Origin of the sequence: Haloechinothrix sp. LS1_15, assembly GCF_033042135.1 — a bacterium.
Classification (GTDB): domain Bacteria; phylum Actinomycetota; class Actinomycetes; order Mycobacteriales; family Pseudonocardiaceae; genus Haloechinothrix.
This window is the reverse complement of sequence record NZ_WBXM01000001.1, coordinates 113,387-228,729: the sequence shown is the minus strand read 5'-3', so window position 1 is coordinate 228,729 and position 115,343 is coordinate 113,387. Positions and strand designations below refer to the sequence as shown.

99 protein-coding genes (2 of these 99 running past the window's edge) are annotated in these 115,343 nt (G+C 68.1%); 57 read left to right on the top strand and 42 right to left on the bottom strand.

The window, feature by feature from the left end:
• Both F8178_RS01065 and F8178_RS01060 read right to left on the bottom strand, forming a co-directional pair.
• On the bottom strand, window positions 1-421 hold the 5' end (the start) of the coding sequence (locus F8178_RS01065; RefSeq protein ID WP_317492671.1) for a hypothetical protein. The gene continues 689 nt to the left of window position 1, outside the view; 421 of the gene's 1,110 nt are visible here — the first part of the coding sequence; its start codon is at window positions 419-421; the stop codon falls past the left edge of the window.
• Entirely contained in the window at window positions 418-2,856 is a 2,439-nt protein-coding gene (locus tag F8178_RS01060; protein ID WP_317492670.1) for a hypothetical protein, read from the bottom strand. Before F8178_RS01060 ends, F8178_RS01065 begins: the two co-directional genes overlap by 4 nt.
• 158 nt (window positions 2,857-3,014) lie before the next feature.
• On the opposite strand from F8178_RS01060, the gene F8178_RS01055 reads away from it, so the two are divergent.
• The 5 genes from F8178_RS01055 (at window position 3,015) to F8178_RS01035 (ending at window position 12,443) form a co-directional block, all read left to right on the top strand.
• Entirely contained in the window at window positions 3,015-5,303 is a 2,289-nt protein-coding gene (locus F8178_RS01055) for a CapA family protein (protein ID WP_317492669.1), read from the top strand.
• 387 nt (window positions 5,304-5,690) lie between these two features.
• The gene (locus tag F8178_RS01050; RefSeq protein WP_317492668.1) at window positions 5,691-8,012 is read left to right on the top strand and encodes an ATP-grasp fold amidoligase family protein; all 2,322 of its coding nucleotides are present in this window, start codon (window positions 5,691-5,693) and stop codon (window positions 8,010-8,012) included.
• Between the two features lie 29 nt (window positions 8,013-8,041).
• Window positions 8,042-8,170, top strand: coding sequence for a hypothetical protein (locus tag F8178_RS01045; protein WP_317492667.1), 129 nt, complete (start codon window positions 8,042-8,044; stop codon window positions 8,168-8,170).
• On the top strand, window positions 8,163-10,136 hold the full coding sequence (locus F8178_RS01040) for an acetate--CoA ligase family protein (protein ID WP_317492666.1): 1,974 nt from the start codon (window positions 8,163-8,165) through the stop codon (window positions 10,134-10,136). The genes F8178_RS01045 and F8178_RS01040 overlap by 8 nt, the downstream gene beginning before the upstream one ends.
• An 81-nt stretch (window positions 10,137-10,217) precedes the next feature.
• Window positions 10,218-12,443, top strand: coding sequence for a CapA family protein (locus tag F8178_RS01035; RefSeq protein WP_317492665.1), 2,226 nt, complete (start codon window positions 10,218-10,220; stop codon window positions 12,441-12,443).
• Between the two features lie 24 nt (window positions 12,444-12,467).
• Here the strand turns inward: F8178_RS01035 and F8178_RS01030 are convergent, their stop codons facing one another.
• From F8178_RS01030 to F8178_RS00995, 8 genes are all read right to left on the bottom strand, one after another.
• Window positions 12,468-13,667 carry an ATP-grasp fold amidoligase family protein gene (locus F8178_RS01030; RefSeq protein WP_317492664.1) on the bottom strand — a complete coding sequence of 400 codons (1,200 nt, stop codon included), beginning with the start codon at window positions 13,665-13,667 and terminating at the stop codon, window positions 12,468-12,470.
• 1 nt (window position 13,668) lies between these two features.
• Window positions 13,669-16,104 (bottom strand): ATP-grasp fold amidoligase family protein, encoded by a 2,436-nt coding sequence (locus F8178_RS01025; RefSeq protein ID WP_317492663.1) that lies wholly within the window; start codon window positions 16,102-16,104, stop codon window positions 13,669-13,671.
• A 73-nt stretch (window positions 16,105-16,177) separates the two neighbouring features.
• Window positions 16,178-16,651, bottom strand: coding sequence for an SRPBCC family protein (locus tag F8178_RS01020; RefSeq protein ID WP_317492662.1), 474 nt, complete (start codon window positions 16,649-16,651; stop codon window positions 16,178-16,180).
• 71 nt (window positions 16,652-16,722) lie between these two features.
• A complete protein-coding gene (locus F8178_RS01015) occupies window positions 16,723-19,200 on the bottom strand; it encodes an oxidoreductase (RefSeq protein WP_317492661.1) in 2,478 nt (825 codons plus the stop codon).
• Between the two features lie 138 nt (window positions 19,201-19,338).
• Entirely contained in the window at window positions 19,339-20,082 is a 744-nt protein-coding gene (locus F8178_RS01010; RefSeq protein WP_317493048.1) for an amino acid ABC transporter ATP-binding protein, read from the bottom strand.
• Window positions 20,083-20,114: 32 nt separating this feature from the next.
• Window positions 20,115-20,966 (bottom strand): amino acid ABC transporter permease, encoded by an 852-nt coding sequence (locus F8178_RS01005; protein WP_317492660.1) that lies wholly within the window; start codon window positions 20,964-20,966, stop codon window positions 20,115-20,117.
• Between the two features lie 12 nt (window positions 20,967-20,978).
• Entirely contained in the window at window positions 20,979-21,818 is an 840-nt protein-coding gene (locus F8178_RS01000) for a transporter substrate-binding domain-containing protein (protein WP_317492659.1), read from the bottom strand.
• A gap of 100 nt (window positions 21,819-21,918) precedes the next feature.
• Window positions 21,919-23,370 carry a M20/M25/M40 family metallo-hydrolase gene (locus F8178_RS00995; RefSeq protein ID WP_317492658.1) on the bottom strand — a complete coding sequence of 484 codons (1,452 nt, stop codon included), beginning with the start codon at window positions 23,368-23,370 and terminating at the stop codon, window positions 21,919-21,921.
• 513 nt (window positions 23,371-23,883) lie between these two features.
• Between F8178_RS00995 and pdhA the strand changes: the two genes are divergently transcribed.
• The 12 genes from pdhA to F8178_RS00935 all read left to right on the top strand — a co-directional run bounded on the left by pdhA (window position 23,884) and on the right by F8178_RS00935 (window position 34,126).
• A complete protein-coding gene (gene pdhA / locus F8178_RS00990; RefSeq protein WP_317492657.1) occupies window positions 23,884-25,128 on the top strand; it encodes a pyruvate dehydrogenase (acetyl-transferring) E1 component subunit alpha in 1,245 nt (414 codons plus the stop codon).
• An 11-nt stretch (window positions 25,129-25,139) separates the two neighbouring features.
• Window positions 25,140-26,174, top strand: a complete 1,035-nt coding sequence (locus F8178_RS00985) for an alpha-ketoacid dehydrogenase subunit beta (protein ID WP_317492656.1) — start codon at window positions 25,140-25,142, stop codon at window positions 26,172-26,174.
• Window positions 26,175-26,184: 10 nt separating this feature from the next.
• Window positions 26,185-27,666 (top strand): dihydrolipoamide acetyltransferase family protein, encoded by a 1,482-nt coding sequence (locus tag F8178_RS00980; protein WP_317492655.1) that lies wholly within the window; start codon window positions 26,185-26,187, stop codon window positions 27,664-27,666.
• A gap of 257 nt (window positions 27,667-27,923) precedes the next feature.
• Window positions 27,924-28,118 (top strand): hypothetical protein, encoded by a 195-nt coding sequence (locus F8178_RS00975; RefSeq protein WP_317492654.1) that lies wholly within the window; start codon window positions 27,924-27,926, stop codon window positions 28,116-28,118.
• Window positions 28,119-28,246: 128 nt separating this feature from the next.
• Window positions 28,247-28,753, top strand: a complete 507-nt coding sequence (locus tag F8178_RS00970; protein WP_317492653.1) for a hypothetical protein — start codon at window positions 28,247-28,249, stop codon at window positions 28,751-28,753.
• Complete coding sequence (locus F8178_RS00965; protein ID WP_317492652.1) at window positions 28,750-29,322, top strand: DUF6973 domain-containing protein; 573 nt, start codon at window positions 28,750-28,752, stop codon at window positions 29,320-29,322. Before F8178_RS00970 ends, F8178_RS00965 begins: the two co-directional genes overlap by 4 nt.
• Before the next feature lie 65 nt (window positions 29,323-29,387).
• The gene (locus tag F8178_RS00960) at window positions 29,388-29,765 is read left to right on the top strand and encodes a hypothetical protein (protein WP_317492651.1); all 378 of its coding nucleotides are present in this window, start codon (window positions 29,388-29,390) and stop codon (window positions 29,763-29,765) included.
• Window positions 29,766-30,052: 287 nt separating this feature from the next.
• On the top strand, window positions 30,053-30,367 hold the full coding sequence (locus F8178_RS00955; RefSeq protein ID WP_317492650.1) for a type VII secretion target: 315 nt from the start codon (window positions 30,053-30,055) through the stop codon (window positions 30,365-30,367).
• Window positions 30,367-31,581, top strand: coding sequence for a DUF6973 domain-containing protein (locus F8178_RS00950; protein WP_317492649.1), 1,215 nt, complete (start codon window positions 30,367-30,369; stop codon window positions 31,579-31,581). The genes F8178_RS00955 and F8178_RS00950 overlap by 1 nt, the downstream gene beginning before the upstream one ends.
• Before the next feature lie 68 nt (window positions 31,582-31,649).
• The gene (locus F8178_RS00945) at window positions 31,650-32,027 is read left to right on the top strand and encodes a hypothetical protein (RefSeq protein ID WP_317492648.1); all 378 of its coding nucleotides are present in this window, start codon (window positions 31,650-31,652) and stop codon (window positions 32,025-32,027) included.
• Window positions 32,028-32,212: 185 nt separating this feature from the next.
• Window positions 32,213-33,478 carry an ergothioneine biosynthesis protein EgtB gene (gene egtB / locus F8178_RS00940; RefSeq protein ID WP_317492647.1) on the top strand — a complete coding sequence of 422 codons (1,266 nt, stop codon included), beginning with the start codon at window positions 32,213-32,215 and terminating at the stop codon, window positions 33,476-33,478.
• A gap of 123 nt (window positions 33,479-33,601) precedes the next feature.
• Window positions 33,602-34,126: an FxsA family protein gene (locus F8178_RS00935; protein WP_317492646.1), complete on the top strand. Its 525-nt coding sequence runs from the start codon at window positions 33,602-33,604 to the stop codon at window positions 34,124-34,126.
• Here the strand turns inward: F8178_RS00935 and F8178_RS00930 are convergent.
• Window positions 34,116-34,733 carry an alkyl sulfatase C-terminal domain-containing protein gene (locus tag F8178_RS00930; RefSeq protein ID WP_317493047.1) on the bottom strand — a complete coding sequence of 206 codons (618 nt, stop codon included), beginning with the start codon at window positions 34,731-34,733 and terminating at the stop codon, window positions 34,116-34,118. The genes F8178_RS00935 and F8178_RS00930 overlap by 11 nt on opposite strands.
• A 229-nt stretch (window positions 34,734-34,962) precedes the next feature.
• Here F8178_RS00930 and F8178_RS00925 point away from each other — a divergent pair, with 229 nt between their 5' ends.
• Window positions 34,963-35,616 (top strand): TetR/AcrR family transcriptional regulator, encoded by a 654-nt coding sequence (locus tag F8178_RS00925; RefSeq protein ID WP_317492645.1) that lies wholly within the window; start codon window positions 34,963-34,965, stop codon window positions 35,614-35,616.
• A gap of 73 nt (window positions 35,617-35,689) precedes the next feature.
• Here the strand turns inward: F8178_RS00925 and F8178_RS00920 are convergent, their stop codons facing one another.
• Both F8178_RS00920 and F8178_RS00915 read right to left on the bottom strand, forming a co-directional pair.
• The gene (locus F8178_RS00920) at window positions 35,690-36,550 is read right to left on the bottom strand and encodes a MaoC/PaaZ C-terminal domain-containing protein (protein ID WP_317492644.1); all 861 of its coding nucleotides are present in this window, start codon (window positions 36,548-36,550) and stop codon (window positions 35,690-35,692) included.
• A gap of 13 nt (window positions 36,551-36,563) precedes the next feature.
• Complete coding sequence (locus tag F8178_RS00915; RefSeq protein ID WP_317492643.1) at window positions 36,564-37,925, bottom strand: 3-oxoacyl-ACP reductase; 1,362 nt, start codon at window positions 37,923-37,925, stop codon at window positions 36,564-36,566.
• 210 nt (window positions 37,926-38,135) lie between these two features.
• On the opposite strand from F8178_RS00915, the gene F8178_RS00910 reads away from it, so the two are divergent.
• From F8178_RS00910 to F8178_RS00890, 5 genes are all read left to right on the top strand, one after another.
• Complete coding sequence (locus F8178_RS00910; RefSeq protein WP_317492642.1) at window positions 38,136-39,518, top strand: acetyl-CoA C-acetyltransferase; 1,383 nt, start codon at window positions 38,136-38,138, stop codon at window positions 39,516-39,518.
• A gap of 252 nt (window positions 39,519-39,770) precedes the next feature.
• Window positions 39,771-40,739, top strand: a complete 969-nt coding sequence (locus F8178_RS00905) for an ATP-binding cassette domain-containing protein (protein WP_317492641.1) — start codon at window positions 39,771-39,773, stop codon at window positions 40,737-40,739.
• Window positions 40,736-41,560 carry an ABC transporter permease gene (locus F8178_RS00900; RefSeq protein ID WP_317492640.1) on the top strand — a complete coding sequence of 275 codons (825 nt, stop codon included), beginning with the start codon at window positions 40,736-40,738 and terminating at the stop codon, window positions 41,558-41,560. The genes F8178_RS00905 and F8178_RS00900 overlap by 4 nt, the downstream gene beginning before the upstream one ends.
• Before the next feature lie 336 nt (window positions 41,561-41,896).
• Window positions 41,897-43,093: an ATP-binding protein gene (locus tag F8178_RS00895; protein ID WP_317492639.1), complete on the top strand. Its 1,197-nt coding sequence runs from the start codon at window positions 41,897-41,899 to the stop codon at window positions 43,091-43,093.
• Between the two features lie 724 nt (window positions 43,094-43,817).
• Entirely contained in the window at window positions 43,818-45,428 is a 1,611-nt protein-coding gene (locus tag F8178_RS00890; RefSeq protein ID WP_317492638.1) for an alpha/beta hydrolase, read from the top strand.
• A 204-nt stretch (window positions 45,429-45,632) separates the two neighbouring features.
• Here F8178_RS00890 and F8178_RS00885 read toward each other — a convergent pair whose 3' ends face one another.
• The 5 genes from F8178_RS00885 to F8178_RS00865 all read right to left on the bottom strand — a co-directional run bounded on the left by F8178_RS00885 (window position 45,633) and on the right by F8178_RS00865 (window position 52,571).
• Window positions 45,633-47,456 carry a phosphoenolpyruvate carboxykinase (GTP) gene (locus F8178_RS00885; protein ID WP_317492637.1) on the bottom strand — a complete coding sequence of 608 codons (1,824 nt, stop codon included), beginning with the start codon at window positions 47,454-47,456 and terminating at the stop codon, window positions 45,633-45,635.
• Between the two features lie 336 nt (window positions 47,457-47,792).
• Window positions 47,793-48,488, bottom strand: a complete 696-nt coding sequence (locus tag F8178_RS00880) for a DUF6802 family protein (protein ID WP_317492636.1) — start codon at window positions 48,486-48,488, stop codon at window positions 47,793-47,795.
• 188 nt (window positions 48,489-48,676) lie between these two features.
• The gene (locus tag F8178_RS00875) at window positions 48,677-50,503 is read right to left on the bottom strand and encodes a dynamin family protein (protein WP_317492635.1); all 1,827 of its coding nucleotides are present in this window, start codon (window positions 50,501-50,503) and stop codon (window positions 48,677-48,679) included.
• Window positions 50,500-50,880, bottom strand: coding sequence for a nucleotide exchange factor GrpE (locus F8178_RS00870; protein WP_317492634.1), 381 nt, complete (start codon window positions 50,878-50,880; stop codon window positions 50,500-50,502). Before F8178_RS00870 ends, F8178_RS00875 begins: the two co-directional genes overlap by 4 nt.
• A complete protein-coding gene (locus tag F8178_RS00865; protein WP_396344957.1) occupies window positions 50,877-52,571 on the bottom strand; it encodes a dynamin family protein in 1,695 nt (564 codons plus the stop codon). Before F8178_RS00865 ends, F8178_RS00870 begins: the two co-directional genes overlap by 4 nt.
• A 139-nt stretch (window positions 52,572-52,710) precedes the next feature.
• Here F8178_RS00865 and F8178_RS00860 point away from each other — a divergent pair, with 139 nt between their 5' ends.
• From F8178_RS00860 to F8178_RS00835, 6 genes are all read left to right on the top strand, one after another.
• Window positions 52,711-53,976 (top strand): histidine kinase, encoded by a 1,266-nt coding sequence (locus F8178_RS00860; protein WP_317493046.1) that lies wholly within the window; start codon window positions 52,711-52,713, stop codon window positions 53,974-53,976.
• Window positions 53,973-54,623, top strand: coding sequence for a response regulator transcription factor (locus tag F8178_RS00855; protein WP_317492632.1), 651 nt, complete (start codon window positions 53,973-53,975; stop codon window positions 54,621-54,623). Before F8178_RS00860 ends, F8178_RS00855 begins: the two co-directional genes overlap by 4 nt.
• A gap of 231 nt (window positions 54,624-54,854) precedes the next feature.
• Window positions 54,855-55,847, top strand: a complete 993-nt coding sequence (locus tag F8178_RS00850; protein WP_317492631.1) for an ABC transporter ATP-binding protein — start codon at window positions 54,855-54,857, stop codon at window positions 55,845-55,847.
• A 52-nt stretch (window positions 55,848-55,899) separates the two neighbouring features.
• Window positions 55,900-56,658, top strand: a complete 759-nt coding sequence (locus tag F8178_RS00845; RefSeq protein ID WP_317492630.1) for an ABC transporter permease — start codon at window positions 55,900-55,902, stop codon at window positions 56,656-56,658.
• A gap of 355 nt (window positions 56,659-57,013) precedes the next feature.
• On the top strand, window positions 57,014-57,658 hold the full coding sequence (gene trmB, locus F8178_RS00840) for a tRNA (guanosine(46)-N7)-methyltransferase TrmB (RefSeq protein WP_317493045.1): 645 nt from the start codon (window positions 57,014-57,016) through the stop codon (window positions 57,656-57,658).
• A 17-nt stretch (window positions 57,659-57,675) separates the two neighbouring features.
• Window positions 57,676-58,986 (top strand): amidohydrolase, encoded by a 1,311-nt coding sequence (locus F8178_RS00835; RefSeq protein WP_317492629.1) that lies wholly within the window; start codon window positions 57,676-57,678, stop codon window positions 58,984-58,986.
• A 31-nt stretch (window positions 58,987-59,017) separates the two neighbouring features.
• Here F8178_RS00835 and F8178_RS00830 read toward each other — a convergent pair whose 3' ends face one another.
• The 3 genes from F8178_RS00830 to F8178_RS00820 all read right to left on the bottom strand — a co-directional run bounded on the left by F8178_RS00830 (window position 59,018) and on the right by F8178_RS00820 (window position 61,629).
• Complete coding sequence (locus F8178_RS00830) at window positions 59,018-59,704, bottom strand: SDR family oxidoreductase (RefSeq protein ID WP_317492628.1); 687 nt, start codon at window positions 59,702-59,704, stop codon at window positions 59,018-59,020.
• A 169-nt stretch (window positions 59,705-59,873) separates the two neighbouring features.
• Window positions 59,874-60,992, bottom strand: a complete 1,119-nt coding sequence (locus F8178_RS00825) for an inositol-3-phosphate synthase (protein ID WP_317492627.1) — start codon at window positions 60,990-60,992, stop codon at window positions 59,874-59,876.
• A gap of 55 nt (window positions 60,993-61,047) precedes the next feature.
• Entirely contained in the window at window positions 61,048-61,629 is a 582-nt protein-coding gene (locus F8178_RS00820) for a PadR family transcriptional regulator (RefSeq protein ID WP_317492626.1), read from the bottom strand.
• Between the two features lie 187 nt (window positions 61,630-61,816).
• On the opposite strand from F8178_RS00820, the gene F8178_RS00815 reads away from it, so the two are divergent.
• The 11 genes from F8178_RS00815 (at window position 61,817) to F8178_RS00765 (ending at window position 74,640) form a co-directional block, all read left to right on the top strand.
• Window positions 61,817-62,224, top strand: coding sequence for a DUF5318 family protein (locus F8178_RS00815; RefSeq protein ID WP_317493044.1), 408 nt, complete (start codon window positions 61,817-61,819; stop codon window positions 62,222-62,224).
• A gap of 400 nt (window positions 62,225-62,624) precedes the next feature.
• Window positions 62,625-65,045 carry a transglycosylase domain-containing protein gene (locus F8178_RS00810; RefSeq protein WP_317492625.1) on the top strand — a complete coding sequence of 807 codons (2,421 nt, stop codon included), beginning with the start codon at window positions 62,625-62,627 and terminating at the stop codon, window positions 65,043-65,045.
• A gap of 99 nt (window positions 65,046-65,144) precedes the next feature.
• Complete coding sequence (locus F8178_RS00805; protein WP_317492624.1) at window positions 65,145-66,698, top strand: glycosyltransferase 87 family protein; 1,554 nt, start codon at window positions 65,145-65,147, stop codon at window positions 66,696-66,698.
• Window positions 66,699-66,828: 130 nt separating this feature from the next.
• Window positions 66,829-67,764 (top strand): hypothetical protein, encoded by a 936-nt coding sequence (locus F8178_RS00800; RefSeq protein WP_317492623.1) that lies wholly within the window; start codon window positions 66,829-66,831, stop codon window positions 67,762-67,764.
• A gap of 88 nt (window positions 67,765-67,852) precedes the next feature.
• Window positions 67,853-68,821: a hypothetical protein gene (locus F8178_RS00795; protein ID WP_317492622.1), complete on the top strand. Its 969-nt coding sequence runs from the start codon at window positions 67,853-67,855 to the stop codon at window positions 68,819-68,821.
• 122 nt (window positions 68,822-68,943) lie between these two features.
• On the top strand, window positions 68,944-69,276 hold the full coding sequence (gene rpsF, locus F8178_RS00790) for a 30S ribosomal protein S6 (protein ID WP_317492621.1): 333 nt from the start codon (window positions 68,944-68,946) through the stop codon (window positions 69,274-69,276).
• A gap of 11 nt (window positions 69,277-69,287) precedes the next feature.
• Window positions 69,288-69,776, top strand: coding sequence for a single-stranded DNA-binding protein (locus F8178_RS00785; RefSeq protein ID WP_317492620.1), 489 nt, complete (start codon window positions 69,288-69,290; stop codon window positions 69,774-69,776).
• Between the two features lie 34 nt (window positions 69,777-69,810).
• Window positions 69,811-70,059 carry a 30S ribosomal protein S18 gene (rpsR, locus tag F8178_RS00780; RefSeq protein WP_317492619.1) on the top strand — a complete coding sequence of 83 codons (249 nt, stop codon included), beginning with the start codon at window positions 69,811-69,813 and terminating at the stop codon, window positions 70,057-70,059.
• 11 nt (window positions 70,060-70,070) lie between these two features.
• On the top strand, window positions 70,071-70,529 hold the full coding sequence (gene rplI / locus F8178_RS00775; protein ID WP_317492618.1) for a 50S ribosomal protein L9: 459 nt from the start codon (window positions 70,071-70,073) through the stop codon (window positions 70,527-70,529).
• Between the two features lie 636 nt (window positions 70,530-71,165).
• Window positions 71,166-73,505 carry a replicative DNA helicase gene (dnaB, locus tag F8178_RS00770; protein ID WP_396344956.1) on the top strand — a complete coding sequence of 780 codons (2,340 nt, stop codon included), beginning with the start codon at window positions 71,166-71,168 and terminating at the stop codon, window positions 73,503-73,505.
• Window positions 73,506-73,614: 109 nt separating this feature from the next.
• On the top strand, window positions 73,615-74,640 hold the full coding sequence (locus F8178_RS00765) for a sigma-70 family RNA polymerase sigma factor (protein WP_317492617.1): 1,026 nt from the start codon (window positions 73,615-73,617) through the stop codon (window positions 74,638-74,640).
• Between the two features lie 6 nt (window positions 74,641-74,646).
• On the opposite strand, the gene F8178_RS00760 is transcribed toward F8178_RS00765, so the two are convergent.
• On the bottom strand, window positions 74,647-75,189 hold the full coding sequence (locus F8178_RS00760) for a hypothetical protein (protein ID WP_317492616.1): 543 nt from the start codon (window positions 75,187-75,189) through the stop codon (window positions 74,647-74,649).
• 271 nt (window positions 75,190-75,460) lie between these two features.
• Between F8178_RS00760 and F8178_RS00755 the strand changes: the two genes are divergently transcribed.
• Window positions 75,461-75,946 (top strand): DNA starvation/stationary phase protection protein, encoded by a 486-nt coding sequence (locus tag F8178_RS00755; RefSeq protein WP_317492615.1) that lies wholly within the window; start codon window positions 75,461-75,463, stop codon window positions 75,944-75,946.
• A 213-nt stretch (window positions 75,947-76,159) separates the two neighbouring features.
• On the opposite strand, the gene F8178_RS00750 is transcribed toward F8178_RS00755, so the two are convergent.
• From F8178_RS00750 to F8178_RS00695, 12 genes are all read right to left on the bottom strand, one after another.
• Window positions 76,160-76,951, bottom strand: coding sequence for an ABC transporter permease (locus F8178_RS00750; RefSeq protein ID WP_317493042.1), 792 nt, complete (start codon window positions 76,949-76,951; stop codon window positions 76,160-76,162).
• Window positions 76,951-77,922: an ATP-binding cassette domain-containing protein gene (locus F8178_RS00745; RefSeq protein ID WP_317492614.1), complete on the bottom strand. Its 972-nt coding sequence runs from the start codon at window positions 77,920-77,922 to the stop codon at window positions 76,951-76,953. The genes F8178_RS00750 and F8178_RS00745 overlap by 1 nt, the downstream gene beginning before the upstream one ends.
• A gap of 45 nt (window positions 77,923-77,967) precedes the next feature.
• Window positions 77,968-78,822 carry a DUF4097 family beta strand repeat-containing protein gene (locus F8178_RS00740; protein ID WP_317492613.1) on the bottom strand — a complete coding sequence of 285 codons (855 nt, stop codon included), beginning with the start codon at window positions 78,820-78,822 and terminating at the stop codon, window positions 77,968-77,970.
• Between the two features lie 68 nt (window positions 78,823-78,890).
• Complete coding sequence (locus tag F8178_RS00735) at window positions 78,891-79,436, bottom strand: toxin-antitoxin system HicB family antitoxin (RefSeq protein WP_317492612.1); 546 nt, start codon at window positions 79,434-79,436, stop codon at window positions 78,891-78,893.
• Window positions 79,437-79,683: 247 nt separating this feature from the next.
• Window positions 79,684-80,337, bottom strand: coding sequence for a hypothetical protein (locus F8178_RS00730; protein WP_317492611.1), 654 nt, complete (start codon window positions 80,335-80,337; stop codon window positions 79,684-79,686).
• Between the two features lie 145 nt (window positions 80,338-80,482).
• Window positions 80,483-81,049 (bottom strand): hypothetical protein, encoded by a 567-nt coding sequence (locus F8178_RS00725; protein WP_317492610.1) that lies wholly within the window; start codon window positions 81,047-81,049, stop codon window positions 80,483-80,485.
• Between the two features lie 236 nt (window positions 81,050-81,285).
• Complete coding sequence (locus tag F8178_RS00720) at window positions 81,286-82,185, bottom strand: hypothetical protein (protein ID WP_317492609.1); 900 nt, start codon at window positions 82,183-82,185, stop codon at window positions 81,286-81,288.
• 22 nt (window positions 82,186-82,207) lie between these two features.
• Window positions 82,208-83,521, bottom strand: coding sequence for a hypothetical protein (locus F8178_RS00715; protein ID WP_317492608.1), 1,314 nt, complete (start codon window positions 83,519-83,521; stop codon window positions 82,208-82,210).
• Between the two features lie 9 nt (window positions 83,522-83,530).
• The gene (locus F8178_RS00710; RefSeq protein ID WP_317492607.1) at window positions 83,531-83,833 is read right to left on the bottom strand and encodes a hypothetical protein; all 303 of its coding nucleotides are present in this window, start codon (window positions 83,831-83,833) and stop codon (window positions 83,531-83,533) included.
• Between the two features lie 13 nt (window positions 83,834-83,846).
• Window positions 83,847-84,509: an SAV_915 family protein gene (locus tag F8178_RS00705; RefSeq protein WP_317492606.1), complete on the bottom strand. Its 663-nt coding sequence runs from the start codon at window positions 84,507-84,509 to the stop codon at window positions 83,847-83,849.
• Between the two features lie 100 nt (window positions 84,510-84,609).
• On the bottom strand, window positions 84,610-84,813 hold the full coding sequence (locus F8178_RS00700; protein WP_317492605.1) for a DUF397 domain-containing protein: 204 nt from the start codon (window positions 84,811-84,813) through the stop codon (window positions 84,610-84,612).
• Window positions 84,814-84,836: 23 nt separating this feature from the next.
• The gene (locus F8178_RS00695; RefSeq protein WP_317492604.1) at window positions 84,837-85,700 is read right to left on the bottom strand and encodes a helix-turn-helix transcriptional regulator; all 864 of its coding nucleotides are present in this window, start codon (window positions 85,698-85,700) and stop codon (window positions 84,837-84,839) included.
• Window positions 85,701-85,777: 77 nt separating this feature from the next.
• On the opposite strand from F8178_RS00695, the gene F8178_RS00690 reads away from it, so the two are divergent.
• Window positions 85,778-86,086, top strand: coding sequence for a hypothetical protein (locus tag F8178_RS00690; RefSeq protein WP_317492603.1), 309 nt, complete (start codon window positions 85,778-85,780; stop codon window positions 86,084-86,086).
• A gap of 111 nt (window positions 86,087-86,197) precedes the next feature.
• Here the strand turns inward: F8178_RS00690 and F8178_RS00685 are convergent, their stop codons facing one another.
• The gene (locus tag F8178_RS00685; protein ID WP_317492602.1) at window positions 86,198-89,428 is read right to left on the bottom strand and encodes a chaplin family protein; all 3,231 of its coding nucleotides are present in this window, start codon (window positions 89,426-89,428) and stop codon (window positions 86,198-86,200) included.
• A gap of 220 nt (window positions 89,429-89,648) precedes the next feature.
• The gene (locus F8178_RS00680) at window positions 89,649-90,719 is read right to left on the bottom strand and encodes a hypothetical protein (RefSeq protein ID WP_317492601.1); all 1,071 of its coding nucleotides are present in this window, start codon (window positions 90,717-90,719) and stop codon (window positions 89,649-89,651) included.
• Between the two features lie 462 nt (window positions 90,720-91,181).
• Here F8178_RS00680 and F8178_RS00675 point away from each other — a divergent pair, with 462 nt between their 5' ends.
• From F8178_RS00675 to F8178_RS00660, 4 genes are all read left to right on the top strand, one after another.
• The gene (locus F8178_RS00675; RefSeq protein ID WP_396344955.1) at window positions 91,182-92,438 is read left to right on the top strand and encodes an AI-2E family transporter; all 1,257 of its coding nucleotides are present in this window, start codon (window positions 91,182-91,184) and stop codon (window positions 92,436-92,438) included.
• Window positions 92,439-92,443: 5 nt separating this feature from the next.
• Entirely contained in the window at window positions 92,444-93,637 is a 1,194-nt protein-coding gene (gene macS, locus F8178_RS00670) for a MacS family sensor histidine kinase (protein ID WP_396344954.1), read from the top strand.
• On the top strand, window positions 93,634-94,299 hold the full coding sequence (locus tag F8178_RS00665) for a response regulator transcription factor (RefSeq protein WP_317492599.1): 666 nt from the start codon (window positions 93,634-93,636) through the stop codon (window positions 94,297-94,299). The genes macS and F8178_RS00665 overlap by 4 nt, the downstream gene beginning before the upstream one ends.
• A gap of 65 nt (window positions 94,300-94,364) precedes the next feature.
• Complete coding sequence (locus F8178_RS00660; RefSeq protein ID WP_317492598.1) at window positions 94,365-94,991, top strand: DUF1707 domain-containing protein; 627 nt, start codon at window positions 94,365-94,367, stop codon at window positions 94,989-94,991.
• Window positions 94,992-95,071: 80 nt separating this feature from the next.
• Here the strand turns inward: F8178_RS00660 and F8178_RS00655 are convergent, their stop codons facing one another.
• On the bottom strand, window positions 95,072-96,010 hold the full coding sequence (locus tag F8178_RS00655; protein WP_317492597.1) for a ribokinase: 939 nt from the start codon (window positions 96,008-96,010) through the stop codon (window positions 95,072-95,074).
• 325 nt (window positions 96,011-96,335) lie between these two features.
• Between F8178_RS00655 and F8178_RS00650 the strand changes: the two genes are divergently transcribed.
• Window positions 96,336-97,073, top strand: a complete 738-nt coding sequence (locus F8178_RS00650) for a TetR/AcrR family transcriptional regulator (RefSeq protein WP_317492596.1) — start codon at window positions 96,336-96,338, stop codon at window positions 97,071-97,073.
• Between the two features lie 110 nt (window positions 97,074-97,183).
• Here F8178_RS00650 and leuS read toward each other — a convergent pair whose 3' ends face one another.
• On the bottom strand, window positions 97,184-100,066 hold the full coding sequence (gene leuS, locus F8178_RS00645; RefSeq protein WP_317492595.1) for a leucine--tRNA ligase: 2,883 nt from the start codon (window positions 100,064-100,066) through the stop codon (window positions 97,184-97,186).
• Between the two features lie 392 nt (window positions 100,067-100,458).
• Here leuS and F8178_RS00640 point away from each other — a divergent pair, with 392 nt between their 5' ends.
• On the top strand, window positions 100,459-100,869 hold the full coding sequence (locus F8178_RS00640; protein WP_317492594.1) for an SdpI family protein: 411 nt from the start codon (window positions 100,459-100,461) through the stop codon (window positions 100,867-100,869).
• A 23-nt stretch (window positions 100,870-100,892) separates the two neighbouring features.
• Here the strand turns inward: F8178_RS00640 and F8178_RS00635 are convergent, their stop codons facing one another.
• Together F8178_RS00635 and F8178_RS00630 are read right to left on the bottom strand one after the other, a co-directional pair.
• A complete protein-coding gene (locus tag F8178_RS00635; protein WP_317493040.1) occupies window positions 100,893-101,474 on the bottom strand; it encodes a YqgE/AlgH family protein in 582 nt (193 codons plus the stop codon).
• A gap of 135 nt (window positions 101,475-101,609) precedes the next feature.
• On the bottom strand, window positions 101,610-103,109 hold the full coding sequence (locus F8178_RS00630; RefSeq protein WP_317492593.1) for a CCA tRNA nucleotidyltransferase: 1,500 nt from the start codon (window positions 103,107-103,109) through the stop codon (window positions 101,610-101,612).
• 200 nt (window positions 103,110-103,309) lie between these two features.
• Between F8178_RS00630 and F8178_RS00625 the strand changes: the two genes are divergently transcribed.
• The 9 genes from F8178_RS00625 (at window position 103,310) to F8178_RS00585 (ending at window position 114,681) form a co-directional block, all read left to right on the top strand.
• A complete protein-coding gene (locus F8178_RS00625) occupies window positions 103,310-103,813 on the top strand; it encodes an NUDIX hydrolase (RefSeq protein WP_317492592.1) in 504 nt (167 codons plus the stop codon).
• Window positions 103,814-103,931: 118 nt separating this feature from the next.
• A complete protein-coding gene (locus F8178_RS00620) occupies window positions 103,932-106,160 on the top strand; it encodes a DUF6049 family protein (protein ID WP_317492591.1) in 2,229 nt (742 codons plus the stop codon).
• A gap of 190 nt (window positions 106,161-106,350) precedes the next feature.
• Entirely contained in the window at window positions 106,351-108,345 is a 1,995-nt protein-coding gene (gene murJ / locus F8178_RS00615; protein ID WP_317492590.1) for a murein biosynthesis integral membrane protein MurJ, read from the top strand.
• Between the two features lie 103 nt (window positions 108,346-108,448).
• Window positions 108,449-110,065 (top strand): protein kinase family protein, encoded by a 1,617-nt coding sequence (locus F8178_RS00610; protein WP_317492589.1) that lies wholly within the window; start codon window positions 108,449-108,451, stop codon window positions 110,063-110,065.
• A gap of 70 nt (window positions 110,066-110,135) precedes the next feature.
• Window positions 110,136-110,795, top strand: coding sequence for an RNA polymerase sigma factor SigM (gene sigM, locus F8178_RS00605; RefSeq protein ID WP_317492588.1), 660 nt, complete (start codon window positions 110,136-110,138; stop codon window positions 110,793-110,795).
• Window positions 110,792-111,583 (top strand): hypothetical protein, encoded by a 792-nt coding sequence (locus F8178_RS00600; RefSeq protein WP_317492587.1) that lies wholly within the window; start codon window positions 110,792-110,794, stop codon window positions 111,581-111,583. The genes sigM and F8178_RS00600 overlap by 4 nt, the downstream gene beginning before the upstream one ends.
• A 254-nt stretch (window positions 111,584-111,837) precedes the next feature.
• Window positions 111,838-112,869 (top strand): thioredoxin-disulfide reductase, encoded by a 1,032-nt coding sequence (trxB, locus tag F8178_RS00595; RefSeq protein WP_317492586.1) that lies wholly within the window; start codon window positions 111,838-111,840, stop codon window positions 112,867-112,869.
• Window positions 112,870-112,944: 75 nt separating this feature from the next.
• Window positions 112,945-113,274 (top strand): thioredoxin, encoded by a 330-nt coding sequence (gene trxA / locus F8178_RS00590; protein WP_317492585.1) that lies wholly within the window; start codon window positions 112,945-112,947, stop codon window positions 113,272-113,274.
• 255 nt (window positions 113,275-113,529) lie between these two features.
• Window positions 113,530-114,681 (top strand): N-acetylmuramoyl-L-alanine amidase, encoded by a 1,152-nt coding sequence (locus tag F8178_RS00585; protein WP_317492584.1) that lies wholly within the window; start codon window positions 113,530-113,532, stop codon window positions 114,679-114,681.
• 108 nt (window positions 114,682-114,789) lie between these two features.
• Here the strand turns inward: F8178_RS00585 and F8178_RS00580 are convergent, their stop codons facing one another.
• On the bottom strand, window positions 114,790-114,963 hold the full coding sequence (locus tag F8178_RS00580) for a DUF397 domain-containing protein (RefSeq protein WP_317492583.1): 174 nt from the start codon (window positions 114,961-114,963) through the stop codon (window positions 114,790-114,792).
• Window positions 114,960-115,343 carry the end of a helix-turn-helix transcriptional regulator gene (locus tag F8178_RS00575; RefSeq protein ID WP_317492582.1) on the bottom strand. The gene runs 465 nt beyond the window's last position, so only the last 384 of its 849 coding nucleotides appear in the window; its start codon lies off the right edge, out of view; the stop codon is at window positions 114,960-114,962. Before F8178_RS00575 ends, F8178_RS00580 begins: the two co-directional genes overlap by 4 nt.

The window sequence follows — 115,343 nt, the reverse complement described above, 5'->3', positions numbered from 1 at the left end:
GTGCGGCGCGCAACGACTCCTCGTCGTCGGCAGGGAACGCCAGCGCCGGGGCGTCGGGACGCCTGATCCCCCACACCGGGCGCACGGCAACCGGATAGCCGAGCTGCCCGGCTGCGGCGACCGCGGCATCCGCACCGTCGGAAAAGCGCAGGGTACGAGTTTCGGGAACCGGAACCTGGCGATCCGCGAGCATCGCGCGCAGCGTGTCGGGCTCGCGGGCCAGCGCTGCCGAGGCTTGTGTGGTACCGGGGCCCACACCTTGCGCCACGCACAACTCGGCAGGCCCGCCCGCCTGCCCGACGAATACGGCGTCGTTGGCAACGAGAACGAAACCGAGGCCGCGAGCGACCGAAGCCTCGATCAGGTAAGTGCCGTCGCTGCGGGTTCGTCGCGGCTGACCATGACCCGTTACCGCGCTCACCGTTCCCCCGTTTCGGATCCCTCGCTGTTGACGGGCCGCGTGGTGACCGAGCGCGGGGACGCTCCGCCGGGGCCGCCGATCGCCAACGCCGCCAGCGCGCTCGCCGGGCCCACCTGCCCCCGCACCCGGATATTGACCTGCTCGCGCCCGCAGGTCGGCTCCGCCGCGGCGAGCCCGAGCTCGGTCGCTCGCGTATGGAGCCACGCACCGTACTCCTCGCCCAGCGCTTGCCCCTCCGCGTCCAGCGCGAGGCACAGCTCGGTAGCGGGCTCGGCTGTCACCACGACCCCATGTTCCCTCGCCGTGGCGTGAAGCAGCTGGCGCGCGACATACCGTGGCGCGCCCGCGTGCGGGAACTGTGGGGTCAGCAGCCCTGGTCCGGCGTTGAGTTCGCAGATCCCGGCTGCCTGCTCGGGCAACGGACAGCGGTGGTCCTCGAGGATCATGTCGATACCGCAGAACCGCATGCCGGGAAGCGCCCGTACGGCACGAACCGCCTCCGCGGCGATGGTGTCGTGGAGCTCATCGAGGACGTCGGTGACCTCGCCGCCGTGGGTACCCGAGGTTTCGCTGCCAACGACGACGCGCTGCCCTTTGTCGGGCACCTCGTCCATGCTTGGGTCTTTCTCCCCCAGGTGGGCCAGCACCCCTTCTCGGATAAGCGGGAAAGCGTGCGACAGGGGGTTCCGTGCCCGGCTACTGTTGCTCGCGATGATCAGCTCGGCGAGCGTGAGTGTGCCGTCTCCCGTCACCGAAGGCGGCTCACGTAGCAGCGCCGCCACCACGGCACCGTCCAGCACCACGATGCGGTACACGCGCCCGGGCAGGTGGCGCTCCACCTGCACATCCCCGTGCGCGAAGCGACTGGCGTGCACCGCGCCGAAGGCGGCGGCGAGCTCCGCGTCGCTGGACACGCCGGTGGACACCGCTGTACCTCCGGTCCCGGCGACCGGTTTGACGACCACGGGATAACCAAGCGACCGCGCGTAGACGGTGGCGCCGCGCAGGTCACCCGGGGCGAACACCTGGCCGTCCGGCACCGCGACGCCCGCACGTGCCAGTACCGCGTAAGCCGCGCCCTTGTGATGGTCGGCCACCATGAACGACGTCGCCGATGACAGCGACGCGTGGGTACCCGCGCCGAACTGCAACCGGCCACCGCTACCGTCTCTGGCGACGAACACTTCCTGGCTGTACCGGACGGTGGACAGGCCGTGCGCGAGCGCTTCGCGCTCGACGAGGTGGCTGCGGACGGCCAGGGTTCGGAGGCGTCGCGTGTAGCCCGCCTCGGGGTAGGAGTTCCCCGCCTCCGGCGCGGCCGTACCTGTCACCACGGGGTCACGTCTCCGGTAACGCCCGGCCGCATCGATCAGTTCGGCGAGCGACACCTCGCACCCCAGGCCCGAGCCAGTGGTAGCCGGTAATGACTGGACCGACGTGCCCGCGGTGTGGTCCACCCGCGGCACCGCCATCGCGAGTTGCCGCAACGCGGCACCGGTCACCTGGTGGTGCGGCTCGCGACCACCCAGCACCAGAGTAGTGTCCGGGGCGCGCCGAAGCGCTGCCTCGGCGAGCTCGCGGGTGGCCAGCAACCCCCCGATCCGCTCGGGATTGAGCTGGACCGCCCGGCAGCCGCCGCCGATCGCATCGTCGAGGCGGCGCATCGACGTGACGCTCGATCCTGCCATCACTCGGAGGTCGGCCTCGCTGCCCGCCAGCAGCCGATCGGCAAGCCGCTGCAGGTCGCCGAGGTGTGCGCGCTCGGCGGTACGCAGCACCTGTCCCAGCACCATCCGCCGAGGCAGGCTGCCTCGCGACATCCCGGTGGCGAGCTCCAGTACCAACCGCTCGGCATCGGGGTAGGAAAGATACCCGCGCGGGTCCAACCACCATGCCGCCCCATCCCGGTCCACGCTGTGCCCGGTCGCGGCGTGTACAGCTGCCAGATCGGCCGTGACCTCCCCGCTGAGCTCCAGCGTGACAAGTGTGGCGTCGAACCGATCCGTGTACCGGCCGAGGATGTCCGTGACAGGGACGTCCAGCGCCCCGCCTACGAGGTCGAGCAGCGCTACCTCGATCCCCAACAATGCCTTGCGGGCCGCGATACGGCCGTGGTTGTCCGGTACCTCCCGGCGCACGTCCCGCACGAGGCCGCGTATCGCGTCCCGAGCCTCGGTCGTTGTGGTGCACGGGAGGTGTTGCCCCTCGATGTGCCGGACCGCCGAGACCAGATACCGCCACGCGGCATCCGGCTCCCCGCTGCCACGCCGTGCTCGCGTGAGTGCTTCGCCCCAGCCGGTACAGCGCCCATGGGGCGCGTCACCCTCCAGCCGTATCAGCACGTTTCCCGCCGCCGCACGCCTGCGGGTGGTTCCCACCAGCACGGCCGGGTCGTACTCGGCGAGCGTGCTGCTCGCAACCCTGACGGTGCCCACTTGCCGCACTCTAGGCCACAGGACATCTTCGCCGACATCGGGCATGCGTGCCGAAGACGCCCGGGAGCGCAGCCGGGGGAAACTGCGCATCCGGGATGAACGGATCGCTGGCATCAGCCCGAGCTGCGTGGGGGCGATGTACCAGTAACGATGTGTGAGTGATTGCGGGAAGTATGGACGAGTGCGACCTCGTACTCACCGGGGACATGTCCTTCGGTGAGGGGTGCGGGCACGACGGCGGATCCGGCGGACTGCCGTCCGCCGACGGTGTCGCGCGGCTGATCGGTGACGACGACTTCGTCGTCGGCAACCTGCGTACGGTACTGGCCGACGAATCGACCAGCCCGCCACACGACCCGCACGACCAGTTCACCCGGGACGCACCCGAGCACACAGTTGTGACGCTCCAGCGGCTCGGCGTGGATGCGGTGAGCCTGGCCAACACCCACACCATGGGGTACGGCCGCGACGCTCTCGCGGGTACCGCCGAGTATCTCCGCGAGGCAGGCGTCCAGCCGTTCGGTGCGGGCGACGGCGCCGAGCACGCCGCGCAGCCGCTGGTGCACCGTGTCCACCTCGCCGGTCACACCAAGAACGTGTACCTGCTCGGCGCGCTCAAGAACTCGGCGAGGCTGCGGGAACGAAGACAGGTGTTCGCGTCCGAGGAGGCGTGGGGGATCCATCCGCTTGCCACGCAGGGCATCATCGACCAGCTCACCCGGCTGCGCGCCGTGGACCCAGCCGCACTGATCATCCTGTACCCGCATTGGGGTCAGCCCTACACGTGGGCTTCCGACCTGATGCGGCGCACCGCACCCCGCTTCCTCGCAGCGGGCGCCGACCTGATCGTGGGGCACGGTGCGCGCATGCTCCAGGAAGTTCACCACACCGAACACGGTTCGACCGTGTTCTCCGCCGGAACCTTCCTCGATGCCGTCGACGGCGACGGGGCGGGTGGCGACGCCGCGCCGTACAGCCTCGTAGCCCGGGTCCGGCTGCGCGTATCCGACGGGGACTGGCAGGCATCGCTGCGGCTGTACCCCATCGTGACCGGCGCCGCTGGCCAGTCCCGGCCGGTCACGCGTTCAGAGGCCTATTCCGTGTTCCGGCTGCTGGCCAAGCGATCCGGCGGGGCGCGGTCGTTCAGTCGCCGGTTCGCGCTCGACGTCGACGCCCGCGGTTGGCACCTGCTACAGGTGCGGCCGATCAGCCCACGCTTCGCCCCCGTGTCACGCCCCGCGCTGGCGGGGCGGTGGCGCGCTCGGCTCGCGCCCGCTGTCGCACGGCGGGTCGCCACGACCGGCACCACCCAGGATTCCGGCCCCGGGCAGCGGAACGGGCACGGCACCATCGGTCCGGCAATCACTTCACGGGGCTTGCGCTACGGGGGCACCGATGATCTGTACGCCGCGGCGCTCGAAGCCAGGGGTATCGACTACACCAGCGGCATCATCTCCCGTGGCGATCATCGGCGTACCGCGCTCCGCTTCACCATCAACGGCGTGCACTACGCCGTCGCGGTAGCGATGATCTACCTGGTGCGCGAGGACGGCACGGTGCTGCGACCGCTCGAGAAGGGCGCCGCGCGGGCGTTCGACCGCAAGGACCGGATCACGAAGCACCTGCGCGAGAACTCGTTCCGCGTACCGAGGGGAGAGATCTTCGACCGCGCGAACCGGGACCGGGCGCGAGCCTACTTCGCCGGGCACAGCACCGAGTTCGCGCACGGCTTCTGCCTCAAACCCGTGCACGGGCGTCACGGCCGTGACGTGCACACCGGAATCCATACCGCCTTCGAGTTCGAGGCGGCTCTCGACGCCATACTCGCTGGCAACGACGAGGTGGTCGTGCAGGAAATGCTGCCGGGCGAGGTGTACCGGTTCCTATGGATCGGCGGCAGGGTCGCCGCGGTTCGCGTGGGTATCCCCATGAACGTCCTGGGAGACGGTACGAGCACGATCACCGAGCTGGTCGAGGCGAAGAACGCCGAGCGGCGAGGCAACCCCGTGCATGCCAGGTACCCGCTCACGCTCGGGAAACGCGAGCTGGATCGGCTCCGGCGTGTCGAGCTGACGCCGGAGTCGGTGCCACCTGCCGGGGAGATGGTCTACCTGTCCGGCACCTCGAACTTGCACCAGGGCGCCGACATCGTCGACTGCACCGGCGAGGTGCACCCCAGCCACCTCGCTGAGGTGGAGCGCGCGGTCGCATCAGTGCCGGGAATGCTGGTGTGCGGCGCCGACGTCATCATCCGCGACCATCGGCAGCCCGCGGCGCGGGATAACCACGGGATCATCGAGTTGAACCGCGCACCCGGCATCCGCGGGCACCATTTCCCCTGGTCGGGAAGCAGCCGCGACGTGGCTGGCGAGATCATCGACCTGCTGTTGAGCCTCGGTCCGGCGGATCACGAGGAGGAGCGGACGGTCGAGGCCATGCGGCGCTGACCGCCAGGCGCGGTGACGGGATACCGGGGTCAGCACCGGACAATGATCACGAAAACTCAACACAACCGTAATCCCTGACGATGCCCAGAACCACGCACATCGGACAGCGATCGGCTATGCTCGGCGCTCGAAGCACAGCGGGTCGAGGCCGTGCCACCTCGGGGCGTTGGGGGTCGAATACGCCCGGCGCTCCGCGCAGTCGTCGCACGCGGCCTGCCCCACGAAGACCGGCGCCCCGGTACCGCGGCGCGGGAGCGAGGACGAACGAGCATGGGGCCAATCGCACATCGGGTCACCAGGCGGGCCCGGCGAGTGATGCGGCGCGCGCGCCGCGAGCCGGCACCGCACCAAGTGATCGTCGAACGAGTGGAAGCACATCATTACCGCATGCCGCTCAAGCGGGCCTACGGCACGGCAAGGGGGGTGGCCACCGCAGGCAACAACTTCCTCGTCCTGATCTCCGCCAGGAGCTCGGACCGGTCGATCACCGGCATCGGCGAGTGCCAACCGCGCCACAAGCTGACCGGTGACGGCGACCGGAAAGGCGACACCGCGTGGGAGTTCCTGCGGGCCGCCTGCTCACACCTGCACCACAGGAGGCTGCGCTTCGGCAGCGCCGATGAGGCGGCACGCGAGGTCCGTACGGTGATGGGCGAGCTCGAGAAGCTGGCCGCCAGCCACGGCACAAGCGAGCACGGTCCCCGGCCGTTCCGGGGCACGCTGCTGGGGATCGAGGTGGCACTGCTCGACACCGTGGCGAGGACGCTCGCGCTATCCATCGCGGAGCTGCTCGGCAAGCAGCGCGACGACATCGGTATCAGCATCTCCACCATCTCCTCGGAAGCCACGGACATACCCGCCGCGGTGATCAGGCAGGAGCGGTACCCGATGACCAGGGTCAAGGGCCTCGGGGACCTCGAACGCGACTGGAACCTCCTGGAAACCGTGACGCGCGCGAACCGCTCGGTCGAGCGCGACAAGCCCCTGTGGATGGACATCAACGAGGCGCTCACCGTCGAGGACGCCGTCAGGTTCATCGACGGTCTCGTCGAGCGCATGAGCGACGGCCGCCTCACCCGCTCGGTGGTGCTGGAAGGCATCCTGCCGAAGGCCGAGTTCACCCGGCTGGCCGAGCTGCAACGCCACGCGGACACCATGGTGCGGGCCGTCGCGGGCACTACCGGCGAACTCGACCTGCGCATCATGCCGGACGAGGGCATGTGGGACGCGGACGATCTCGCAGAGCTCAACAAGCACGGCGGCTGCCGGGCGTTGAACATCAAGGCCCCCAAGGCGGGTGGGCTGCTGGCCAGCCTCGACCTGGCCCGCGCAGCGGTACGCGCCGATCCCGATATCCACATCTGCATCGGCGGGATGCTCGGCACCAGCGACGTGACCGCCTTCGCCCTGCACAATCTGGCCAGGGCACTGCCACGCGTCGACTACCTGACCTCGGTTCCACCGTCCAACGTCGAGCAGCGCATCACTCGCCCGCTGACGAGATACCGGGAACGCGGTAGCAACATCATCGCGCCCCAGAAAGGCAACGGCCTGGGCACCCGGCTGGTGCTGGAGCAGGTCGAGCCGTACGTACTGCGTAGCTACGACTCGGCGGCACCAGAATCCCCGCGCACTCCACACGAACGCCGGGTCGAAGCGATCGAACGGGCTAAGGAGTCCCTCGACGCGCTCATCACCACGGGACTCAAACAGAACCTGCACCGCGCTGCGATGCGGGACCGAGGCGACGAGCACCACCAGCGCGTGGCAGAGATACTGGAACACGCCGAGCCGCACCACGTGACCCACATGATGGCGCGGGAGCTCGAACGATACAGGATCCCGCTTCGCTCCGGCGTGTCGTTCCACGCGCAGATGATCGAGCAATCGCAAGCCAAGGAACTGCGCGCCTTCCGACCGGGCTGGCTGCTCGACGACAAGCTGAGCGCCTACCGCTTCGCCGACGAGCTCGGCTTACGCCGCCCTTACTGCGACCAGACGGTTTACCACTTCGAGGACATCGAGGTCCGACACCCGATCGCCATCAAGCCGGTACGCTCAACCGGCGCGCAAGGCGTGTACCTCGTGTTCAGCACTGACCGCATAGTGCACATGCGCGACAACAAGGAATTCTCGTCATGGGACGAGATGGCCGAGCACGCCACATGGCTGATGTCCGACCGCAGCCGGCGCACTTTGCCGGACCGGTGGATGGTCGAAGAGCTGGTCATCGAGGACAGCGAATCCATGCGACCAGCGGCGGATCTGAAGTTCTACGCGTTCTACGGGGAGATCCTGCTGATCCAGGAGTCACGCAGGGAAAGCGGTTTCGCGGTCCGTTACTGGAACCCGCAGGGCGAGCCGGTGTCCACCGGCCGCCACGAGGACAAGCCCCTCGCCGATGCGGTCGGTCCGACCGCGCAACAGCTCGAGACCGCCGCCGCGATCAGTACCCAGATTCCGACACCCTTTATGCGGATCGACATGCTCCGCGGCGAGAACGAGCTCGTGTACGGCGAGTTCACCCCGCGTCCGGGGTACTTCGACGAGTACTCCGCTCATTGGGACCGGGCGTTCGGTGAAGCTTGGGTCAAAGCCGAGGGACGCATCATCGCCGACGTGCTGGCTGGTAAGGATTTCGCCACGTTCGCCAAGGCGACGGGCACGGCACAGCGCGAGCTGGCCGTATTCACCGAGGCCGGTGGCTGATCCTCGATAGCTGCAACCCGGAGCACCGCGTGACCACCGGAGCAGCCGCGCGCCGGTCCCGTATCGCGCCCGGCCGTACCCTGAAACCGGAAAACCTGGCAACCCTCCGCAGGCGGCTCTGCGGCCTGCCGACATTCCCGGACGTGCTCAATGACTGACGAACCGGCACCTGGCCAAGCGGGTGCGCGCGGCGAGGCCGCGACGGACGCCGTCGAGGGGTCCTCGACCGACCGGTTCGAGCGGTTGATCGACGCGGCATTGCGGAGCCTGCCGAGTTTGCCGCCCCGGACCTACCGCTACGAGCACGACGAGCCCGAGCGGCGGGCCCTCGATGCCACGCTCCTGGCGGAAGCCGCGCGCGACCGTGGCCTCCAGGTCACTCGGCTGTCGTCGCTGCTGCAAATCATCAGCAGCGACACCCGTTCCCTCGGCTTCCTCAAGAACATGTGCCAGACATTGACCTCGCTGGACCGCCTGGTCAGCAACGACAAGGAGCTCACCAAGCGCGTCCTGGCCAGCAACGGACTGCCTGTCGCCGACGGGCAGGTCGTGCGGTCGGCCAACGCCGCCAAGCGCGCCGCGCGCCGGATCGGCGGGCCAGTGGTGATCAAGCCGTTGACCGGTTCCGGGGGCAAGGGCATCACTGTGGACGTCCGAAGCGACAGCGAGGTGGCCGATGCGGCGCGCGAGGCGCGGGCACGCAACCGGCGCTACCTCGTCGAGGAGAGCATCCCCTCGATCGACCTGCGGATCATGGTGATCGCCGGGCGTGCCGTCGCCGCGATGTTGCGCGTACCCGCCCACGTCACCGGCGACGGCGAGGCGAGCATCACCGAGCTGGTGGAGCGTAAGAACGAGTTCCGGTACGCCAACCCGTACCTGCGGCACTCTCCGATCGTCCTCGACGACGTCGCGATGGGCAGACTGGCCGAGCGCGGCCTCACCCCCGGCAGCGTGCCCGAGGCAGGCAGGCGGGTGTTCCTGCACTACAAGGCGAACCTCTCCTCGGGGGGAGACGGCATCGCCGTCACCGGCGATGTGCACCCCGAACTGCTCCGCCTCGCCGAACGCGCGGCGGCATGCTTTCCCAGCGCCCACCACTGCGGCGTGGACATCCTCGCCGAGCGGTTCGACGCGGCACCCGGGCAGCAGCGCTGCGTGGTGTGCGAGGTCAACTGCAACAACGACATGCCGATGCACGAGTTCCCGCTCTACGGCACCCCCGTGCCCGCCGCCGAGCTGGAGATCGACGGCTATTTCGGCAGCGGGTCAGGCCAGCTGCCCACCGCGGGGTCGGGCACGAAGAGCGCAGGGCGACGCGGCCTACGGGCCATGGTCGCCGGGCGACTGCGCGGCGCGTGGCAGGCACTGCCCACGCGCATGCCTGCGACGAGCCAGCAGGCGAACGTGCCACTGCCGCGACCGGAGGAACTCCGCGAGTTACCCCCGCGACAACTCGACCGCGACTACCTGGCCCGCGCTCTACAGCGGCACGGCCTGCGCGATGCGCGCGTGGCGGCAACGCTGATCCACGGCAAGCTCGCCGACCACGCCGTGGTCCTGGAACGCAGCGGGCGTTCGGTGTTCGCCGCCCGCCTCGGCAGCGACCGGCCTGCCCTGGAGTGCTTGCTCCAGCATGCCGAGGTCCCCATCACCGAGCAGGGCGACGCGGCCCGTGATACCGACCGCGCTCGCCAGCGACCGGATTCCCGGCAGCACACCTGGCGCCTGCTGCTGATCGACGGCGAGGTACGGGCATCGCTGACACAACTGGCTGACACCACCGCGACCACGCCGATCGACGAGGAGGGCGCCACGGTCGGGCACCGGGGCAGGCTCGACCGTGCGCTGGTGCGGCGGGCACGCGCCGTGGTCGCGTTGCTCGGTCATCCGCCACTGGTCGCCGTCTCGTTCGCCTGGCGACACACCGAGCTAGGCCCGACGTGGGCGGTGTCGACGGTGGATACCGATCCGCCGCTGGCCCCGTTCGCCTTCCCCACCGCGGGGCACGCCTTCGACGTCTACGACGACCTAGCCGCCGCGATCATGCGGTCCCGTCCCCGACGTATCCTCGGCCGGGCCAATGGCGGAACCGGCGCGGCGGGGGCCCCGAAAGGCGGGTGAACGTCCGTGGCCTGGACCCGGCGTCGCTAGCGCCACACAGTCACTACCGATCAAGCGTCACGATTCATGGGGGAATCACGCATGGCCAGCTACACTGCTGTTTTCGTCGGCGATGTCGCGTTCGGTGAGCAGGCCGGTACGCGACAGAACATCGACATCCTGACGCCACTGCTCGACGGAGCGGACCTGCTCGTAGCCAATCTCGAGGGAGTGCTGGCCGCCTCGCCTACCCGCCCGGCGGGACAGCCCGACCGGCACGGTCTGTGGAACGAACCGGAATCCACGATCTCCCAGCTGCGACAGCTCGGTGTGGACGCGGTGAACCTGGCCAACGATCACGCCATGGACTACGGGCCCGATCCGCTCGCCGCGACCGCCACGAGGCTCTCGGAAGCCGGTATCGCCCATTTCGGTGCTGGGCCGGACGCCGGTACCGCCGCCGCACCCCTGACCCGCCGGATCGCCCTCGACAGCACCGAGCGCAACCTGCACGTACTCGGGGCGCTCGAACCCACCGCGGAGCCGGGTGATGGTGTAGGCACCTTCGCCACCGCGGGCAGGTGGGGAGTGCACCCGCTGTCGGCCCGCGGCGCCGCCGCGCGCATCGGCGCGTTACGCAACGAGGATCCGGACGCGTTCACCGTGCTCTACCCTCACTGGGGTCGGGCATACGGGTGGTCAACCGAGACCGCGCACCGCACCGCCGACCAGGCGCTGTCCGCCGGTGCCGACCTGGTGATCGGCCACGGACCACACATGCTGCAGGAGGTGTCCGGCGACGGGCATCGTGCGGTGATCTTCTCGGCAGGTGCCCTACTGCCGCATCCCGCAGCGAAGCCCCCGCCCCGGCGCGCCCCGCCGTATAGCCTCGTCACCAGGGTGACGTGGCACGTGAGGCCGAGCGGGTGGGGCGTCGACCGCCGCCTGTACCCGGTGATCGTGGAGGACACGGCGACCGGCAGGCGACCACGGCCGGTGACCGGGACGGAGGCCGAGCACGTGCTGCGGCTCCTGGCCGGTCGCTCTGCGGATCCGGTCGCGTTCGCCGGGGACCACCTGGTGCGGCGGGACGCGCACGGCTGGCACATCCGGCGCGCCGACCCGGACAACGCTCACCTCGTGCGGTTACCTTCCCGATCGGGTGCGGGTCCCTCTCGCTCGGGCAGGTTCCTCCGGCCCGTCCGGCAGCGCCTTCGGTCGCCTGCAACCACCGCGGGCGCGGGGGGCGGCGCCAACAGACCCGCACCTGCGACGCCGCCGCGCCTGTCGAAGGACTTCGGCCCAGGAAGCACCCACGAATGCATCGCCGAGGCACTGGCGACCCGCGACATCCCCTACACGCACGGAACCGCGAGGGTCGCGGGCAAGACACGGCCGGTGATGTGGTTCCGCATCAACGACCAGCCGTACATCAGCAGCGGTGCGCGGATCTACCTCGCGCGGGAGGACGGCACCGCACGGCGCTCCATCAACAGGGGCGCCACCCGTGTGGTCGGGAGGAAGGACCTAATGGCCTCGATACTGCGGGCGCAGGGCCTGTCGGTTCCGGAGGGGATGACCTTCCGGCCCGACCAGCGGCGCGAGGCGCTGCTGTACTTCGACAGCCTCCGCGCCACCTTCGAGCACGGCTTCTGCGTCAAACCCGTGGTGGGCAAGCTCGGCCGTGATGTTCATACGGGACTGCGGACGCGCGAGGAGTTCGGCGAGGCCTTCGATGCCGTCGCCGCCACCTCGAGCGCGGTGTTGGCGCAGGAGGGCCTCACCGGCGACGTCTTCCGGTTCACCTGCGTCGACGGTGAGATCTCGGCGGTCGGTGTCGGGGTGCCGATGAACGTGCTCGGCGACGGCACGAGCAGCATCAGCGAGCTCGTCGAGGAGAAGAACCGCGCGCGGGACAGCAACCCGATGCACCGCCTCTATCCGGCGAAGCTCGGCACGGAACAGCTCAACCACCTCGCCGCCGGGGGCTGGAACCCGGAGGCGGTTCCCGCAGCCGGGCAGACCGTGTACCTCGCGAGCACGTCCAACCTCCATAGAGGAGCGGATTTCGTCGACAGGACCGACGACGTCCACCCCACCTACCGAGAGATCGTGACCCGAGCCGTCGCCGCCGTCGACGGCGTGCGGGTGTGCGGCGTGGACGTGTTCATCAGCGACCACGGTGAGCCCGCCAGGCACGGCAACCACGGGATTCTGGAGATCAACGTCGGTAACGGGGTCTCCGGGCATCACTACCCGTGGTGCGGTAAACCACGCGATACCGCGGGAGACATTGTCGACATGCTGCTGCGCACGGAAGCGCCGTAAGCGCAGGGCCGACCGTGCGACGCTTCACCGCACCGGCCGTGGCCGGTCCGTTCCGGTGGCTTTGGCGAAGGTGACGAAGCTCTTGCCGCCGAGCACGTCGGCGATGATGTTTCCCTCGGCGCGGACCCATGCCTCGCCGAATGCCCGGTCCCAGGTGCTGTTCAGCTGCTCGAAATTCCCGGGGCGCGGGGTGAACTCGCCGAACACCAGACCGTCCTCGCCGCGCAACATGTCGATACGCATAAACGGTGCCGGGATCTCCGTGCTGATCTCGCGCACCAGCTCGTGCTCGTGTTTCGGCACGCCGTCGGCACCGGCGAAGAAATGGTGGCGCTCACTGCCCGTGAAGGTGGGCTCGCCGTGGGAGTCCCAGAAGCGGACTTCCTGACTCCCGTCCGGCATCCTGCGGGACTCGCTGATCAGGAGGATCTCGCCGTAAAAGGTGTAGAACTTCACGTCCCGCGCCGGTCGCTGCGCCGCGGTGTCCTCAAGGATCATCTCCTCGACCATCCAGCGATCGGTCAGCGGGTTCACCGTCGCTGCCGGGGACATCAGCTCGCGCGCGTGTTCCAGCATCTGCTGCCACGAGGAGAACTCCGTGCCGTCCCGCAGATGCCGGATACTGTCCAGGCCGAACACCAGGTATGTACCCCGTGACCCCGTCGACCGGACAGGCTTGATGACCACGGGACTCACCGGCTCCAGCTCCCCGATCCGGTGCACCGCGCGGTCCGTCTTCGGGCGCCGCACGCCGAGCTCGTCCACGAACGCGTAGGCGTTCGTCTTGTTGTCCAGCAGCCAGCCCGCGCGGAAAGTGCCCGCCCTGCGCGCCTCCGACTGGGCCACCATCAGGGCCCGGAACGACAGGCCCGACCGGAGCGAGAGGTCGTTGCGTTCCAGACAGCGCACCATGGGATGGGTAAGGTGCCCCGGTTCCGCGGCATCGAGCAGCGCCTCGACCTGGCGCCGGTACTCGTCACCATTGTCACGCAACGCGCGGGGCTTCACCCACCGGCTCAGCTCGTCGGTGATCAACGCGTCCACGGATTCCTTGGTGTTGCGCAGCGACTCGATATCTGCGCTTGCCCGCTGGGTCGAGGCGTCCGCGGGTTCCGGCGTACTCGGATGCTCGCGGCTGGTACGGCGTAGGCGTCGCAGCAGCGCTTTCCCACCGCCGAGCCCGAGCGCGGAGCGGAGGGTGTCGCGATCCGGTAGCCGTCGCATGCTATCCATCTCCCGCGCTGGTTCCGGTTGCCTTGGCGAAGGCGCTGAAGTCCTTGCCAGCCAGTACGTCTTCAACGATCCGTCCCTCGGCACGGATCCAGCCTTCGGCGAAGATTCGGTCCCAGGTCGAGTTCAACTGCTCGAAGCCGCCGGGACGGGGGGTGAACTCGCCGAACACCAGACCGTCCTCCCCACGCAGCATATCGATACGCATGAACGGCACCGGGATCTCCCTGCTGATAGCGGCGATCCACGCCAGCTGTTCCTGGGTGGCGCCACGCGCCTCCGGCAGCGGTTCCTCGTCGATACCGACATCGGGCTCGTCACCGTCGGCGGTCCAGAACCGCACCGCCTGCTTGCCGTCAGCCAGCCTTCGCGACTCCCTGATCAGGACGATCTCGCCGTAGCAGGCGTAGAACTTCACGTCCGTCGCGAGCCGCTGCGCGGCGCTGTCCTCCAGGATCAGCTCCTCGACCATCCACCGGTCGGCCAGTTTGCGGGTCCGTTTCGGCGACATCAGGTGGTTGGCGTGCTCGACCATTTCCTCCCACGAGGACAGCTCCGTCCCGTCGTAGAGGTGACGGATCCGGTCGGGCGCCGTCACCGCATAGGCCCCTCGTGAGCCCGTGCCCTTGACCGGTTTGATGACGATCGGACTTGCTTGTTCGAGCTCGGTGAACCGGTAGGTGCGGAGGTCGGACGCCGGCCTGCGTACACCCAGCTCGTCGACGAACGCGTAGGCGTTCGTCTTGTTGTCCAGCAGCCAGCCCGGTCGGAACGCCCCGAGGCGGCGTGCTTCCGACTGCTCAAACATCAACGCCGTGAACGACAGCCCCGAGTGCAACGACAGATCGTTGTTCTCCAGCTCCCTGGCCATCAGGTGGGTCATGTGCCGGGGCTCGGCGAGCGCGAGCAGTTCCCTGATCTTCGCCCGGTACTCCGCGTCCGCCTGCCGCATGGCCTTGCGGTACAGCGTGCGCTTGAGCGCGTCGTGGATCTGCCTGTCCACGGATTCCTTGCTCGCCCGCAGCGCGTCGATGTCGATGTCGTCCCAGACAGCGCTGACGGCTCCGGTGGCACTGTGGCGCCGGTCGTTCGCCGAGTCGAACCGCCGCTCGACATGCGGCTCGACGGCGTCCGGCAGCGATCCGGCCCCGAGTCCCGTTCTCTGCTGCGGGGCTATCCGGCTGGTCTCGCGCCCGGCGTAGGTCGCAGCGGGGTCGGTGGTGCGGACCTTCGCGGCGGTCGGCGGCGCGACAGCCAGGTAGTCCAGCCTGGGAAGTGCCCTGGCGAGGTTGTGTAGCGCCCACACGGTCACATCGCTGCTGCCACGCACACCGTCCAACACCACGTGAACGTCGCTGCCCGCGGTGATCGCGGCATGGGCGAGTTCCCACGCGGCCAGCACGCCGCCCACCCTGGCTGGCTGGATCGACAGCGCCCGGCATGTGCCCTGCGCACACGCCTCGCGCAGGTCGTCGGGGGTGGTGGCCGCGCCGTCCAGCAGGATGCGCAGGTCCATGCCCGCGTCCCGGCAGGCGTCGTCGGCCAGCCGCTGCACGTGGGCGAGCTCGTCCACCCGCTCGGCGGGCAGGAGGCCACCGAGCAGGACGGTCGACGACAGCGCGTCGGACCGCATACGCGTAGCTACCCCCTCGACAAACCTCGTGGCGGTCTCGCCCGCATGCGCGCCATCCAGGTCCAGCCAGAGGGGCTTGTCCCACCCGGCGTCCCGGTTCGCCGCTGCGGCGACTTCCAGCCGGCGCCAGTCCGCGTCGAGCTCGCCGCTGGCCCGCAGTCGTGTCACCGGGAACCGACGCTGCCGCGCCACACGCCGGGCCAGCTCACCGGCTTCCAGCTCCGGCGCGAGCGGAGCCGCACTGACCTCGAGCTCCTCCCGGGCACCACCGAGCAGGTCACTGATCCGCAGTTGCAGCGATTGCGCGACGACATCGAGCAGCGCGACCTCGATGCCGAACAGCGTGCCACGGAACGGCGGCCCCTCGTGTCCGGGCGCGGTGTAGCTCGCCACGAGCTCGCGGAACTCGGTCATCGCCTGCCGGACCGCGTCGAGTGCCTCCTCGCGGCCGGTGGCAGGCAGTACGCGGTCGTGCAGCCGCCTGGCCAGTGACTGGAAGACGCCCCAGGCGGTGTTGGCCGCCCGGTCCCCGTCACCGGTCGTTCCCTGCCGCGGCTGGCATTCACCGATTCCCACGAAAGTGTGCTCACCACGGCGGGCGGTCACCCGCACGAGGAAATTATGACTCGCCTCGCCGTTCTCTCCGGTCGCTCCCGATGCGCGAGCCGCCGGGAATCGGTAATGTTGCGCTTCGACGCGCACGAGCCGCAGTTCGTCGCCGCTCCGGAAGCGGCGCTGTGTCAGCCGGTCACGGAGGCGGCGCGCAGGTCGCAGCCGCAGCGAACGAAGGGCGCTCATTTTTCCGAATTGTAATCGAGTCGTGTGAAGTCACGGTGACCGCATCCGACAAGAGCGCCACTTTACCTGCGCTTTAAGAAGGCTCTACTTTGCTTTTAATATTGTGCAGAGTGTAATGGATGTTGGTTTTGTTGTGGGTCGCCCGATCTTGAATTCCGAGAAGGCGATCAAGGAACGGGCGTAGCTTCCTAGGGCGATAATCCCACGTGCTCTCGGTGACCCGGCAGCCACCGTCCCCAGCGGGTTCGATCTCGTACCGCCAGTGGGCGGCCCGCAGCGGACCGGCGGTGACATCGAAACCGAACCGCTTACCCCGGTCGGCGTCGGTGATGCGCGCCACCGTCACCCAGCGTGCCCAGCTCTTCTTGTTGCGGCCCATGAAGCGCGCCCCCACCTCGGCGCGCTGCGCGCCGCCGAGCCAGCGGTACCCGGAGTACTCGCTGGCGCACTCCGCCAACGCGCCAGGGTCACTGATCAGGTCGTATACCCGCTCGGCCGGTGCGGCGATGTCGATCTGTCCCGATGCGTCCGGCTGTGTCTCCGTCACGTCGTCCCTCCACTGGTGCGATCCGGAAACCAACGGTATGCCACCGCGGGCGCCGCGCCAAGTGGCAGGCGTCACGTGCGCCGCAGCGCCCGCGTGAGACCCGCGGCCACGGTGGAGACCAGGATCCAGCCGCTGGCGGTGAAGCCGGTAGCCACCCACTTGTCCGCTCCGCCCATGTGCCAGCGACCCTTATGGCCGAAGTCCACGACAGGTACCAGCAGATCGGTCGTGTGCAGCACCGGGTTCCACTCCAGCCCGGTGTCGTCGGCGTTGACCACGCAGCGGGGGCCGTTCACCTGGAATCGCTCCGGTTCGTCCACGCACGAGTCGGAACCCAGCCCGAACCAGAGACTGCCTGCGACCAGCAGGGCCAGCAACCATGCCACGGCACGGATCGGTCGGTGGCCGTAACCGACCATCACACGCTGCATCCAGCTCCACAGCCGCATCCCCAGACCGGGGAACCACGAGGATTCCGCCAGCGCCTGGTAACGATACTGCTGTTTGCGCATCGACACGATGGCGGCATGCTTCTCGTTCCCGCTGGCGCGCAGCACGGTGGCGAGCTGGTCGTACGGACCCGGCCGGTAATAACGCTTCATCCCCTGCCGCAGCCAGTCGATGCGCTTAGTCACCGTGACACCGGGCTGCTGGGCGGCGGCATCCGTCTCGTCTTCCTGTCCCGAGGCGTTCTTCCGGTTCACGAGTGTGCGCAGCTTCTCGGGTGTAAGCAGCTTCTCGGACGCGCGCAGCTTCACAGGTGTGCGCAGCGTGTCGTAGCGGAAGTCGTCCAGCTCGACCCAGCCGTCCGGGTGCCACAGGAACTCGTTGTCATCCAGCATGCCGCAGTGCGCCCCCCGCAGCACGACCCGCCCAGTCGGTTCACGGTCCAGCGTGAGCACCAGCTCTTCGCAGACCACGGAGCTGGCGTCCAGTGCGATGTCGCTCCGGCTCAGCTGCCCGTCGCGCAGCGAGCTCAACCACGCGCCAGCCAGGCTGAGGCGGCGCCGTACCGACGCCCCGTCGAGGTTGACACCGCCACAGGCGGAGAACTCATTCGAGCTCGCTCGGACTATCAGGAGATCGCGACCGACGCTAGCGGCACTCATGTCGAGCGAGTAGCTCCGGGACCGCCGCTTCGCAGGCAGGGTCAGCCGGCAGCCCGCCAGCTCCACAGTGAGACCGACCTGGATTCCCTGCATGTGCACGGTCCCGACGATCATGCTGGCGCTGAGGTCGACGCTGCCTTTGACCGACGCACGAGGAGCGGCCACCGCGTCCCGATCGGGATGGTTCAGTCGCATCCCTTTCGCCAGCAAGTTCCCACCGATCTCCAGATCACCGAGCCGCAGCTGGCCTGCCGCGACCAGGCTGGTGGCCTGGAGATCACCACCGATGGTGCTACCGTCCAGATGCACCGCGCGGTCGTAGTACGGCGGCAGCTTGCCGCGACGGACCATGATCCGGCCACGTGCCAGATGGAACGAACCACCGACGATGGCGTTGACCATGCGCACCGTGCCGTTGCTGACGAAGCCCTCACCACACTCGACGTTGCCGTCCACACGCAACCGGTCGGCCGCGATCGCGGGGCGCGGATCCAAGTCCGGATCCCCCGCGGCGACGGCATCGTTCCAGCTGCGCGACGGCGGATCCCCTGCCGGGTCGATCGTCAGCCGTGCACCCCGCAGCAGCAGGTCACCGTGCACGCGGGTGTGTTGGAGGAACACCGCCCCCCACGTGAGGAACGGGTGCTGTCCGCCACCCTGCGTTGCCACCTCCCCGTTCCCGTCGTGCTGGTGCGGCTCGCAGATCAGTAGCCCGCCCACGCTGGCGCCGCTCGCGTCGAGCGCGACCCTGTCGAGGCTGTGCAGCTGCGCCCCGGACAGGTCGATGTTGCCGCCGGTACGCACCCCCGGCATGCGGATCTCTCCCCGGCTCATCAGCCGGTTCGCCAGCAATGCCCCGCTGACCCGCAGGCGAGCGGCGTGCATCGCCACGTTCCCGGTGTTGTGCAGGGAGCTACCGGTCAGCACCACCGACCCATCAACGGCCGCGTCGGTAAGGTTCACCGCTGCCGCCTGTGGACTGCGTGAGGGCATCGACTCGCCCTGGCCCATCGCCGTCATCGCCCGGTCGTCCGCGGCGACGACCTGGCAGTCGATCAGCCGCACATCGTTGTGGCTGCGCAAGTTCCTCGCCTTGAGCGCAGGCAGCCAGCAGCGCTGGAAGATCAACCCGAGCAGCCGCGCCTCGCGAACATCGGGCGGGTTCTCGAAGCGGCAATCGTGGAACCGCAGCAGCACATCTAGATCGGCCCCGCGTAGATCCAGCGTGCCGGTGATGTAGCACCCCCGCCGCTCGAAAATGGGCGCGTTGGTGTCCTGTCCCCGCCTGCGCAGCCAACCGCCCGACTTCGGGTCGGTCAACTCCGCGACGATGTCGGAGGCCTTGACCTCGAAACGGACGTCCGGCCCCGCGAACGGGTCGTACCGCTCCACCTCGCCGTTGCCCGCACCGACGGGTGTCGTGTCGTAGTCACTCGCCATGCACGCTCGCCTCCGATCCGTCACAAAGCTATGGACGGATGCGCACGTGTCCCGGTTCCCCGCGAGTGAGTGGCGAGCCGAAGGACTCCCCGGCTACCGCATATGTACCGAAGGAGGCCTTCGGCTCGCACCCGACGCCTACTCGTCGACGTGGGCGGGGTCGAGGACCCTGGCGAGGAAGGTGCGGGTGCGTTCGTGACTGGGGTCGCCGATCACACGCGAAGGCGGACCCTGTTCGATGAGCATGCCGCGGTCCATGAACAGCACCCTGTCGGCGACTTCGCGGGCGAACTGCATCTCGTGGGTGACGACCAGCATGGTCATGCCCTCCTCGGCGAGTTGCCGCATGGCGCCGAGCACGTCGCCGACGAGCTCCGGATCCAGCGCCGAGGTGGGCTCGTCGAACAACATCACCTTCGGGTTCATCGACAGCGCCCGCGCGATCGCCACCCGCTGTTGCTGGCCTCCGGACAGGTGCGCGGGGTAGGCCGAGGCCTTATCCGCGACCCCGACCTTCGCGAGGTTGTCCATCGCGATCCGCTCGGCCTCGACCTTGCCGCGGCGCAGCACCTTGCGCTGCGCGATCGACACGTTATCCAGCACGCTCAGGTGCCCGAACAGGTTGAACTGCTGGAAGACCATGCCGAGCATCCGGCGGGCGGCGTCGATGTCCACGTCGCGGTGGGTCAACTCCACCCCAGCCACGAAGACGCTCCCCTTGCTCGGTTGCTCCAGCAGGTTCACGCATCGCAGCAACGTCGACTTACCGGATCCCGACGGTCCGATGATGCAGACGACCTCTCCGGTATCGACGGTCACGTCGATACCGGAGAGCACCTCGAGGTCACCGAAGGATTTGGACAGCCCGTGCAGCTCGACCATGTGCCGTGGTTGCAGCTCATCGTAGGTGGCGGTCACCGGCGCTCCCTTGCTTGACGTGCTTCCAGCGTGCGCACCGCGTAACCGAGCGGCACCGTGATCGCCAGGTAGCTCACACCCGCGAGCAGCAGCGGCGTCGAGGTCGCGAACTCCATGGACACGTCGCGTCCGAACTTGGTGAGCTCCACGGTGGACGCGGTCACTCCGAGCACGAAGATCAGCGAGGAATCCTTGAACAGCAGGATCAGCTCGTTGGTCAGCGGCGGGATCACGATCCGGATCGCTTGCGGGATGACGATCGTGATCATGGCGCGGGTGTAGGACATGCCCAGCGAGCGCGCCGCCTCCATCTGCCCCTTCGGCACCGCTTGGATGCCCGCACGGAACGTCTCGGCCAGGTAGGCGGCCGCCACCAGGCCAAGCGACAGCGTCGCCGTGCCGTAGATACCGAACGGCAGCGAGAACTCCGGGAACGCGGTCGGCAGGCCGAAGCCGATGATCACGAAGACCAGCAGCGCGGGCACCCCGCGGAAGATCTCGATGAACACCAGCGCCACCAGCCGGTTCGGCGCCGCCGACGACAGCCGCATCATCGCGACAACCAGGCCGAGTATGAACCCGAAGATGTAGCCGCAGATCGTGTAGATCACGGTGTTCCGCAACGCCACCGTGAACAGCTCCGGCAGCATCGCCGCCGCGGAGGTGCCGTCAAAGAACCCCTGCTGGATCCGCTCCCAGTCGGCGACCACGACCAGGGCGAACACCACGGCCACGAAGGCCGCGTACTGCACGCCCTGGCTGATCTGCCTGCGTTTGCGCGGGCTGAACCGGGCTTGCCCGGGCAGGGGGTGCCCGCTCGGTTCAGCGAGTGTATCCGAGCTCGTCATCCGGCTAGCGCCTTACTCCGTGGGAGGAGCGCCGAACCAGTCCTCGAAGATCTCGGCGTAGGTGCCGTCGTCACGAGCCTCGGCGAGCACGTCGTTGATCACCGCGAGCAGTTCGGGGTTGCCGTCCTTGCGCAGCCCGAAGCCGTACTGCGCGTCCAGGTCGATCACCTCGGCCAGCTCGAACTGCTCGGCGATGTCCGGGTTCTCCAGCCAGTTGTTCTCCACCACCGGCAGGTCCTGAAGTGCCACGTCGATGGTGCCCGCCTGCAACGCCTGCAACTGGGCGCCCGCGTTCGGGAACTCGTGCGGCTCGAAGCCCTCCTCCTCGGCGTGGTCGAGGCTCGTGGTGCCCGCCTGCACGCCGAGCGTGAGCTCCTGCTCGCGCACGTCGTCGAGGCTCGTCACGTCCGAGTCCTGCGCGACCATCAGCCCCAGCACCTCGTCGAAGTACGGGTCGGAGAAGTCCAGGTTCTCCTCCCGCTCCGGCAGGATCGTCATGGCGGCCGCACCGACATCGCACTGGCCCGCGTTCAGTGCGGCTCCACTCTGGATCATGTCGAACTCGATGTCGACGAGCTCCTGCTCCACGCCGATCCGCTCCGCGACGAGGTCCATCAGATCCACGTCGAAGCCGACGATCTCGCCGTCGGACTCGAACTGGAACGGCTCGTAGGGCAGGTTGGTGCATACGGTGAGCTGCCCAGGGTTGACCAGGTCGATCTCCTCGGCAGCCGCGTCGACGTCGTTATCAGCGTCCTCGTCGGTGGCATCCTCGCCGCACGCGGCCGCGGTGACGGCCAGTGCGAACGCCGGTATCAGGGCAAGTCTGCGGAGCAGGATGTTGCGCGTCACGGCAGTACTCCTTCTCGGTGAATATTCGGTAGACAAATCCTGCCATTCGCCCTTATCAGGGGGTAAGGGCCGTGTCCCAGTCGCAACCTGTGCCACCCCATCAGGCCGTAGCGTGCGCGTGCAGCAGGTGGGCCACGGCCTGGGTGACTCGCCTGGCCTGGTCGAGGTGCAGTGACTCGTCCGGCACGTGCGCGTTCGAGTCGGGTCCGAGCGCTCCGGTCACCAGGAACTGCGCCCGTGGGTACCGCTTGCCCAGCATCCCCATGAACGGGATGGATCCGCCCAGCCCGACACCGAGCCACGGCTCGTCGAACACGGCGTCGCTGACCCCGTCCAGCGCGGCCGACAACCACGAAGCGGGGGCGGGAGCGTCCCAGCCGTCGGCGTGCTCCCCGCCGGAGAGCTCGACGACCGCGCCGTACGGCACGTCCGTGGTCAGCGCCCGCTGGATCGCGGCGAGCGCAGCGGCCGAGTCGGCGGTGGGCGGTAGTCGGAAGCTCAGCGCGAGCGTGGTCTCGGCCCGCAGCACGTTGCCCGCCTCGGCGGGTTCGGGCAGGCCACTCGCACCGATTACCGAGAGCGTCGGCCGCCAGGTGGTGTTCAGCAGCAGCTCCACCTCGTCGCTGGTCACCAGCCGCACACCCGGCGCCAGCGGCAACGCGCCGCCAGCGGCGCCCGGCACCGCGGCGACCGCCCGCTCCGCCTCCTTCCTGCGATGCTCCGGGATCGTCACGTTCAGCTCGGACAGGGTGATCTCGCCGGTCTCCGCTCGCTCGATGCGCTCGAGCAACGTGCGCACCACCCGGAACGAGCTCGGCACCGCACCGCTGGCCAGCCCCGAGTGCTGCCCGGAGTGCAACACTCGCACCGTCACGGTCTGCTGCGCCAACCCACGCAAGCTGGTGGTCAGCCACAGCCGCCGGTAGTCACTGCCTCCCGAGTCCAGGCACACCACCAACCGCACGTCGCCGAGGCGGTCGGCGAGGTAGGTGAGGTAGGCGGGAAGGTCCGGGCTCCCGGATTCCTCCGCGGTCTCCAGCAACACCACCGCACGCGCGTGGCTGCCCGAGGCCTGCCGCACCGCCTCCAGCGCGGCGACGGCCGCGTATCCCGCGTAGCCGTCGTCGGCCGCACCCCTGCCGTAAAGCCTGCCGTCACGCAGCACCGGCGTCCACGGGTCCAGGCCCTCCGACCACTGTCCGCCGGGGGGCTGCTTGTCCAGGTGGCCGTACAGCAGCACGGTTCCCGCCGCCCCACCGGACTGCTCGGTGGCCCCGTCGGTGGCGGGCACGTCGAGCAGCAGCACGGGGGAGCGTCCGTCCAGTTCGATGATCTCCGCGGTCGCCCCGGGGATCTCGCGCGCGGCGAACCACGCGCGCACGTGCTCGGCGGCCGCCCTGAGATGGCCGCCGGCCGCCCAGTCGCCGTCGAACGCGGGCGACAACGCGGGGATGCGGATCAACTCGCTCAGGCTGCCGACGATGTCGGAGTCCCAGACCTGGCGCACGTATCGCTCGACCTCACCGTGTTCCACGGGCTCGTATGGTGCCATACCACACTCCAGCGCCAATGAGTGATGCAAGTCACATCATCATGCGACGGTGCATCCACGGATAAGCGCTGCCGGGGCGGGGTACAGGCGGGTGACGCCACGTCTTCCCGGACGTGCGGCACGCTCACCCGCAGTGATCAGCACTCTTCACCGTGTCGAGCACTCGGCACTCCGACGGTCGCCGTAGCGAAGCTCGGTAAACCCATCGTCGGGAATCCGACTAGTTTGCGCTGCTCACAGACGAGCTTCGGCAACGAATCCATGTCAACTACTGCCCGCATACCGGTCACTCATGCCAGGATGTGAGCCACAACCCCATAACCGAATAGTGGAACCCGGTCTCGGCGAGCGACCGGGGCACACGAACCGTCAGCGTCGGCGGGCCGCCCGCGGGCCGCCGAGGGCCTTCCACCTTGTTCCCGAACACCCAACGGGACATCACAGGGGGGCTCACGACACAGTCACAGCGCCTGCCACAAGCGGGCGTGCGACCGGTGGCAAAGGAGATCATGCATGTCGTCCCCTGAGACGTGGACGCACCCGGAGCCAGGGGCGGTGCCAGCCGCCACAGCGGCTCAACCGACCCCCGAACAGGTGATCGCGGGCTTGCGTGCAACCACAGAAGGTGGCACCGAACTCACACAGCTACTCACCCCGGAAGGGGAACGAGTCGCCTCTCCGATCTTCGACGGCTTCATCACGGACGTCGATGCCGAGCAGCTTCGCGGGCTCTACCGCGACATGGTGCTCGTGCGCAGGGCGGACCGCGAGGCCAATGCCCTGCAACGGCAGGGACAGCTGGGGATCTGGGTCCCGTTACTCGGCCAGGAGGCCGCGCAGATCGGCTCGGGCCGTGCGCTGCAGCCCCAGGACATGGCCTTCCCGAGCTACCGCGAGCACGGAGTGGCGTGGGCGCGGGGCGTCGACCTGAAGGAGATCCTCGGCATCTTCCGCTGCTCGGACCAGGGAGACTGGGACTTCCAGGGCAGCAAGCTGCATCCCTACACGATCGTCATCGGCAACCAGGTCCTCAACGCGACCGGCTATGCCATGGGGCAGAAGTTCGACGGCAAGGTCGGCAACGGCTCCGATAACGGCGCGGGCGGTGCTTCGGCGAGTACCGACGAAGCCACCATCGCCTACTTCGGCGACGGCGCGACCAGTCAGGGCGATGTGCACGAGGGCTTCGTCTGGGCCTCGGTATACGACGCCCCTGTGGTGTTCTTCTGCCAGAACAACCAGTGGGCGATCTCGGAGCCGACCGAGCGGCAATCCCGGTTGCCGCTGTACCAGCGCGCCAGAGGGTACGGCTTCCCCGGCGTGCGGGTGGACGGCAACGATGTGCTCGCTTGCCTCGCCGTCACCCGCTGGGCGTTGCACACCTGCCGCAACGGCAACGGCCCGGTGCTGATCGAGGCGTTCACGTATCGCATGGACGCGCACACCACCTCGGACGATCCCACCCGTTACCGGCTCACCGATGAGCTGGAAGCCTGGCGGTTGAAGGACCCGATCGAACGGGTACGCGCGCACCTGAGCCGCACCTCGGGTGCGGACCAGGACTTCTTCGACGCCATCGACGCCGAGGCCGACGAGTTCGCCGCCGATCTGCGGGATTACTGCGTGAACATGGCCGACCCGCCGCCGGAACGGATCTTCTCGAACGTTTACGCCGACCCATCCCCGGTCCTCGACGCGCAACGTGACAGCTACCTGTCTTACCTCGCGGGATTCGCGAGCACGGCAGGTGAGGAGTGATGACGGCAACCATGTCACGTACTGCTCAGACGACAGAACAGGGCGCGCAGCAGGCGGTGCAGACCCTCACCATTGCCAAAGGCCTCAACCTGGGGCTGCGCAGCGCGATGGAGTCCGACAACAAGGTCGTCCTGCTCGGTGAGGACATCGGCAGGCTGGGCGGCGTCTTCCGCATCACCGACGGGCTACAGAAGGACTTCGGGGAAGACCGCGTGCTGGACACCCCGCTGGCGGAGTCCGGCATCATCGGCACCGCCATCGGGTTGGCCGTGCGCGGCTATCGGCCTGTCTGCGAGATTCAGTTCGACGGCTTCATCTTCCCCGGTTTCGATCAGATCGTCAGCCAGCTGTCCAAGCTGCACTACCGAACGCAGGGCAAGGTCAGGGTCCCGATCGTGGTGCGAGTCCCCTACGGCGGCGGGATCGGCGCCGTCGAGCACCACTCCGAATCCCCGGAGTCGCTGTTCTGCCACGTCGCCGGGCTCAAGGTGGTCTCGTGCTCGAACCCGGCCGATGCCTACTGGATGATGCAGCAGGCGATCGCGTGTGACGACCCGGTGCTGTTCTTCGAGCCGAAGCGCCGCTACTGGGAGAAGGGCGAGGTGGACACCATCACCGAGCCCGCCCCGCTGTTCGCGTCGCGGACGGTGCGGCCAGCCAACTACCAGGCCTCGCACACCGCCACGCTGGCCACCTACGGCCCGCAGGTGCGTACCTGCCTCGACGCGGCAACAGCGGCCGAGGACGACGGCATCTCGCTGGACGTCATCGACCTGCGCAGCCTGTCGCCGCTGGACCTCGAACCGGTTTTCGAGTCGGTGCGCCGTACCGGCAGGCTGGTCGTGGTCACGGAGGCGCCCTCGGAGAGCTCCATCAGCTCCGAGGTGGCGGCACGGGTGCAACAGGAGTGTTTCTACTCGCTGGAGGCACCGGTGCAGCGCGTCACCGGGTTCGACACCCCCTACCCTCCCGCCAAGCTCGAGGAGCACTACCTCCCCGATCTTGACCGTGTGCTGTACGCCGTCGATCAAGCACTTGCGTGGTGAGGGAGCGGGAATGTCCGAACTGAAGAGCTTTCCCCTCCCGGATGCCGGGGAGGGGCTGACCGAAGCGGAAATCCTCAACTGGCACGTCGCCGCTGGCGACCAGGTCGAGGTCAACCAGATCATCGTGGAGATCGAGACGGCGAAGGCCGCCGTGGAACTGCCCTGCCCCTGGGCGGGCGTGGTGGCCGAGCTGCTCGCCGAGCCCGGCCAGACGGTCGAGGTCGGCACACCGATCCTGACCATCGACGTCGACCCGGACGGCAGCGCCCCGCCGGGCTCGCAGAACGGCACAGCTGCGGGCGCGGCCGGAGCGTCCCAGGCTGGTGCGGCCGCGGCATCCGCCGAAGCGTCCGGTGAGGGCGGCGGCGATGGCGACAGTGGCGAGCAGGTGGCCACCCTCGTCGGCTACGGGCCCGCGAAGTCGACTGGCGTCAAACGCCGACCGCGCACCGATACGCCAAAGGGGCCAAGGGGAGCGACGAACGGGTCCTCGGCCTCGCCCGAGGCACCTGCCGACGGGGGCGCGGCCACCTCGACCACCGCTCCGACGCGGGGCGAGTCGACCGAACCCGACGGGACGGTCGAGTACGTGCCGCTGGCGAAACCCCCGGTGCGCAAGCTCGCCAAGGAGCTCGGCGTGGACCTGCGCCAGGTTATCGGGCACGGCGAAGGCGGCGTGATCACCCGTGAGGACGTCCGGCGCGCTGCCGAACCTGCTCCCACCCAGGCGAGTCAGGCTGCCCCGGCCGCGCAGGCGGCGCCTGCCACCCAGCAGGCACCGGCTGGCGATGCCGAGCGGGAGCGCCGCGTGCCGATCCGCAGTGTCCGCAAGGCCACGGCCAAGGCGATGGTGTCGTCGGCGTTCACCGCGCCGCACGTCACCGAGTTCCTCACCGTGGACGTCACCCCGATGATGGAGCTGCGGAATCGGCTGAAGAACCAGCCAGCCTACACCGGCGTCAAGCTGACCCCGCTGGCTTTCGCCGCGAAGGCGATGTGCCTGGCGGTCAAGCGCACACCCGAGGTCAACGCCACCTGGGACGAGGAGTCCGAGGAGATCGTCTACAAGGACTACGTGCACCTCGGGGTCGCCGCCGCTACGCAGCGGGGGCTGGTGGTGCCGAAGGTGCGGGACGCGGACTCGATGACCCTCGCTGAGCTCGCCGCTGCCCTCGACGACCTCACCGAGGCGGCACGCAGCGGTACCACGTCACCGTCGGACATGGTGAACGGCACGATCACCATCACCAACGTCGGAGTGTTCGGAGTGGACACCGGAACACCGATCATTAACCCAGGTGAGTCGGCGATCCTGGCGTTCGGTGCCATCCGCGACATGCCGTGGGTGGTCGACGGCGAGCTGGTGCCGCGCAAGATCTGCCAGCTGTCGCTGAGCTTCGACCACCGGCTGGTGGACGGCCAGCAGGGCTCGCAGTTCCTGGCGGATGTCGGCGCGCTACTGTCCGACCCGGCCGTGGCGATGACGTTCTGACGACGTTCCACGTCGACGGGCACGAGGCCGGGGCGGCGGAGATTGCCGCTGCCCCGGCCCGGCGCCCGGCATGATCAACTCTTGCTCGCGCGCTAGCAGGCTCAGTACACTCCTCGCGGCGTCACTGGGGAGGAGCGATGTCGGGATTCGAGGCCGAGACCGAATCGATCCGCGAATCCGGCACCGCCGCGCGCGACGTTGCCGACCACGTCGCCGAGGAGAGGGCGGGGAACACCGTAGCCGGGTGAGCAGACGCGATGCCCAGGCCGGAATCGGCCGAAGCGGCATCGTCGCTGGCCGAGGCGTGGCACGCGGAGCTCGCCGCGTGGGTGAAGGATATGCGGAGCTACGGCGACAAGTTGCACGACAGCGCGGACACGTACGAGGCGAACGAAGCGGCTGCCGAGCGCGCGTTCGGCGAGGTGGCCGTGGGCGATATGAGGCCGACCTGATGATCGCCTGGGCCGAGGTGAAGACATGGGCCCCACCAGGATCGGCTCGGTGGCAGACGGGCTGAAGAAGTACCGTGACGCGTTGGTCGGGCTAAACAGGAAGTCGAAACCACCGTCACGCCCAGCAGTTGGGTTGGGGAAGCCGCCACAGCGGCCAGGGGGAGCTACGCCAGCACATCACGCGACTCGAGGAGATCGTCGCCGAAGTATCGGCAGCTTTCGCCGGTACCGCCGAGGCGGAAACCGCAGTCGAAGGGATCAAGCGCTCGACCCACGAGGCCGAGGAACTCGCCGCGCGATACGAGTTCACCATCACCGACGCCGGTGAGGTGGCCTCGCTCCGCGACTCCTCGGACAGCGTGCCGTTCGCCGAACAAGCCCATCGCAGCATGATCGAGGCGACGCTGGTGCACCAGGTCGGCGAGATCCTTGACTCGGCCAGCGAGCTCGACAGCAACCTGGCAGACACTCTCCGGAGGGCCGCAGCCGGCCAGATCGATGCCGAGGGTGATTCGCTGTCCGAGGTCGCCGAAGCCGGAGCTGGCCAGGCGGGCAGCCCTCACGACGAGCTATTGGAGCAGTACAACGTCGCACCCGACCCGGACGGCATAACCGTCTACCCCCGGACTGGGTGAACTGGACGCCCGGCGTTCCGGAGGTCGCCATGACGGTGACCGAAGCCGACGTGCTCGGCGAGCTCCAGTTCCATCAAGGGGTTTTCGCGGTCCACGATGCCTACGACATCTACCAGGATTCCCTGCACCAGAGCGGGCTCGTGTTCGACGGTCAAGGTGAGACGGACGGGCATGCAGACGCATTTCGTCACGCGTACTGGAACGCGCAGCTGACTCAGCGGTTCGGCGAGGAGTGGACCGAGGAGTTCACCACCGCCCACGAAGGGGATCCGGACAATCATCCGACACCGGTGGCGATGGACCAACACAACAACGAGGTCGGCAGGCGTATCGCTGTGGAGAACCCCGACGCGAGCCAGCAGGAGCTGCGAGAGTTGGTGGAGCAGGCCGTGCGGGACGGCGAGATGGTCGTCATCGACCAGAACGAGCGCCTCCAGTACAGCGACCAAGTCGACCTGGACGATACGCGCCCCACGACGCCCGAGAACCCCTGGCCTAGGGATAACCCCGAGCGGGAGGAGCACGCTCCGTTCCCGGACTCCGAAGCCTACCCAGACAGGCGGTACTGATGCCTCTTCGATGCCTTCTCGCCAGCGCTACACTCGCGCTCCTCGTCGCCGTGGGAGGCTGTGCCATGTTCGGAACCGTATCCGTGGAGTACGACGAACAGCTCAACGACGAGCTCACCAACCTACGAGAGGCCGGTGAGTCGAAGCCGTTCAAGGAAGTCTTCCCCGGCGACTGGGACCAAGCGCACGGGATCGTCGGCCCGACGACCGAGGAGCACATCAACGAGATCACCGGACTCGATGTCGAGCTACGCGGCTCCGGAATCTACCGCGACAGCTTCATGAACGACGGCAACCTCATCATCTTCACCTCCGGCGACGTCGTCCGCATGGTCAGCACCGGCAAACGGCATGTTTTCCCGCACGGCACCGTCCCGCCCGACGCGGTCCTGCAGGGCGAACCCGACCCCGGCCGGATCAGGATTGTCGACCCCGATGGGTGACGACGCCGTGCCCGGCGCTCCGGCACACCAAGCCGTCCGATGCGGTCTACGCGTGACTCGAAACGCGGAGGCGCGGTCAACAAACGTCACCCGGTTCAATCCGACAACCGTACCTGCGGCAGGAATCCGCTACCCACTCTCGCGCACCTCATGGGCGGGAGAGCCGGACAACGTTCGGCATGCAGCCCACCCGAATACAAGATCAACTCTTGTGCGATGCGCGGGCTCCTGATTAAGATCATTCAGCTACAACTCGGTGGCTACTGGGAGGAGACTGGGGAGGGTTCGTGTCCGGGTTCGAAGCTGAGACGGAATCGATCCGCGCGTCGGGTGATGCCGCGCGCGCCGCCGCCGATGAGGTCGCGGAGGTGGATGCGGCGGCCACTGTCACCGACCTCAGATCCGCGATGCCGGGATCAGAGTCAGCCGAGCTCGCATCATCGCTGGCTGAATCGTGGCGCACCGAGTTGTCGTCGTGGGTCGCCGACATGCGGACATACGGCGGCAACCTGCACGACAGCGCGGATACCTACGAAGCGAACGATGAAGCCGCCGCCCGCGCATTCGGCGACATCCCGCTGGGCGCCGCGAGGCCGATCTGATGGTTTCCTGGGCGGACGTCAAGCGATGGGATCCCGCCGCGATCGGCTCAGTAGCCGACGGGCTGCGCAACGACCGCGATGTGCTGGTCGGGGTGGAGCAGGAGGTGGCCGATGCCGCCGCCCCCAGCGACTGGGTCGGTGACGCGGCACAGGCTGCGGGTAACCAGTTGCGCAGGTATGTCAGCAGGCTCGAAAGACGTGTCGCCGAGATGTCTGCCGTTTTCGCGGGCACGGCCGAGGCGGAAACCGCTGCCGAGAGCCTCAAGCGCGCGATCGGTGACGCCGAGGAGCTCGCCCAGCGGTACGAGTTCCGCATCACCGACGCAGGCGAGGTGGTTCCGCTCGCGGAATCCTCGCCAAGCACGCCCTTCGCTGTACTCGACCACCGCAGCATGATCAAGTTCCAGCTGGAAGCGCAGGTCGGTCAGATCCTCAACGCCGCATCCGAACTGGACAGTGGGCTGGCCGCCACGCTACGCCAGGCCGCGAACGGTCAGATCGACGCCGAGGGTGAGTCGCTGGCCGAGGTGGCCGAAGCCGCTGAGGAGCAGGCGGACGGCGGGCTGCACGAGGAGCTGCTCGAGCAGTACAACGTCGCTCCTGACCCGGACGGCATGACCATGTTCCCGCCGGAATGGATGGGCTGGATACCCAAGGTGAACCCAACCCAGATGACGGCCACCGAGGCCAGGATGCTGGAGAACCTGATGGTTCACGAAGGTGTCTACGGCGTGTACGAGGCGTACGAGATCTACCGGGACTCTCTGCACCAGGGCGAGACCGTGTTCGACGGCGCCGGGGTCACGGATGGGCACGGCGACGCGTTCCGGCATGCTTACTGGAACGCGCAGCTGACTCAGCGGTTCGGTGAGGAGTGGACCGAGGAGTTCGCCACCGCGCACGAGGGCTCAGACTACTCGCATCCCACCCCGATTGCCATGGACCTGCACAACAACGAGGTCGGCAGGCGTATCGCTGTGGAGAACCCCGACGCGAGCCAGGAGGAGCTGCGAGAGTTGGTGGAGCAGGCCGTGCGGGACGGCGAGATGGTCGTCATCGACCAGAACGAGCGCCTCCAGTACAGCGACCAGGTCGACATAGGCGACACACGTCCCACGCGGGAGGAGGACTTGGAGTGGCCGGCGGACGAGATCGACCGGGACGGTCACGGGCGGCCTCCCGAGCCCGAGGCCTACCCGGAGAACCGGTACTGACTACGCTTCGCAGCGTACTCATCACCGGTGCGCTGACCCTGACTCTCACATTAGGAGGCTGTTCAGCGTTGACAAGCGTATCCGTGGAACACGACGGTCAGCTCCACGAGGAACTCACCACCCTCCGCGACAGCGGTGGGTCGAAGCCGCTGAAGGAGATCGCGCCGGGCGACTGGACCGAAGCGCACCTGGTGATCGGCCCGGCGAGCGAGCAGCGGATTCGCGAGGTCACCGGCCTCGACGTCGAGCTACGCGGGGACGGGACCTTCGAGGGCAGCTTCGTGCAGGACGGCAACCTCATCATCTTCACCAGAGGCGAGGACATCGTCCGGATGGTCAGCACCGGGCAGTACCAGGCTTTCAGGGAGGGAACTGTTTCGTCGGAAGCGGTCCTGCACGGCGACCCAGGTTCCCTCCAGATCCGGATCGTCGACCCCGACGAGTAGCGAGGTTCCCACCGGGTCGTTCGCGTGCGTCGCTGGGCTGACCGTGTGACTCTCACTGCCTCATACCGGTGAACTCCCTGATCCGTTTCTCGCACCCCGTGCCGGTGCGGACGATCTGTGCCACGATCGCCGCCGGGGCGGGAGATCCTGCTGCCTGATCAAGCGATCGCTGGGAGGGGAGACCGATGACGGCGCTGGAACCACGAACCGTGCCCGGCTGTGCCGAGCTCGCCGAGCGGTACGACGCGGTACGTGCCCTGACCGAACGGCTGGCGAGCCCGCTCTCGCCGGAAGATCAATCGATCCAGTCCGCCCCCGAGGTCAGCCCCACCAAGTGGCACCGCGCGCACACATCGTGGTTCTTCGAGACGTTCGTCCTCGCCGCGGCGCTGGCCGACTACCGGGAGTTCCATCCTCGGTTCGGCTACCTGTTCAACTCGTACTACAACACCGTAGGGGCGCAGTTCCCGAGGAATCACCGAGGCGTGATCTCCCGGCCGGGCGCGAGTGAAATCACCGAGTACCGGACCCATGTGGACTCCGCGATGCACCACCTGCTCGGCGGGGAGTCGGACGCGGAGACGTTGCGGCTGGTGGAGCTGGGTTTGAATCACGAGCAGCAGCACCAGGAGCTGCTGCTGATGGACATCAAGCACGTCCTGTCGTGCAACCCGCTGCGGCCGGGCTATACCCGGCAGAGCACCCCGGAGCCGACCGCGACACCGCCCCTGACGTGGTCTGAGCACCCGGGTGGTTTCGTGGAGGTCGGTCACGACGGTGTCGGGTTCGCCTACGACAATGAGCAGCCACGCCACCAGGCGTGGCTGCACCCGTTCGCGTTGGCCTCCCGCCCGGTCACCAACGGGGAGTGGCTGGAGTTCATCGACAACGGTGGCTACCGACGGCCCGAGTTGTGGCTATCCGACGGCTGGGCCACCGTGCAGTCCGAAGGCTGGCACGCACCGCTGTACTGGGAGCACCGGGACGGCGAGTGGCAGGTTTTCACGCTCTCCGGGACGCGGCCGGTGAACGCCGCCGAACCGGTCTGCCACATCAGCTACTACGAGGCCGACGCCTACGCCCGCTGGGCCGGTGCGCGACTGCCAACCGAGTTCGAGTGGGAAGCGGTCGCGGCCGACCAGCCGCTGGACGGCCGCCTGCTGGATCCGGACCGGCTGCATCCGCGCGCCGCCCCTGACGGCCGGGGGCCACGGCAGATGTTCGGTGATGTCTGGGAGTGGACCGGCAGCGCCTACCTACCTTATCCCGGTTACCAGCCGCCCGCCGGGGCCATCGGAGAGTACAACGGCAAGTTCATGGTCAACCAGCACGTGCTGCGCGGCGGCTGCTTCGCCACCCCACCCGACCACATGCGCGCCACCTACCGCAACTTCTTCCCACCAGCCGCACGGTGGATGTTCGCGGGTATGCGCCTGGCTCGCCCGCTGTGAAGTGACCAGGCCGGGCCACACCGACCCAGGGGAGGTCGCTGCCCACCGTCGCCATCGGCGTCGAGGAGTGCGGGCCACGACCCGCCGGGAACGAATCGGACCCGGGCGTACGTTGGTCGTAATATGGCTGTCGCACTGCTGCTCTACCTCATCGCCGAGATCGCCGCCGTGTGGGCGGTGGCTTCCGTCATCGGGATCGGCTGGACCATCCTCGCCCTGCTGGCCGGGGCCGTGATCGGCTCGTGGCTGGCACGCCGCGAAGGCGGCAAGGTCGCCAGGGAGCTGTTCACCGCCACCGGCGAGGGGCGCTCGGGACACCGCGAGATCACCGAGGGCATGCTGATCGCCCTCGGCGGCTTGCTGATCCTGCTGCCCGGCTTCCTCACCGACATCGCGGGCATCGTGGTGATCCTGCCGCCCGCCCGTGGCGCCATCCGGCGTTACTGGCTACGAAAGGTGGAACGCGCGGCACAGTGGGGGCCAACCACCCGTGGGCCCGGCGGGGCGGCCGGAGGTGTCCGGTTCCACCGGACCGTCGTGGTGGACGGCGAGGTGGTCTCGGACAGCGGCTACCAGCAGCGCGACGCCCGCGACCAGCAGGATCCCGAGGACGACGGCGAGGGACCGCGCCGCAGCATCACCCCTTGACAGTGGGTTTGGGGATGTCGAAGTAGCTGCTGAGCATCGCGGCGAGCGAGTAGTCGCCCTTCACCCGCACCCGGCCGGTGATGAACATCGGTGCGACGGCGGCATTGCCGGTGGCCACCCGCATGAAGTCGAGCGCAGACATCGTCAGCGTGGTGTCGGGGACACGCCCGAGATCCTCCCCCGAGACGCACACCCCGTCCTCGATGACGGTCTGGTACCGCTGGTACTCCCCGCCCTCGTCGGCGTCGTCACCGTCGGTGAAGCGCCACGACAGGGTCAGGCTGACACCCCTCGACTTGCTCTCGATGAGGTGGTCGGACATCCTCCGGAAGATTTCCTCGAGGAAGAACGTGCGCAGCTCGGTGTCCTCGGTGATCCGCTTGAGTTGATCCTTGGACGCCCGCGCCACCAGGTTGACGAACGATTCCGTACTCAACGAGCTCAGTTCGACACCGGAGCCGGACTCGCCGAGCATGTGCAACGCTTTGATCAGTTGCTCGAACTGCTCGGGCGAGAGCCTGCCCAGATCGATGCCCGAAGCCAGCGCATCCAGCGCACCACCGCGCTCGGCCGGAGGGCGGTGGTGGCGCACGGCGAAAGCGGGCATCCGCAGACGCCGCAACCACGCATTCGATCTCGACCTGGCCGCCACGCTTACCGATGCTAGCAAGAAGCTACCGAGGAGTAGTCAGTCGCGAGTATCCCCACGCGTTCGACACCTTCCGTGCTCCACCCTCGCCTGGCGCCCGAACCTACTGGCCAGTAGATTTTGATGAGTATCGTCCACGTCGAGACAGCGAAACTCCACGACAGAGGCCACGAGCCGGGAGGTGTGCGTGAACCGGGGCACCCAGCAGCCGAGAACGCGGCGACTGCCGAGGGAAGTTCGGGAGCGTCAGATCCTGGATGCCGCCGTGCAGGTCTTCTCGGAACACGGTTACCACGCAGCGGCCATGGACGAGGTCGCCGAGGTGGCTGGCGTGTCCAAACCGATGGTCTATACCTACCTCGGATCCAAGGAAGACCTCTTCACCCACTGCATCCGACGCGAGGCCAAACGGCTCATCGACGCCGTCACCGAGGGAGTGGACAGCGAGGCCGAGCTCGCACCGGACATGCAGCTATGGCTCGGCCTGCGATCGTTCTTCCGGTTCGTCGGCCAGAACCGCGAGTCGTGGACGGTGCTACACCGGCAGGCCCTCTCGGTGGGAGGGGCATTCGCCGCCGAGATCTCCGAGATGCGCAACCGCTCGATCGAACTCGTCGCCTCCGTGGTGATCGCGGCAGGTACCAAGCAGGGCATCGGCGAGCAGGCCGAGAAATCGGCGGCCGGGCTGGCCGCGGCGCTCGTCGGCGCCGCCGAGTCGATGGCCGACTGGTGGATCGACCATCCGGACATCAGCGACGGCACGTTGGCATCGTGGCTGATGAATCTCGTCTGGCTCGGGTTCGGCGACCTGGTGCAGGGAGCGGTCTGGCGCCCCGAGTGATTACGGTCGGGGTGGCCGGACAGGAACCGGCCACCCCGCGACCCGTCACCGCCTGCTGAACACCACGGGCAATTCAGGACAGCGGCGTGATCGTGCCGTCCAGGTGCGGCTTCGGCTTGCGGGAGTGCCACAACTCGAAGCTGACACCCTCGTCGTTCTGCCAGCTGGTGAACGCAACCGTGCTCGGCAGCAGCACCGGCTGCTTGAAGCGCACCGTCACCGTGAAGGCGTCCGGAAGCCTGCCCTCGAAGGCGCTCACCGCGTGCGCCTTGCTCCACATACCGTGCGCGATGGCCTTCGGGAATCCGAACAGTTTCGCGGTGGCCGCGTACAGGTGGATCGGGTTGTGGTCGCCGGAGACCTCCGCGTATCGGCGCCCCATATCACCGGGAACACGCCACAACGCGGTCGGTGTCGGGGCGGTGAGCTGGTCCCGCTTGCCGGAGGATCCGGAGCCGCCGCCGCGCCGCAGGTAGGTGCTGATGCCGGTCCAGACCGGATCGTTCTCGCCGTCGGGCACCACCTCGCTGACGAGGTCGAACTGCTTGCCCTTCTCATGCGGGCGCAGGTTGCCCGCGCTCACCCGGATCGAGAACCGGTCGGTCACCCGCAGCGGCCTGTGCTGCGTGATGGTGTTCGCGACGTGCACCAACCCCGGCAGCGGGAACGGGAACGTCGGATCCGCCATCAGCTTCACCTGTAGCGGGAACGCCAGGACGTGCGGGTAGGTCGCGGGGAGCTCATCGGCGAGCCGGAAGCCGCACACCTCGTTGTACGCCGCGAGGTGATCAGGGTCGGTCGTGACGCCGGTCCGGACGAGCTGCTCGTCTGGCAGCTCCGCGGAGCGCTTGGCCCCAGGGAGGAAGCCGGAGACGAGTGCCTTGGGGTACAGCGAGGCGAGGTTCGGCGCCGAGTCGAGTTCGGTGACTGCCATGGTGCTGACCTCCTCACGCGCCGATCATGGCTTGGCCACACACCCGGACAACGTTGCCGTTGACCGCGGCAGAAGCCGGATTGGCGTACCAGGCGATGGTCTCCGCGACGTCCACCGGCAGACCGCCCTGGGACAGGCTGGACAGTCGCCGCGCAGGCTCCCGGATGGTGGCTGGCATCGCCTGGGTCATCTGGGTCTCGATGAAGCCGGGCGCCACGGCGTTGAACGTGCCGCCCCGCTCGGCCACCAGCGGGGCGGTGGCGTCGACCATGCCGATCACGGCGGCCTTGCTGGTGCCGTAGTTGGTCTGGCCGAGGTTGCCCGCGATACCGGCGATCGACGACACCCCGACGAAGCGGGCGTTGTCCCGCAGCACCGTGGATTCCAGCAGCGCATCGTTGATCTTCAACTGCGAGTCGATGTTGACCGAGATCACCGAGTCCCAGCGCGAGGCGTCCATGTTGGCGAGCTTCTTGTCCCTGGTGATCCCGGCGTTATGCACCACGATGTCGAGGCCGTCGTGCCGCTCGGCGCAGTAGTCGACGATGGTGCGCGGGGCGTCGTCGGCGGTGACGTCCAGCTGTAGCGCGGAGCCGCCGACCGCGTTGGCCACGCTGGACAGGTCGGCTCCCTGCGCCGGGATGTCCACCGCGATGACGTGCGCCCCGTCCCTGGCCAGCACGTCGGCGATGGCCGCACCGATACCCCTGGAAGCGCCGGTGACCAGCGCGACCTTGCCGTCGAGCGGCTTGGCCCACTCCGCTGGTGCGCTGACCGCCGCACCGTCGGAGCCCGCCGTGCCGATCCGCACGACCTGCCCGCTGACGAACGCCGACTTGGCCGACAGCAGGAAGCGCAGCGTCGACTCGGTGGCGCCCTCGTTGCCCGGGGCAACGTAGACCAACTGCGAGGTCGCGCCGCGCTTGAGCTCCTTGCCCACTGACCGGGTGAAACCTTCGAGCCCGCGCTGCGCGACCCGCTCGCGTGTCGTACCGGCCAACTCGGGGGGAGTGCCCAGCACGATCACCCTGCCGCAGGTACCGATCTGCTTGATCGTCGGCTGGAAGAACGCGTGCAGCTCACGAAGCTGCTGCGGGTCGGTGATGCCGGTAGCGTCGAACACCAGCGCGCCGTAGGAGACATCGGCACCGTCGGCGGCAGCCGAGGAGTGGAGCTCGACCCCTGCCGCGCGCAGTTGCTCGGTGAGGGTTTTCTCCAGGCGCCCGCCTGGCGCCGCGCCGAGCAATGCCGGACCATCGAGCAGAGGCTGCCCTGGTTCGTACCTGCGCAGCGGGGTCGGGCTAGGCAGGCCGAGTTTGGGAACGAGGAACTTGCCAACCGAGGAGTTGGTGAACTGTTGGTACCTGTCGGCCATAGGAGTCCTCCTGGATTCTCAAAGCGCCTGCCGGCTCGGCTCTTGGGCGGAAGTCACCACACAGCTTAACCTACTCGCGGGTAGGTTAGTATCGCACGAGGAGGTACGCCCTCACGGCCCGCTACTGTGCATACTCACTACCCGCTCGCGTCTCACGGTACGGCAAGCAGCCAGCCAGCACCGGTACAACGCAGCGCACCGGAGGACACCATGGCCACACCGAAGAAGTCCACAACCAGTTCGTCCAGCGGCACCGGCGCCAAGTCCGGCAGCACCGGCGCCAAGTCCAGCGGCACCGGCGCCAAGAAGGCACCGCAGAACCCGGGCGTTCGCAGGGTCGCCATCGTCGGTGGCAACCGCATCCCGTTCGCGCGGTCCAACGGCCCGTACGCACGCGCGTCCAACCAGGACATGCTGACCGCAGCGCTGGACGGCCTTGTCAGCCGGTTCAGCCTGCAAGGCGAGCGCATCGGCGAGGTCGCGGCAGGCGCCGTGCTCAAGCACTCCAGGGACTTCAACCTGGCGAGGGAAACCGTGCTCGGCAGTCGGCTGGCTCCCGAAACACCCGCTTCCGACGTGCAGATGGCCTGCGGCACCGGCCTGCAGTCGGTGATCAACGTGGCGAACAAGATCGCGCTCGGCCAGATCGACTCCGCGATCGCGGGCGGGGTGGACACCACCAGCGACGCCCCGCTCGCGCTCAACGACGACCTCCGCAAGATCCTCGTCCAACTCAACGCTGCCAAGACGGCGCAGCAGCGGCTCAAGCTGCTCGGCAAGCTGCGGCCGGGACAGATTGTGCCGGAGATGCCGCGCAACGCCGAGCCCCGCACCGGGCTGTCCATGGGTGAGCATGCCGCGCGCACCGCGAAGGCTTGGGAGCTCACCAGGGAGGAACAGGATGAACTCGCCGCGACCAGCCACCAGCGGCTCGCCGCCGCCTACGAGCGAGGGTTCTACGACGACCTCGTCACCCCGTACCTGAACCTCACCCGTGACCAGAACCTGCGCGCCGACTCGACGGCGGAGAAGCTGGCCAAGCTCAAGCCTGCCTTCGGCGGCGAGAACGGCACCATGACCGCGGGCAACTCCACCCCGCTCTCCGACGGCGCCTCCGTGGTGCTGCTGGCCACCGAGGAATGGGCCGCCGAGCGCAAGCTGCCGGTGCTGGCGTATCTGACGTTCAGCCAGACCGGTGCCGTGGACTACGTGCACGGCGACGAGGGCCTGCTGATGGCGCCGGTGTACACCGTGCCGCGCATGCTCGCCCGTGCTGGTCTCGGCCTCGGCGACTTCGACTACTACGAGATCCACGAGGCGTTCGCCTCCCAGGTGCTGTGCACGCTCAAGGCATGGGAGGACGCCGACTTCGCCAAGGAGCGCCTCGGTCTGGAAGCCCCGCTGGGGTCGATCGACAGGGACAAGCTCAACGTCAACGGCGGGTCCCTCGCCGCGGGCCACCCGTTCGCCGCGACCGGCGCGCGGATCGTGGCCACGCTGGCCAAGCAGCTGGACGAGAACGGCTCGGGCCGCGGTCTGATCTCGGTCTGCGCGGCGGGCGGTCAGGGCGTGACCGCGATCCTCGAGAAGTAACGTCCGACACACCCGGCGAAGCGGCGCCGCCCCGCTCATCCCCTGGTCCAGGCCGGATGGCCGGGGCGGCCTTTCCGCTCGTCCCGCCCTAGCTGTCCTTCAGGCGGACCCCTAGGGGAAAAATCCGGGGGACAGTGTCGGTGTTCGTTCCTAGCATGGTGGAGGCTCCCGCGGCTGGCCCACCCTCACCGGGTTCCAGCGTCGGGATCAGACTCAGCGGCTCTCTCTGCCGCACTCCACTGGGAGGAACGAATGACACCGCCACAACAGCCTGTCGCGGTACGCGCTGCCGGATTGACGAAGTCGTTCGGCAAGACGCGCGCGCTCGACGGCATCGATCTGGAGATCCCAACCGGGCACGTGCTCGGCCTGCTCGGCCCGAACGGCGCGGGCAAGACCACCACGGTCCGGATCCTGACCACCCTACTCAAGCCGGATTCCGGCACTGCGGAAGTCGCGGGCCACGACGTGTTGGCCGACCCGCAGGCCGTGCGCCGGTCGATCGGGGTATCGGGGCAGTACGCGGCCGTGGACGAGAACCTCACCGGGTTCGAGAACCTGTACATGGTGGCGCGGCTCTACGGCATGAACCGCGCCGCCGCCAAGGAGCGGGCACGGGAGTTGCTCGATCGTTTCCGCCTCACCTCCGACGGCGACCGGCCAGCCAAGGGTTACTCGGGCGGTATGCGCCGCAGGCTCGACCTGGCGGGCGCGCTGGTGGCGCGGCCATCGGTGGTGGTGCTGGACGAGCCGACAACGGGGCTCGACCCTCGCGGTCGGATGGAGACCTGGGACGTGGTGTCCAACCTGGTCACCGACGGCACCACCGTGCTGCTGACCACGCAGTACCTCGAGGAGGCCGACTACCTGGCCGACTCCATCGTGGTGATCGACTCGGGGAAGGTCATCGCGCGCGGCACCGCCGACGAGCTCAAGGCCAGGGTCGGCGGTGAACGGCTGGAGCTCGTCGTGCCTGACGCAGCCGAGCTGCCCACCGCCGCGGAGGTGCTGGCCGAGGTCGGTTCCGGCGAACCGGTGACCGATCCGCACACCCGCAAGGTGGAGGTGCTCGTCGACACCGGCCCCAAGGCGCTCATCGAGTCGCTACGTCGTCTCGACGGCCACGGCATCACCCCCGTCGATGTCGGCCTGCACCGGCCGACTCTCGACGATGTCTTCCTCGCCCTGACCGGGCACGCTGCCGAGGAGGTGCAGGCATGAACACCGCGACGAAGGTGTTCTCCGACGGTGGGGTCGTCACCTGGCGCAACCTCATGAACGTGCGGCGCAACCCGGAGTGGCTCATCGGCGCCACGCTGATGCCGATCATGTTCGTGCTGCTGTTCGCCTACGTGTTCGGCGAGTCCATCGGCATGGCGGTGACCGGATCGGCCGAGGGAGACGCGGGCGCGGCCTACCGCGAGTTCCTGATCGCGGGCATCTTCGCCCAGACGGTCGCCTTCAACTCCTCGTACACCGTGATCGGCTTCGCAAGCGATCTACAGAAGGGCATCATCGACCGGTTCCGGTCGCTGCCGATGTCCCGACTGTCGGTGATCCTCGGCCGCACCACGGCGGATCAGGCGCTGAGCGTGATCGTGCTGGTGGTGATGACCCTTGCTGGCTTGCTTGTGGGGTGGCGGATCAACGGCACACTCGGCGAGGCCGCGCTGGCGTACCTGGTGATCCTGCTGTTCGCGTTCGCCCTGTCGTGGGTGGGGGCGTTCATCGGGTTACTCGCCCGCAGCGTGGAGGTCGCCAACAGTGCCGGGCTGATCTGGATGTTCCCGCTGACCTTCGTGTCCTCGGCGTTCGTCCCGCAGGAGACGCTGCCGGGCGTGCTCGGCACGGTGGCGGAGTGGAACCCGTTCACCGCGGTGGTCAACACCGCGCGGGAGCTGTTCGGCAATACCCACGGCCCGGCGCTGACCGGCTGGCCAGCCGAGAACGCCCCGCTGTACGCGGTCCTCAGCTGTATCGCCATCATCGCGATCTTCGCCCCGCTGTCTGCGGCCCGGTACCGCAAGGTCGCCACCCAGTAGCGCCACCCGTGCGGCGGGCGGAGCTGAACGTGACGTTCGTTCCGTCTACGGCACTGAACGTCACGTTCAGCTCCCCACCTATGGCGACCGGCGCTGGACTGGCATCGCAGCTACGGTTCTCTCGCGTTGTATACCGAATAGGCAATAGAGCGAGATACAAGGTTCGAAAGCTGCGGTGCGGCGCCATCGGGGTTGCTCTGCGGTGGACGGTTGGGGAGTTGGACGTGACGTTCGTTCCGCCTAGGGCGCCGAACGTCACGTCCAGCTCCAACCCACATGGCCGGCGTGGCGTGGAAATATCGGTGTGAGGCTAGAAACATCGATACGGTTCCAGACATGGATCCTGTGCGGAATCCGTTCGCGCCGGGGGCCGGGCAGCGGCCGCCCGAGCTGGCGGGTAGGCAGCGCGAACTGCAAGCCTTCGAGGTGGTACTCGAGCGCGTGGCGCGGGGCCGTCCGGAACGCAGCCTCGTACTGATCGGGCTGCGCGGCGTGGGCAAGACGGTGCTGCTCAGCGAGCTGCGGTCGATGGCGATGCGGCGCGGCTGGGGCACGGGCAAGGTCGAGGCGCGGCCGGACGCCGAGCTGCGCAGACCACTGTCGGCCGCCCTGCACCGGGCGATCCGCGACCTGGCGGTGCGGCATCGTGCTCCCGACCGGGTGGACGAGGTTCTCGGTGTGCTCAAAGCATTCGCGCTACGCTCCAACAGGGCCGACGCGAAGCTGCGCGACCGCTGGCAACCTGGCATCGACGTGTCGGCGACGCAGGGACGCGCCGACTCCGGCGACATCGAGATCGACCTGGTCGAGCTGTTCACCGACGTCGCCGAGCTCGGCGCCGACGTCGGCACCGGCGTGGTCGTGCTGCTCGACGAGATGCAGGATCTCGGCGACGAGGACGTCTCCGCGCTGTGCGCCGCGTGCCACGAGCTGTCCCAATCCGGGGCGCCGCTCGTCGTCGTCGGCGCCGGGCTGCCGCACGTCCCGACGGTGCTGTCGGCCTCGAAGTCGTACTCCGAACGGCTGTTCCGCTACACCCGCATCGACAAGCTCGACCGCGATGATGCCGACCTGGCCGTGCTCGCGCCCATCGAACGCGAGGAAGCGGGCATCGATCACGACGCGCTGGATGCCCTGTTCGAGGTCTCGGGCGGGTATCCTTATTTCATCCAGGCTTATGGCAAGGCAGCCTGGGACGCCGCGCCCGCCGACCCCATCACCGCCGAGGATGTCCGTGTCGCCGCGCCCGAGGCGGAAGCCGAGCTCGCGGTGGGTTTCTTCGGCTCGCGCTACGAGCGCGCCACCCCGGCCGAGCGCGAGTACCTGCGCGCGATGGCCGAGATCACCGAAGGCAAGGACGAGCCCGCACAGAGCTCCGATGTCGCGGTCTACCTCGGCCGGAAGCCCTCGTCGCTGTCACCCGCGAGGGACAGCCTGCTGAAGAAGGGCCTAGTGTACTCGGCCGAACGCGGCCAGATCGCCTTCACCGTGCCTCACTTCGGCCACTACCTGCTGACCAGGGCCGAGGAGTAGCGCGCCAACCGGTGCGCTCCGGTAGCGACTCGCCGCTTCTTACGCTGTCTCGCGGTTTCTTACTCTGTCTTGGATGGTCTAGCAGTGATCCTATAGAGACTGATACAGCGGGAGAGTGAGTCGGCGCACGTGACGCGCCCCATATTATCCGGATCACGCGACAATGGACCGATGATTCGTAGGTGCGTGCTGCATTTCACCGATGATTCACTGGCCCCCTGCTGAGCGGTCCGGCATAATAGTAAGTGTCAGAGATCAATGCAAGGGGTGAGTACGAGATGGCCAATCTCGCAGCCAAGCTGCGTGCCCGTCGCGCCCGCAACCGTGCACGTAAAGCCGCGTGCCGGTCGCGAAGCAACGCGGTCGTCGCGACGGTCCAGCAGGAACTGCTCGCTGCCGCCGAATCGAGGCCGCGACGCGGGCAACATCAACGTGTGATCTAAGCCACTCTCCCGCTGTGGTGTAACACCTGGCCGAGAGGTGTCGATATTCCGGATGACCCCGTGGTGCTGGCGGACCCCCGACCTGGCAGCATCACGGGGTTTTCCATGTTCCGGCCCCGGCGCCGGACCGTTCGCCGAGCCCTGCCGTGATCCCCTGCTGTGAGCCTCTGTCCGGCCCTTCATCGTGACCCTTACGGGTGTCGCGTAACCGCACCGGCTTCCGGGTACGTAGAGTGATCAACTGACCTCGCGCCGTTGATCACGTATGCACCGAGGAAGCCATGCACCGATCCCTCACCGCGTCCATCGCGGCCGTCGCCACCGGCGCCCTGCTGGCCACAGCCGCGCCCGCGCTGGCCGCACCGGAGGCGCCCGCCCCCGCAACGGCGGGCGGCCAACCGGCTGCCCACCAGTACGCCTCGCAGACGCTGGACTGGCGGCCGTGCACCACCGACGACCTTCCCGGAACCCCCTCCGATGTCGCCGACCAGCTGGAGTGCGCGACCTACCAGGCACCGCGTGACTGGAACGAGCCCCACTCCGGCGACGACATCACCATCGCCGTCAGCAGGCTGCCCGCGCGGTCGACCGATGCCGAGCGGTCGGTGCTGACCAACCCCGGTGGTCCAGGCGCACCGGGGCGGTCGTTCCCCGCACGTTTCACCGAACGGCACGAGCTACGCGCCGAGTACGAGGTGATCGGTTTCGATCCACGGGGCACCGGGATGAGCGCCAACATCACCTGCGGGAGCGCCACCTCGAAACTCGACCCTCTCGACCCGCGCGACCGGAACCCCACCAACATCGAGCGCATCCTGAACACCACACAGCAGGCGGTGCGCGCCTGCCAGCGACACTCCGGCGAGCTCGGCCCACTGATCAACACGTTCCAGACGGTCCACGACATCGACCTGCTTCGCGGCCTGCTCGACAGGGAGCGCATCAGCTGGATCGGCTACTCTGCCGGAACCTGGCTCGGCGCGCACTACGCCGAGATGTTCACCCAGCACGCCGACCGCTTCGTGCTGGACTCCGCCGTGGAGTTCACGGCGAACTGGCAGGAATCCTTCGCCTGGCAACCGCGCGGCTTCGAGCGGCGCTGGAGGCAGGACTTCCTGCCGTGGCTCGCCGAGCACTCCGACGTGTACGAGTTCGGCCACACCGGCGAGGACGCGCGACAGACCTACGAGCGGCTGCGTTCTCGGCTGGCGGAGGAACCCGTCGAGCTCGAGGGGCACGAGGTGGGGCCTGCCGAGCTGGACGAGGTGATCGTGCGGGGCATGTATGACAAGCGGGCGTTTCCGGGACTCGCCGAGTTCCTCGCGGTCGTGCGCGAGCTGGTCGAGGAGGAGACCAGCACGGGCGAGGTCGAGATAACGATCGACGTCCTGGCGCACGCCCGCGCCACGGAGCCGTCGCCAGGGCCACGGCCACTGGTAGTGGGAGACCGGTACGAGGACGCCGCCACCGCCAGCTTCTGGACCATCCCGTGCAACGAGACGCGCTGGCAAGGCGACCGCACCAGCGTGCGCCACGACTCCGCACGCATCGGAAACCAGTACCCGCTGCTCGGTTGGGGATGGCTCAGCCAGCCGTGCATCTTCTGGCAGGGCGAACCCGTGGAACTGCCGACGCCAACCGGGCAAGGTGTGCCGCCGGTGCTGATCGTGCAATCCACCCACGATCCCGCCACACCCATCGAAGGGGCCATGCGTGCTCACCGCTCATTCGCAGGCTCGGCCATGCTCACCGTCGTCGACGAGGGCGATCACGGCCTCTACGCGGGCGGCAACACGTGCGTGGATCAGCATGTGGAGGACTACCTTGTCCACAACCAGCCCCCGCGGGACAGCGTCTGTCAGGGAACCCCGCTTCCCGACCCCTCCGGGTAGCGCCCTGCCGAAAGCCGGATCCTGTGGTATACAACACCAGTTATGCACTGTCCGTCCACCGGATGGAGCAGTAACTCCACAGGCTATGCACAAAGTTATCCACAGGGGGTGGATAACCCGTAAAGGGGACGGCACTGGAACGAACGTGGGGCCTGGGGACCGAGACGGTCCCCAGGCCCCACGTGACTGCGCGGTCGTACCCGCTCAGCCGAGGCGCTGCTTGAGCGCCTCCAACTCATCCCGCAACGAGGTCGGCAGCCGGTCGCCGATCTTGTCGAACCACTCTTCGATCAGCGGGATCTCGGCGCGCCACTCGTCCGCATCGACCCGCAACGCGGCCTCCACATCCTCCTTAGAGCAGTCGAGACCCTCCAGGTCGAGCTGATCCGCGGTGGGCACCCAACCGATAGGAGTCTCGGAAGCGGCAGCGCTGCCCTCCAGCCGCTCGATGATCCACTTGAGCACGCGGCAGTTCTCGCCGAAGCCGGGCCACAGGATCCGACGGTCGTCGTCCCTGCGGAACCAGTTGACGTAGAAAATCTTCGGCAGCTTCGTCTCGTCCGCGCTCTTGCCGGTGTCGATCCAGTGCTGGAAGTAGTCCCCGGCGTTGTAGCCGATGAACGGCAGCATCGCCATCGGATCCCGCCGCACCTCGCCGACCTTGCCCGCCGCGGCGGCGGTCTTCTCGCTGGACAGCGTCGCGCCCATGAAGGTGCCGTGCTGCCAGTCGCGCGCCTCGGTCACCAGCGGGATCGTGTTCGCCCTCCGGCCACCGAACAGGATCGCCGACAACGGCACACCGTTCGGGTCATCCCACTCGGGCGCCAGGATCGGGCACTGCGACATCGGCGTGCAGTACCGGGAGTTCGGGTGAGCGGCAGGCTCATCCGAGTCAGGCGTCCAGTCCTGCTTCTTCCACGACGTGGCGTGTGCGGGGGTGTTCTCCATCTCCTCCCACCACACGTCACCGTCGTCGGTCAGCGCGACGTTGGTGAAGACCGAGTTGCCCTTCTCGATCGTGCGCATCGCGTTCGGATTGGTCTTCCAGTTGGTCCCTGGCGCGACCCCGAAGAAGCCTGCCTCCGGGTTGACCGCGTAGAGCCTGCCGTCCTCGCCGAAACGCAACCACGCGATGTCGTCGCCGAGCGTTTCCACACGCCAGCCGGGGATGGTCGGCTCGAGCATCGCTAGGTTGGTCTTGCCGCAGGCAGAGGGGAACGCGGCGGCGACGTAGTAGACCTTGTTCTCCGGCGAGATCAGCTTGAGGATGAGCATGTGCTCGGCCAGCCACCCCTCGTCCCGGCCGATCACCGAGGCGATGCGCAGCGAGTAGCACTTCTTGCCGAGCAGCGCGTTGCCGCCGTAACCGGAGCCGAAGCTCCAGATCACCCGCTCCTCGGGGAAGTGCGTGATGTACTTCGTGTCGTTACACGGCCATGGCACGTCGGCCTGCCCCGGCTCGAGCGGCGCACCAAGGGAGTGCAACGCGGAAACGAAGTCACGCTCGCGACCGTCGTCGGTGTGGAACTTCTCCAGCGCTGACGAGCCCATCCTTGTCATGATGCGCATCGAGGCGACCACGTACTCCGAGTCCGTGATCTCGATACCCAGCTTGGGGTTCTCGTCGGAGAGCGGCCCCATGCAGAAGGGGATCACGTACATGGTCCGGCCACGCATCGAGCCCCGGTAGAGCTCGGTCATCGTCGCCTTCATCTCATCCGGATGCATCCAGTTGTTCGTCGGACCGGCATCGGCCTCGGACTGGGAACAGATGAAGGTCCGCTCCTCCACGCGAGCCACATCGCTCGGATCCGATGCGGCCCAGTAGGAGTTCGGTTTGCCCTCCAGCGGGACGAACGTACCCGCGTCAACAAGCTTCTTGTTGATCCACTCCGACTCCTCGTCCGAGCCGTCGATCCAAACCACACGATCCGGGGTGGTGAGCTCCGCGACCTCTCGCACCCACTCGAGGACACGGCTGTGCGTCGTGGGTGCGTTGTCCAGTCCCGGGATGGCTACAGCAGTCATCTCGTTCAATCTCCTGACTCCGACGCGACAAGCCCGCACCAGAACGGCACTGTCCTGGCGCGGGCTTCGTTGCCGGCGACCGAATAACTTCGCACACCCAGCAAGCGTCAGATTGCTGCGGCGGCGTGCTCGATTGCGGGATTCTTCGAGAGTAGCCCCGTTGAGCCGCGATGACGTCGGTGAGGCCTGTCGGTTCTCTCACAAGAACGATAAGGGAATCGATTCAGATTGCTCCATATCGGCGACCGGCGCTTCGCTCGCGATGCCACCGCTGTGCCGTACCGCACGCCCGGTCGATCCGGTGACACTCATCACCGGCGCACCACCCCGGGGGGTTCAGCTCGTGATCCACTGCCCCGTGGCGGGGTCAACGGTCGCCACCCCGCCGGAGCCCGTCGCGCCTGCCAGGTCCTCGCCGGTGTCGCCCGCCATCGACTGCCCATCACCGGAACCGGGGCCGTCGGCGGTGCGCTCCACCTCCTGCCACCGCCCGTCACCGGTGTGTTCCACCGTGGTGACCGTCCCCCCGGAGCTCATCACCACGGCGACGTCGGCCTCCCCGTCGCCGGTGGTGTCTGTGAAGTAGTACGTGGCGCCGTCCCGCTCCACGACCGCGGTGTCCGGTGTGCCGTCATGGTTGGTGTCCACCGTCGGCGGACCCACGTCCACCGGGCCGTCGGGGAACTCGGCGGTCATCGGCCCGGCGGCGGCCGCATCGGCCCCTTGGGCCGCCTGGTTCGAGCCTGCCGGTTCGTCGGCCACCCAGCGGCCCGTCGATTCCTCGTAGCCCGCCACGGTCACCGGCCTGCCCCGGTCGTCCAACGCGATGTACTCGTCGGCCCGACCGGACCCGTCGGTATCGACGAACGCTCGCGCCGAGCCGTCCTCCTCGCGGATCAACACCGTGTCATACGCGCCGTCACCGCTGGAGTCGAGGTTCATCTCGGCGGTGTACTCGTCACCGTCGACGTCGACCGTCATCTCCTTCTCGGTCACCAGGTCGTCGGTGCCGCCGGATTCGTCGATGTACATGCCAGCCACCCCTCATCGCGGGTTCCCGGGTGAAGATTCCTGCCGGGTGAAGGTGCGTGGTCACCCCCACAGCCGCCTGACCGCCGTGCGTCACGCGACATACGTGAGACTCACCGTAAGCCGCTTCGGTTCCTACGCCAACCGGACTGCCGCATTACCGGATTGCCCGGGCCACACGACCGGGCGAGTCACTCCGCGCCCGCACCAAGAGCCTTGCGGGCCCGCCGCAGGCACGCGCGCACGCGGGAGAGCTGCCGGTTCACCTCCGCGAGCCGCCCGGCACGCTCCTGCGCGCTCAGCTTGAGCGCCGTGTCGATCTCCGCCAGTTCCTCGTCGATGGCGTCGATCCGCTTACCGAGTGCGTCGTCCAGCGCCAGCGCCAGCTGCTGCTCCGCGTCGATGATCTGCTCCGACACCAGCTGATCCAGCGCAGCGCGGGTCTCGGCGATCGAATCGGTCAACCACTGCTTGTAGTGCTGCTTCTCCGCGGCATGCCTCCTTGTCCGTGCCATCCACCAGCCCGCGCCGAGTCCCACCGCGATCGAGGCTGGCAGCACGACCGGCCCCGCCACAGCCATCCCGGCCAGCGGCGCCGCCGCGATCTTGCTGATCCCGAACCCTCCGGAGATCCCCATGAAGACCAGCAGCTTGTCCTCCGCGCTCGGCGCTCGCCTCTCCGGCGGCCGCACCACCACCCGCGGCGTATCCCCACGCGCGAACTGCGCGCGGACCACCCGCAGCTCCTCGACCGAGAACAGCTCGGCCAGCACCGCGTCGGTGACCTCGTTCAACCTGCGGCCCAAGGTGTCCGAGACCCTGCCGGAGAGCACCCGCAGCGCCGCGTCCACCTCCTGGGGCAACGTGGTCAGCGCGTCGCGGTCGGCGGCCTCGATCCGTTGCCGGAACCAGGACTGCGCCTCCCGTACCTGCCTGCTGACTTCGTGGCTGCACTCCAGCCGTGCTCGCTGGATCTCGGTGCGCAGCGTGACCTGCCAGCCCCTTGTGGACGACCGGCGCTGCGCGGCGAGCGCGTCACGGCGCTCCCGCAGCGACCGCGCCTCGTCCTCGCCCCCCTCAAGCGAGCGGGACGTGCTCGCCAACGCGCTCTCCCTCGCTTCGAGAGCCGTAACCGCGGCCCGTACCGCGTTGGCGGTGCCGAGCTGCTCGGCGCGGCCCGCCACGAGCCGCTGCATCGCCGCCTGCAACTCGGCGATGCCGGACTGCTCCCGCAATACCCGCGCGGCATCGGCCGAGGGCGCGGTGACGGCGCGTTCGAACAGCAACGCCGACACCGGGTGGAACTCCGCGTCGGCGAATCGAGGGGCGTGTCTGCGCAGCAGCTCCCGATCGGCTTCGAGTATCTGCCGCCAACCCCGGTGGGTGTCGGTCTTGGTCAGCGCGAACAGCACCGTCTCGACGCTGTCCGAGACCGTAGTGAGGAACTCCAGCTCGGTCGAGGTCAGCGGGGCGGCGGCGTCGGCGACGAACAGCAGCGCGGTGGCCTTCGCCGCGGCCTGCCGCGCCCGCATACCGTGCATCGAGTTCAGCCCGCCGACGCCAGGGGTGTCCACCACGCTCACCCGCTCCAGCAGCGGGCACGGCCCGGAAACCTCGAGGTGATCGGGAGGCAGCGTGCCGGGCGGCAACTCGCCGCTGACCGAAGCCCAGCTCGCGAGGTCGCTCAGCGGGACCGGCACGTCGGCTTCCTGCCCCGGGTAGCATGCCCGTGCCTGCCACTGCTGGCCGTGCCGGAATACCAGGTAGGTGCCGGTGGCGAGCTCGGCATCCACCGGCGACAGTCCCTGATATGCCAGCAAGGCGTTGACCAGCGAGCTCTTGCCGCGCTTCGCCTCGCCGACGGTGACCACGCTCGGCGTGTCCCCTACCGCGGCGGCTGCCTCCCGCACCCAATGCGCTGCCCCGGCGTCGAGCTCGTCGAGCAGCTCGAGCGCGGCATCACGGGCACCGGCCAGCACCGCAAGCGGGTCGGGCTCGGCGAAGAACGGCGCCGTCACCGCGTGCCCTTGCCCGACGCCGTGTACACCGTCACCACCGGGGCACGCAACAGCGTGTCACCGTCGACGAAACCGGCGACCTCGGTTCCCGCGATCACGCCGTCCAGCGCCCCGTCGGCGGTCGGAACGGTACCGCCCGCCTCGTGCCTGCTCGGGTCGAACCGCTGGCCGTCCGGGCGTAACGCGACCACCCCCACCCCCGCTAACCCGTGTTCCAACCGCTCGGCCACCGCGCCGCTGCGGGCACGATCGAGCGCGTACAGGCAGAGCTGGATCAATGCGTGCCGCTGGGTTTCCAGGTGCTGCATACAGGGTTCCGACGGCGGAGTGTCCTCACCGGTTCCCGCAGCTGGCTCCGAGGCCCGTGGCGCGCTCACCGATCACCCCCGTACCGCGCTGTTCCCTCCTGCCCGGCGGGTTGCTGCCCGGTGGAACGTAGCTCCTGCCACAGCAGGAAGTAGCTGCGGTGCACCACGTGCGCGATCCTGCTCTGCGCCGGGGTCGCACCGAACGACGCGAAGGAGCGCCACCAACCCGCGCGCTCCAGCGCCTCGTCAGCCAGTTCTGCCAGGCTCGCCCCCGGCATGCCGAGCCGCGCCTCGGCGCCGCTGTTGCTTCCCACCCGCTGGATCTCCTCGCACAGGTCGTCCGGCATGTCCACGGCCCCGGACGCCACCAGGGTGAGCGCTTCCAGCATACGTAGCTGGTGCGCCTCCGGCCTACCGAGCAACACCTCGATCGCATCGTGCACGCGGGAACGTTCCACCGGGTCGCCTGAGGCGTCGGCGAGCGCGGTGACCGACGCCAGTGCCGCGGCTGCCTTGATCCCGTCGGCGCGGGCGGCGAACAACGTGTGCAACCGCGACCGCACCGCCTCCAGTCCGGAAGCGTCGACGATAGCGCGCCGCAACGCCCCTGTCGTGATCTCGGGATGCTCCCGGATCGCCGTCACGCACCGCTGGATGCCGTACAGGTCGAGCCGTTCGAGCAGCCGCGTCCTAGCGGCGGTTGGCACCTCGCACTCCCACGAGGTGAACAGGTCAGCCGACATCGTCAGCATCGAGAGGTCGTCATCGCCCAGCCCGGCCAGCTCCCGTAACGCCTCGGCGTCCGCCGAAGTGAAACCGCCGGTCTCCGCGGTCTCGGCGAGCAGCCCGATTACCGGGATCACGTCGGCGACCCGCGGACGCAACGCGGCGGCCTGCGCCTCGGCCAGCAGGCTCGCCGCCAGCCAAGAGTCGCCGTCCGCGCCGTCGACCGTCTCGGCCACCACGGTGTCGGCCTTGTTCAGCAGAGCGAGCGCGTTGACCGGGCCGGCTTCGCGGCTCGCCGTCGCCGCCGTGAACGCCGCCAGCGCCTGCTGGTCGTCCGCCCGCACGTGCTGGGTGACCACGTACAGCACCGCCTCGGCGCCTGCCACCGCATCCCGCGAGGTGCGGTCGAGCTCGGCGGCCTCGCCCCCCTCAGCCGCACCGGGCGTAGCCGCCGCACCGCCAGCACCGCCGAGCAACTCCTCGGTCCGCCGCGAAGAAGCGGCATCCAACGAACCCAGACCGGGAGTGTCGATCACGGTCATCCCCCGCAGCACCGCGTTGGTCAGGTACACCTCCACGTGCGACACCGACTTCGGGTCGACACCGAGCGAGGCCGGGATCATGCCGTCGGCACCGAACGGCAACACCGCGGTGGTGCCGTCGGTGCGCACCACTTCGATCCGGTCCACCGTGCCGTACTGGAAGCGCGTCACCAACCGGGTGCACTCCCCGATCCCCGTCGGTGCCACCCGCCGCCCGATCAGCGCGTTCACCAGCGTCGACTTGCCCGACTTGATGCGACCCGCCACCGCGACCTGCAACGGGGCGGCCAACCGCCGCAGCACCTCACCGAACCCCGCCGCGGTGCGGGGGCTGACCTGCGACTGCAGCCTGCGGCACAGGTCGGCCACCGATTCCGAGAGCGGACCAGCCAGTTGCCCCTGCTCGATCACGGCCGCCACGCCCCCATCCGTTCCTAGCCGAGGGGTGCCACCCTCGACCGCTGCGTTCGCTCGCCCCAGACCACACAGCATCCTGTCACGCCGGGAGCTCACCGGGTCGGTCCTCCCCCGGTCGCACCCGCCGTAATCCCCCGGGGTGACGCGCCAGGCCGCGTGATCACCCTAGGGTCGAGCCATGCGCCGGTTGAGCCTGTGGATGCGCGCGCATCCGATGGCAGGTGATAGCAGTCTGGCACTGCTGATCGCCCTGATCGATACCTTCTTGTACCTCAACGCGCTCTCGATCGACGGCGCGCCGGATGTGCCGGGCTGGCACATCGCCGTGCCCACCATCCTCGCCACGGTGGCACCGCTGGTTGTGCGACGCAGGTTCCCGCTGTTCATGGCCTACGCCATCCTGGTGACCGGCGCAGTGCATCTGGCGCTGAATTTGCCGCTGGGTGCGGTCCTCACCGCCGCTATCGCCGTCTACACCCTTGTGGTTTACGTCGGCAGGCGACACGCGGGCATCTACACCGGCGTACTGCTCACGGCCACGGTCGGGCAGATCATGGTGCAGTTCGATCATGAACAGTGGACCGTCACCATCGGGTTCTCGGCAGCCGTGTATGTGTTCGCCTGGATCCTCGGGGAGTTCCTCGGCGCGCGCCGCGCCTACCACGCCGAGCTCGAGGCGCGACTACACCTGTTGGAGACCGAGCGCGAACACCTGGCGAGGATCGCCGTCGCCGAGGAGCGCAGTCGTATCGCCAGGGAGCTGCACGACGTGGTGGCGCACTCGGTCAGCGTGATTGTGGTGCATGCCGACGGCGCGCGCTTCGCCGTCGACCGCGATCCCGACGCCGTCCGGCGCGCGCTGGGGACGATCTCCGACACCGCGCGCTCGGCGCTGGCCGAGCTGCGGGGACTACTCACCGTGTTGCGCGACCCCGACGCCGACACCGAGGAGCCGCTGCGGCCGCAGCCCGCGGCCGCCGAGCTCACCGAGCTCGTCGCGGACATGCGCGCTTCCGGTCTCGACGTGCGGATCGAGCGTTCCGACCCGCTCGACGACCTGCCCGCGGGCATCGCGCTCGGCGTGTACCGCGTGGTGCAGGAGGCCATGACCAACGCACTCAAACACGCCGGGCGGGACGCGACGGTGTGGATCGCGGTCGTGCGCAGCGGCGAGAGCAGCGACGGGGGCGACACGGTGGAGGTCACGGTGACCGACGACGGGGCGGGCAAGGCTCACCCTGTGGACTCGGACGCCAGCATCCCACCCGCCCGGCCCGCGCTGCCCGTCGGTGGCAACGGGATCATCGGGATGCGCGAGCGCGTGCACGTGTTCGGTGGCACCCTCTACGTGGGTCCGGAGCCGGGCGGCGGCTGGCGGGTGCACGCGGTGTTCCCGCTGCGCGAGACCGGGCGTGAGGGGTCGCGCGAACGCCCGGCCACCGAGCCGACCGCGCAATCGAGCGAACGGGGACGCGCATGATCCGAGTGCTGCTCGTCGACGACCAGGAGCTGATGCGCGCGGGATTCCACATGGTGCTCGGTTCAGCCGAGGACGTCGAGGTGGTCGGCGAGGCAGGCGACGGACTCGAGGCCGTCCGGCTGACCGGGGAGCTCGCACCGGACATCGTGCTGATGGACATCCGCATGCCGACCCTCGACGGGGTGGAAGCCACCCGGCGGATCGTGGCGTCCAGCCCGGCGCGGGTGCTGGTGATGACCACGTTCGACCTCGACGAGTACGTCTACTCCGCGTTGCAGGCGGGCGCGAGCGGGTTCCTGCTCAAGGACACCCCACCGACAGAGCTGGTCTCAGCGCTGCACGCGGTGGCGACTGGGGACGCGGTGGTCTCGCCGAGCATCACCCGGCGACTACTCGACCGCTTCGTCGACAGCGCCCACCCACCCCGCGACACCTCGCTGCTCGACGTGCTCACCGAGCGGGAGCGCGAGGTGCTGGCGCTGGTGGCACGTGGACTGTCCAACACCGAGATCGCCGAAAGCCTCTTCCTCTCCGAGGCCACCGTGAAGACCCATGTGGGGCGTGTGTTGTCGAAGCTGGACCTGCGCGATCGGGTCCAGGCCGTGGTGCTCGCCTACGACACCGGGCTGGTCCGGCCGGGACGGTAATGCCGCAGGGCCTACCGCGGAACTGATCGCGAGCCCGCCCCTGATCGTGATCAGGGGCGCATCGGGGGAGGTTCAGGGGGATCACCGATCCCGTAGGCCACCGGTCGGGCGTGAGACTACCTCCTGGGTAGCACGCGAAATCCATCCGCGGGTCGACGCGTGCGTACCCGCGAGCACGGCACGATCGTCCTGGCAACGTGATGCGATCACTGGGGAAGGCGAGGAGACACCATGATCGAGGCGAAAGGCCTCACCAAGCGCTACGGGGACACCACGGCGGTCAACGGGCTGTCGTTCACCGTCGAACCTGGTCAAGTGACCGGCTTCCTCGGCCCCAACGGGGCAGGCAAGTCGACCACCATGCGCATGATCCTCGGGCTGGACCGTCCCACCAGCGGCACGGTCACCGTGGCCGGTAAGCGCTATCACGAGCTACGCCACCCGCTGCGCACCGTGGGCGCGCTGCTCGACGCACGCTGGGTCCACCCGAACCGCTCCGCGGCCGCCCACCTGAAGTGGCTGGCCAAGTCCAACGACATCCCGCAGCGCCGAGTGGACGAGGTACTGGACATCGTCGGGTTGACCGCGGTAGCTGGCAAGCGAGCGGGCGGTTTCTCGCTCGGTATGTCGCAACGGCTCGGCATCGCCGCCGCGCTGCTCGGGGACCCGGAGATCCTGATGTTCGACGAGCCGGTCAACGGGCTCGACCCAGAAGGGATCCTGTGGATCCGCCGGTTCATGCACCGGCGTGCCGAGGAGGGCCGCACCGTCTTCGTCTCCAGCCACCTGCTCTCCGAGATGGCGCTGACCGCGCACGAGCTGGTGGTCGTCGGCAAGGGCGAGCTGATCGCGCAGAGCAGCACCCGAGAGTTCGTCGCACGGGCCACCGAGAACTCCGTCAAGGTGCGCAGCCCGCACCTTGCCGAGTTCCAACCGCTGCTCACCGAGGCAGGCGCCACGGTGCGCAGCGAGGACGGTGGGGTCCTGGTCTCCGGCATGGACAGCGAAAGCATCGGTGAGCTGGCCGCGAGCAACGGCATCGTGCTGCACGAGCTCAGCCCGAGTCAGGGCTCGCTCGAGCAGGCTTTCATGCGGATCACCGGCGACTCGGTGGAGTACAGCAGCAGCCTCGGAAACGGCACCGACGGTGGTCCCGGCGGCGAGGGCGGCGGCGGTCCTGGCGGTGCCGAGCAGCAACCGGAACCGGCCGCGGCCCACACCTGACCCTCGACGACCACTGACGACCACCCTGACTCGACAGACGAAGGCGAAGACAATGACACTGCTCGCAGTCGAACGCATGAAGCTGTTCACCACCCGCTCGCCGTGGTGGTGCGCGGTGATCACGTTGTTGCTCGTGATCGGGTTCGCCGCGCTGATGACCGCGACCTCCGATGGGGGCTTCGTCAGCGTCGGGATGTCCCAGTCCGGGCACTTCTTCGGTATCACCGTCATCCTGGTGCTGGCCGCACTGGCCATCACCACGGAGTACCGGTTCGGCACCATCCGCACCACGTTCCAGGCGGTACCGAACCGCACCGCGGTGCTGCTGGCCAAGACGGGCGTGGTTGGTGCGCTCGCGGCAGCCGTCGGGCTACTCGCCGCGTTCGGCGCGCTCGGCGTGACCGCGCTGCTGAGCTCCGGGGTGGACCTCTCGCTGTCCACAGGGGCCGAATGGCGACAGGTCGCGGGCAACGGCCTGGTGTACGGACTCGCCGCGGTGCTGGCGCTGGCGGTGGGTATCCTGGTCCGCCACAGCGCGGGCGCGATCGCCCTGTTGCTGATCTACATCGGTGTGGTGGAATCGTTGACTCCGATCATCCCCGAGATCGGACCGACGATCCACGAGTGGATGCCGTTCAACGTGGTGGAGAAGTTCCTCAGCGGGGATGGGGCGACGCGAGCGGTCGCTGAAGCGGGACCGCCGCTGTCCACATCGACGCTGAGCCCGTGGCTCGCCCTCGGGTACTTCGCCGCGGTGGCCTTCGCCGCGCTGGCGGCGGCGATCGCGGTAGCGAACAGGCGCGACGCCTGACCGGTGAAGCTGGTCGTGCGTCACTCGGGGTACGCACGACCGTCGGGGAGGAGGGCCGGGCCGTCATCCGGGCAGGGATGGACGGCCCGGCCCTGGGGAGGCTGCGCGCCGGAAGCCCCCGCGGCAAGCCCGTGACCCGGCAGCAGCCGAGCCGGTGTCGTGGCCTGCGCCGCACGATCCCTTCCGGCTGTGGCCGCGGTCATCTCGGTAGGGTCTACCGGTGAGCGCAGCGCCGAAGACGTCACCCCGGGAGCCGGATCGAGCCGTGGATAGCCAGCACGACACCTCCCACGGCGGGCGTAGTGATCGCGCCCGCCGCCGCAGCGTGGTGAGCTACGTCCAGCGTGGTGGCCGGATGACGGTCGGGCAACAGCGGGCCTGGGATCGCAGCTGGGCGAGCTTCGGCTGCGACGTCACTGAGCTGGGCGACGGGCCGATCGATTTCGACGCTTGGTTCGGCAGGACCGCTCCGGTGGTGCTCGAGATCGGGTCCGGCATGGGTGAGACCACGGCCGAGCTGGCATCGATCTCGCCCGAGATCAACCACGTCGCGGTCGAGGTCTACGCGGCCGGGCTCGGTCAGCTGGTAATGCGGGCGGAGAAGCTCGAGCTGGAGAACCTCCGGCTGGTACGTGGCGACGCGGTTGACCTGCTGCGTGCCCACATCGCTCCGAACTCGCTACACGGCGTGCGAGTCTTCTACCCGGACCCCTGGCCGAAGAAGCGCCACCACAAGCGGCGTCTGATCCAGCCTGGTTTCGTGCGCCTGGTGGCCTCCCGGATCGAACCGGGCGGCACGCTGCACCTGGCCACCGACTGGGAGGACTACGCCGAGCAGATGCTCGAGGTCTGCGAGGCCGAGCCACTACTGCGCAACCAGCACGCCGACCAGCAGGGCGGCTGGGCACCCCGGCCCGTCTGGCGCCCGCTCACCAAGTTCGAATCGCGCGCCGAGCGCGAGGGCCGCGTCTCCCGCGACGTCATCTTCGAGCGCGTCTAGCTGGCAAGATCGGGGTCATGACGGTTCGTTTCCACGCTCCGATCGTCCTGCCCTGCGGGTCGCCGTTCCGCGTTCTTCGCGACGCCACGGTCGATGTGGACGGTTCCGGAACCATCACCTACTGCGGACCGCGCGCCGCCGCGCCAGGCCATGAGGGCATCACAACGGTCGAGCTCACCGGGATCCTGCTACCCGGATTGATCAACGCGCACGCTCACAGCCCGATGACGGTGCTCCGGGGGATGGGTGGGGACCTGCCGTTGATGCGCTGGCTCCGCGAGGTGATCTTCCCGGCGGAAGCCCGTCTCACCCCCGCGGATGTGCACGCGGGCATGGTGCTTGGCTCGCTCGAGATGCTCCGGCACGGCGTCACCACCAGTGCCGAGATGTACTACCAGGGCGAGCAGATGGCCGATGCGGTGCTGCGCACCGGCGGGCGGATGCTGCTGGCGGGACCGATCATCGACCTGCCCGGCATCGACTGGCGCGCCACCGTGAAACACATCGACAACTGGATCGACACCGACGGCCGGTTCATCGGACCCGCCGACCGTATCGAGCTGGGCTACGGTCCCCACTCCGCCTACATGCTGCCTGCCGATGCGTTACGGGCAGTGGCCGACTCGGCGCGGGAACGCGGCGCGCTTGTGCAGATCCACGCCGCTGAGACCACCGAAGAGGACACCGAGCAGCGCGCGAGCCACGGCTCGGTGCCCAGGCTGCTCGACGAGGTCGGGATGCTGGATGCCCGGATCGTCCTCGCGCACGCCGTGCACGTCTCGGCGGGCGATATCGACCTGCTGTCGCGTAGTGGTGCGTGCGTGGCGCACTGCCCCGGGTCCAACGCCAAGCTCGCCTCGGGTATCGCCCCGCTTGCGGAGCTGCTGGCCGCGAACATCCCGGTCGGCCTCGGCACCGATGGCCCGGCCAGCAACGACGATCTCGACATGATGCACGAGGTGCAGCTCGCCGCGATGCTGGCCAGGCTCGCCACCGGCGACTCGACGGCGATCCGGGCTGAGCGCGCGCTGCTGCTGGCCACCCGCGATGCCGCCACCGCGCTCGGCCGCGAGGACATCGGGGTGCTCGAACCGGGCCGGTGGGCCGACCTGGTGCACGTCCACCTGGACGATCCGGCGTTCCCCCGCGGCGCCGACGCGCCGGACGCCCAGCTCATCGCCAACCTGGTGTGGGGAGCCGGGTCTCGGCGCGTCACCGACGTGTGGGTGGCGGGCGAGCAGGTCGTCGCCGATGGCGAGTCCACCCGCGTGGACCGGGCCGCCGCGCAGGCCGACGTCAGCGCCAGCGCCGCTCGGTTGCACGGTTAGCCCGCGAAACGCGCACGCCTGAGGGGTCGCGCTAGGCCATCGGCCGGAGGGTGATCTCGGTCGGGTGGGCGTCCGGGGTGGCGGTCACGGCCTGGGCGACCGCGTGCGCCACCGACTCCGGACGCAGGAACCGGTCCGGGTCGTAGTCGCGCCCCTCATCGGCCACGATGGCCTGCTGCATGGGAGTGGCTGTGCGTCCCGGGTACACCGAGGTCACCCGTAGCCCCGCCGGTTCCTCCTCAGCGCGCAGCGCGTCGGCGAAGGCGCGGAGCGCGAACTTACTCGCGGCATAGGGTCCCCAGCCGGGCCGCGCGTTGTAGCCGGCACCCGAGTTGATCACTACGACGTGCCCGTGAGCGGCCCGCAATGCGGGCAGCAGTTGCCTGGTCAACTCGGCAACGGCGGTTACGTTGATCTCGAAGCTGGCGCGCCAGTCCTCGACACCGGCCTGCTCGATGGAGCCGAGTGCCGCGATGCCCGCGGAGTGCACCAGCACGTCCAGCTCGGTGATGTTCTCGACGGCTTCGGCGACCTTCGTGGGATCGGTCAGATCCACCTGCCAGGGAGCAGCGTCGGGCACCGCCGCCGCCACGGCATCCAGCGCGGTCTTGTCGCGGCCGCCGAGCAGCAGCCGGTGCGTCGGCCCGAGGGCGTGCGCGATGGCCGTGCCGATACCGCTCGACGCTCCGGTGACCAGTGCCAGGGGTGTAGATGTCATGGCCGCCACGGTAGTGCCCACAGGGCGGGGAGCCGAACGTGACGTTGAGCGCCGTCTATGGAACGAACGTCACGTTCAGTGCCTGAGGACCTTCGGCGCTCTGGGGAGCTGAGCGTCACGTTCGTTCCCTCTAGGGCGCCGAACGTGACGCTCAGCTCCCCACCCGCGCTCAGTCCTCGCCGCGGATGAAGCGCTCGACGGCGTCGTGGGCCACAGAGTCGTGGTACTGCACCGGGGGCGACTTCATGAAGTAGGAGGAAGCACCGAGCACGGGGCCCGCGAAGCCGCGGTCCTTGGCGATCTTGGCGGCGCGCACCGCGTCGATGATGATCCCCGCCGAGTTCGGCGAGTCCCAGACCTCCAGCTTGTACTCGAGGTTGAGCGGCACGTCACCGAAGGCGCGGCCCTCCAGCCGGACGTAGGCCCACTTGCGATCATCCAACCAGGCCACATAGTCCGACGGCCCGATGTGCACGTTGTCCTTACCGAGCTCGCGATCGACCTGCGAGGTCACGGACTGGGTCTTGGACACCCGCTTGGACTCCAGCCGTTCCATCTCCTTCATGTTCATGAAGTCCATGTTGCCGCCGACGTTGAGCTGCATCGTGCGATCCAGCTGCACGCCGCGGTCCTCGAAGAGCTTGGCCATCACGCGGTGCGTGATCGTGGCCCCGACCTGCGACTTGATGTCGTCGCCGACGATGGGAACCCCGGCGTCGGTGAACTTCTGCGCCCACTCCGGATCCGAAGCGATGAACACCGGAAGCGCGTTGACGAACGCGACGCCTGCGTCGATGGCGCACTGCGCGTAGAACTTGTCAGCTTCCTCTGAGCCGACCGGCAGATACGACACCAGCACGTCGACCTCGGCCTCGCGCAGCGCGGCGACCACGTCGACCGGCGTCTCGTCGGATTCCTCGATCGTTTCCCGGTAGAAGCGGCCCAACCCGTCCAGGGTGTGACCGCGCTGCACGGTCACGCCGAGCGGCGGCACATCGGCGATCTTGATCGTGTTGTTCTCGCTCGCCACGATCGCCTCGGACAGGTCGCGGCCCACCTTCTTGGCGTCCACGTCGAACGCGGCGACGAACTGTACGTCTCCGATGTGGTAGTCACCGAACTGCACGTGCATCAGTCCAGGCACACGCGAGTCGACGTCGGCGTCGCGGTAGTACTCGACGCCTTGTACCAGAGACGTCGCGCAGTTGCCGACGCCAACGATGGCCACCCTGACAGCGTTGTTCGCTCGAGCATTCGAGCTGCTCTCGCTGCGGCGGTTCTCGCCCATGCCGGTTTCTCCTTCACTTGAGATGAGTAACTGCTGTGATCGACGAGCAGCGCGGTCATTCCTCCTGCTTGCGCTGCTCGGCTTGCTCATGCGCGATCAGCTCGTTGAGCCAGCGCACTTCGCGTTCACTGCTTTCCAGGCCGAGCCTGTGTAACTCGCGGGTGTATCGATCGATCCGCTCCTCGGCTCGCGCCAGTGCGGCACGGAGGCCTTCCCTGCGCTCCTCCACGCGCCTGCGGCGCCCCTCGAGAATGCGCATCCGCACGTCAGCTGGGGTGCGGGAGAAGAAAGCGAGGTGAACGCCGAACCCTTCGTCCTCCCACGTTTGTGGACCGGCATCGCCGACAAGCTCGGCGAAACGCTCCTTGCCTTCGGCGGTGAGCTTGTACACCCGCCGGGCCCTCCGTCCCCAACTGCGATTCTGGCCACGCGACCCGCTCGGTGTGGCATCCGTCTCATCGAGATCGTCGACTTCCTCGGTGATCAGGCCGGCCCGCTGCATCCGTCGTAAGGTCGGGTAGACGGAGCCGTAGGAGAACGTGCGGAACATGCCCAACGTGTCGTGCAGCCGTTTCCGCAGCACGTAGCCATGCATCGGCGCCTCGTGCAGCAGCCCGAGGATCGCGAACTCCAGCACCCGGCACCTCCTCGCCTCGCTTCGGACCGACCCGGTCACGTTTTCCACACCGGATCGCTCGCTACGACCGATATACCGCACCATTATATCGCGGCGATACATCGCTGTGTCATCCATCGCTCGATCGGTGGGGTATCCGGGCGGGAACACGTACGCTGTCACTGTGTCGACCCAGCGACAGAGCCCTCTGCGGACGCAGCGGCAGATCGTGGACTACGCGTTGCGCAAGCGCGCGTTGCTGCGGCAGTTCCGTACCGGGCAAGTGTCACGCGAGGAGGTCTGTGACGCGGGAACCTACCTGCTCCGCGCGGCGGAGTTCCACGGCGAAGCCGTGGAGCACCCCTGCCCCATCTGCAGCAAGCACCGCATGTGCCTGGTGGCCTGGGTGTTCGGCGCCCAGCTCGGGCAAGCCTCCGGCTCAGCACGGCAGCCGGATGAGCTTGATCGAATGGCCGAACTATTCTCGGAGTTCACCGTCTATGTGGTGGAGGTATGCCGCATGTGCCGCTGGAACCATGTCGCGCTTTCCTACGTTCTGGGTACCGGTGACCAGGGACCGCGCCGTTCGCGCGCGCAGCAGGCAGCAGCCCCTTGAGTGAGGCGTATCCGTGAGCGACGAACGCAGACCACGACAGCACCCGCATTACTCCTACGGCGCTAGCGGCCAGCCACAATGGCCGACCGGCGAGGAGCCGCGCTGGCCGACAGGCAACGAGACGCCCTGGGAGCGCCCCCCTCGTGGGGCGGGACAGCAGGGACCGCCACCGGGACAGCAACCCCCACCTGCCTACGGCCAGCAACCGCCCGGCGCACCGGGTGGCGCGGGCGGTCCCGCGGGCCCAGCGGCCCCGGGAGGGCCTGGTGGCACCCCGGGTGCCTGGCCGCAAGGCGGGGCTGGTGCCACGCAGTACGGGCAACAGGCGCAGCGCGATCGGTACACGCAGTACGGACAGCAGGGGACAGGGCGCCCGGTCGACCCGTACGACGAGAACTACATGACCGAGATGCTCCCGCCGATCGACCGGGACGCCTACGACCCGTTCCCCAACCGCGAGCCCGAACTGCTCACGCACCGCGAGGACGAACCGCTCGGCGGCACCGACCCAGCCGCCGAGCAGCGCATCAACTCGCTGCTCGGCTCCGGCGGGCCTGCCGCGGCAGGCGGACCCCCCGGTGCGGCCGTCGCCGAAGAGCACACCGCCGCCGCGCACGCGGATTCCGGCGGCTCCCGCGGCGGTTCGTCGCGGAAGCTCGGCAAAGGTGGTTGGCTCCGCCGTGCTCTGTACACCTTCATCGCGGTTTTCGTCGTGCTCCCGATGGCCGCCTTCGCGGTCGCCTACATGTTCGTCGACGTACCCACTCCGCACGAGGTGGCCGAGCAGCAGAGCGGCGTGGTCACCTACTTCTATGAGGACGGCGAGGAGATGGGGCGCGATGCCCCTGACGGCAACCGGGTGATCCTCAGCGCCAGCGAGATCCCCGAAGAGGTCAAGCACGCCGTGTACGCCGCGGAGGACGCCTCCTTCGAGACCAACAGGGGTTTCGACATCACCGCGATCGCGCGCGCGGGCTGGCACCAGGTCACCGGTGGCACCGGCGGTGGGTCGACGATCACGCAGCAGTACGTGAAGGTCGCCATGGAGGCCGACGACCACACGCTGCAGCGCAAGGCCACGGAGATCGTCCGTGCCTTCAAGATGAACAACCAGCAGACCAAGAGCGAGATCATCACCGCGTACCTGAACACCATCTACCTCGGGCGCGGCGCCTATGGCGTGCAGGCGGCCGCCCAGGCGTACTTCGGTAAGGACGTCGACGAGCTGGACAAGCACGAGGCGGCATTCCTCGCAGGCGTCATCCAGGCCCCGAGCAGGTCGGACAACCGGGAGTACGCCGAGCGGCGCTGGAACTACGTCATGGACCAGATGGTGGAGAACGGCTGGATGAGCCAGAGCGAGCGCGCCGAGGCCGAGTTCCCCGAGCCGCTCGACCCGGATCAGACCCAGCCCACCACGATGAGCGGTTCCAAGCACTACATCAAGGAGCGCATCAACGCGGAGCTGGAGCAGATCGGCTACTCCGAATCCGAGGTCAGGGTCAACGGTTACCAGATCCACACCACGATCGACGAGCGCGCGCAACGGCTGGCCGAGGAGACCGTCCGGGACGCCATGGAGGGCCAGCCGGAGAATCTCCGTGACGCGCTGGTCGCCGTGGCTCCCAACAGCGGGGCGATCCGCGCCTATTACGGCGGCGAGCTCAGCGAGGAGAACCAGCGCGACTGGGCGCACACACCACGCAACCCCGGTTCGACGATGAAACCGTTCGACTTCGTGGCGCTGCTGCAGCAGGGCAAGGGGCCGGGCGAGACCTATGACGGCTCGTCGCCACGCACCTTCGGCGAGGGGGACGAACCGGTCACCATCCACAACGTGAACAACGAGCAGTGCAGCAACTGCACCGTGGCCGAGGCGATGAAGCGTTCGCTGAACACGGTCTTCTACGACATGGTCGTCAACGACACCGGAGCGAGGGCGGTCGCCGAGGCCGCGCGTTCGGCGGGCATGAGCGAGAGGTCCGAGCTCGATGCCAGCGACGCCGGGATCTCCATCGGCGGTGGCGGCAACGTCGTCACACCCCGCGACATGGCCGCGGCCTACGCGACCTTCGCAGCCGACGGGATCCAGCGGGATTCGCACCTGATCTCGCGGCTCACGACCAGCGACGGCGAGACCGTTTACCAGGCGCGCCCAGAGGGCACGCCCGCTTTCGATCACGACGAGGAGAAGAGCGAGCAGATCGCGGGCAACGTCACGCAGACGCTGGAGGACGTGCTGCCGCACTCCAACCTGTCCTGCGCGGGCGGGCGACCCTGCGCGGGTAAGACAGGTACTCACCAGTCCCACGAGGACAACGAGAACTCGCAGGCATGGATGGCCGGCTACACCCCATCGCTGAGCACCGCCGTCTGGGTCGGTGACGCCGGCTCGGACCCGATCCGCGACGCCGACGGCAACAAGGTCTTCGGGTCAGGCCTGCCCGGCCAGATCTGGCGGGACTTCACCGACGCCTATCTGGAGGGCACCGAGCACGAGGAGTTCACCGAAGTCGACGTCATCGGGGAGCCGGCGCATGAACCCGAACCAGAGCGCGACCGGCCCGATACGCCGGGTCACGACGACGCCCCGCCACCGCGGGACGAGGAGCAGGGTCGCGAGGACGACGACCGCGGTCCCCCGGACGACGACGAGCACCCGGGTCACGGTGACGGTTCTGGAAACGGCGACGACGATGGCCATGAGCAGCCTGGCGAACCTGACCCGCCACGGGAGCCCGGCGAGGGTAGGCCCGGCAACGGAGACGGCGGCGGCGATGACGGCGGTGGCGATGACGACAGGGGCGGCATCATCAACTGATCCGTCCTCGCCGCGGCGTCACTAGCCCGAATGGGCTGGTCCCGGTCGTGTGGTTGGCGCGTCCGCGGGGTGCACCGAACGGCCTAATACGATCCGAACGTGCCCGGTGAGTCCCGTCGCAGCGCGCCGCTGCACTCCAGCGCCGAAGAGCGCGAGCGAATCGTGCCCACCTGGAGCGAGCCGCTCGCCGCGGCGGCGAGCAAGCCGATCGGTGGTCCGCTCGGCACGCACGCGGCGGTCGGGCGTCACTGGTTCTGGACGCCGTTGCGGGTCGCGCTGCTACTGGCGATCATCACGCTGACGCTGGGCTGGTTCGGCAAGGCTGCATGCATCCAGCAGTACGAGACCGCCGACGGCGCGCTCGCGCTGGATTGGCGTTCGGACCGGCAGTACGTGGCGCTGTGCTACTCCGATGTGATCCCGCTGTTCGGTATCCAAGGGTTCGACGATCCGGACACGTTCCCGTACCGGGACGGCTGGGTCGAGGACGAGGGCACCGAGCACGAGCAGCAGCGATACATGGAGTACCCGGTGCTGACCGGGCTGTTCCAGTGGGCGAACGCGCAGCTGACGCACGCCTGGTTGGACGGCGCCGACACCGTGCTGCTGCCGACCGCGCTTCCGGTGGTGGTGTACTTCAATATCAGCGCGCTATGGCTGGCCATGGCCTGGCTGGTGGTTGTGTGGTCGGTTTCCCAGTTGGCCAGGGGAAGGCCGTGGGACGCGGCGCTGGTGGCGATCTCACCGTTGGTGATCGTGCACGCCTTCACCAACTGGGACACCCTGGTCGTCGCGTTCGCTACCGCGGCCATGCTCGCCTGGGCACGGCGCAAACCGGCACTGGCCGGTGCGCTCCTTGGCCTCGGCGCGGCGGCCAAGCTGTATCCGCTGTTCCTTCTCGGGCCGCTACTGGTGTTGTGTCTGCGTGCCGGGAAGCTCCGTACCTGGCTGCGTACCGCGATGACCACCGTATTCGTCTGGGCGGTAGTGAACCTCCCCATCGCATTGCTGTACCCAAGCGGGTGGTGGGAGTTCCAGCGGCTGAACTCGCAGCGCCCGGCCGATCCCGATTCGCTGTACAACGTGATCTCGGCGTTCAGTGGTTGGCCCGGTTTCGACGGCGAGCTGGCGCCGGGGGAGACGCCGGTCGTGCTGAACGCGGTCAGCGCGCTGCTGTTCCTGGCCTGCTGTGCGGTCATCGCGTGGATCGCGATGACCGCGCCGGTACGGCCGCGCGTGGCGCAGCTGTGCTTCCTGGTCGTCGCCGCGTTCCTGCTCACCAACAAGGTGTGGAGCCCGCAGTTCTCGCTGTGGCTGGTGCCGCTGGCGGTGCTCGCGTTGCCGCACTGGCGGCTACTGCTCGGCTGGATGACGATCGACGCGCTGGTCTGGGTCCCGCGGATGTACTACTTCCTCGGCACGGACAACATGGGGTTGCCGGAGGAATGGTTCCTCAGTGCGGTGGTGCTTCGGGGATTAACCGTGGCCGCCCTGTGCGCACTGGTGATCCATCAGATCTACCGGCCTGCGAACGATCTGGTCCGACAACACGGGACCGACGATCCTGTAGGCGGCGTGCTCGACCGCTCCAGGGATACCGGGATGGCCGCGCGGGCAGGCACCCGCCGGCGCAGACACGCTCGCAAAGGGTAGCCGTCCACTGACGGGCAGTCATAGATGCCGTTCAGTACTGTTTCACGTCACGAATATCGCCTAGCATCGTTGTCACTATTGAGAGCGGGAACACCCGTTACGACCGAGTGACGACGTCAGGGGCGAGAGCATGGGCAGGCTGAAGCGCGACGTGGCCAGCATCTCCGCGGCTTCCGTGCTGCTGGCATCGGTGTCGGCGATCGCGATGCCGGCGACCGCGGCAGGGTCATCACCGCTCATCGCGGGCGACTGCGGGACGACCCTCTCCGGCAAGCCCGGCCAGCCCGTCTCGCTCAACCTTGAATCCGCGCTCGGCATCTCGGGCGCGCCGACCATCTCGTTGGGCAAGGCCAGGGAGGGTACTCGCACCTTCTCCGTACCCGGTTCCGAACTCACCCAGTACCTCAGCGGCCTTCCCCTGCTCGGTGCCGTCATCCCCTCGGTCTGTGAGGTGACGGTCAAGGCGGTCAATACCGCGGCCGCGCCGGTGCAGGAAGCGACCGAGCCGGTCCGGGAACGTGTCAAGGAGACCACCGAGCGGGTACGCGAGTCGATCGGTGGGGGCGGCGGCAGCGACCCCGGGGCACCCGCCCCGGCACCGGGCGGCGGCTCGGACAGCGGCGGTTCCTCCGGCGGGCAGCAGGCAGGCGGCGAACCGCGGGAGCAGGAGCGGCAGCCGGAGCCGCGTAACCGCCCGTCGAGCAGCGACGTGTACCACCCCAGCAGCGTGCCCGGCTCCAGCGGGTTGCCGACCACGCTGGCCAGCGGCTACCTGCCGATGGACAACTTCACGTCGGCGCCACACACCGACGACACGTTCGCCCCGTCGCCCGGCGTCCGCTACGGTAACCAGATCCCCGGCTACAGCCCGGAATTCGGGTTGCTCGGACAGGGTGACGAGTCCGAGGATCGGGAGATCAACAACGCGGGCAGCGCGGACGGGTTACCCTCGCACGGTAGCGGTGGCATCGGGATGCCCATGATGATCGCGGTGCTCGCACTGTCGGCAGCCAGCGCCGGCCTGGTGCGCACCTGGGTACTTCGCCGCACCTTCGGGGCAGCATGACGCAAGTCACAATGCGACCGCTGGTATCCGAAACGAGAACGCGTTATAAGTAAGGGAACGCAGTCCAGCGATATCGGAGGACATCACTGTGGGGGTTGTTGCTGACCGCCCGCGCCGCACCGCGCGTCGGGCCGTCACCGCACTGGGACTGACCAGCTTCCTGGCAGGCGCGTCACTGCTGGCTACGGCGGGCACCGCGAGCGCGGCGGTCACGCCCGCACACTGCAACGGTGAAGCGTCCGGCCCGGTCGGTGCCGCTATCGAGCTGCCGTCGGAAACCGTGCAGGACATGGTGGTCCGCTCGGTGCGGTGGGGTATCGATTCGCGCCTGCTCGACATCAAGAGCGAGCGTACCCGGATGAGAGAAGCCTTCGAGGAAGGCAAGTTCGACCCTATCCCGCTGGGCACCGTTTCCGACTCGCCCACATCGGCATTGCACGGCAGCGACATCGCCGAAGCTGTCCTGGCCAAGATCGACAGCGTGGACGAGGTCTCCGACATCGCCGAATACCAGCGCAACAGGGATCGGATCACCAGCAGGGTCTCCGATGCCTGCGCGCTGACCGTGCTGGCCACCAACTACGGCGAGAGCGAGCGCAGCTCGAGCGGCAGCGGGTCGTCCAACGGCTCCGACGGAGCGCGTTCCGGTAACGGCGGCGAGAACGCTCAGGGAGGCGAGCCCGCCAACGGCTCCGGGACGCAGCCCACCCCCGACTCGGCCGAAGGTCACGCGCAGCAGGGCGGCAGCGAGCTACCGGACGCTCGCGCACCACGCCGCGACTACGACAACATCCCCGCGGCTGAGGCGGGCGAGATGTTGTCGTCGGCACCCCCGGAGGAGCGGTACGGCACTTCGGACCTGCCGGGCCTGTCCCCGGAGTTCGGGATGCTTGGCGCGGACGAGTCGGACGGGGCCGAACAGCAGGCGGGCGACGCCGAGGCGCTCGCGGGCAGTCCCGGCCAGCAGACCGTGCAGCTACCGATGCTGTTGGCTGTCGTGGCATTCGCGGGCACCGCGGCCGCGCTGTTCCGCACCTGGGTACTGCGCAAAGTGTGACGCGCTGCCCGTGACCCGGCCCCGCCGGGAAGGCTGTCATACCTCACGGCTATAGTCGACAGCTGGTCAACCCTCCTGTCACGGAAAGTCCGTGGCCACGAGTCCAGAGGAGGTGAGTGGTTGTGTCGCGTCATTACGAAGTAATGATCATCCTCGATCCCGTCGTGGACGACCGAAAGGTCGAATCGACACTCGAGGAATGGCTGAAGGTGATCCCCGCGTCCGGTGGCACCATCGACAAGGTGGACATCTGGGGTCGCCGCAGGCTCGCATACGAGATCAAGAAGAACAGCGAGGGCATCTACGCGGTCATCGACGTCACGTCGAACCCCGACGCGGTCAAGGAGCTGGAGCGCCAGCTGTCGCTGCAGGAGACCGTGCTGCGCACCAAGACGGTGCGCCGGGAAGAGACCGGTAGCGGTAGCGCCCGTCAACCCCAAGCCGCAGCGGTCTGAGGTGATCTGCCATGGCCGGTGACACCATCATCACCGTCGTCGGGAACCTCACCGCCGACCCGGAGCTGCGCTTCACCCCGTCGGGCACCGCGGTCGCGAACTTCACCGTGGCTTCCACGCCGCGCCAGTTCGACCGGCAGTCGGGTGAGTGGAAGGACGGCGAGGCACTGTTCCTCCGCTGCAACATCTGGCGCCAGGCGGCCGAGAACGCCGCCGAGTCCCTCACCCGCGGCATGCGGGTGGTCGTGCAGGGCAGGCTGAAGCAGCGCTCCTTCGAGACGAAGGAAGGCGAGAAGCGCACCGTCGTCGAGCTCGAGGTCGACGAGGTTGGCCCGTCGCTGCGGTATGCCACCGCGAAGGTCAACAAGGTCAGCCGTGGCTCGGGTAGCGGTGGCTTCGGCGGCGGTGGCGGCGCAGCTGCAGCGCCTGCTGACGACCCGTGGAGTTCGGCGCCTGCAGCGGGCAACGGCGGCGGGTTCTCCGACGAACCACCTTTCTGAGCAAGCAACCACCCCTTGATCCAGGAGTATTACTGTGGCCAAGCCACCTGTTCGCAAGCCGAAGAAGAAGGTCTGCATCTTCTGCGCGGCCGACAAGCAAGGCCGCCCGGAGGCGATCGATTACAAGGACACCACGCTGCTGCGTAAGTTCATCTCGGACCGCGGCAAGATCCGTGCTCGCCGGGTGACCGGTAACTGCAGCCAGCACCAGCGCAAGGTCGCCATCGCGGTGAAGAATTCCCGTGAGATGGCGCTGCTGCCGTACACCTCGACGGCCAAGTAAGGAGGCGCGTCATGGCCAAGCTCATTCTGACCACGGACGTGGCCCACCTCGGTGGTCCCGGGGACATCGTCGAGGTAAAGGACGGCTACGCGCGCAACTACCTGCTGCCGCGGGGGTACGCGATCCGCTCCACCAAGGGTGCCGAGCGCACCGTCGCAGAGATCCGGCGGGCGCAGGAGGCACGCAGGATCAGGGACCTGGACCACGCCAAGGAGGTCGCCACCACGCTGGAAGGCCTCGGCGAGGTTCCGGTCACCGCGAAAGCATCCAAGAACTCGAGCAAGCTGTTCGGTTCGGTGACGCCCTCGGATATCGCCAACGCCATCAAGCAGGCAGGCGGTCCCCAGCTGGACAAGCGCACGATCCAGATGGGTGATCACATCAAGAGCGTGGGAACCTACCCGGTTACCGTGCGACTGCACCCGGAGGTTTCGGCCTCCCTGCAGGTCACGGTGTCCGCAGCCGAGTGACCCCGGGTAGCGGTCGCACTCTCGGCTGAGACGGCATCCCAGCGGGCGGGGTTTTCGTTCTACCGGGCTGATCCGGTGGTACGGGCCTCGCCCGCTTCTTGTGTATCGGTCGAACACCGCACCGTCAGACGACACGCCCGGACGGCAACAAGCGCCGACACGCCGAAGGAATTTCCACGAAGTTGTCCACAGCAAACCCACAGGGTTTGACCTGCAGGTTTGCTCGAACGGGTCATGTTTATCCCCAGGCTATACACAGCCGCACAGTGGCTTGTGGTTGAACAGCCCGGGTGCTCCCCAAGCTGTACACAGAACCGTCCCCAAGCGGTTTTGCCTCCGGGCGCTACCGGCTCGTAGCGTGCTGCTGATGCCTCCCGCACACCGTCTTGGGGCCACGCTGTCCACAGGCGTGGCGATGTCGGGGGAAGTGGCTACACTTGGCGATAATCGAACGGGAGTTCGATACACCGTTCCTGCTGCAAGGAGGTGCCTGCACCGGTGGCGCTCACCGACGACCGTGAGGCGAACTACGCGACTGATCCCGGCGCTGCCTCCTCCGGCGGTCAGGTAGGAGGAGGCGGATTCGACCGGCAGCCACCGCAGGACGTGACAGCCGAACAATCTGTACTCGGTGGCATGTTGCTGTCCAAGGACGCGATCGCCGACGTCGTCGAGGTGCTCCGACCCGGCGATTTCTACCGCCCGGCGCACCAGGCGATCTACGACTGCGTGCTCGACCTCTACGGGCGCGGCGAGCCCGCCGACCCGGTCACCGTCTCCGCCGAGCTGGAACGACGAGGTGAGCTCGGCAGGGTGGGCGGTGCCCCGTACCTGCACACGCTCATCGCCACCGTGCCGACCGCTGCCAACGCCGCCTACTACGCGCAGATCGTGTCCAATAAGGCGATCCTGCGCAGGCTGGTCGAGGCAGGCACCCGGATCGTGCAGTTCGGCTACGGCGCATCCGACACGGCTGGCGACGACGTCAACGAGATCGTCGACCGCGCGCAGGCCGCCATCTACGAGGTAACCGAACGGCGCACCAGCGAGGACTACGTGCCGCTGGAAGAGCTGCTGCAGCCCACGATGGACGAGATCGACGCCATCGCTTCGCGCGGCGGCCAGTCCATGGGCGTGGCGACCGGGTTCTCCGACCTCGACCATGTCACCAACGGGCTTCACCCCGGGCAGATGGTCATCGTCGCGGCTCGACCCGGAATCGGCAAGGCGCTCGCATTGTCCACACCCCTCCCGACGCCGCACGGCTGGACCACCATGGCCGACGTCAGGGTAGGGGACGAGCTCCTCGGCGCCGATGGCCGCCCGACGCGAGTCATCGGTGCCACCGAGGTCATGCGCGGGCGGCCCTGTTACGAGATCGAGTTCTCCGACGGAACGATGATCGTCGCCGATGCGCACCACCAGTGGCTCACCGATACACGCGCGTCCCGACGCAGCGCGCATCAAGCACGTACCGACCGGAACCGGCAGCGGAACCAGCGAGCATTCGCCGAGGTTCGCACCACCGAAGAGATCGCGGCGACACTCCGATGCGAAACAGCTGACCGGGGGGCAAATCACTCCGTGACCAATTGTCTGCCGTTGGACCTACCGGAACGCGACCTCCCCCTGCCCCCGTACGTGCTCGGCGCCTGGCTCGGCGACGGTTCCACTGCCGATGCCCGATTCACCACGGGTGACCCGGAGATCGCCTGCCACATCGAAGCCGAGGGGATCGACGCGATTCCGGCCGCCGGCAGCATGTACCGGCTGTGTTTTCCGGAGCCGCACGAGTCGCACGGCTCCGTACAAGCCGTTCTCCGGTCGTTGGGCGTCCTCGAGAACAAGCACATCCCGCACGAGTACCTCCGTTCATCGGAAGTGCAGCGGCGAGCCCTGCTTGCCGGTCTCCTGGATACCGACGGGACCGTGACGTCGGCCGGGGCGGTGCAGTTCATCACCACCAGCGAGCGCCTCGCCGAGCAAGTGTACGAGCTCGTCTGCAGCCTCGGGTATCGCTGTGGTGTCACGACGAAGCAGGTCGCTGGCCGGAGCCAAGCTTCCTCGACGGCATACTCGCTGAACTTCAGCACCGTCGACGAGGTATTCCGGCTCGAACGAAAGCGACTCACCCACAAGGAACGCCGTCACGATCACGATAAGACTCGGACCGGGTCGCGGTTCATCGTGAATGTCCGTCCGGTGCCAAGCGTTCCTGTGCGCTGCGTAGAGGTCGATTCCGCCGACCACCTGTACCTGGCGGGGAACAGCATGGTCCCGACACACAACTCCACCCTGGGACTGGATTTCGCCCGCTCGTGCTCGATCAGGCAGGGGCTGACCAGCGTGATCTTCTCGCTGGAGATGGGGCGGACGGAGATCGTGATGCGCATGCTCTCCGCCGAGGCCAAGATCCGGCTGCAGGACATGCGCGGCGGCCGGATGAGCGACGACGACTGGACGCGACTGGCCCGGCGGATGAGCGAGATCAGCGAGGCGCCGCTGTTCATCGATGACTCGCCCAACATGACCATGATGGAGATCCGGGCGAAGGCCAGGCGACTGAAGCAGCGGCACGACCTCCAGCTCATCGTGGTCGACTACATGCAGCTGATGACCTCTGGGAAGCGCGTCGAGTCCCGGCAGCAAGAGGTATCCGAGTTCTCGCGACAGCTCAAGCTACTCGCCAAGGAACTCGACGTGCCGCTGGTCGCGATCAGCCAGCTCAATCGCGGCCCGGAGCAACGGACGGACAAGCGACCCATGCTGGCGGATCTACGCGAGTCGGGCTCGCTGGAGCAGGATGCCGACATCGTGCTGCTGATCAACCGGCCGGACGCCAGCGAGCAGGATGACCCGCGCGCAGGGGAGGCTGATCTGATCCTGGCCAAGCATCGTTCCGGCCCCACAAGCACGGTGGCCGTCGCGCACCAGCTGCACTACAGCCGGTTCGCCGACCTCGCACAGGGATTCTGACCCGAGCGGAGGTCGCTCGCAGGCCGTGCCACGAAACCCGTCCCACTTGTCAGTGGTATCGCCTAAGCTTGCGATACATCGGTCGGGTCGCACGGAGGGAACAGCAGTCATGGCTGTCGTCACCCACGATCAGGATTTCACCAGCGCCACCAACCCGTTCCGACCCGAGCTGCTCGCGCACTGCTACCGCATGCTCGGCTCCATACACGAGGCCGAGGATCTGGTGCAGGAGACCTACCTGCGGGCGTGGCGTTCCTACGACGCGTTCGAGGGGCGCTCATCGCTGCGCACGTGGCTGTACCGGATCGCAACCAACACCTGCCTGACCGCGCTGGAGTCCCGTAACCGGCGGCCCATGCCGACCGGGCTCGGCGGACCGAGCGAGGAGCCGGAGGGTGACCTGGACGTGCGGCACGAGGTGCCGTGGCTGGAGCCGATTCCCGACAGCTCCGTCGACGCCGGTAATGACCCCGCCGCCGTGGTGACCTCGCGTGAAAGTCTCCGGCTGGCGCTGATCGCCGCGTTGCAGCACCTCCCGCCTCGCCAGCGGGCAGTACTGCTGCTCCGCGACGTGCTGCGGTGGCGGGCGGCGGAAGTCGCCGATCTGCTCGACGTTTCCACCGCAGCGGCGAACAGCATGCTACAGCGTGCCCGCGCCCAGCTGGCTAAGGTCACGCCGAGCGAGGACACCAAGCCGGGGCCAATCAGCGCCGAGCAGCGGAAGATGCTGGAGAAGTACGTCGAGGCGTTCGAACGCAAGGACGTCACGGCGCTGGTCGAGCTGTTCACCAGCGATGCGGTCTGGGAGATGCCGCCGTTCGCCGCGTGGTTTCAAGGTCCCGCCGCCATCGGCACCGTCATCGCCACCCAGTGCCCCGCCGGATCGGACGATCTGCGCCTGCTGCCCACGGCCGCGAACGGCCAACCCGCGTTCGGGGTTTACATGCGGGACGGGACCGACGGCACCTACCGGAAGTTCCAGCTCCAGGTGCTCACCCTGACCGGTGGGACTGTATCCCACGTGGCGGCGTTCTTCGACCTGAGCCTGTTCGAGGTCTTCGGGCTACCGGAGGTGTATCCGGGAGACGAGCGCACCGGCCGTGACTCTCGCGAGTCGCTGGCCGCACGTTCCTGACGCGCGTCACACGCGACCGGACATCTCCACCCGCTCGGCACCGAGCACGGGAGAGACCTCGAAAACCATCAAGCCGGGCTCGGGCCCGACCGCGAAGGACACTGCGAACTCGTGGGTCTCGCCCGTTTCGATCACGGTGAAGCCCATCTCATCACTGTGGCAGGGGCCTTCCAGGTCGAGGATCACCTCGACCCGCTCGCCGTCGAAGGTCGCCTCGCCCACCACCGGTGTCATCCCGAACTCGAAGGGGTGTTCCGTCGTGTTCTCCAGCGCCATCGGGAACTGCACCGCCCGCTCGGTGTCGGCGTTGAGGGCATTGTCCGAGGGCTCGCACTCCTCCGGTTGACCGACTTCGAGCGCGAGACCGTCGTCCCAGGTGTGGCTGCCCCACGGTTCGATGCCGGTGGTGGGGTCTCCGTCGACAGCCGTGTCGTCCCCGACGAGCTCCTCCGCGGTGAGGTTCGATGTTCCCCCGCCGCAGCCGAACACCAGCGCGGCCGCGGCGAGTAATGCCACAGCCGCACCCGCCCGCACAGCACGTCCGCCCATCAGCGCACCACCCCTCCTACGATGGACAGCGCCGACGTCGACCAGCTTGATCGACAGTAAGCAACGCAACCACGCTGGCGTGACCGTCGCAAGCGGTCGCCCGCAGGCTCCCCCGTTCGATCGAGCGCACCCGCCCCTCACTCGGATGCGGGAGAACCGTCGCTGAACGCGCGTGACCGACCCGCCCGCGCGTAACCTGCGATTACGGGGACCGATTTCACGGGTACTCCAGGTGCGTCCCGAACTGACTCGATGAGGAGGTGCGACGGTCATGACATCGACCGATCCCATCACCGGCCCGCTCAACAGCGACGACCGCGACACCACCGCGAGAGCGCTGCAGTCGACGCTGGTGGAGCTGATCGCCCTGCACCTGACGGCCAAGCAGGCACACTGGAACGTCGTAGGGCGGTTCTTCCGGGATGTTCACCTCCAGCTCGACGAGCTGGTCACCACCGCGCGCGACTTCGCGGACAGCGTGGCTGAGCGCAGCGCCGCGATCGGTGTTCCGCCGGACGGCAGGGCTGACACCGTCGCCGCCGACGCCGGGTTGCCGAAACTGGACTCGGGTTGGCGTAGCGACCGCGACGTGGTCGAGTACATCGTGCAGGTACTAGAGACCATGATCCAGCGCCTGCGCGCCCGCATCGACGAGACAGACAAGACCGACCAGGTCACCCAGGACCTGCTCATCGCGATCGCCAACAAGCTGGAAGAGGCCCACTGGATGTGGCAGGCCCAGCTCGCCGGGAGCTGACCCAGCAGGGGTGTCAGCGACCACCCCTGCGCGTGGATTACCGACGGGACGGTCAGATCGGCACGATCCGAGCCCGTTTCGGGAATCGGCACCACCCGATCCCGGCCCTGCTGGACGCTACCCATCGGCGACGCGGTCATCCGTACCGACCTCCACCACCTTGCCGTGCCGCCCACCGGCGTGAACCGGACACCCGGCGGGGCCGTCGGCAGGCTAGCGCTGCGAAGCCCGGTTGAACAGGCGCTTCGCCCACACGTAGCCGAGCAGGGCGATGCCTGCTGACCAGGCGACGGCGATGACACCGTAGTTGCCGATCGGGCTGGCCGTCAGCAGCCCGCGGAACACCTCGATGATGGGGGTGAACGGCTGGTACTCGGCGAACCACCGCATAGCCGCAGGCATCGAGTCGACCGGTACGAACCCGCTGCTGAGAAACGGAAGCAGGATGAGCGGGAGTGGCACATTGCTTGCGGTCTCCACGCTCCGCGCCGCGAGCCCCAATGCGACCGACAGCCAGGTGATCGCCAAGGCGACCATCACCACGACGCCGAACATCGCAACCCACTCCGCGGGCCCGGCTGTTGCCTCGAACCCCAGGAGAAGCGCGACGCCGAGCACCGCGAACACGACGATCACGGTCTGTATGAGGCTGCCCAGCACGTGGCCGGTCAGCACCGAGACGCGGGCGATGGGCATCGTGCGGAATCGGTCGATGATGCCGCCGGTCATGTCCATCGCCACCATGATCGGGGTGATCTGAGCGACACCGACGATGGCGATCAGCAGGACGGCCGGGGTGACGTAGTCGAGGTACTCGGCTCGGCTGCCGGGACCGTCACCGAGGCCCGCCCCCATCGTGCCGCCGAGGACGTAGACGAACAGCAGCAGAAAGACGATCGGGATGGCGAACTGGAAGACCACCAGCGACACGTAGCGCACCTGCCGACGCAGATTGCGCCGCAGCATCGTCGCCGAGTCCTGCATCGCGAGGGTGAGCGTGCTCATCATTGGGCCTCCTGTCGCTGCGTCCCGGCCCCCGCGTTCGCCTGGCCGGTCAAGGTGAGGAACACATCGTCGAGATCGGGCCGATGCACCGACAGCGAGTCGAACTCGACATCGGCCGCGCTCAGGCGATCGAGCAACGCGCGCATCGCCGCGAAATCGGTGTCGGTCGGGACCTGCAAGCTAAGCGACTCGTCCTCGCGCCTGGTGTGGGTGACCGTGGCGGCGGCGACGGCGAGCTGTTCGGGGTCGGCGAAGTGAAGCCGGATGTGTCCACCCGGAATCCGGGCTTTGAGCTCGTCCACCGTGCCCTCGGCCACGATGGTTCCGCGGTCGAGAACAGCGATCCGGTCGGCGAGCTGGTCCGCCTCCTCCATGTACTGCGTGGTGAGGAAGATCGTGACACCCTCCTCGACGAGTTCCCAGATGATCCGCCACAGCTCGTGGCGGCTCCTTGGATCCAGGCCGGTAGTGGGCTCGTCGAGGAAGATCAGTCGTGGGTTCCCGACCAGCGTCATCGCGAGGTCGAGCCGCCGACGCATGCCTCCCGAGTAGGTACTGGCGGGTTTGTCGGCGGCCTCGACCAGGTCGAACCGTTCGAGCAGCTCGATCGCGCGCTGCCTGCCGACGTGGCGCCCGAGGTGCCGCAGGTCGGCCATCAGCAGTAGGTTCTCCCGCCCGGTGAGCAGGTCGTCGACCGCGGAGAACTGTCCCGTGACACCGATTCCCGCACGTACCGCGTCGGGGTTGCGGTGGCGATCGTTGCCGAGGACGTACGCCTCGCCGCTGTCGGCGCTGATCAACGTCGACAGGATCTTGACCATGGTGGTCTTGCCTGCTCCGTTGGGCCCGAGCAGCCCGAACACGGTTCCGGTCTGCACGTGCAGGTCGATGCCGTCGAGTACCGCCGTGTCGCCGTAGGACTTGCGCAGTGCTTTCGTTCGGATCGCTGCCTGAGACGTGGCCGTAGCCATCGTTCCTCCCTTGTGAGTGAGACGCCGGGACTGCCCGGCTGGTGGTCAGGACCGGTGGATATCGATGTCGCCGTAGGAGGTGCGGGCGTAGATCTCGACGGTCTCCCGTGAAGGTTCCGGCCCGCTCGCGGAATCCAGCGCGTTGTGCACCCGGCCGAACTTCGAATGCGCGTCCACCCAGGCCGCCGTCCCATCGGGAATGCCAACCGCCAGCCCGCCGGAGCTGGTCTCGAGCTTGACGGTTTCCCGAGCGACCTCGCCGATCCGGATGGTGCCGTTGGCGGTCTTGGCGCGCAGTTCGGCGTGTGCCCGGTCGAGTAGGATGTCGCCGTTCGCCGAGGTGATCCGCGCGCCGCCGGTGACCTCGCCGACCCACGTCGAGCCGTTGAGATTGTTGATCTCCGCCGGGCCGTCGATCTGGTTGACGGCGATCTCGCCGGCTGCCTTGATCATGGTGTGCCCGATCACGTGATCGATGGTGACGTTGCCGGTGCTCGTCTCGGCGTGCAGCGGTCCTGCCCGGTCGATCCGGATCGCACCCACGTCGGTAGCGATGCGGACCTCACCGAGCTGTCCGTCGATCCGGACGTCGGCCACCGCCGTGTCACAGGACACGTGCGAGCCGGCAGGCAGCTCGATGACAACGTCGACCGAGCCTGAATTCCGACCCGGCCCGAGGAACTTTCCGAGTCCTCGCGGCTTCGGGACGCGGACCAGGACCCTCCCGGCCTCGTGCTCGATCTCGGTCTGTTCTGCTGCCGTGACGTCGACCTCGCGGGAGCGGTCGGTGGGGTTCACCGCGACGACGGTGTCTTGGCGATCGCTAGCGATAACGTGCAGATCGCCCAGCATGAGCTCGACCGTCGCGGTGATCGGTTCGGGCGTATCGAAGTGAGGCATCTCCGGTCTCCTGGGTCGAAGTCGATGGAAGCGGGTTTGCAACGCGGGACGGAGCATCGCGCGCGCCACTAGCGCACCCAGCCGGTGTAGCGCTGGCCGCCTGTCGGAGGTCGGCGACGAATGCGGCGGGGCGGACCCTCGGGTTCCACCGCAGCGGCGGCCGCACGGACCAGCCAGGCGTTGAGTGACAGACCTTCCTGGCGGGCGGCTTCCTCGATGCGAAGCTTGAGCGACTCGGGTAATCGCAGGTTGAACCGGGACGTGCTGTCGTCGTCCGCCTCGGCCGGACTGCCCCCGCCGACCATGCCTGTCGCGCCAGGCTGCCCGTACCCAGCCTCGTCCTGCACTGCCTCGTCGAACGCCTCGTCGTCGGGCGCGGGCGAGACGACGAACGTGGGTTGGCGCCCCCGCAGTCGCAGCTCGACAGACCCGGGTGCCATCTCACGGGTGATCTCGTCGGCGGCATCCGACAGTGCCTCGAGCAGCACGAGCTGGGCCGATGACTCGAACGCGGTGGTAAGCCACTCCGCGAAGGCGCGAGTGTCCTCACCGCCCGACTCGGCGGCAACGGCAAGGTCGCGACGTAGTCGCTCCAGGTACGGCGAGATATCCATAGCATCACTATGGCACCATAATAGTGTCATAGCAAGTGCCAGTTTGGCTCAGCATTGCGCCACTGCGATAAGGTGATCATCGTCAGCACCAGCTGTCGCACCCACGAACTGGGACGGATCGACATGTCAGGGACCAGCTCAGTGGTGTCACCGCAGTGGTCGGCTACTGGTACAGCCCGGCTGGACGACCGATGTCATGCGGCTGATCGCGGCCTGCGATTGCCGCAAGCACCGGATGCGCGGCCCCTCATCTGCCAGGGAATTGGGCGCCGACCTCGGCGGCGGTGTCGAGCGCATCGGTGGATGGCCGCCCGCTCGCGGGTTCGGACTCGGCGATCACCACCAGTGAGCCGTCGCGCCGCGAGTCGTAGTGTTGGCCGGTGAACGTGATGCCCTGCTCTTCCAGCGCTGCCATGCCGATCGGCGCGACGTTACCGGTGCCGTAGGTGTCCACCAGCTCCTTCAGCCGGATGGCCTCGCCCGCATCCGGCATCCGCACCCACGACACCGACAGCACCATGCTGTTACCGGCGTCGTCCGCCAAGGTCAGCAGCACACGGTCCAACGACTGGCACGGGGAACCGGCGAAGTACTGCCGCACCTGGCCGTAGGCGTGGGCGGCGCAGTCGGTGTTGTGCCTGGCCACCTCGCGCGCCACCCGTATCCCCAGGTGTCGCCACGCGGCACTGCGATTACCGGACCGCGCGGCCACTTTCGCGCTCGCGGCGGCCTGGGTCCCGACGCTGACCGACGAGCTCACGGCAGCGGAGCCACCGAGCGCTCCGCTGTGCGCGGCGACCGCCGTGGCGAGCACGGCCCCGGCCACGAACGCCCCGCCACCCTTCTTCGGAGTGATCGGGCGCGCACGGCCCTGCTTATCTGTGTAAAAGTTCGGCGACACCGCACACCCCCTACTCGCGCATCGACCCCATACCCGTCTGGTCAACGCCGGGCGATGCTTCATGGTCGCCGCTGCCGCGACACGGCGGGTGTGGTTCGCACGTACGCCACCCGGATGGAGCAGCGGATCTGCGGCCTCGGCCGGCTCAGCCCGACCAGTCGAACCGGGCCAGGCTTGACTCGTCGGGCTGCACCACGGTGACGCCGTATTCCTGACCGGAGCCGGTGAACGCGACCGGCACCGTGACGGTGCCGCCGGGCGGGATCGCGTCGTTCTCGTCACCGCCCTCGTACTCGAAAACCAGGGACAGCGCCTCCTCGTCGCCATCCACCCGGGGGTACAGCGAGATCATCGCCGGGTGTACCGGCTGGTCGGTGTTGTTGGTGTAGGTCAGCTCCACCGACCACTCCGCCGGTGGTTCTCCCGGTTCCGCATACTCCTCGCTGCGCTCCGGGTCGAGTAACTCGAATCCATCCACGGTGATGCTGATCCCGTCCTCGTGCGTATCGCCGAGGCGGTACTCGTGCAGCGTCGGGTTGGGCGGGGCGACCGGGTTGTCCTCCAGCTCCTCGGCCGGTTCGATCTCGGCCAGCGTGGGCGGAGCATCACCCGTTGTCCCCGAGCCGGGGGAGACCTCACTGCTGCAACCACCGAGCACCAGGGCAACAGCGGCAGCGGCGGTGACAGCGACGGTCGGGCGGGTCCGTGGCATCACAAGCCTCGCTTCCTGGGTTCGCGCTGTATATGTACGTTCGTTGTCCAGGACGCGCGGGGTGCAGCGCGCTTATTCATATGTCGGGGTATTCACCACGTCCACGCGACCGAACATCATTCCTTACCTGCAGTTTCCATCCGCGAGTCGGCGACGCCGACCCCCATCCGAAAGCATGTGAATAGCCCTCCAGGGTTCAAGCGACGACGCATCCGTCATGTACCTCATCCACCGTCTTACTTTCCTGATCGAGGATTATGCTGCTCATCCCAACCCGGCAAATGTTTCTCGAAGACGATCGGGAACTTCTCTCGAAACTCCGCCGGGGATGAATCGTGCGGAAAATCAGCAACGTCCATGATCTGCTGCACTTCTGGATGCTTCATCACTTCGCGGATCTCGTCGTCGGACAACGTCGTCGTATCGACTTCGGCCGTTCTCGGAAGCTCCCCAGAAGCCAACCCTTCCAAAGCGGTGTCCAACTGCAACTGGCGGCGAGCCGAATTGGTCACCTCGGCGCCGTTGACCATCGAGTGCAGGATACCGTTGTACAGCAGATCCCAGACACGACGATCTTTTTGCAGCTCAATGAAGCTACGCTCCAGATATCGCTCGCCGTCCCACAACCGAAGAAAATCGTTCGGACCGGCTACACCGACATCGATCTTGGTGAGCTCGTACAGCTTGACGAAGACTCCGCGTGTCACTCCAAGGCGCACGCGCTGAACCTGGAGCCAATCAGCGCCCGCTGAGTAAACCATGAACGTCAACGGCATCGCCGGAAGCAGCGCGAGCACGACAAGGAGCACCCACATCTGCCATACCGTAACCCACCCAAAGGCATCGCCCCACTGAAAATACCCCGCTATAGACCCACCGGCAGCGATAAAGATCAGAAAGGAAAGCGCGGTGCCAATCTTTGCGCGATAGTTCTCCTTGTACCACGCCAAAACCGGGCCCATCCCAGAAGGCGGTTTCGGCTTACTGGATAACCGGAGATCGCGCCCTCGATCCTCCTCAGGCGGCTGATCGATTCCGTAGAAGCTCAGCCCTCGCGGCGGGAACGGCTTTCCCGTCATCGGGTCCGGTCGAGGCGGCAGGTCCGGAACTTCTGGTGTCGAGCCGACAGAACTCATCTCTACGTAAGACCTTTATTCACTAGTAGTCGTACCGGGGAAGTTCAGGATAGTATTTCTCCGCTGGACTTTCCGAGTCTTCCGAGTCGGGCATGAAAGTATCAACAACGTGTTGACCAGAGATACTTCCTGCAATCATTCCCCCCACGCCAACAACAAACCTAACCTGCGGAGGGAGCGGGGCTCCGGCGAGTATGCTGGCAGTTTTCGTCGCGCTGTGGCCGCCCAGTGCTCCGCCTCCGAGATCACCTCCAGCTCGTGCGGCGGCCTCGCCCCATGTCCGTTCGCCTGTGTAGGCGCCTCTCGCCTGGTTGAACAGAACAATCCCGCTGGCGGCATACGGAAGGTTCTTCATAACCGAAGCCGCCTTCCCACTTCCTGGCGGCAGCTGGCTCTTCCCCGGATAGGCGGCGACGAACGCCCTGGTCTTGCTGTCGACCTTTCGGGTGTACTCGTCAAACTCGTTGATCCGCTTGCTCATCGCCTGCTGGCCTGGTCCAGCTCTCGATGCGGACCGTTCGAGCGCTTGGCGCGCTTCACCGCTCAGCTCCGTCAACCGGCCGGTAGCGAAGTTCTGGTACGTGGTCGCGGTCGCCTTGACGGTGTTGGTCTTGGCCAGCGCCGCCACACGATCGTTCTCCACAGCGGCCGCACTGCCCAGCACCGAGGCGACCGTCGTAGTACCCACATTCCACAGATCAATGTTCCAACCGGCGGGCTCCAACCCCTCTTGCAGGTTGATGTGAGCTTGCCGCTCCCGGTTGCGCGCGTCGACGACCAGGTCCCGGCATGCTTCGAACACGTCGGCGTGACGGTTGTACTGGGCTGCTCGGCCTACCCAGTTGTCGTGCGCTTGCTGGAACTCCGGGATGCCGCCGCCGGATGGGGACACGAAACCTTCGGGGCGTGGCTCCGGGCCAGGCGAGCGCGGCGGCAGGATGTACGGTCCGTCGATCTCCAGCATGGCGTAGGCCGCCTTGTCCAGTGCTTCCTGCATGAGCTCGTTGACCTTGTCCAGCTCATCGGCGAACTCGCGGAGCGCCCGCTCAGACCGGCGGGCCCCGTCTTCGATCAGGTTGAGGTTCTCCCCGACATCGGCGACCGAGTCGCGAAAAGCCTCGTGCGCCGGTCCGTACCAACCGGAGTCCGCGGTGTTGCGGGCGTGGTAGAACCAGTCACCGGTCGACTCTGTCCGTGTCGCCACCACATTGAACCAGTCCGCCGCTTCGCGGCAGGTGCCTGAACTGCCGTTCACGGTGGTGTTCAGCGGCGGGATTCCGCCCCGGTCGGGTTCGGCGTCCTGCCAGCGCTCAGCCAGCTCCTCGACTCTCGGCATGGCTCGCGCTCACTCCTCGTCCATCCGTTGCTGCTCCAGCTCCAACCGACCCGCATGGGTGTTCTCGATCTCGTCATAGGCACCCGTGGTCTCATCGACCTTCTCGGCAGTCTCCTCCAGGTACTGAGCCATCGCGGCAGCAGCATGATGCGTGCGCGACATCGCTTCGGCAACGAACTCCGAGGAAATACCGGCGTCCGCCGCTTGAACATCGCGCTCGATCGCCTGGTCGAGCGTGAGGACCCCCGAGCGCAGCCTGCTCGCCGTCATTCTGAGCGCATCGCTTTCGTAGCTGTAGCCGTCTCCCGACATCCCATCCCCATATCTAGAAGTGGCTTTGTCGACTCCAGTCCAGGGCCACGTCCTTGTGCCGCGCCTCCTCGGCGAGGATCGGGTTGACCACCACGCCGTGCGCCCCACACTCCTGCGCAACCTGCTCGATACGGTCGATCTCGATCGCAGCGGCCGCCTGGTACGGACCGCACGCCTCCCGCAGCTGTTCCAGCGAGGTATACACGCACAGCAACGGCGGGCTGCCTGGCTGCTCACGATGCAGTTCGGCGGTGACCCGCCGGTCGCCCCGGCGCACCGGGCGGGTCGGGATCCACACCTGGCCCTCGTCCACCGGCGTCGCGTCCAGCCGTTCCAGCGGTGGCTGATCGCGCGGGTCCGGCTCCGGGTACCGGTGCCCCTCCGGAAGCCACACGTCCAGCCCCACCAGAACAATCGGACGGATCGCCTCGCCGACCCGTTCCAGCTCGTCGACGGTCATCCGCACGTAGGGCTGGCCCGTCCCGGCCGAAGCCGCCAGCAACGAGAAGCCGCTGAACGCCACCACCACGATCTCGCCCTGCGGGCTCTGCCGGAGCTCGATCGCCCCCTCGGCGGTGGCGAGCACGAACAGATCCCTCAGGTCGTGCTCACGTAGGTCTTCCAGCAGGAACAGCTCGGCGCGGTCGAACGCGCGCAACCCAACACCGCCCGCCATGCCGTGTCCCCCTCACATCGGCGGTCGTCACCCGACCACCCGAGGTAAGCACACCCGCACACGGAGCGCAACGGGTTCAGCCCATGTGGGTCACTGCTTCTCAGGAGTGTGCGGCAACCCCGTGGAGGAAGGCGCTCCACGCGCTTGCCGGGACCGTCAGATGACCGCCGTCCCGGTCCTTGGAGTCGCGCACCCCGACGGCACGGTTGACCCGCGACAGGGAGATCTCCACGCAGTTCCCGCCGTTGCCGCTGCTGTAGCTGCTGGTGATCCAGGTGGCGTTGGTGAAGCCCGGGGCAGTCATGACACACCCCTTCAGGTGGCGCGTTAACGGTAGGACTCCACCATCTTATCGAGGAACTCGCGGGAGGCTTCCGGGTCCAGTGCATCCTGCCGTAACCGGCCGAACACCACGCTGTACTGGGTGAACTCCTCCGGCTCCTTGAGGTAGGTGGCGCCGAACAGGTCCTCCAGGTAGACCGTGGACAGGCCCTGCTCCTCGAGTCGGAACAGCGCGAAGGGTGACGGCATCGGGATGCGATGCGGCGCATCGAACGGCAGCACGCGGAGCGTGATGTTGGGCCGCTTCGACGCGGCGACCAAGCGCTGCATCTGCGCGCGCATGATCTCGCGGCTGCCCTGCACGCGGCGCAATGCGGCTTCGGACAGCACGACGTCGAGCCGCACCGAAGGTCGTCCGTTGCGTTTCAGTACCGACTGCCTCTCCATCCGGGTGGCGACCTGTTGCTCGATCAGCCGTGGATCGGCTTCCGGTTCCCAGCACACGATCGTCGACCGCGCGTAGTCCTCGGTCTGCAACAGCCCGGGAACGTGGTCGATCTCGTACGTCCGGATCTCGGTCGCGTCCCACTCCAGGGCGAGGAACCGGCGGAACCAGTCGGGTACCGCATCACGCTGGCCGGACCGTCTGCGGCGTCGCTTCGGCTGCTTCTCGGCCAGGGTGACCAGGTAGTCCCGCTGCTCCTCGGTGGCGCCGTAGAACTCGGCCAGCTGGCGGATGTCCTCCGGGTCGGCGGTCTGGTTGCCGTTCTCCAGCTTCGACAACTTCGGGTGCTGCGCGCCGATCGCCTTGCAGGCGTCCACGATCCGGTAGCCGGCTTCCTCGCGCAGCCTGCGGAGCTCGATGCCGAGCTGTGTCTTCAGCAGTTCCGGGTCAGAGGGGATAGCCATGGTAGAACTGTACCACTTGTGTTCAAGAACTGTTCTCATTAGTGTTCGATCTATATCCGAACGAGAAAGGGGGATACATGGCCACCCCGGACGAGCACCCCAGCAGCAACGGCGACGGTCTTCCGCGCCCCGAGCCGGATCCCGAGCTCCTCGACGAGCTCTCCGCCATCGCCCACGAGGACCCACCCCTGCTGTTCGCCATCTACGGCACCTACCGCCGCGACCCCACCATCCCGATCCTCGGCTGGGGGATCGAGTTCCCCACCGGCGGCACGCTCTACCGCTCCGCCTACGACCGCACCATTCACTCCTCGGACACCGCCGAGCGTGTCCTCGAAGTCCAGTCGATCATCGGGCATGTGCGGCTCACCTGGCTCAACGCGTGAACCTGCCGCGCCGCAGCGAAAGGCCGGGCCGAGCGGCATCGCACCGCTCGGCCCGGCCCTGCTAGCACCCCGAGAACTTCTTCCTATTCAGTTGGGATCACTCTGTGACGCTCAGTTCTCCACGTGCACCGGGTGCTGTGCGGCACCCGCGCCCACCTGCTGGAAGAGGGCCTCCAGCTCGGAGATGTTGCCCAGGTCGAGGTCGACCAGCTCAGCGTCCTGCGGCAGGCCCGGTGCGGCCGGGACCTCCGAACGCTCCGGAGCGGGCACGCCCTCGACGGCCTGCGGCTGCAGCAGCGGGCTCACCTCACCCGCCACCAGTGCGGTGGGGTCCTGCAGCGGCATCGGCACATCGGCCCCGGTCGGCTCACCCGTACGGGCACCGTCCAGGTCCCGGGCCCCGTCCAGCGCGGGCAGATCGGTGGCGCCCATCTCGGCACCGTCCAGGATCATGTCGATCTGCGGCAGGTCACCGGCCACGTTGATGTCCGTGGCGTTGGTGCCCAGCGCGACTGCCTCACCGAACAGCGGCAGCTCGAAGTTGAACACCTGCACCAGGGCACCCAGCGGGAACTGGTTGTCCGTGCCGGACAGCGAGCCCTGGTCACCGGAGGTGGTGGTCATGCCACCGACCGTGCCGAAGGTGGTGTTGTCCCCGGTGCCGTGCGCGACACCGCCGAGGGTGGCCGCGTTGCCGAAGACCTGGGCAACCGCCGCGACCGGCAGGTCGAAGATGTTGCCCGACATCGAGCCTTCGTTACCGGAGGTAGTGATGTCCCCACCGGAGGTGGCGTCGGTGAAGTTGACCCCGTTCCCGGTCGCGGTCGCGGTCAGCGAGGCGGCGTTGCCGAAGACCTGCGCGATGGGCAGGCCCTGCGCGGACACCACGTTCCCTGCGAGGGAGCCACCGTCACCGGCGGTGTGGGTGTCCCCACCCGCGACGGTGAAGATGTCGTTCATCCCGTCGCCTTCGGCGGTGCCGATCCAGCTGGCCGCGTTGCCGAACACGCCGCCCGAACCGGCGAACGGCGCCTGGACGACGTTGCCACCGAGCGAGCTGTTGGTCCCGTCGGTGGTCGAGGTGCCGCCCGCGAAGGAGTCGGTCACGCTGTCCGAGGTCCCGGACGCGTTGCCGATCCAGGACGCACCCGTGCCGTGGACCTGCACCGGGATCGAGCTCGCGGCGTCGACGATGTTGCCGGAGCCCTGGCTGTTGGGAGCCGTGGTCCAGGTGTCCCCACCCGCGGCGGTGGTGCTGGTGTTGACGGCGTCGCCGCTGGCGTTGCCGCCCCAGACGCCGCCGATGCCGAACACCTGCGCCGGCTGAGCGACCGCGCCCTGCACGATGTTCGCCGACAGCACCGAGTTCTCACCGGAGGCCTCGTAGTTGCCACCGGCCGAGGTGTCGGTGTCCGACGTGGCCTTGCCGTGGCCGTTACCGATCCAGGCACCGCCGATACCGAACACCTGCGCGGGCAGCGCCACCGGAGCGGCGACCAGGTTGGAGCTGGCGACCGCGTCGTCGTCGATGGTGCTCGCGTCGCCACCCGCCGAGACCAGCTTGGTCTCCTCACCGGTACCGGAGCCGGAGCCGCCCCAGGCACCGCCGATGCCGAACACCTCGACCGGCGCCGCGGCCGGTGCCTGCACCAGGTTGCCGCCGCCGATCGCGTCGTCACCCCGGGTGCCGTTGTAACCGCCCGCCTCGACGAGCTTGTCGCTGGTGGCGTGCCCGTCGGCGGTGCCGATCCAGGTGCCACCGATACCGAACGCCTCGACGGGGCCGGTCACGGGAGCGTGTGCGCTGTTGCCGCCGAGGACCGAGTCGACACCGCTGGTGTAGGTGCCGCTTCCCGCGTCGGCGGTGGTGATGTTGTCCGCGTCGGCCTCAGCGTCGCCGATCCAGGAACCCGCGACACCGAAGACCTCGATGGGCAGCGCGACCGGAGCGTCGGCGAAGTTGCCGGAGCCGACCGAATCGTCACCCGAGGTGTGCGAGAACGCACCGGCCTTGGTGTTGGCCTCGTGGAAGTTCGGGTAGACGCTGCCTGCGGTGGCCTTCCCGATCCAGGTCGCGGCCACGCCGTGCACGTTGTCGTTGCCCGCGACCTCGGGCTCGACCAGGTTGCCGGACAGCACGCCACCGTCACCGTTGGTCTGCACGTAGGTGTCGATGTCGTTGATGCCCGGGCGGGTGCCACCAGCGGTGGCGTCCACCGTGTTGTCCTGACCCTGGCTGTCGGCGATCCCGATCCAGGAAGCCGCGCTGTTGTTGACGCCGACGGCCTTAGCCAGCGGACTCGCCCCGACATTGCCGGACAGCACGCCGTCCTCACCATCGGTGGCGATGGAACCACCGCTGTCGGCTTCCGAGCTGGAAGCGTTGCCGAACGAGTCGGCCTGGCCGCCCCAGGTGGCAGCGTTGTTGTTGAACTGCAATGGCGTTGCCCAGTGCCCGGCGAGCACGTTGCCAGCCAGCACACCGTCGTCACCGTCGGTGGTGACATCGCCGCCGGTGGTGGTGTCCTGCTCGGCGTTGTTACCGCTGGAGCTGGCGTTGCCGCCGATCGACCCGGCATTGTTCGCGATCTGAATGGGCACGGCCCACTGCAGGTCGATCACATTGCCGCCCAGCGTGTCACCCGAACCGCTGGTGTTGATCTCCCGAGAGTTGTCGACGGACTGCTGGGAGTCGCCGCCCGAGACGTGCGCGTCGCCAAGCAGGCCGAGCGCGTTGTTGCTGATCTGGATCGGGATGACCAGGTCACCCACGATCTGGTTGCCGCCCAGTGCGTCACCGTCCGAGCCCAACAGCCCGCCGGTGTCCCTGGTCTCGTGGTCGCACCGCTCACCGGCAGCGTGCTCGCACCGCTGCTGCACCGTGTCCTCGGCAGCGGGCGCACCCGCCTGTCCGGCCTGCCCGACCACCTGGTCCACCGCGTCCTGCACCGGCTCGGTGACCTGCGATACCGGCTCGGTCGCCTGCTGCGCGGGCAGCCCGGCACCGCCGGTGGCCTCGCCGACCGCGTCGGTGGCCGCGTCGCTCTTGGCGTCCTCCGCTCGCGCCTGCGTGGCGTCACCGCCGAGCCCGCCGTCCAGGCCACCACCGAGCGACTCGGTGCTGATCTCTTGATCGATCTCGGGCGTGTCGTACTGCCCGAACGGTGTGCCGATGGCGTTGTTCTCGGCCTTGATCGGAACCGAGATCGACCCGTCCAGCGGGCTCGCCGGAGACTTGTCCGGGTCGACGTTCTCCTCAGCGGAAGCGATGCCGGTACCGAGCATCAGCAGACCACCGGTGACCAGCGCGGTTTGCAATCCGCGCTTCGCCCAGTTCTGCATGAGAGTTTTCTCCTTCGTTTCCTTCTTGCGAATTCCCGTTTGAGGGTGGGGATCGGGTGCTGGACGAGGCAGGGCAGCACCCGGGGAGTGCGGACACCTGAGGTCCGCGGGGGGATGAATGCGAGATGACGATCGCCGGCCGTATCAACGACGTAGCCGCGGGCCGCTCGCGCGCGCACGCAGCGCGCCGCTCAAGCCGGCACTCTCGCGATCGTTGAACTCAGTCAGGTGTGACACCGGGCTGGGAACCCGGAGCGAACGGCGCCTGGTTGGCGCCGGAAACGGCACCGCGCGCCTTGCCGGCGTCCACGGCTTTGCTGAAACCCAGGAGAGTGCTCAGCGGCATGTAGTCCATGACCTGGACCGGGCTGGCACTTCCCGTGGTCGGGTGGGACCCGGCACCGGAAGCGCCGCCAGCGGGCTGCGCAGTAACGTCGTGCAGCTCCGGCGACGTGGTGCCCTGCAGCGAGTCCGCGACCCGCGGGGCGTAGTCCCCGCTCTCGATCACCGTGGGTGCGCCGTCGCGCGCGGTGCCCGTGGTGTCTTCGGCGATCGGATGCGCTTCGCTACCGGAGGATCCCCGCGTGTCGAGGTCCTCCTTGCTCTGCGCGCGCTGATCGCCCGCTCCCTCCGGAACATCGAGTACATCCTCGATCTCCGGACGGAACCAGTCGCGCAGCGCGTCGGACCACGAGTCGGACCAGGACTCATCATCGAGCTCGCCGAGACGCTCGGCGGCCCGCTCCGGCCAGTCGAGAACGCGCTCGACGGTGGCCGATGTCCTGACGACCGATTCCTCGACAGCCTCGCGGGTGAGCTCACCGCGCTCGGCCAGCGATGCCCGATCGGTTTCGTCTGCGCATGTCACGCCGAGCGGACAGGGATGCTCCGTGGCACCGTCGTCGTCGGCCTCGCGACCCGAGTCGGAGCTGGTGCCCGACGGATCACCGTCATCGCGGGTCTCGTGAGACTCGCGATGCGGTTCGCCGCCGGTCCTCAGCTCGTCGCCGACCCGCTCGACACCGGAACGAGCCCACGTTCTGACATCGTCGCCGACATCACGAAGGTCCCGATCCGAGTCCGAGTCGAGCCAGTTCACCACCTCGCTCGACGACGCTGGTTGCGTCCCCTCGCCCTGGGTGGACTCGTGCGCCGCCTCGGCGCTCGCGGAGGACAGTGCCACGGTGATCGCGGCACCCGCGATCGTGCCTCCCAGCACGACGAGGGCACGGGTGCACCAGCGACGGACGCGCATGCCGCGCTTCGCGATCGCCGATGTCACCTCGATCACCGCAACTTCCCTGCTCGTCGGTCTCCGGACGTGCGCATTCCCGACAACCACTCGATGACGATGAGCTGGAAAGCGTGAATGCGCTTCGTGTCCATACGCACACCTGTTGTGGTGCGCGCTACCGAGATTGGCAAAAGAGATCGAGGTCCGCACGCGACACACGCACACTCACCCTGATCGTGTGACAAATACGCATCGCGACAACCCGCTACCGAGGGTCACTGCCAGCAGCGGGGCACCACCCGGCTCGAGACACGAAAAACCCTGGTCTTCGCCCCGAGACACAGCATCTCCCGATACGGTGGCAGTGTGACCAAGAACCTTCCGGCCACCGAATCGACCAGCGCGGCCGAATCCGATACCGCCGCGTCAGCGCAGCCCGAGCCCGACGGCGGCGCCTTGCACGGTGCCCACGCGCCGATCACCGACCGTGGTGAGCGCGCATCCGCCACCACCGAGGAACTGGAGGAGACGGACCAGCCGGAAGCCGCGGCCGGGTCCGGAACCGAACCGCCGGTGACCGAGCTGATCCCCAAGGGCTTCCGCGTGGCGGCAGCCTTCTCCTGGCGCTTCCTCGTCGTGGCCGCGGCCGCGGCGGTGCTCATCTGGCTGATCCGCGAGCTGTCCATCGTCGCGATCACGTTGAGCATCGCGTTGCTGCTCGCCGCTTTGATGATGCCCGCGGTGACGATGCTGCAGCGGGCGCGACTCCCGCGCGCGCTCGCGAGCGTCATCGTGCTCGTCGGCGGTCTCGGCATCCTCAGCGGCGTGGTCACCTTCGTGGTCGCGCAGTTCGCCGACGCGCTGCCGGAGATGCAGCAGCACATCAACCGGAGCCTCGACCAGGTCCGGGACTGGCTGATCACCGGACCTTTGGCACTGGAAGCCGATGACCTCCAGGGATTCATCGACCAGGCCATCAGCTTCGTCCAGGAACACCAGCAGGCGATCACCACGCAGGCGCTGACCACCGCGGGTGTCGTCGGGCAGATCGTCACCGGCTTCGTACTCGTGCTCGTGATCCTGCTGTTCTTCCTGCTGCACGGCGACCGGATCTGGACGTTCCTCACCCGCGCGGTTCCCACCTACGCACGGGCCCGCGTGCGCCTCGCGGGGCAACGAGGCTTCGAGACGCTGAGCCGGTTCATGCGCGCCACGGTGATCGTGGCGATCGTCGATGCGGTGGGGATCGGCATTGGGCTGGCCATCGTCGGTGTGCCGATGGTGCTACCGCTGGCCACCCTGGTCTTCCTCGGTGCCTTTATCCCCATCGTCGGCGCCGTGGTCACCGGCGCTGTTGCCGTACTCGTTGCGCTGGTCACCGTCGGTTGGGTCCAGGCGCTGATCGTGCTCGGCATCGTCATCGCGGTGCAACAGCTGGAAAGCAACGTCCTACACCCGCTGCTGATGGGCAGGGCCGTCAGTCTCCACCCGCTGGCGGTGCTGCTCGCGGTGACCGCCGGTGTGTTCATCGCGGGCATCATCGGCGCGCTGTTGGCGGTACCGCTGCTGGCCGTGGTCTCGGCAGCGGTCAAGTCGCTGGCGCAAGAAGAACCGGAAGAACCGCACCTGCCGAAATTCGCCCGCAAGCTCGCACCGCAGCGGCTGCTCCGGCACCACGAAGGCGACGACCGTGCCGAGGGCACGGAGAGCAGCAAGCGCGGTGAGGGCGGTGACGCGCAGGACACCACGCAAGCCGAGCCGGGTACGCGCGCGTGACCGAGCTGGGATCGCGCAGGCACGCGCTGGCAAGCGACCCTACGACCGCGCTGTGGTGGGGCGCGATCGCGTTGCGGGTGATCCTGCTCGGCTTCGCCGTCGGAGCCGTCACCGTTCACAGCGACGACTACCAGCGCCCGTGGCTGGCCTGGGCCGTGCTGGCCGCGATGTGCGTGTGGACGTTGCTGACCGGCATCGCCTACAGCAGGCGGCGCTGGCGCTGGGGTTGGCTCGTCATCCTCGACGTGCTGGTGGTCAGCGGATTGATGCTCACCTCACCGCTGGTACTCACCGACGAGATGTACGCCGCCTTCGCCCCGCTGATCACCACTGTGTGGGTCGGCGCGGCACCGGTGATCGCAGCGATCCGCTTCGGTCCGGTGGCCGGGGTACTCGCCGGGGGCTACCTCGCTGTGGCGACCGGCTTCGCCCAGACCCGGCTCGACCTCGATGTGGTGCGCGACGGTGTACTGCTGGTGGCCAGCGGCCTCGTTGTCGGGCTCGCTGCGACGGCGTTGCGCAGCGCCTCGGCGGCGCTGCGGGAGGCGCTGCGCACCGAGGCCGCCCAGGCCGAACGCGAACGGCTCGCCCGCTCCATCCACGACAGCGTGCTGCAGGTCCTCGCCCGGGTCCGCAAACGCGGCAGCGAGGTCGGCGGGGAAGCGGCCGAGCTCGCGGCGATGGCAGGCGAGCAGGAGATCGCGCTGCGCGCGCTGATCGGCACCAACCCGGAAGCAGGCGCGGAAGAAGGCACCGCGGACCTGAGCAGCCACCTCCGCGTACTGGCCACTTCGAAGGTGCAGGTGTCCGCACCCGCCGAGGAGGTGCCGCTCCCAGCGGGCGTGGCAGCCGAGTTCGCGGCCGCGGTGCGTGAGGCGTTGACCAACACCGAGCGGCATGCTGGCGCGGGCGCGCGGGCGTGGGTGCTGGTGGAGGACCTGGGCGACGAGGTCGTGGTCAGCGTCCGCGACGACGGTCCCGGCATCGAGCCAGGGAGGCTGGCGCGTGCCGAGGCCGAGGGCAGGCTCGGTGTGGCGCGATCGATCAAGGGGCGGTTGGCCGAGCTCGGCGGCTGCGCCACCCTGGAAACCGGTCCGGGAGCGGGAACTGAGTGGGAACTGCGCGTGCCCCGCGACCGTCCATCCCGGCAGCACAAGTTCGAGCGAACCGAGCGAACACGGAGGCGATCCCGCTTATGACGGACGTACCCATCTCGGTGATGGTCGTCGACGACCACCCGATCTGGCGGGACAGTGTCGCGCGGGACCTCGACGAGCGCGGCTTCGAGGTGCCCGCCACAGCCTCCGACGCCGACGGCGCCGTGCGCGCGGCCTCCAGCGTGCGGCCGGACGTCGTGCTGATGGACCTCACGCTGGGCCAGACCTCCGGAGTGGACGCGACCAGGGAGATCACTACCGCGCTGCCCGACACCAAGGTGCTGGTGCTGTCCGCGAGCGGGGAACACAGTGACGTGCTCGAAGCGGTCAAGGCGGGTGCCTCGGGCTACCTCGTGAAGTCGGCGTCGGCGGAGGAGCTGGTGGACGCGGTACGCCGCACCGCAGAAGGCGACCCGGTGTTCACCCCCGGCCTGGCAGGCCTCGTACTCGGCGAGTTCCGGCGCATGGCCGATGCGCCCGCGAGCCGGGACACCGCGCCCCAGCTCACCGACCGCGAGACCGAGGTGTTGCGGCTCGTCGCCAAAGGACTGAGCTCCCGGCAGATCGCGAACAAGCTGGTGATCTCCCCTCGAACGGTGGAGAACCACGTTCAGTCGACGCTGCGCAAACTCCAGCTGCACAACCGGGTCGAGCTCGCGCGTTACGCTATCGAGCACGGCTTCGATCGCGACGAACAACCCTGACCCGCAGCGCGCATCTCCGGGTTCTCCCTGATGTGGCAGTGCGTATCGCGCCCTAGCCTGGACGTGTGCAGTACACCGAACCTACCCGACCTGGCGACGTGCCGCCGCGCCTCTACCGGGTCAGCGACGCGGAACGCGAGTACGTCGTTGGCATCCTCCAGAAGGCCACCGGGAAGGGCCTGATCGACCTCGACGGATTCAGCGAACGCGCCGACACCGCGTATTCGGCCAGGACGCGGCAGGAGTTGAACGCGGTGCTCAGCGACCTGCCGGGGCTGGTGCACCGGGACGCGCCCCCGGCGCGGGTGTCGATCGCCCCGGAGCGGGACTCCGGAATCCCCAGGACACTCGAGCTCACCGCGCACCACTCGAACCTGATCCGCAACGGGCAGTGGTACGTGCCGGAGCGGGTGGTGGTGCGCGCCCGGCACGGCAGCACCAAGCTGGACTTCACCGAGGCCCGGATCGACAGCCCCGAGGTACATCTGGAGCTGGACACCAAGTGGGGCACGATCTTGATCATCGTGCCGGAGCACGTCGCGGTAGACGTCAACGGCATCACCGAGGTGAAGCACAGCTCGGTGGAGGACAGGACACGATCGGCAGGGAGGTCGCCCCGCCTGGTGCTGTCCGGTCGCGTGCACGGCGGCACGCTGAAAATCCGGCACCCGAAGCGTCACTGGTGGCAGTAACTCCGAGCCCCCGACCGTTCCCCGGTGTGCTCCAGTGTTCGACACGGGGTGTCGTTGCACTAGACACGGCGGGAGTGGGGTCAGGCGAGCTGGTCGGCCGCGGGATAGGAGTCCTGCGCGCCCCAGGAGCTCACCGAGATCGCGGCCACGCGCGCCGCGAAGCGGGCGGCCTCCGGGAGCTGCGCGCCCTCGGCCAGCCGGGAAACCAGCGCGCCTGAGAAAGCATCGCCCGCGCCGGTGGTGTCCACCGGCGTCACGGCGGGAGCAGGAACCGTCACCTGGCCCATAGCATCGTCGGAGGTGACAGCTCCCCGCGCACCGAGGGTCACCACCACCGAGCGTGCGCCGAGCTCGCGCAAGCCACGCACCAGCTCACCCGGCTCACCGGACTCACCCGGCCCGACGCCGAGCAGCCACGCGGCTTCGTGGCCGTTGACGACCAGCGGATCCGCGGCGGCCAGAATGTCCGGCTCCAGGTCGGTGACCGGGGAGGCGTTGAACACCACGCGGACCTGCCGGTCCCTCGCGGATCGCACCGCCGCAGCCACCGTCTCCATCGGCACCTCGGGGACCGTGAACAGCACCCGTGCCGCCGCGATGACCCCGGCTGCCGCCTGGACATCGGGGACACCGAGATCGCCGTTCGCGCCGGGCGAGACGATGATCGAGTTCTCGCCGTCCGGGGTCACGGTGATGTAGGCGGCGCCGCTCGGCCGCCGACAGCGGCGTACCAGGCCGGTGTCCACACCCGCCGCGCGAAGCGAGCCAAGCAGCTCCTCACCGGCGCTGTCGGCGCCAACCGCACCCACCATCGCGACCCGGCTGCCCAGTTTTGCGGCGGCCACGGCGACATTAGCTCCCTTGCCTCCCGCGCTGGTCCGGGTGTCGCCGCCGAGCACGGTCTCGCCCGCCTCCGGCCTGCGCTCCACCTCCACGGTGAGATCCCGGTTGGCCGAGCCGACCACGACCAGCTCGTGCCCGGTGCTATGGCGCGGCTCCTCGATGCCATCGGCAGTCACGAGCGCCAGCTTCCCACCCCTGTCATGGCCGCGCAAAGCAACAGGCGGCAGGCAGACGGCGTTTGCGGACAGTGGGACAGTGGGAAAACCTACGCGCGTACTGGTGTTCGCAGCCTGCGAAGCCGGTAGAATTCGCACCGGCCGTATCGGCGGTGGGAGTCGCTCGTTGAGACTCACAACCGCGCGTACACGATTACGTTCGCCTGGTGATGCCCTCGGGCACGGGGCGGACCGAGTCGCCGGCGCCGGCCACACTGCCCCCCGAGTGGTCGGCGTCGGCGGCGCCCCGCCGGGTGAGATCCCGAGTCCCCTTGAAGGCACGGTAATGCGTCAGACACCACCACAGCCCGGCTGGTCCGATATGGGCACCGAGATCCGCCAGACAGCGAGGACCCTGCTCGCCGAGAACGGCACGGAAGGCGTCACCCTCCGCGCCATCGCCCGTGACCTCGGGATCACCGCGCCCGCCCTCTACCGCTACTACCGGTCACATTCCGATCTGATGGAGCACCTGCGGCGGGACATCTGCACCGAGCTGGCAGGCGAGCTCGCCGAGCGCATCGCCGAGGCGGGCGATGCCGCCGGGATCGGGCAGTTCTTCGCAGCGCTGCGCGGTTTCCGGCGCTGGGCCCTGGAACACCCGCGGGAGTTCACCCTGGTATTCGCCTCGCGCCGCGCCGACACCGCTGCCGCGGCCACCCCGCTCGACCACGCGACCGAGCCTTTCGGGCAGGTGTTCATCACCAGCGTGTGGCACGTGCTCGCGCACCACGAGCTCACCATCCCGGCGGACGAGTACGTGCCCGAACAGCTTCGGGAGGACGTCGGCGCCTTCCGGGCCGCGCTGCTGGAGCTGCTGAGCTCGGCGACCGATCAGGAGGTCGACGAGAGCAGGCTGACGCTCGGGCTGTCCTATCTGATGGTGCAGTTCTGGACCAGGATCTTCGGCCACGTCGCCCTCGAGGTGTCCGGCAACATCCCGATGCCGACCGCCGACCCCGACGCGTGGTTCGACGCGATGCTCACCGACATCGCCCGCACCGTCGGCCTGGACAACGCCTGACCTGCCCCGCCGAGCTCATCGAGTGATCGTTCCGGGGCGGTGGTGCGAGCCGAAGGAGTCCTTGGGTACCGAATACGCACCGAAGGGGCCCTTCGGCTCGCACCCGAACGCTAGAGCACCACGTTGACGAGGCGTCCGGGAACCACGATCACCTTGCGGGGCTCGCCGCCGTCGAGCAGGTCGGCGATCTTCTCCTCGGCCAGTGCCGCGCTCCGGACCGCCTCCTCGTCGGCGTCGGCGGGGACGGTGACCCGCGAGCGCACCTTGCCGTTGACCTGGATCGGGTACTCGACGGTCTCGTCGACCAGGTACTGCTCGTCGGCCTCCGGGAACGGGCCATGCGCCAGCGAACCCTCGTGCCCCAGCCGGTGCCACAGCTCCTCGGCGATGTGCGGACACATCGGCGCGAGCATCAGCACCAGCGGCTCAGCGAGTTCGCGCGGGGTCGCCTTGGCCGAACCGTAGGACTTGGTGAGGTAGTTGTTCAGCTCGATCAGCTTCGCCCCCGCGGTGTTGAACCGCAGATTGGCGTAATCCTCACGCACCGCCGCGATGGTGCGGTTCAGCCGCTTGCGGTCCTCGACACCGGGCTCCACATCGGCCACCCGCAGCTGCCCGGACGCCTCGTCCACGAGCAGCCGCCACAGCCGCTGCAGGAAGCGGTGCGCCCCGACGACGTCCTTGGTCGCCCACGGGCGGGAGTCCTCCAGCGGCCCCATGGACATCTCGTAGAACCGGAAGGTGTCGACCCCGAAGTCCTCGGCCATCTGGTCCGGAGTCACGACATTCTTCAGGCTCTTGCCCATCTTGCCGTACTCCTGACTGACCTCCTCGCCGTTGTAGAAGTACCGGCCGTTCTCCTCGACGACCTCCTCGGCTGGCACGTACACGCCGCGGGAGTCGGTGTAGGCGTACGCCTGGATGTAGCCCTGGTTGAACAGCTTCCGGTACGGCTCCTCCGAGGATACGTGCCCCAGGTCGTACAGGATCTTGTGCCAGAACCGCGCGTACAGCAGGTGCAGCACGGCGTGCTCCACCCCGCCGACGTACAGGTCAACACCGCCGGGATCGTCCTGTCCGTGGATCTCCGGACGCGGCCCCATCCAGTACCGCTCGTTGTCCGGGTGGCACATCCGCTCCTCGTTGGTGGGGTCGATGTAGCGCAGCTGGTACCAGCACGAACCCGCCCAGTTGGGCATGGTGTTGGTCTCCCTGCGGTACGGTCGCTTGCCGTCGCCCAGGTCCAACTCCACCTCGACCCAGTCGGTGGCCTTCTCCAACGGCGGCACCGGCTGGGAATCCACATCCTCCGGCTCGTAGGTGGCAGGCGAGTAGTCCGCCACATCCGGCAGCTCCACCGGCAGCATGTGCTCCGGCAGCGGGTGGGCGATGCCCTCCACGTCGTAGACGATCGGGAACGGCTCGCCCCAGTAGCGCTGCCGGGAGAACAGCCAATCGCGCAGCTTGTACTGCACGTCGGCGCGCCCGTGACCGTGCTTGGTCAGCCAGTCGATCACGGTTTCCTTGGCCTGCTCGACCCCAAGGCCATTGAGGTCCAGCCCTTCGTCGTTGGCAGAGTTGATCACGATGCCGTCGCCGAGGAACGGCTGGCTCTCGTAGCCCTCCATGCCGCCTTCCGGCCGCACCGTACGGATGATCTCCAGGCCGTAGGCCTCGGCGAAGTCCCAGTCGCGCTCGTCCTGCCCGGGCACAGCCATGATCGCGCCGGTGCCGTACCCCATGAGCACGTAGTCGGCAACGAAAATCGGGATGTGCTGGCCGTTCACCGGATTGACCGCGTACGAGCCGGTGAAGATGCCGGATTTCTCCTTGGCCTCCTGCTGCCGGTCCAATTCGCTCTTCATCGCGGCCGCACGCCGGTACACGGCCACGCCCTCGGCCGGGGTGGCGGCACCCGCCGTCCAGCGCTGGTCCACACCCTCCGGCCACCGCTCGGCTGTCAGCTCGTCGACCAGCGGGTGCTCTGGCGCGAGAACCATGTAGGTCGCGCCGAACAGCGTGTCTGGCCGGGTCGTGAACACCTCGATCGTCGCACCGTCGGCGGCAGCGGCGTCCGGGCTGACCGGGAAGTGGATGGTGGCGCCGCGTGAACGGCCGATCCAGTTCCGCTGCATCGCCTTGACCTTTTCCGGCCAGTCCAGCCGGTCCAGGTCGTCGACGAGGCGGTCGGCGTAGGCGGTGATCCGCATCATCCACTGCTTGAGGTTGCGCTGGAACACCGGGAAGTTGCCGCGCTCGCTGCGCCCCTCGGAGGTGACCTCCTCGTTCGACAGCACGGTCCCCAGCCCTGGGCACCAGTTCACCGGCGATTCGCTGACGTAAGCCAGCCGATACGAGTCGAGGATCTCGCTGCGCTCGACGGCGCTGAGCTCCTCCCACGGACGCCCTTGGGGCGTGTCCCGCTCACCACGCGCGAACTGATCTTCCAGCTCGCTGATCGGCCGCGCGCGTTGCTGCTCGGTGTCGTACCAGGAGCTGTAGATCTGCAGGAAGATCCACTGCGTCCACCGGTAGTAGTCGGGGTCGATGGTCGAGATCCGCCTGCGCGTGTCGTGACCGAACCCGAGCTGCCGCAGCTGGGCCAGGTAGCGCTCGATGTTGTTCTCGGTGGTGGTCCGCGGGTGCTGGCCGGTCTGCACTGCGTACTGCTCCGCTGGCAGACCGAAAGCGTCGAACCCCATGGTGTGCAGCACGTTCCGGCCGCACATCCGGCTGTACCTGGCGAAGACATCGGTACCGATGAAGCCGAGCGGGTGGCCGACGTGCAGCCCGTGACCCGACGGGTACGGGAACATGTCCTGCACGAACAGCTTGTCCTCCGGCACCCCGTCGCCGGTAGCCAGCGGCCCAGCGGGGTTCGGGGCGTGGAACGTGCCGTGCGCGTCCCAGTATTCCTGCCAGCGCCGCTCGATCTCGCCCGCCAGCGCGGACGTGTACCGGTGCGCGGGCGCGCCCTCGGTTGCCTCGCTCATCGCAGAAACCTTTCGGTGCAATGCACACCCTTCCTGCCGACGGTCGCAGCCGGCAGGCTGGTGATCAACGTTTCGGCCTCCTCATACAACAGAACCCCCCAGCCCGGGCGAGCATGAGGGGTAGCCGCGCGTGACCGTCCGGTCAGCGCGGCACGCCGAGAAGGAGACGAACCTTCACCATGGCCTCATACTAGCTGGTGACACTGACAGCACAGGTGCGGCCCTGCCCGTGAGCGCGGCAGGGCGCCATGTTTCACGTGGATCATGTCGACGGAGCGAGCGGACCCTCGTGCCGAGTGGCCGACATCGAAGTCGCGACGGGACTGTGATCCAGGCTGCTCGCCCGTTCACCCGTGGCCGGTACCGATGGGGGAGCCGCTTATCCTACGCTCGTGGCATTCCTGGCACTGATTCCCATCCTCTGTGGCGTACTGATCGGGTGGGGTGGATACCTCGGCTGGCGCGGCCGGATCCCCCGTGACCGGGGAGCGGGCGTGCGCACCTGGGCGACGCTGCGCAACGACGAGGCGTTCCGCGTGGGCAACCGGGTGGCCGCCCTCCCGACGATGGTCGCCGGTGGGGTCGGTGTCGTCTCCGGGCTCGCGTCGGCGGTGATGCCCGACACCTTCGGCATCGTGCTCGCGGTGAGCGTCGGGATGGTCGGCATGGTCGCGCTCGTCGGCGCAGGTGGCGCGCTCGGCCATCGCGCGGCCGCGGCGGTGCCGGACGCGAAACCGGCCGCCGCGGGCTGTGGCGGCTGCGGCTGTGGTGCGGGAGGCTGCGGCCCGGCCGGGGAGTCGTGACGCGCTACCGAACCACCTGACCGCTAGTTGAGTTGGAGGTCACCGGGGTGGGTAGCGAGTAACGCGGTCGGTACTCCCTGCCTGCGGAGCACGTGCCCCCACAGATCCGTGTCCGGGCTGGCGAGCACGTCGGCGGGTAGCGCCGGAACCACCAACCAGTCTCCGCGCTGGATCTCGCTGTCCAGCTGGCCCACGCTCCATCCCGCGTACCCGGCGAACACCCGCATCCCCCGCAGGCGCGGTACCAGCAGATCCGGGTCGGCGTCGAGCACCACAAGTGCCACCGGCCCCCGCACGCCGATCGTGCCGGGCACCGCGCTCGCACGTTCCCCGGTACGTAACGCGGCAAGGCACAGCGGGGTGTCCTGTTCCACCGGCCCGCCGACGAACACCGAGGCGGGTTCCACCACATGTCCGGCCCATGAGGGCAACACGTCGTCCACCGGGATCTCGCTTGGCCGGTTCAACACCACACCGAGCGTGCCCTCCTCGCTGTGGTGCAGCACGTAGACGACCGTCCTGCGGAAGTTCGGGTCGGACATGCTCGGATCGGCGACCAGCAGTGACCCCTGCTCAACGTCGGAGATCGCTCGCACAGGCACCATGTTCTCACTCACCGCACACAGGGGAGGAACGACCTCCACGAACGCCGCGCTCAGCGCGACACGCTCCGGTGATGCTCGCAGAAATCGGTGTCACTGTCGGTGAGCGGGGCCGTCAGCAGGCCCCGCGCGGTCCGGTCACCGTATGCCCTGCTCCTCGGCCCAGCGATGCAGCTCGGCGATTGCCTCCTCGCGATCGAGAGGGCCGCGGTCGAGCCGCACGTTCTTGAGATGCTGCCACGCCTTACCCACCAGCGGACCGGGCTCCAGCCCGAGGATCGCCATGATCTCGTTACCGTCGAGATCGGGGCGCACCTTGGCGAGGTCCTCCTCGGCCTTGATACGCGCGATCCGCTCCTCGAGGTCATCGTAGTTGCGCTGCAGCGAGGCCGCCTTGCGCTTGTTGCGCGTGGTGCAGTCGGCCCGCACCAGCTTGTGCAGCCGGGTCAGCAGGTGACCGGCATCGGTGACGTACCGGCGCACCGCCGAGTCGGTCCACTCGCCCTTGCCGTAGCCGTGAAACCTCAGGTGCAGGTACACGAGCTGGGAGACATCGGAAATGACCTCCTTGGAGTAGCGCAGCTTCCGCAGCCGCTTGCGCGCCATCCGGGCACCGACAACCTCGTGGTGATGGAAGCTCACACCGCCACCCGGCTCGAACTTGCGGGTGTCTGGTTTGCCGATGTCGTGCAGCAGTGCGGCCAGCCGCAGCACCAGGTCGGGCCCGGAGGCCGGTTCGTGCTTGGTCTCCAGGTCGATCGCCTGGTCCAGCACCGTCAGCGAGTGCTCGTAGACGTCCTTGTGCTGATGGTGCTCGTCGATGGCCAGCCGCATGCCGGGCACCTCCGGCAGCACGTACTCGGCGAGCCCGCTGTCGGTCATCAGCTCGATCCCTCGGCGTGGCTGGTCGCCGAGCATCAGCTTGGTCAGCTCGCCCTGCACCCGCTCGGCGCTGATCCGCTCGATCTCGCCTGCCATCTCGGTCATCGCGGTGAACACCCGCTGGTGGACCGTGAAGCCGAGATGGGAGACGAACCGCGCGGCGCGGAGCATCCGCAGCGGGTCGTCGGCGAACGACTCCTCCGGCGGCGCCGGGGTGTCCAGCTCGCCGCGGGCAAGCGCCTCCAGCCCGCCGAACGGGTCCACGAACGTCTTGGCTCCCAGCTCGATCGCCATGGCATTCACCGTGAAGTCCCTGCGCATCAGGTCATCGGTGATGCTGTTGCCGAACACGACGTCGGGATGCCTGCCGACCCTGTCGTAGCTATCGGCACGGAACGTGGTGATCTCCAACTGGGTGCCGTTCTTGCGCAACGAGACCGTGCCGAACTCGATGCCGGTCTCCCAGACCGCATCCGCCCAGCCACGCACCAGGTCCATGATCTGCTCGGGGCGCGCGTCGGTGGTGAAGTCCAGGTCCTCCGGCTTACCCCGGTCCTCGGACTGGGCCGCGCCCGCCTGCCCTGCTCGCTCGGCTTGCCCCGCTTGCCCGGCTCTTTCCTCCGCGAGCCTGCCGAGCAGCGCGTCCCGCACGCTGCCGCCCACCAGATACAGCTCGTGACCAGCGTCGTGAAACAGGGTGGCGAGCTGGTCGGCGACCGGGGAGATCCGCATCAGCTCGATCACACTGTTACGCATAGCGGACCGGATGGCGGAGGCTGTAGCAGTGTCGGACGCAGGTTCGGGCACAAAATGTCAGGGTACCCTCGGATACCGGGCCGATCGTGCGCGGACCGTCACCACGGGCACCGCCACCGGGATCACCGAGATCGGCAAGATCGTTGCGTCATCGCCGTTCTTCACAGAGTGAGCACGACATGTGCTCTACTATCGCAACCATGCCTTCGTCTGCCGGTCACTCCGGCGCTGCCAGTTCCGGGCGCCGCTCCCGGCGTCATCGGCGGCGCCGCATGATCACGGTCAATGAGACGTCGGCCGGTGGGCTCGTCGTGGACCAGGACCGCACGCACGTGGTGCTCATCGGCAGACTGGACCGTAGCGGCAGCCTGTTGTGGTCGCTACCCAAAGGACATATCGAGGAAGGTGAGTCGCGGGAGCAAACCGCGGTACGCGAGGTGAAGGAAGAGACCGGGATCTCGGCACGCGTACTCGAGTCGCTCGGCACCATCGACTACTGGTTCGTCGCCGACCGCAAGCGCGTGCACAAGACCGTGCATCACTTCCTGCTCGAAGCCACCGGTGGGGAGCTCTCCAACGCCGACAGCGAGGTGACCGACGTCGCCTGGGTACCGTTCGGCGAGCTCGCCGGCGTGCTCGCCTACGCCGACGAGCGCAAACTCGCTGCCAAGGCCCAGGAGGTCCTGGCAGTCAGGTACCGGTGAACAGCACGAACACGAGGTGGGCGGTCGCGTGGAGGCTCCCACGCGGCACCGCCACACGGCACGACTAGTCAGCGAGGATCTCGCCGTGCGCTCTGGATGCTCACGCCCCGTTGCAGCGATGGCGCTGGCAGCGATCGCCCTGCTGCTGCCCGCGCTGCTCGGCCAGGGTGCGGCAACGGCACAGCCACCCCAGGCCGCAGCCGATCACCTCACGCTGACGATCGATTCGATCACCCCCCGCGCGGTGACCGGTGACGACGAGGAACTGACGATCACCGGTGAGGTGACCAACGTCACCGACGAGAGCATCCACCAGCCGCGCGTGCGGGTGCAGGCGGGGATACCGCAACGCTCACCGGACGAAGTGGCCACCGCTTTGGCAGGCGACGCCCGCACCGACGCGCAGCATACCGGCTTCGAGGAGGTCACCGACCGGCTGGAGCCCGGGCAGAGCGCCACGGTGCGGCTCTCGGTCCCGCTCACCGGTGGCCAAGGAGGGTTCGAGTTCCCCGAAGCCGCGCTGTACCCGCTCCTGGTGAACATCAACGGCGAACCCGAGGGTGGAGACACCGCCCGGCTAGCCGCCTTCAGCATGGTGCTGCCGGTGCTCGAAGTGCCGGGAGCCGATCCCGTCGAGCCGACCGCACCGCCGCGGCCGGTGTCCATGCTGTGGCCGATCGCGAGTAACCAGCGCATCATCGCCGAGCCGGTGGAAGGGGACATCGTCCTCGACAGCGACCGGCTCGCCGACGAGATGCGTCAGGGAGGCAGGCTGCGCACGCTGGTGCGCGAGGCCCCGGACGCCGAGGATGAGGCTGAGCTGTTCGACGCGGTGTGCTTCGCGATCGACCCGGAGGTCGTCGCGACGGCCAATGCCATGACCGACGGCTACCGCGTACGTGAGGGTCCCGCGGATGAGAGCACAGTTGCGGGCACGGGGGCCGAGGACGCTGCAGAGTGGCTCGACGCGCTGCGTGAACGCGTCGAGGACGGCTGCGTGGTCACCATGCCCTACGCCAACTCCGACGCAGGGGTACTCGCGGCATCGTTTCCCGAGCTGGCGCGTTCGTCGATCGACAACGACCAGCTCGTCGCCGACATCCTCGACACACCGGTTGTCACCGAAGCGTTCTGGCCGCAGGGGCCGCTGACCCAGCAGCTGCTCGACGTGCTCGCCGATACGGGCACGTCGACGGTGTTCGCAGGCCCCGACCAGCTCACGCCCCATGGCCCGTTCACAGGAACAGCCACGGTCCGTGAGCCCGACCCCCCAGAAGACACGGAAGACACCGAGAACGGCGAGAACGGCGAGAACGGGGACAACGCCGAGGAACCGGCAGGCGAGGGCGAGGTCCGGGCCGTGCCGACGGACCGGTTGATCAGTCGGGGCTTCGATCAGCACCGGAGTGACCCGGCAGGCCTGTACACGCTGCGGACGGCCGCGGACATCCCGGCGACCGCGACCCAGAACGGGCTGGCCGCGCTCGCCTACCGCGCACTGTTCGATCCGCAAGCAGCGACCGATCCCCTCGTTCTCGCCCCCTCGCGCACCTGGAATCCCGACACCGCGGAGCTGCGGCAGGCGCGTGAGGTGATCCAGCTGCTCACAACGCGGGACGCGATCGAGTTGGCCCCGGTATCCCGCCTGTTGGCGGCCACGCCGGTCGAGCAGGCCGACCCGGTGGGTACTCAGACCACCCTGCGCTCGGTGTTGCCGCACGGCGTGGTCAACGACATGGAGACCGCCGAGGCCATCATCGGCGACCTGGAGTCGGCCATGTCGGTGGATGCGCCTGCCCAGGTCGCGCCCGCCGATCTGCTTCGTCCCCTGCGCAACGGTCTGCTGCGCACCACAGCTGCGGATGTGCGGCAGGATCAGGCCACCGCCGAGGCGAACGTGGCGAACGTGCATAGCCAGCTCGAAGAGCTCCGCGGCAGGGTGAGCGTGGAAAATCCCGGCCGCACCATCTCGATGGCCTCCGGATCCTCGCCGCTACCCATCGTGATCAAGAACGACCTGCCGGTCGAGGTCACCGTGAGGATTGGCTTGCACAACACGATCGGGCTGCGCCCCGAGCCCGTCTCCGACCTCGACATGCCCGCGAACTCCTCCTACACGCAGCGGATACCCGCCGAGGCGTTGCGTGCGGGGCGGTTCAGCGTCGATGTCACGCTGAGCACACCGGGCGGCACCGAACTGGGTGACCCCGCGCGAATCGAACTGGCCTCCACGGACTACGGGGCGATCACGGTTATCGTGACAGCAACCGCAGCTGGTGCGCTTCTGTTGCTCGCGGGCCGCCGTATCTACCAGCGGGTGCGATCGGCGGACGCCGCGAGCGGCTGAGCCTGATCGGCTACGGTCGGACAGGCGTGTAGACGGCAGGGGAGACGGCAGGGAACGGTGTAGCTTATGCGAACCTCGGGTTGTGCCGCCGTGGCGAGACCGGATGCAACCGCCCGGTGCGATCCGGCGACCGCGATCCGGCTGAGCGACACCCACCTGCCGCGTCGGGTATGAGCCTCCGAGGCGCGGGTTGAGTAAGCAGATGCCGGAACGCGGGCAGCGCGGGCAGCGCGGGCAGCGGCACCAGCGGGGACAGCCGCCGCAGGCCGCGCAGCCTCCTCAATCCGGGCAGCCTCCCCGGCCGCGTCCTCAGGGACAACCCCGCAGACCCCGCTCGAACGCCGACGGGTTGACGCGCCGGAACCTGCCGTATGCCGATCCGTCGCGGGCTCCGCTGTGGCCGACGGCCGATCCGGACTCGCTGCGTCCCTACGACGAGCTCACCAGGATGCTGCCGCGGGTCGACGCGCCGCCGCATCCCGGGGCCCAGGCCCCGCCGTCGGCCCCACCGGACCAGCGGGGTGTGCCGCAGCGGGAAGGCACCGCCCCGGAATCGGCCGAGCAGGAACGCATGGCCGCGCCGTCCGAGGACGTACCCTCGCTGGCGCGGTCGACGAGCACGATCGCCATCGCCTCGTTGGTCAGCAGGATCACCGGTTTCGCATGGAAAGTCCTGCTGGTGTGGGTGCTGGGCATCGGCGTGGTCAACGACTCGTTCAACATCGCCAACACGCTGCCCAACATCGTTTACGAGCTGCTGCTCGGCGGAGTACTGGCCAGTATCGTGGTACCGCTGCTGGTGCGATCACAGGATGACCCGGACGGCGGGTTGGCCTATACCCAGCGGTTGCTCACGGTCGCGCTGACGCTGCTCGCCGGGGCAACGGTGGTCGCGGTGATCGCCGCTCCGGTGTTCACCGCGATCTACGTCGACGCCTCCACCGATGAAGCCAACCCGGCGCTGACCACGGCGTTCGCGTACCTGCTCCTGCCGCAGATCTTCTTCTACGGCTTCTTCGCGCTGCTGATGGCCATCCTCAATGCCCGGCACGTGTTCGGCCCGCCCGCCTGGGCGCCGGTCGTCAATAACCTGGTCATCATCGCCACCATCGGCATCTACACGCTGGTGCCCGGCGAGATCTCGCTCGACCCGGTGAGCATGGGTGATGCCAAGCTGCTGACGCTGGGAATCGGGGTCACGCTCGGAATCGTCACCCAGGCCGCGATGCTGCTGCCGCCGCTGCTGCGCACCGGCTTCCGGTTCCGCTGGCGCTGGGGCATCGACGACCGGATGAAGGAGTTCGCCGCGCTGGCGGCCTGGATCGTGGGCTATGTCGCCGTCAGCCAGCTCGGCTACATCGTCACCACCCGCGTGCTTACCGCGGGCGCGGCGGGCGGTATGACCGCGTACTACAACGCCTGGCTGGTGTTCCAACTGCCCTACGGCGTGATCGGCGTGTCCCTGCTGACCGCGATCATGCCGCGCATGAGCCGCGCCGCCGCCGACGGCGACGACCGCGGGCTGATCGGTCACCTCTCGTATGCTTCCCGTATCTCCACCGTCGCGTTGCTGCCGATCGCCGCGGTGATGACCGTCGCGGGCACGGACGCGGGTATCGCGCTGTACTCGGTCGGCCAGGGCGCCGAGGGAGCAGGCGCCGAGCGACTCGGCCAGGCGCTGGCCATCTCCGCGTTCGGCTTGCTGCCGTACGCCCTGGTGATGCTGCAACTGCGGGTGTTCTACGCGCTCAAGGACGCCCGCACACCGACGCTGATCATGCTGGTCATGACTGCGGTGAAGATCCCGCTGCTGTATCTGTGCCCCGTACTGCTGCCCCCGGAACAGGTCGTGCTCGGCGCGATGCTGGTCAACTCCCTCACCTTCGTGGTCGGTGCGGTGCTCGGCCAGGTCTGGCTCTGGGTACGGCTCGGGAACCTGCGCAGCAAGCGCGTGGTCGGCGTGATCGTCTTCACCACCGCGGCGTGCGTCGCGGGTGTGCTGGCTGCCGTGGCCGCGGGCATGCTCGTGCCCGACACACTGCCCGAGGTCCCCCAGGCATGGCTCACGCTGACCGTGCAATCCGTGGTGGGGCTCGGAGTGTCGTTCGGTATCCTCACCGCCCTCGGGCTGGACGAGATCAAGCCGATCACCTCACGCCTGGCTGGCATGGTCAAACGCACGTGAGCTGCGACGCATCAACCATTCCGGGCCCGCGTAACAGCCGCGACTCGCGGGCTGAGTCGCGTACTCTCGGATGGAGAACACGTTGGGAGGTCGTGGGAGTGCGGTGAACACCAGGCGAAGCGAGCACTACGGCGACGGGCCAGGAAGGAGCAGCGGGATCAGTCGCGGCACCCTTGCCCCTGGCGCGGTCGTTGGCGACGGTCGCTACCGGCTGCTCGCGCAGCTCGGGGTGGACGAGCGGGCCGGGGCGCACCTGTGGCGCGCCAGGGACGGCCAGCTCCGGCGCGACGTGGCGTTGACCGTACTGGTCGGCGATCCGGCCGACGTCACGGCGGCGCGAGCGGCCCAGCGCACGCTGGAACGCGCCGCGCATGCCTCGCAGTTCACCCACAGCAATGTCGCCCGCGTGCTCGATGTCCTCAGCCTGGGCAACGGCATCGCATCCACCGAGGGGTTGCTCGGCATCGTGGTCGCCGAGTGGACAAAGGGCACCGATCTGGTCGATGTGGTTACCGACGGGCCGATCGCACCAGCCACGGCGTGTCGCATGCTCGAACCGTTGGTGGAGGCGGTCGAGCGGGCGCAGAACCAGGGGATCGTGTTGGGGATCGACCACCCGCAACGCATCCGCAGGGCTCCGGATGGCTCGCTCCGGATGGTCTTCCCGGGTCCGCTGGCCAGCGGCACGCTCCGCGACGATGTCAGGGCACTCGGCGCCCTGCTGTACCTGCTGTTGACCGGTCACTGGCCGCTGCAGCACGGGCCGCAGGCCGTTGCCCGCGCGCCGGTGGGCACCGACGGCACTGCCGAACCACCGGAGACGCTGCAACCCGGCCTGGGCCGGGAACTGTCGTCCCTGGTCACACGCACGCTGGCCGATGGCCAGTCCGGCGGTGTCCGCACGAGTGCCGCGTTCCTGCGGATGCTGCGGCAGATCGCGCAAGCCGAAGAACACAAGGCGTACCTGCGGCGCACCGGTGCTGAGCAGGAAGAGCCGGGTTACACCGACGACGACGGCGCGGTGTGGACGACGCGGCGACCGGTCACCGATGCGAGCCAGCGCAAGAAACTCGCGGTCGGAGCGACCGTGCTCGTGGTCGCCGCCGTCGGGATCATCGCGTGGATCGGCCTGTCGCTGATCAACTTTTTCAGCGACGAGGAAGGCGCCGTCGGGCCCGACTTCAACGTCGCCGATACCGGTCAGCAGACCGAGGAGGAAGCCGAAGACGACGGCCAGGGCGGTGACGACCAGGACGAGGCGTCGCCCGAACCGGAGCCGCTGACCGAGCTCGAACCGACCGAGGTGCGCGTGTACAACCCGCAGGGAACCGGCGACCACCCGGACCGCGCCTGGCAGGCGGTCGACGGTGATCCGGACACCGCGTGGACGACCTCCCAGTACCAGCAGCAGCTGCCCGCGTTGAAACCCGGCGTGGGACTGTCGTTCAGCTTCACCGAACCGGTCGAGGTAGCCAAGGTGGAGCTGCTCAGCGAGAGTTACGGAACCGAGATCGAGATCCGCACGGCCGATCACCCCAACGCGTACCTCGACCGCACCGAGGTCGTGGCCTCGGGCGAGATCGAGGAGCGGGAAACCGAGATCGAGGTGGATCCCGCGGCGACATCGCAATACGTCATGGTGTGGATCACCCGGCTCAGCGGGCCCGAGGGCGCGTTCTCCTCGGAACTCAACGAGGTCACCCTCTACACGACCGGATAGCGCCCGCGTGCCAGCCTCCACTTGAGATGATCGGGTACACCCAATATGGCGTCCTAGTAAGCTCGGCCGGGTGACAGCCGCAGCGACCGACGCCGAGCTGATCGCCGCCCACGCCGCGGGGGACCCGAACGCCTTCACCGAACTCGTCCGCAGGCACCGGGACAGGATGTGGGCGGTGGCGCTACGCACGCTTCGTAACCGGGAAGACGCCGCCGACGCGCTACAGGACGCCTTCGTCTCCGCGTACCGGGCAGCAGCGAACTTCCGGTCGGAATCGCAGGTCAGTACGTGGCTGCACCGGATCGTAGTCAACTCCTGCCTCGACCGGATCCGAAAACAGCAAGCCCGCCCCACCGTCTCGCTCCCGGACACCGACGAGTACCGCGAACCGGCCGCGCCCGGCGACGCGATGGCGCAGCGTGAGACCCGGATGCTCGTCACAGACGCGCTGCAGACCCTCCCCGAGGAGCAGCGCGTGCCGATCGTGCTCGTGGACGTGGAGGGCTACCCGGTGGCCGAAGCGGCCGCGATACTCGGCGTCGCCGAGGGTACGGTCAAGAGCCGGTGTGCCAGGGGCCGTACCAAGCTGGCGCAACTTCTCGGCCATCTGCGGAACCCGGATGCGAATGCAAACGTCCCACCTCCTGAGACCACATCCGAACCGGAACAACGACCGGATGCGAGCGGGCGGGTGCACCCGATGACACCGCGCCGGACGGAGGAACGATGAGCAACCCGAGGTGGGATCCGGGTGGTGCCTCGGCTGAAGGGTGGACCGTCGACCTGCTCGCCGACCTGCATGCGGGCGTCCTCGACGACGAGGAAGCCGCCCGGGTCTGGCAACAGGTACGGGACGACCCGGAAGCCATGGCCGTGCTGCGCGGTCTCGACGCCACCGTGGCCGACCTGGCGAGCCTGGCAGGCGCCGAGGGACAGGGGAGCGAACCCGCCCCCGCCGACGTCGCCGCCCGCATCGATAGCGCACTCGAGCGGGAACGCGGTGAGGATGACAGCGGCACCGGTCCGCCCGCACCTGTCACCGACATCGCCACCGCCAGGGCTCGCGGGGCACGGCGCTTCCCTCGCTGGGGCTGGACGGCGGGCGTGGCAGCCGCGGCGGCCGTGGCCATGATGGTGGCGCTGGCCGCGGTCATCGTGCCCGACCGCACGACGGGCGGCACCCCGCTGGCCACCGACCAGCTCGACGGCGCCGAGCTGCCGCCCGTCACGCTGCAGACCCAGCGCCCAGAGCTTGCGCTGGACGACACCTTCGGGATCTGGGACTACGGCCCGCTGGACGACCGGGCGACGCTCGACGAATGCCTCGAGGCGAACGACATCGACCCCGACGTGCGCCCAGCCGGGGTGCGGGAAGCCACCGTCGACGGCGAGCCCGCGGTGCTCGTAGTGCTCACCACCGGGGAGTTCGCTCAGTACCGGCTCCTCGCGCTGCCTCCCGGCTGCGGCCCGGACAGCCCCGGCGTGCTGTACGACGAGGTCGTCGGCGGTACCCGCTGACGCGCAACGCCCCGCTGTAGCCGGTGTAAGCGTGCCCACCATGTGCCGTCGCCGGGAACAACCGGCGCCTACGATCGTGTTGACCCCAGCAGTGGCGTCCTACCAGGCGCCCCGACCCGCCGGGTGCCCTGTGACACTGGTGGATGTGGGCTCGCGCACGAGGCTCGCGGCGACGAGAATCACGCGGAACCACACCGACCAACAGTCTCACCCTGACCCGGCTGAGGTAGCAGGACGCGAGCGGAGGTAGCGGGTTGTCTGCCGAAGACATACGAAACCTGATCATCGTGGGCTCGGGGCCCGCGGGATACACGGCGGCCGTGTACGCGGCACGCGCCGATCTGGCGCCGCTGGTGTTCGAGGGCGCACAGTTCGGTGGCGCGCTCATGACCACGACCGAAGTGGAGAACTATCCGGGATTCCGTGACGGCATCCAGGGCCCGGAGCTGATGGAAGAGATGCGCAGCCAGGCCGAGCGCTTCGGCGCGGAGCTGCGCACCGAGGACGCCGAAGAGCTCGACCTCACCGGGGACGTCAAGTACGTCACCGCGAACGGTCGGCGCTACGCGGCTCGCGCCGTCATCCTCGCCATGGGGTCATCCCCGCGCTACCTCTACGTGCCCGGCGAGCAGGAGCTGCTCGGTCGGGGCGTATCTTCCTGCGCGACCTGCGACGGCTTCTTCTTCCGCGATCACGACATCGCCGTGGTCGGCGGTGGTGACTCGGCGATGGAGGAAGCGACGTTCCTGACGAAGTTCGCGCGCACCGTCACCGTCGTGCACCGGCGCGAGGAGTTCCGGGCCTCGGCGATCATGCTGGACCGCGCACGTGCCAACGAGAAGATCCACTGGCGGGTCAATTCCCAGGTCACCGAGGTGCACGGGGAGGGAACCGTGAACGGTCTCACGCTGACCGACACGGTCACCGGCGAGCAGTCCAAGCTCAACGTCACCGGCCTGTTCGTCGCCATCGGGCACGACCCGCGTAGCGAGCTCGTCAGCGGCCAGGTCGACACCGACGACGAGGGTTATGTGCTCGTGTCCGGTCGCGGTTCCTACACCAACCTCGACGGCGTGTTCGCCTGCGGCGACCTCGTCGACAGCACGTACCGCCAGGCCGTCACCGCGGCGGGGACCGGGTGCACGGCCGCGATCGACGCGGAACGCTGGCTCGCCGCGCACGGCGAGTCCCTTGCCGCGCAACACGACGCCGAGCTGGTCGGCGGTGGTTACGGCGCTCCCGCCACGGCGGGTGCCGCCAGCACGAGCGCTGGCTCGGGGGCCTGAGAACGGCCCCGCAGGGCAGCAACAGTGAGGGTGTCGCGGAGATCAGGTGGCACCTAACCGATAAGGGAGAGAGATATGGCCGATTCGCCCGTCAACGTGACCGACACGAGTTTCAAGGACGACGTGCTCGCCAGCGACAAGCCCGTCCTCGTGGACTTCTGGGCCACCTGGTGCGGACCGTGCAAGACGATCGCTCCGGTCCTGGAGGAGATCGCATCCGAGCACTCAGACAAGCTCACCATCGCGAAGCTTGACATCGATCAGAACCCGGGCACCGCGCGTGACTACCAGGTGATGTCGGTCCCGACCCTGATCCTGTTCCAGGACGGCGAGCCGGTGAAGCAGATCGTCGGTGCCAAGCCCAAGGCCGCGCTGCTGTCCGAACTCTCCGACGTCATCGGCTGACAGCTCCCACTCGACGCGCTCACCGAACGTACTCACAACGATACTTTCGGTGAGCGCGTCGTAGGGCAACGGGACAGCGTAACGCATCACGGTCCGGGAACGCGCCCGATATCCCTGCACGGCCACCTCGCGTCGGCAAGGCACAATGGGAGTCCCCACGTACACTCGAGGGATGACCGCGGGTGTAGATGACAACCATGGATACGGCTCAGCCGTGTTCCGCGAGAGTGATCCCCAGAGACGAGCGAGGAGTGCATGCGAGTACTCCGCCGCGGTGATGTCGGCGCCGATGTGGCTGAGGTCAAGTCCCTGCTGGTCGCCGCCAATGTGCTTGCGGACGCGGACCATGATCCGCAGACTGCCGCCGAGCACGAGTTCGATGCCACCATCGAGCACGCCGTTCGCGCTTTCCAGCAACGTAGGGGGCTGATCACCGACGGGATCGTGGGGCCAGCGACCTACCGAGCGTTGCGTGGCGCGAGCTATCACCTCGGCAGCAGGCCGCTGGCGTACATGATGTCCGCCCCCGTACACGGCGACGATGTGTTCGCCCTCCAGGAGCGGCTGACCGAGCTCGGTTACGACGGCGGCAGGCCCGATGGCATCTTCGGCCCCCGCACTGAAGCGGCGCTGCGCAATTTCCAGCGCGACTACGGTCTCGTCATCGACGGGATCTGCGGTCCATCAACGGTGCGGGCGCTACGCCAGCTGTCCCCGCGCGCGAGCGGGGGACGACCGGTGCTGCTGCGGGAGCAGGAGCAGGTCCGTGAGGCCGGGCCACGGTTACGTGGCAAGCGGATCGTCATCGATCCAGGTCACGGTGGTAACGACACCGGAGTCGTTGTCGACGGCGTACGTGAGGACCACATCGCCTGGGATCTCGCGCGCCGGCTCGAAGGACGGATGGTCGCCGCCGGGATGGAGGCGCTGCTCTCGCGTGGCCCCGAGCAGTGCCCCACCGAGGCCGAGCGCGCGTCGTTCGCCAACGAGGCCAGCGCCGACCTGCTGCTCTCGCTGCACTGTGACCGAAACCGCTCTGCGGCGGCCCAGGGTGTGGCAACCTTCCACTTCGGCACCGGCAACGGCACCACCTCCACGGTGGGGGAGCTGCTCGCCGGCTTCATCCAACGCGAGCTGGTCGCCCGGACCAGCCTGCTCGACTGCCGCACACACGCTCGCACGTGGGAGCTGCTGCGGCTGACCCGGTGCACGGCGGTCCGCATCGAGGTCGGCTACCTCACCAACGACGGCGACCGCCATCGCCTCGCGGATCCACATTTCCGGGACGTGGTCGCCGAGGGCATGCTGGTCGCGGTCAAGCGCCTGTACCTGCTGGGGGAGAACGACCAGCCCACCGGCACCTTCACCTTCGCCGACGTACTCCGGCACGAGCTCACCAAGCAGTAGCCGGGCAGCGGCCCGCACAGACTGCGCACAGACAGTTCAGCCCCCGACGGTTCCACCGTCGGGGGCTGTTCACGTTCCTCATGGAAAGAGCCTGGGGCTTGGTGCCCGTCAGCCGCGGAGCGCGGCGGTGAAGACCTGCCACGCGGTGGCAGGAACGTCCAGCGTCCCGCCGTCCCGGTCCTTGGTGTCCCGGACACGGGCGGTGGGGCCGAGGCTGACCTCGACACACTGACCGCCACCACTGCTGTACCTGGCCGTCCGCCACTCCGAGTAGTGAGTCATGGTCCCGTCCTTTGCTGGGCGGCATAGCGCTTGATCATCTGCACCGACCGGTCAAAGTCTAGGGCCTGAGCTTGCAACCGCTCCATCGTGGTCGTGTACATGGCGATGTCGCTGGGCTCTTCCAGGTACAAACCGCCGGACAAGGTATCGACGTACACATACGTGGCGCCATCGGCGAGATCGATGACCGTAAACGGAGCGCCCATGGACGGGTGACCGCTGATGTCGATCGGCAGGACCTGCACCGTGACACCCGGTTGGCGTGCGCGCTCAGCCAGCCGGTCGAGCTGGTCGGCCATGGTCTCCCGACCGCCGACCGGCCGCATCAGTGCGGCCTCGTCGATCGTGCACCACAGCTTGAGGTGCCGAGTGTTGTGCAG

Coding starts and splice junctions, on each gene's coding strand:
- F8178_RS00890 (WP_317492638.1), top strand. CDS start 43,818: ATGCACCGATCCCTCACCGCGTCCATCGCGGCCGTCGCCACCGGCGCC.
- F8178_RS00715 (WP_317492608.1), bottom strand. CDS start 83,521: ATGCCGAGAGTCGAGGAGCTGGCTGAGCGCTGGCAGGACGCCGAACCC.
- F8178_RS00665 (WP_317492599.1), top strand. CDS start 93,634: ATGACGGACGTACCCATCTCGGTGATGGTCGTCGACGACCACCCGATC.
- F8178_RS00700 (WP_317492605.1), bottom strand. CDS start 84,813: ATGACTGCCCCGGGCTTCACCAACGCCACCTGGATCACCAGCAGCTAC.
- F8178_RS00810 (WP_317492625.1), top strand. CDS start 62,625: ATGACCGAGATGCTCCCGCCGATCGACCGGGACGCCTACGACCCGTTC.
- F8178_RS01040 (WP_317492666.1), top strand. CDS start 8,163: ATGACTGACGAACCGGCACCTGGCCAAGCGGGTGCGCGCGGCGAGGCC.
- F8178_RS00835 (WP_317492629.1), top strand. CDS start 57,676: ATGACGGTTCGTTTCCACGCTCCGATCGTCCTGCCCTGCGGGTCGCCG.
- F8178_RS00830 (WP_317492628.1), bottom strand. CDS start 59,704: ATGACATCTACACCCCTGGCACTGGTCACCGGAGCGTCGAGCGGTATC.
- F8178_RS00705 (WP_317492606.1), bottom strand. CDS start 84,509: ATGGCGGGCGGTGTTGGGTTGCGCGCGTTCGACCGCGCCGAGCTGTTC.
- F8178_RS00855 (WP_317492632.1), top strand. CDS start 53,973: ATGATCCGAGTGCTGCTCGTCGACGACCAGGAGCTGATGCGCGCGGGA.
- trxA (WP_317492585.1), top strand. CDS start 112,945: ATGGCCGATTCGCCCGTCAACGTGACCGACACGAGTTTCAAGGACGAC.
- F8178_RS00825 (WP_317492627.1), bottom strand. CDS start 60,992: ATGGGCGAGAACCGCCGCAGCGAGAGCAGCTCGAATGCTCGAGCGAAC.
- F8178_RS00905 (WP_317492641.1), top strand. CDS start 39,771: ATGACACCGCCACAACAGCCTGTCGCGGTACGCGCTGCCGGATTGACG.
- pdhA (WP_317492657.1), top strand. CDS start 23,884: ATGTCGTCCCCTGAGACGTGGACGCACCCGGAGCCAGGGGCGGTGCCA.
- F8178_RS00845 (WP_317492630.1), top strand. CDS start 55,900: ATGACACTGCTCGCAGTCGAACGCATGAAGCTGTTCACCACCCGCTCG.
- dnaB (WP_396344956.1), top strand. CDS start 71,166: ATGTTGCTGTCCAAGGACGCGATCGCCGACGTCGTCGAGGTGCTCCGA.
- F8178_RS00860 (WP_317493046.1), top strand. CDS start 52,711: ATGGCAGGTGATAGCAGTCTGGCACTGCTGATCGCCCTGATCGATACC.
- egtB (WP_317492647.1), top strand. CDS start 32,213: ATGACGGCGCTGGAACCACGAACCGTGCCCGGCTGTGCCGAGCTCGCC.
- F8178_RS00910 (WP_317492642.1), top strand. CDS start 38,136: ATGGCCACACCGAAGAAGTCCACAACCAGTTCGTCCAGCGGCACCGGC.
- F8178_RS00760 (WP_317492616.1), bottom strand. CDS start 75,189: ATGGGCGGACGTGCTGTGCGGGCGGGTGCGGCTGTGGCATTACTCGCC.
- F8178_RS01010 (WP_317493048.1), bottom strand. CDS start 20,082: ATGGTCGAGCTGCACGGGCTGTCCAAATCCTTCGGTGACCTCGAGGTG.
- F8178_RS00740 (WP_317492613.1), bottom strand. CDS start 78,822: ATGCCTCACTTCGATACGCCCGAACCGATCACCGCGACGGTCGAGCTC.
- F8178_RS00865 (WP_396344957.1), bottom strand. CDS start 52,571: ATGCTGTGTGGTCTGGGGCGAGCGAACGCAGCGGTCGAGGGTGGCACC.
- F8178_RS00625 (WP_317492592.1), top strand. CDS start 103,310: ATGCCTTCGTCTGCCGGTCACTCCGGCGCTGCCAGTTCCGGGCGCCGC.
- F8178_RS00635 (WP_317493040.1), bottom strand. CDS start 101,474: ATGGTGCCTGTGCGAGCGATCTCCGACGTTGAGCAGGGGTCACTGCTG.
- F8178_RS00580 (WP_317492583.1), bottom strand. CDS start 114,963: ATGACTCACTACTCGGAGTGGCGGACGGCCAGGTACAGCAGTGGTGGC.
- F8178_RS00935 (WP_317492646.1), top strand. CDS start 33,602: ATGGCTGTCGCACTGCTGCTCTACCTCATCGCCGAGATCGCCGCCGTG.
- F8178_RS00620 (WP_317492591.1), top strand. CDS start 103,932: ATGGCGCTGGCAGCGATCGCCCTGCTGCTGCCCGCGCTGCTCGGCCAG.
- F8178_RS01035 (WP_317492665.1), top strand. CDS start 10,218: ATGGCCAGCTACACTGCTGTTTTCGTCGGCGATGTCGCGTTCGGTGAG.
- F8178_RS00995 (WP_317492658.1), bottom strand. CDS start 23,370: ATGGCACCATACGAGCCCGTGGAACACGGTGAGGTCGAGCGATACGTG.
- F8178_RS00630 (WP_317492593.1), bottom strand. CDS start 103,109: ATGCGTAACAGTGTGATCGAGCTGATGCGGATCTCCCCGGTCGCCGAC.
- F8178_RS00685 (WP_317492602.1), bottom strand. CDS start 89,428: ATGCAGAACTGGGCGAAGCGCGGATTGCAAACCGCGCTGGTCACCGGT.
- F8178_RS00745 (WP_317492614.1), bottom strand. CDS start 77,922: ATGGCTACGGCCACGTCTCAGGCAGCGATCCGAACGAAAGCACTGCGC.
- rplI (WP_317492618.1), top strand. CDS start 70,071: ATGGCCAAGCTCATTCTGACCACGGACGTGGCCCACCTCGGTGGTCCC.
- F8178_RS00915 (WP_317492643.1), bottom strand. CDS start 37,925: ATGGCCGACAGGTACCAACAGTTCACCAACTCCTCGGTTGGCAAGTTC.
- F8178_RS00690 (WP_317492603.1), top strand. CDS start 85,778: ATGGCCACCCCGGACGAGCACCCCAGCAGCAACGGCGACGGTCTTCCG.
- F8178_RS00960 (WP_317492651.1), top strand. CDS start 29,388: ATGTTCGGAACCGTATCCGTGGAGTACGACGAACAGCTCAACGACGAG.
- F8178_RS01025 (WP_317492663.1), bottom strand. CDS start 16,104: ATGAGCGCCCTTCGTTCGCTGCGGCTGCGACCTGCGCGCCGCCTCCGT.
- F8178_RS00750 (WP_317493042.1), bottom strand. CDS start 76,951: ATGAGCACGCTCACCCTCGCGATGCAGGACTCGGCGACGATGCTGCGG.
- F8178_RS00600 (WP_317492587.1), top strand. CDS start 110,792: ATGAGCAACCCGAGGTGGGATCCGGGTGGTGCCTCGGCTGAAGGGTGG.
- F8178_RS00920 (WP_317492644.1), bottom strand. CDS start 36,550: ATGGCAGTCACCGAACTCGACTCGGCGCCGAACCTCGCCTCGCTGTAC.
- F8178_RS00710 (WP_317492607.1), bottom strand. CDS start 83,833: ATGTCGGGAGACGGCTACAGCTACGAAAGCGATGCGCTCAGAATGACG.
- F8178_RS00930 (WP_317493047.1), bottom strand. CDS start 34,733: ATGCCCGCTTTCGCCGTGCGCCACCACCGCCCTCCGGCCGAGCGCGGT.
- F8178_RS00735 (WP_317492612.1), bottom strand. CDS start 79,436: ATGGATATCTCGCCGTACCTGGAGCGACTACGTCGCGACCTTGCCGTT.
- F8178_RS00785 (WP_317492620.1), top strand. CDS start 69,288: ATGGCCGGTGACACCATCATCACCGTCGTCGGGAACCTCACCGCCGAC.
- F8178_RS00725 (WP_317492610.1), bottom strand. CDS start 81,049: ATGCCACGGACCCGCCCGACCGTCGCTGTCACCGCCGCTGCCGCTGTT.
- F8178_RS00980 (WP_317492655.1), top strand. CDS start 26,185: ATGTCCGAACTGAAGAGCTTTCCCCTCCCGGATGCCGGGGAGGGGCTG.
- F8178_RS00880 (WP_317492636.1), bottom strand. CDS start 48,488: ATGTACATCGACGAATCCGGCGGCACCGACGACCTGGTGACCGAGAAG.
- leuS (WP_317492595.1), bottom strand. CDS start 100,066: ATGAGCGAGGCAACCGAGGGCGCGCCCGCGCACCGGTACACGTCCGCG.
- trmB (WP_317493045.1), top strand. CDS start 57,014: ATGACGGTCGGGCAACAGCGGGCCTGGGATCGCAGCTGGGCGAGCTTC.
- F8178_RS00765 (WP_317492617.1), top strand. CDS start 73,615: ATGGCTGTCGTCACCCACGATCAGGATTTCACCAGCGCCACCAACCCG.
- F8178_RS00720 (WP_317492609.1), bottom strand. CDS start 82,185: ATGAGTTCTGTCGGCTCGACACCAGAAGTTCCGGACCTGCCGCCTCGA.
- F8178_RS00650 (WP_317492596.1), top strand. CDS start 96,336: ATGCGTCAGACACCACCACAGCCCGGCTGGTCCGATATGGGCACCGAG.
- F8178_RS00895 (WP_317492639.1), top strand. CDS start 41,897: ATGGATCCTGTGCGGAATCCGTTCGCGCCGGGGGCCGGGCAGCGGCCG.
- F8178_RS00950 (WP_317492649.1), top strand. CDS start 30,367: ATGGTTTCCTGGGCGGACGTCAAGCGATGGGATCCCGCCGCGATCGGC.
- F8178_RS00885 (WP_317492637.1), bottom strand. CDS start 47,456: ATGACTGCTGTAGCCATCCCGGGACTGGACAACGCACCCACGACGCAC.
- F8178_RS00585 (WP_317492584.1), top strand. CDS start 113,530: ATGCGAGTACTCCGCCGCGGTGATGTCGGCGCCGATGTGGCTGAGGTC.
- F8178_RS00695 (WP_317492604.1), bottom strand. CDS start 85,700: ATGGCTATCCCCTCTGACCCGGAACTGCTGAAGACACAGCTCGGCATC.
- F8178_RS01005 (WP_317492660.1), bottom strand. CDS start 20,966: ATGACGAGCTCGGATACACTCGCTGAACCGAGCGGGCACCCCCTGCCC.
- F8178_RS00985 (WP_317492656.1), top strand. CDS start 25,140: ATGTCACGTACTGCTCAGACGACAGAACAGGGCGCGCAGCAGGCGGTG.
- F8178_RS01030 (WP_317492664.1), bottom strand. CDS start 13,667: ATGCGACGGCTACCGGATCGCGACACCCTCCGCTCCGCGCTCGGGCTC.
- F8178_RS01015 (WP_317492661.1), bottom strand. CDS start 19,200: ATGGCGAGTGACTACGACACGACACCCGTCGGTGCGGGCAACGGCGAG.
- F8178_RS00975 (WP_317492654.1), top strand. CDS start 27,924: ATGCCCAGGCCGGAATCGGCCGAAGCGGCATCGTCGCTGGCCGAGGCG.
- F8178_RS00900 (WP_317492640.1), top strand. CDS start 40,736: ATGAACACCGCGACGAAGGTGTTCTCCGACGGTGGGGTCGTCACCTGG.
- F8178_RS00755 (WP_317492615.1), top strand. CDS start 75,461: ATGACATCGACCGATCCCATCACCGGCCCGCTCAACAGCGACGACCGC.
- F8178_RS00850 (WP_317492631.1), top strand. CDS start 54,855: ATGATCGAGGCGAAAGGCCTCACCAAGCGCTACGGGGACACCACGGCG.
- F8178_RS01050 (WP_317492668.1), top strand. CDS start 5,691: ATGCCGCTCAAGCGGGCCTACGGCACGGCAAGGGGGGTGGCCACCGCA.
- F8178_RS00800 (WP_317492623.1), top strand. CDS start 66,829: ATGGGCAGGCTGAAGCGCGACGTGGCCAGCATCTCCGCGGCTTCCGTG.